95 protein-coding genes, 1 other RNA gene and 2 pseudogenes (1 of these 98 only partly in view) are annotated in these 115,343 nt (G+C 37.6%); 51 read left to right on the top strand and 47 right to left on the bottom strand.

Translation table 11 applies throughout. The features are described 5' to 3' along the window. The 12 genes from obgE to ACFIJ8_RS06080 all read left to right on the top strand — a co-directional run. A protein-coding gene (gene obgE / locus ACFIJ8_RS06135) for a GTPase ObgE (protein ID WP_273787754.1) crosses the window boundary here: on the top strand, positions 1–1,020 show its 3' portion. Its footprint begins 6 nt before the window's first position; only the last 1,020 of its 1,026 coding nucleotides appear in the window; the start codon falls outside the window, past its left edge; the stop codon is at positions 1,018–1,020. A gap of 1 nt (position 1,021) precedes the next feature. After that, the gene (proB, locus tag ACFIJ8_RS06130) at positions 1,022–2,161 is read left to right on the top strand and encodes a glutamate 5-kinase (protein WP_375639213.1); all 1,140 of its coding nucleotides are present in this window, start codon (positions 1,022–1,024) and stop codon (positions 2,159–2,161) included. 45 nt (positions 2,162–2,206) lie between these two features. Then, the gene (locus ACFIJ8_RS06125) at positions 2,207–3,463 is read left to right on the top strand and encodes a glutamate-5-semialdehyde dehydrogenase (protein WP_375628642.1); all 1,257 of its coding nucleotides are present in this window, start codon (positions 2,207–2,209) and stop codon (positions 3,461–3,463) included. Positions 3,464–3,492: 29 nt separating this feature from the next. Then, on the top strand, positions 3,493–4,086 hold the full coding sequence (locus tag ACFIJ8_RS06120) for a nicotinate-nucleotide adenylyltransferase (protein WP_273787757.1): 594 nt from the start codon (positions 3,493–3,495) through the stop codon (positions 4,084–4,086). A 53-nt stretch (positions 4,087–4,139) separates the two neighbouring features. After that, entirely contained in the window at positions 4,140–4,583 is a 444-nt protein-coding gene (gene rsfS, locus ACFIJ8_RS06115) for a ribosome silencing factor (RefSeq protein WP_375639212.1), read from the top strand. 1 nt (position 4,584) lies between these two features. Beyond that, on the top strand, positions 4,585–5,067 hold the full coding sequence (rlmH, locus tag ACFIJ8_RS06110; RefSeq protein ID WP_273787759.1) for a 23S rRNA (pseudouridine(1915)-N(3))-methyltransferase RlmH: 483 nt from the start codon (positions 4,585–4,587) through the stop codon (positions 5,065–5,067). A gap of 96 nt (positions 5,068–5,163) precedes the next feature. Next, on the top strand, positions 5,164–6,444 hold the full coding sequence (locus tag ACFIJ8_RS06105; protein ID WP_375639211.1) for a murein hydrolase activator EnvC family protein: 1,281 nt from the start codon (positions 5,164–5,166) through the stop codon (positions 6,442–6,444). After that, positions 6,434–7,744 (top strand): S41 family peptidase, encoded by a 1,311-nt coding sequence (locus ACFIJ8_RS06100; protein ID WP_273787761.1) that lies wholly within the window; start codon positions 6,434–6,436, stop codon positions 7,742–7,744. The genes ACFIJ8_RS06105 and ACFIJ8_RS06100 overlap by 11 nt, the downstream gene beginning before the upstream one ends. Before the next feature lie 39 nt (positions 7,745–7,783). After that, the gene (locus tag ACFIJ8_RS06095; RefSeq protein WP_375639210.1) at positions 7,784–8,305 is read left to right on the top strand and encodes an RNA pyrophosphohydrolase; all 522 of its coding nucleotides are present in this window, start codon (positions 7,784–7,786) and stop codon (positions 8,303–8,305) included. A 99-nt stretch (positions 8,306–8,404) separates the two neighbouring features. Next, positions 8,405–8,965 carry an invasion associated locus B family protein gene (locus ACFIJ8_RS06090; protein WP_012754582.1) on the top strand — a complete coding sequence of 187 codons (561 nt, stop codon included), beginning with the start codon at positions 8,405–8,407 and terminating at the stop codon, positions 8,963–8,965. Between the two features lie 333 nt (positions 8,966–9,298). After that, on the top strand, positions 9,299–9,592 hold the full coding sequence (locus ACFIJ8_RS06085; protein WP_375639209.1) for a YggT family protein: 294 nt from the start codon (positions 9,299–9,301) through the stop codon (positions 9,590–9,592). Between the two features lie 22 nt (positions 9,593–9,614). Further along, the gene (locus ACFIJ8_RS06080; protein WP_375639208.1) at positions 9,615–9,920 is read left to right on the top strand and encodes a DUF167 domain-containing protein; all 306 of its coding nucleotides are present in this window, start codon (positions 9,615–9,617) and stop codon (positions 9,918–9,920) included. Positions 9,921–9,982: 62 nt separating this feature from the next. Here ACFIJ8_RS06080 and ppa read toward each other — a convergent pair whose 3' ends face one another. The 3 genes from ppa to mgtE all read right to left on the bottom strand — a co-directional run bounded on the left by ppa (position 9,983) and on the right by mgtE (position 15,061). After that, entirely contained in the window at positions 9,983–10,513 is a 531-nt protein-coding gene (gene ppa, locus ACFIJ8_RS06075) for an inorganic diphosphatase (protein ID WP_273787763.1), read from the bottom strand. A 79-nt stretch (positions 10,514–10,592) separates the two neighbouring features. Beyond that, positions 10,593–12,419: a translational GTPase TypA gene (typA, locus tag ACFIJ8_RS06070; RefSeq protein ID WP_208439458.1), complete on the bottom strand. Its 1,827-nt coding sequence runs from the start codon at positions 12,417–12,419 to the stop codon at positions 10,593–10,595. A 1,265-nt stretch (positions 12,420–13,684) separates the two neighbouring features. Next, positions 13,685–15,061 carry a magnesium transporter gene (mgtE, locus tag ACFIJ8_RS06065; RefSeq protein ID WP_012754587.1) on the bottom strand — a complete coding sequence of 459 codons (1,377 nt, stop codon included), beginning with the start codon at positions 15,059–15,061 and terminating at the stop codon, positions 13,685–13,687. A gap of 544 nt (positions 15,062–15,605) precedes the next feature. Here mgtE and ACFIJ8_RS06060 point away from each other — a divergent pair. Further along, a complete protein-coding gene (locus ACFIJ8_RS06060; protein WP_273787764.1) occupies positions 15,606–17,630 on the top strand; it encodes a M3 family metallopeptidase in 2,025 nt (674 codons plus the stop codon). Positions 17,631–17,792: 162 nt separating this feature from the next. On the opposite strand, the gene ACFIJ8_RS06055 is transcribed toward ACFIJ8_RS06060, so the two are convergent. Together ACFIJ8_RS06055 and ACFIJ8_RS06050 are read right to left on the bottom strand one after the other, a co-directional pair. After that, entirely contained in the window at positions 17,793–18,869 is a 1,077-nt protein-coding gene (locus ACFIJ8_RS06055; RefSeq protein WP_375639207.1) for an SGNH family hydrolase, read from the bottom strand. A gap of 14 nt (positions 18,870–18,883) precedes the next feature. Next, positions 18,884–20,140 carry a lytic murein transglycosylase gene (locus tag ACFIJ8_RS06050; protein WP_375628516.1) on the bottom strand — a complete coding sequence of 419 codons (1,257 nt, stop codon included), beginning with the start codon at positions 20,138–20,140 and terminating at the stop codon, positions 18,884–18,886. A 265-nt stretch (positions 20,141–20,405) separates the two neighbouring features. Here ACFIJ8_RS06050 and ACFIJ8_RS06045 point away from each other — a divergent pair, with 265 nt between their 5' ends. Beyond that, on the top strand, positions 20,406–21,296 hold the full coding sequence (locus ACFIJ8_RS06045) for a UTP--glucose-1-phosphate uridylyltransferase (protein WP_273787767.1): 891 nt from the start codon (positions 20,406–20,408) through the stop codon (positions 21,294–21,296). Between the two features lie 39 nt (positions 21,297–21,335). Then, positions 21,336–22,328 (top strand): SIS domain-containing protein, encoded by a 993-nt coding sequence (locus tag ACFIJ8_RS06040; RefSeq protein ID WP_012754592.1) that lies wholly within the window; start codon positions 21,336–21,338, stop codon positions 22,326–22,328. A gap of 276 nt (positions 22,329–22,604) precedes the next feature. Here the strand turns inward: ACFIJ8_RS06040 and ACFIJ8_RS06035 are convergent, their stop codons facing one another. Further along, entirely contained in the window at positions 22,605–22,964 is a 360-nt protein-coding gene (locus ACFIJ8_RS06035) for a hypothetical protein (RefSeq protein ID WP_273787768.1), read from the bottom strand. A gap of 253 nt (positions 22,965–23,217) precedes the next feature. Here ACFIJ8_RS06035 and ACFIJ8_RS06030 point away from each other — a divergent pair, with 253 nt between their 5' ends. From ACFIJ8_RS06030 to guaB, 3 genes are all read left to right on the top strand, one after another. Next, positions 23,218–24,603: a sigma-54 dependent transcriptional regulator gene (locus ACFIJ8_RS06030; RefSeq protein ID WP_273787769.1), complete on the top strand. Its 1,386-nt coding sequence runs from the start codon at positions 23,218–23,220 to the stop codon at positions 24,601–24,603. Between the two features lie 404 nt (positions 24,604–25,007). After that, complete coding sequence (locus tag ACFIJ8_RS06025; protein WP_273787770.1) at positions 25,008–26,579, top strand: phospholipase D family protein; 1,572 nt, start codon at positions 25,008–25,010, stop codon at positions 26,577–26,579. A gap of 150 nt (positions 26,580–26,729) precedes the next feature. Then, positions 26,730–28,229: an IMP dehydrogenase gene (guaB, locus tag ACFIJ8_RS06020; RefSeq protein ID WP_375639206.1), complete on the top strand. Its 1,500-nt coding sequence runs from the start codon at positions 26,730–26,732 to the stop codon at positions 28,227–28,229. A 179-nt stretch (positions 28,230–28,408) separates the two neighbouring features. Here guaB and ACFIJ8_RS06015 read toward each other — a convergent pair whose 3' ends face one another. After that, on the bottom strand, positions 28,409–28,555 hold the full coding sequence (locus ACFIJ8_RS06015; protein WP_169728634.1) for a hypothetical protein: 147 nt from the start codon (positions 28,553–28,555) through the stop codon (positions 28,409–28,411). Positions 28,556–29,059: 504 nt separating this feature from the next. Between ACFIJ8_RS06015 and ACFIJ8_RS06010 the strand changes: the two genes are divergently transcribed. From ACFIJ8_RS06010 to ACFIJ8_RS05980, 7 genes are all read left to right on the top strand, one after another. Further along, complete coding sequence (locus ACFIJ8_RS06010; RefSeq protein ID WP_273787772.1) at positions 29,060–30,346, top strand: RsmB/NOP family class I SAM-dependent RNA methyltransferase; 1,287 nt, start codon at positions 29,060–29,062, stop codon at positions 30,344–30,346. A 132-nt stretch (positions 30,347–30,478) separates the two neighbouring features. Beyond that, on the top strand, positions 30,479–32,035 hold the full coding sequence (gene guaA, locus ACFIJ8_RS06005) for a glutamine-hydrolyzing GMP synthase (protein WP_208438601.1): 1,557 nt from the start codon (positions 30,479–30,481) through the stop codon (positions 32,033–32,035). Between the two features lie 170 nt (positions 32,036–32,205). Continuing rightward, a complete protein-coding gene (locus ACFIJ8_RS06000) occupies positions 32,206–32,928 on the top strand; it encodes a glycerophosphodiester phosphodiesterase family protein (protein WP_012754599.1) in 723 nt (240 codons plus the stop codon). A 963-nt stretch (positions 32,929–33,891) separates the two neighbouring features. Then, complete coding sequence (gene ugpB, locus ACFIJ8_RS05995) at positions 33,892–35,226, top strand: sn-glycerol-3-phosphate ABC transporter substrate-binding protein UgpB (protein ID WP_273787774.1); 1,335 nt, start codon at positions 33,892–33,894, stop codon at positions 35,224–35,226. 95 nt (positions 35,227–35,321) lie between these two features. Beyond that, entirely contained in the window at positions 35,322–36,206 is an 885-nt protein-coding gene (gene ugpA / locus ACFIJ8_RS05990) for a sn-glycerol-3-phosphate ABC transporter permease UgpA (protein WP_012754601.1), read from the top strand. Positions 36,207–36,216: 10 nt separating this feature from the next. Then, positions 36,217–37,068 (top strand): sn-glycerol-3-phosphate ABC transporter permease UgpE, encoded by an 852-nt coding sequence (gene ugpE / locus ACFIJ8_RS05985; RefSeq protein ID WP_273787775.1) that lies wholly within the window; start codon positions 36,217–36,219, stop codon positions 37,066–37,068. Between the two features lie 2 nt (positions 37,069–37,070). Beyond that, the gene (locus tag ACFIJ8_RS05980) at positions 37,071–38,117 is read left to right on the top strand and encodes a sn-glycerol-3-phosphate import ATP-binding protein UgpC (RefSeq protein WP_273722528.1); all 1,047 of its coding nucleotides are present in this window, start codon (positions 37,071–37,073) and stop codon (positions 38,115–38,117) included. 1,935 nt (positions 38,118–40,052) lie between these two features. Here the strand turns inward: ACFIJ8_RS05980 and ACFIJ8_RS05975 are convergent. From ACFIJ8_RS05975 to ACFIJ8_RS05965, 3 genes are read right to left on the bottom strand one after another with little or no spacing between them, the layout of a single operon-like run. Then, on the bottom strand, positions 40,053–40,970 hold the full coding sequence (locus tag ACFIJ8_RS05975; protein ID WP_375639205.1) for a metal ABC transporter solute-binding protein, Zn/Mn family: 918 nt from the start codon (positions 40,968–40,970) through the stop codon (positions 40,053–40,055). Positions 40,971–40,979: 9 nt separating this feature from the next. After that, positions 40,980–41,849 (bottom strand): metal ABC transporter permease, encoded by an 870-nt coding sequence (locus ACFIJ8_RS05970; protein ID WP_375639204.1) that lies wholly within the window; start codon positions 41,847–41,849, stop codon positions 40,980–40,982. A gap of 3 nt (positions 41,850–41,852) precedes the next feature. Then, the gene (locus ACFIJ8_RS05965) at positions 41,853–42,605 is read right to left on the bottom strand and encodes an ABC transporter ATP-binding protein (protein WP_375639203.1); all 753 of its coding nucleotides are present in this window, start codon (positions 42,603–42,605) and stop codon (positions 41,853–41,855) included. 681 nt (positions 42,606–43,286) lie between these two features. Here ACFIJ8_RS05965 and nrdH point away from each other — a divergent pair. From nrdH to nrdF, 4 genes are read left to right on the top strand one after another with little or no spacing between them, the layout of a single operon-like run. Beyond that, a complete protein-coding gene (nrdH, locus tag ACFIJ8_RS05960) occupies positions 43,287–43,511 on the top strand; it encodes a glutaredoxin-like protein NrdH (protein WP_005774163.1) in 225 nt (74 codons plus the stop codon). Continuing rightward, complete coding sequence (nrdI, locus tag ACFIJ8_RS05955; protein WP_012754607.1) at positions 43,511–43,909, top strand: class Ib ribonucleoside-diphosphate reductase assembly flavoprotein NrdI; 399 nt, start codon at positions 43,511–43,513, stop codon at positions 43,907–43,909. Before nrdH ends, nrdI begins: the two co-directional genes overlap by 1 nt. Further along, positions 43,891–46,041 (top strand): class 1b ribonucleoside-diphosphate reductase subunit alpha, encoded by a 2,151-nt coding sequence (nrdE, locus tag ACFIJ8_RS05950; protein ID WP_375628524.1) that lies wholly within the window; start codon positions 43,891–43,893, stop codon positions 46,039–46,041. Before nrdI ends, nrdE begins: the two co-directional genes overlap by 19 nt. Positions 46,042–46,052: 11 nt before the next feature. Then, complete coding sequence (gene nrdF, locus ACFIJ8_RS05945) at positions 46,053–47,027, top strand: class 1b ribonucleoside-diphosphate reductase subunit beta (RefSeq protein ID WP_012754609.1); 975 nt, start codon at positions 46,053–46,055, stop codon at positions 47,025–47,027. Here the strand turns inward: nrdF and prmC are convergent. The 4 genes from prmC to secA all read right to left on the bottom strand — a co-directional run bounded on the left by prmC (position 47,024) and on the right by secA (position 52,334). After that, on the bottom strand, positions 47,024–47,890 hold the full coding sequence (gene prmC / locus ACFIJ8_RS05940) for a peptide chain release factor N(5)-glutamine methyltransferase (RefSeq protein ID WP_375639202.1): 867 nt from the start codon (positions 47,888–47,890) through the stop codon (positions 47,024–47,026). The two genes, nrdF and prmC, sit on opposite strands and share 4 nt — an antisense overlap. After that, complete coding sequence (gene prfA, locus ACFIJ8_RS05935; protein WP_375628528.1) at positions 47,887–48,963, bottom strand: peptide chain release factor 1; 1,077 nt, start codon at positions 48,961–48,963, stop codon at positions 47,887–47,889. The genes prmC and prfA overlap by 4 nt, the downstream gene beginning before the upstream one ends. A 223-nt stretch (positions 48,964–49,186) precedes the next feature. Then, a complete protein-coding gene (locus tag ACFIJ8_RS05930; RefSeq protein WP_375639201.1) occupies positions 49,187–49,678 on the bottom strand; it encodes a Fur family transcriptional regulator in 492 nt (163 codons plus the stop codon). Beyond that, positions 49,617–52,334, bottom strand: coding sequence for a preprotein translocase subunit SecA (gene secA / locus ACFIJ8_RS05925; RefSeq protein WP_375639200.1), 2,718 nt, complete (start codon positions 52,332–52,334; stop codon positions 49,617–49,619). Before secA ends, ACFIJ8_RS05930 begins: the two co-directional genes overlap by 62 nt. A 434-nt stretch (positions 52,335–52,768) precedes the next feature. On the opposite strand from secA, the gene ACFIJ8_RS05920 reads away from it, so the two are divergent. The 3 genes from ACFIJ8_RS05920 to mutT all read left to right on the top strand — a co-directional run bounded on the left by ACFIJ8_RS05920 (position 52,769) and on the right by mutT (position 55,629). Beyond that, entirely contained in the window at positions 52,769–53,722 is a 954-nt protein-coding gene (locus ACFIJ8_RS05920; RefSeq protein WP_273787784.1) for a peptidylprolyl isomerase, read from the top strand. Positions 53,723–53,853: 131 nt separating this feature from the next. Continuing rightward, on the top strand, positions 53,854–55,086 hold the full coding sequence (argJ, locus tag ACFIJ8_RS05915; RefSeq protein WP_273787785.1) for a bifunctional glutamate N-acetyltransferase/amino-acid acetyltransferase ArgJ: 1,233 nt from the start codon (positions 53,854–53,856) through the stop codon (positions 55,084–55,086). 129 nt (positions 55,087–55,215) lie between these two features. Then, on the top strand, positions 55,216–55,629 hold the full coding sequence (gene mutT / locus ACFIJ8_RS05910) for an 8-oxo-dGTP diphosphatase MutT (RefSeq protein ID WP_012754616.1): 414 nt from the start codon (positions 55,216–55,218) through the stop codon (positions 55,627–55,629). Positions 55,630–56,421: 792 nt separating this feature from the next. Here mutT and ACFIJ8_RS05905 read toward each other — a convergent pair. The 4 genes from ACFIJ8_RS05905 to ACFIJ8_RS05890 all read right to left on the bottom strand — a co-directional run bounded on the left by ACFIJ8_RS05905 (position 56,422) and on the right by ACFIJ8_RS05890 (position 60,940). Then, positions 56,422–57,285, bottom strand: coding sequence for an NlpC/P60 family protein (locus ACFIJ8_RS05905; RefSeq protein ID WP_375639199.1), 864 nt, complete (start codon positions 57,283–57,285; stop codon positions 56,422–56,424). A 157-nt stretch (positions 57,286–57,442) separates the two neighbouring features. Beyond that, positions 57,443–58,816 (bottom strand): M17 family metallopeptidase, encoded by a 1,374-nt coding sequence (locus tag ACFIJ8_RS05900; protein WP_273787787.1) that lies wholly within the window; start codon positions 58,814–58,816, stop codon positions 57,443–57,445. Positions 58,817–58,829: 13 nt separating this feature from the next. Then, positions 58,830–59,828 (bottom strand): type I pantothenate kinase, encoded by a 999-nt coding sequence (gene coaA, locus ACFIJ8_RS05895; RefSeq protein WP_012754619.1) that lies wholly within the window; start codon positions 59,826–59,828, stop codon positions 58,830–58,832. 122 nt (positions 59,829–59,950) lie between these two features. Next, entirely contained in the window at positions 59,951–60,940 is a 990-nt protein-coding gene (locus ACFIJ8_RS05890) for an asparaginase (RefSeq protein ID WP_012754620.1), read from the bottom strand. A gap of 220 nt (positions 60,941–61,160) precedes the next feature. On the opposite strand from ACFIJ8_RS05890, the gene hslV reads away from it, so the two are divergent. Continuing rightward, positions 61,161–61,742, top strand: a complete 582-nt coding sequence (hslV, locus tag ACFIJ8_RS05885; protein ID WP_012754621.1) for an ATP-dependent protease subunit HslV — start codon at positions 61,161–61,163, stop codon at positions 61,740–61,742. Beyond that, positions 61,743–63,053 (top strand): ATP-dependent protease ATPase subunit HslU, encoded by a 1,311-nt coding sequence (gene hslU, locus ACFIJ8_RS05880; RefSeq protein WP_012754622.1) that lies wholly within the window; start codon positions 61,743–61,745, stop codon positions 63,051–63,053. Positions 63,054–63,071: 18 nt separating this feature from the next. Here the strand turns inward: hslU and ACFIJ8_RS05875 are convergent, their stop codons facing one another. From ACFIJ8_RS05875 to rpsO, 3 genes are all read right to left on the bottom strand, one after another. Continuing rightward, a complete protein-coding gene (locus ACFIJ8_RS05875) occupies positions 63,072–64,067 on the bottom strand; it encodes a class I SAM-dependent methyltransferase (protein ID WP_375628535.1) in 996 nt (331 codons plus the stop codon). Positions 64,068–64,139: 72 nt separating this feature from the next. Next, positions 64,140–66,335, bottom strand: a complete 2,196-nt coding sequence (gene pnp, locus ACFIJ8_RS05870) for a polyribonucleotide nucleotidyltransferase (protein ID WP_375639198.1) — start codon at positions 66,333–66,335, stop codon at positions 64,140–64,142. Between the two features lie 252 nt (positions 66,336–66,587). After that, positions 66,588–66,857: a 30S ribosomal protein S15 gene (gene rpsO, locus ACFIJ8_RS05865; protein WP_005774142.1), complete on the bottom strand. Its 270-nt coding sequence runs from the start codon at positions 66,855–66,857 to the stop codon at positions 66,588–66,590. A 314-nt stretch (positions 66,858–67,171) separates the two neighbouring features. Between rpsO and ACFIJ8_RS05860 the strand changes: the two genes are divergently transcribed. Next, complete coding sequence (locus tag ACFIJ8_RS05860; protein WP_273787792.1) at positions 67,172–68,800, top strand: MFS transporter; 1,629 nt, start codon at positions 67,172–67,174, stop codon at positions 68,798–68,800. A gap of 464 nt (positions 68,801–69,264) precedes the next feature. On the opposite strand, the gene truB is transcribed toward ACFIJ8_RS05860, so the two are convergent. From truB to ACFIJ8_RS05740, 24 genes are all read right to left on the bottom strand, one after another. Beyond that, complete coding sequence (gene truB, locus ACFIJ8_RS05855) at positions 69,265–70,227, bottom strand: tRNA pseudouridine(55) synthase TruB (protein ID WP_208439462.1); 963 nt, start codon at positions 70,225–70,227, stop codon at positions 69,265–69,267. A gap of 4 nt (positions 70,228–70,231) precedes the next feature. Next, positions 70,232–70,639: a 30S ribosome-binding factor RbfA gene (gene rbfA / locus ACFIJ8_RS05850; protein ID WP_273787793.1), complete on the bottom strand. Its 408-nt coding sequence runs from the start codon at positions 70,637–70,639 to the stop codon at positions 70,232–70,234. A gap of 121 nt (positions 70,640–70,760) precedes the next feature. After that, positions 70,761–73,280 carry a translation initiation factor IF-2 gene (gene infB / locus ACFIJ8_RS05845; protein WP_273787794.1) on the bottom strand — a complete coding sequence of 840 codons (2,520 nt, stop codon included), beginning with the start codon at positions 73,278–73,280 and terminating at the stop codon, positions 70,761–70,763. Continuing rightward, the gene (locus ACFIJ8_RS05840; RefSeq protein WP_012754629.1) at positions 73,277–73,912 is read right to left on the bottom strand and encodes an RNA-binding protein; all 636 of its coding nucleotides are present in this window, start codon (positions 73,910–73,912) and stop codon (positions 73,277–73,279) included. Before ACFIJ8_RS05840 ends, infB begins: the two co-directional genes overlap by 4 nt. Next, entirely contained in the window at positions 73,913–75,544 is a 1,632-nt protein-coding gene (gene nusA / locus ACFIJ8_RS05835) for a transcription termination factor NusA (protein WP_273787795.1), read from the bottom strand. Between the two features lie 47 nt (positions 75,545–75,591). Further along, positions 75,592–76,242: a ribosome maturation factor RimP gene (rimP, locus tag ACFIJ8_RS05830; RefSeq protein ID WP_012754631.1), complete on the bottom strand. Its 651-nt coding sequence runs from the start codon at positions 76,240–76,242 to the stop codon at positions 75,592–75,594. 127 nt (positions 76,243–76,369) lie between these two features. Then, the gene (locus tag ACFIJ8_RS05825; RefSeq protein WP_273787796.1) at positions 76,370–77,071 is read right to left on the bottom strand and encodes a tRNA (guanine(46)-N(7))-methyltransferase TrmB; all 702 of its coding nucleotides are present in this window, start codon (positions 77,069–77,071) and stop codon (positions 76,370–76,372) included. Then, on the bottom strand, positions 77,068–78,336 hold the full coding sequence (gene metK, locus ACFIJ8_RS05820; RefSeq protein WP_273787797.1) for a methionine adenosyltransferase: 1,269 nt from the start codon (positions 78,334–78,336) through the stop codon (positions 77,068–77,070). Before metK ends, ACFIJ8_RS05825 begins: the two co-directional genes overlap by 4 nt. Before the next feature lie 130 nt (positions 78,337–78,466). Continuing rightward, entirely contained in the window at positions 78,467–78,880 is a 414-nt protein-coding gene (locus ACFIJ8_RS05815) for a helix-turn-helix domain-containing protein (RefSeq protein WP_012754634.1), read from the bottom strand. 148 nt (positions 78,881–79,028) lie between these two features. Further along, entirely contained in the window at positions 79,029–80,663 is a 1,635-nt protein-coding gene (gene lnt / locus ACFIJ8_RS05810; protein WP_375639197.1) for an apolipoprotein N-acyltransferase, read from the bottom strand. Continuing rightward, positions 80,626–81,651, bottom strand: coding sequence for a hemolysin family protein (locus ACFIJ8_RS05805; protein ID WP_375628544.1), 1,026 nt, complete (start codon positions 81,649–81,651; stop codon positions 80,626–80,628). The genes lnt and ACFIJ8_RS05805 overlap by 38 nt, the downstream gene beginning before the upstream one ends. 85 nt (positions 81,652–81,736) lie before the next feature. Then, a complete protein-coding gene (ybeY, locus tag ACFIJ8_RS05800) occupies positions 81,737–82,228 on the bottom strand; it encodes an rRNA maturation RNase YbeY (RefSeq protein ID WP_273787800.1) in 492 nt (163 codons plus the stop codon). Then, positions 82,225–83,349, bottom strand: coding sequence for a PhoH family protein (locus tag ACFIJ8_RS05795; protein WP_375639217.1), 1,125 nt, complete (start codon positions 83,347–83,349; stop codon positions 82,225–82,227). The genes ybeY and ACFIJ8_RS05795 overlap by 4 nt, the downstream gene beginning before the upstream one ends. A 158-nt stretch (positions 83,350–83,507) precedes the next feature. After that, the gene (miaB, locus tag ACFIJ8_RS05790; RefSeq protein WP_375639196.1) at positions 83,508–84,884 is read right to left on the bottom strand and encodes a tRNA (N6-isopentenyl adenosine(37)-C2)-methylthiotransferase MiaB; all 1,377 of its coding nucleotides are present in this window, start codon (positions 84,882–84,884) and stop codon (positions 83,508–83,510) included. Between the two features lie 40 nt (positions 84,885–84,924). After that, the gene (rimI, locus tag ACFIJ8_RS05785; protein WP_375628550.1) at positions 84,925–85,407 is read right to left on the bottom strand and encodes a ribosomal protein S18-alanine N-acetyltransferase; all 483 of its coding nucleotides are present in this window, start codon (positions 85,405–85,407) and stop codon (positions 84,925–84,927) included. Next, the gene (gene tsaB / locus ACFIJ8_RS05780; protein WP_375628552.1) at positions 85,407–86,093 is read right to left on the bottom strand and encodes a tRNA (adenosine(37)-N6)-threonylcarbamoyltransferase complex dimerization subunit type 1 TsaB; all 687 of its coding nucleotides are present in this window, start codon (positions 86,091–86,093) and stop codon (positions 85,407–85,409) included. Before tsaB ends, rimI begins: the two co-directional genes overlap by 1 nt. Before the next feature lie 687 nt (positions 86,094–86,780). After that, a complete protein-coding gene (locus ACFIJ8_RS05775) occupies positions 86,781–87,809 on the bottom strand; it encodes a YeiH family protein (RefSeq protein WP_375639195.1) in 1,029 nt (342 codons plus the stop codon). Between the two features lie 49 nt (positions 87,810–87,858). After that, positions 87,859–88,464, bottom strand: coding sequence for a recombination mediator RecR (recR, locus tag ACFIJ8_RS05770; RefSeq protein ID WP_375639194.1), 606 nt, complete (start codon positions 88,462–88,464; stop codon positions 87,859–87,861). Positions 88,465–88,494: 30 nt separating this feature from the next. Further along, positions 88,495–88,818, bottom strand: coding sequence for a YbaB/EbfC family nucleoid-associated protein (locus ACFIJ8_RS05765; protein WP_012754643.1), 324 nt, complete (start codon positions 88,816–88,818; stop codon positions 88,495–88,497). 14 nt (positions 88,819–88,832) lie between these two features. Beyond that, positions 88,833–90,773 (bottom strand): DNA polymerase III subunit gamma/tau, encoded by a 1,941-nt coding sequence (locus ACFIJ8_RS05760; protein ID WP_375628557.1) that lies wholly within the window; start codon positions 90,771–90,773, stop codon positions 88,833–88,835. Between the two features lie 223 nt (positions 90,774–90,996). Further along, an RNA gene (gene ffs, locus ACFIJ8_RS05755) (signal recognition particle sRNA small type) lies at positions 90,997–91,094 on the bottom strand. A 1,588-nt stretch (positions 91,095–92,682) separates the two neighbouring features. Next, positions 92,683–93,090, bottom strand: coding sequence for a hypothetical protein (locus ACFIJ8_RS05750; protein ID WP_375639193.1), 408 nt, complete (start codon positions 93,088–93,090; stop codon positions 92,683–92,685). Between the two features lie 312 nt (positions 93,091–93,402). After that, a complete protein-coding gene (locus tag ACFIJ8_RS05745) occupies positions 93,403–94,266 on the bottom strand; it encodes a prephenate dehydratase (RefSeq protein ID WP_273787808.1) in 864 nt (287 codons plus the stop codon). Continuing rightward, positions 94,263–94,994, bottom strand: coding sequence for a 3-deoxy-manno-octulosonate cytidylyltransferase (locus ACFIJ8_RS05740; protein WP_012754647.1), 732 nt, complete (start codon positions 94,992–94,994; stop codon positions 94,263–94,265). Before ACFIJ8_RS05740 ends, ACFIJ8_RS05745 begins: the two co-directional genes overlap by 4 nt. Before the next feature lie 104 nt (positions 94,995–95,098). Here ACFIJ8_RS05740 and ACFIJ8_RS05735 point away from each other — a divergent pair, with 104 nt between their 5' ends. Both ACFIJ8_RS05735 and ACFIJ8_RS05730 read left to right on the top strand, forming a co-directional pair. After that, positions 95,099–95,662: a c-type cytochrome gene (locus ACFIJ8_RS05735; RefSeq protein ID WP_375639192.1), complete on the top strand. Its 564-nt coding sequence runs from the start codon at positions 95,099–95,101 to the stop codon at positions 95,660–95,662. A 177-nt stretch (positions 95,663–95,839) separates the two neighbouring features. Continuing rightward, a complete protein-coding gene (locus tag ACFIJ8_RS05730) occupies positions 95,840–96,124 on the top strand; it encodes a hypothetical protein (protein WP_375639191.1) in 285 nt (94 codons plus the stop codon). Between the two features lie 431 nt (positions 96,125–96,555). On the opposite strand, the gene ACFIJ8_RS05725 is transcribed toward ACFIJ8_RS05730, so the two are convergent. Continuing rightward, positions 96,556–97,350 carry a molybdopterin-synthase adenylyltransferase MoeB gene (locus ACFIJ8_RS05725; protein WP_012754649.1) on the bottom strand — a complete coding sequence of 265 codons (795 nt, stop codon included), beginning with the start codon at positions 97,348–97,350 and terminating at the stop codon, positions 96,556–96,558. 87 nt (positions 97,351–97,437) lie between these two features. Here ACFIJ8_RS05725 and gshB point away from each other — a divergent pair, with 87 nt between their 5' ends. From gshB to ACFIJ8_RS05670, 11 genes are all read left to right on the top strand, one after another. Then, on the top strand, positions 97,438–98,376 hold the full coding sequence (gene gshB, locus ACFIJ8_RS05720; RefSeq protein ID WP_208438595.1) for a glutathione synthase: 939 nt from the start codon (positions 97,438–97,440) through the stop codon (positions 98,374–98,376). Between the two features lie 142 nt (positions 98,377–98,518). Further along, complete coding sequence (locus ACFIJ8_RS05715) at positions 98,519–99,565, top strand: PstS family phosphate ABC transporter substrate-binding protein (RefSeq protein ID WP_375628564.1); 1,047 nt, start codon at positions 98,519–98,521, stop codon at positions 99,563–99,565. Positions 99,566–99,640: 75 nt separating this feature from the next. Next, on the top strand, positions 99,641–101,101 hold the full coding sequence (pstC, locus tag ACFIJ8_RS05710; RefSeq protein WP_375639190.1) for a phosphate ABC transporter permease subunit PstC: 1,461 nt from the start codon (positions 99,641–99,643) through the stop codon (positions 101,099–101,101). Then, complete coding sequence (gene pstA, locus ACFIJ8_RS05705) at positions 101,098–102,387, top strand: phosphate ABC transporter permease PstA (protein ID WP_273787812.1); 1,290 nt, start codon at positions 101,098–101,100, stop codon at positions 102,385–102,387. Before pstC ends, pstA begins: the two co-directional genes overlap by 4 nt. A gap of 51 nt (positions 102,388–102,438) precedes the next feature. Continuing rightward, the gene (pstB, locus tag ACFIJ8_RS05700; RefSeq protein ID WP_273787813.1) at positions 102,439–103,197 is read left to right on the top strand and encodes a phosphate ABC transporter ATP-binding protein PstB; all 759 of its coding nucleotides are present in this window, start codon (positions 102,439–102,441) and stop codon (positions 103,195–103,197) included. Between the two features lie 21 nt (positions 103,198–103,218). Then, positions 103,219–103,941: a phosphate signaling complex protein PhoU gene (gene phoU, locus ACFIJ8_RS05695; protein ID WP_273787814.1), complete on the top strand. Its 723-nt coding sequence runs from the start codon at positions 103,219–103,221 to the stop codon at positions 103,939–103,941. 607 nt (positions 103,942–104,548) lie between these two features. Beyond that, positions 104,549–105,385, top strand: coding sequence for a cell wall hydrolase (locus ACFIJ8_RS05690; RefSeq protein WP_375639189.1), 837 nt, complete (start codon positions 104,549–104,551; stop codon positions 105,383–105,385). A 174-nt stretch (positions 105,386–105,559) separates the two neighbouring features. Beyond that, positions 105,560–106,807 carry an aminopeptidase gene (locus ACFIJ8_RS05685; RefSeq protein ID WP_273787816.1) on the top strand — a complete coding sequence of 416 codons (1,248 nt, stop codon included), beginning with the start codon at positions 105,560–105,562 and terminating at the stop codon, positions 106,805–106,807. Between the two features lie 271 nt (positions 106,808–107,078). Then, entirely contained in the window at positions 107,079–107,954 is an 876-nt protein-coding gene (gene mutM / locus ACFIJ8_RS05680; RefSeq protein WP_012754658.1) for a bifunctional DNA-formamidopyrimidine glycosylase/DNA-(apurinic or apyrimidinic site) lyase, read from the top strand. An 83-nt stretch (positions 107,955–108,037) separates the two neighbouring features. Further along, positions 108,038–109,432, top strand: a complete 1,395-nt coding sequence (locus ACFIJ8_RS05675; RefSeq protein ID WP_375639188.1) for a M20/M25/M40 family metallo-hydrolase — start codon at positions 108,038–108,040, stop codon at positions 109,430–109,432. After that, positions 109,425–110,045: a ribonuclease D gene (locus ACFIJ8_RS05670; RefSeq protein WP_273787818.1), complete on the top strand. Its 621-nt coding sequence runs from the start codon at positions 109,425–109,427 to the stop codon at positions 110,043–110,045. The genes ACFIJ8_RS05675 and ACFIJ8_RS05670 overlap by 8 nt, the downstream gene beginning before the upstream one ends. A gap of 248 nt (positions 110,046–110,293) precedes the next feature. Here the strand turns inward: ACFIJ8_RS05670 and ACFIJ8_RS05665 are convergent. After that, a pseudogene (locus ACFIJ8_RS05665) lies at positions 110,294–110,748 on the bottom strand (integrase); the annotation flags it as partial. Between the two features lie 747 nt (positions 110,749–111,495). Between ACFIJ8_RS05665 and ACFIJ8_RS05660 the strand changes: the two are divergent. The 3 genes and pseudogenes from ACFIJ8_RS05660 to ACFIJ8_RS05650 form a co-directional block, all read left to right on the top strand. Then, the gene (locus ACFIJ8_RS05660; RefSeq protein ID WP_375639187.1) at positions 111,496–111,825 is read left to right on the top strand and encodes a hypothetical protein; all 330 of its coding nucleotides are present in this window, start codon (positions 111,496–111,498) and stop codon (positions 111,823–111,825) included. Positions 111,826–113,719: 1,894 nt separating this feature from the next. Further along, complete coding sequence (locus ACFIJ8_RS05655) at positions 113,720–114,553, top strand: outer membrane protein (RefSeq protein ID WP_273787821.1); 834 nt, start codon at positions 113,720–113,722, stop codon at positions 114,551–114,553. Between the two features lie 325 nt (positions 114,554–114,878). Then, positions 114,879–115,343, top strand: a pseudogene (locus tag ACFIJ8_RS05650) (hemin-binding protein E); the annotation flags it as partial.

Below are 115,343 nucleotides of genomic sequence, written 5' to 3'. Positions count from 1 at the left end.
TTTCTTGATCAAGCTAAGGTTTATATTCGTTCTGGTAATGGAGGTTCTGGAGCAGTATCATTTCGTCGTGAAAAATTCATAGAATTTGGGGGACCTGATGGGGGGAATGGAGGACGGGGTGGTGATGTTTGGGCTCTTGTTGTTGATGGGCTTAACACGCTGATTGATTATCGCTACCAACAGCATTTTAAAGCAAAAACAGGGGGGCATGGCAAAGGTCGTAATATGACAGGTGAAAAGGGTGACGATGTCATCCTTAAGGTTCCGGTTGGGACGCAAATTTTTGAAGAAGATAATACAACGTTAATCTGTGATTTAACGGAAGTGGGACAGCGCTATCGTCTTGCAAAAGGAGGGAATGGCGGTTTTGGTAATCTTCATTTTACAACATCGACAAATCGGGCACCGCGTCGTGCAAATCCAGGTTTGGCTGGAGAAGAGCGCGCAGTATGGCTTCGCTTGAAATTAATTGCTGATGCTGGGCTTGTTGGTTTACCGAATGCTGGAAAATCAACTTTTTTAGCTTCTGTAACGGCTGCAAAACCAAAAGTTGCAGATTATCCTTTTACCACTCTACATCCTCATCTTGGTGTTGTACGTATTGATGGTCGTGAATTTGTTTTGGCTGATATTCCAGGATTAATTGAAGGAGCGCATGAAGGTGTGGGAATCGGAGATCGTTTTTTAGGACATGTAGAACGTTGTCGCGTACTGCTTCATCTGATTTCTTCTCAAGAAGAAGATGTAGCAAAAGCATATCAAATTGTGCGTCATGAACTTGATGCATATGGAAATAATTTAAGTGATAAGACTGAAATTGTCGCTTTAAGCCAGATAGATACTCTGACAATTGAAGAGCGTAAAACGAAACAAGAAGCTTTGCAAAGAGCTGCGGGTCAACCTGTTATGATGTTTTCTGCGGTTAGCCGCGAAGGTTTAGAAAATGTGCTGCGGGCTGGTGCACATATTATTGAAATGTCACGCAAAGAGGAGATCAGTGGGGATAGCAAGGTTGATTGAGATGGCTGTTGGATCGCAAAAACTTACACACTATAAACGTATTGTGGTCAAGATTGGATCTGCCCTTTTGGTTGATCCTCAGACAGGTTTACGGGTTGAATGGCTTAAAAGCTTGATCAGTGATGTTGTTGAATTGCACAAAAAAGGCGTAGAGATATTGTTGGTGTCTTCAGGCGCTATTGCTTTAGGAAGGACATTGCTACAGCTTCCTAAGGGCGTTTTGAAATTGGAAGAAAGTCAGGCATGTGCTGCTTTGGGGCAAATTGAGTTAGCAAAAACCTATGGTGATGCGCTTGCTCAACATGGGCTCAAAACAGGCCAAATTTTGCTCACTTTATTTGATACGGAGGAGCGAAGGCGTTATCTCAATGCACGTGCAACGATTGAGATGCTTTTATATTTGGGAGCTGTGCCTGTTATTAATGAGAATGATACTGTTGCAACAACTGAAATTCGTTATGGTGATAATGATCGTTTAGCTGCACGTGTGGCAACAATGGTGAGGGCAGATCTTTTAATACTTTTATCTGATATTGATGGTCTTTATACAAAGTCTCCCCATAGTGATCCTACGGCTGAATTTATACCTTTTGTTGCATCCATTACGCATGATATCGAAAAAATGGCAGATGTTGCTGCTTCAGAGTTTTCACGGGGAGGAATGAAGACTAAGCTTGATGCCGGAAAAATCGCTAATGCTGCTGGAACGGCGATGATTATCACCTCAGGAAAGCGTATGAATCCCCTTGCTGCAATTGACAAAGGTGAACGCAAGAGTTTTTTTGCGGCAAGTAAGAAATCTGTCAGTGCTTGGAAAACATGGATTTCTGGTCATTTAGATCCATCTGGTGTTTTGACGATTGATCAAGGAGCCATTAAGGCTCTTGAAACAGGAAAATCGTTATTAGCTGCAGGGGTTATTGCCGTTGAGGGAAATTTCCAGCGTGGGGATACGGTTGCAATTGTTGATACAAATGGAGTTGAGATTGCGCGTGGACTTATAAGCTATGACAAAGATGAGGCTGTACGCATTATAGGACATAAAAGTGAAGAAATTGAAGCTATTCTTGGGTATGAGGCGCGCTCTGCTATGGTGCATCGTAATGATATGATTGTACGTTGCTTGACCAATTCTGTTTAAAAAAGTTACTTTTGTTTTTATTGTTTTGGCAGAGTGGATGATACGATGACTTTAGAAGAACAAATGAAAGATATGGGACAAAAAGCACGTTATGCCGCTGCAGCGTTGGCTGTTGCTTCTTCTGAGCAAAAGAACAATGCATTGGAAATGATTGCTTTAAGTCTAGAGGCTCAGTCAGATGAAATTTTACGGGCGAACTGTCAAGATTTAGAGAATGCTGCTCAGAATAATTTGAAAGCTGCAATGATTGATAGGCTAAAATTAGATGACTTGCGTTTACGTGCAATGATAGACAGTGTTCGCCAAGTTGCTCGTTTATCTGATCCTGTTGGACAGGTCATGAGTGCGTGGAAACGTCCAAATGGGCTTCATATAAGTCGTGTACGAACACCCCTTGGTGTGATTGGTATTATTTATGAAAGTCGTCCAAATGTTACAGTTGATGCGAGTTCTTTGTGCTTAAAAGCAGGCAATGCTGCGATTTTGCGCGGTGGTTCGGATAGTTTTCATTCTTCTCATGCTCTTCATGTAGCTTTGGTACAAGGTTTAGAGCGCTCTGGTTTACCCAAAGATGCTATTCAAATGGTTAGAACGACAGATCGCGCTGCCGTTGGGGAAATGCTCAAAGGATTGGATGGAGCGATTGATGTGATCGTACCACGTGGTGGAAAAAGCCTTGTTGCCCGCGTTCAGTCTGATGCACGTGTTCCAATTTTTGCTCATTTGGAGGGACTTTGTCATATTTATATTGATAAATCGGCAGATTTAGCTATGGCACGCAATATTGTTTTAAATGCAAAGTTGCGGCGGACAGGGATATGCGGCGCTGTTGAGACAGTTCTCATTGACAGCCAAGCATTAAAAAAGTTTCTTCCTGTTTTAACTGCTTTACAGGAGAAGGGGTGTGAAATTCGTGCCACAGAAGATATTGTTTTTCTTATGCCAGATGTCAAATTAGCTTCTGAAGAAGATTGGTCGCATGAATATCTTGATGCTATTCTTTCTGTTAAAACGGTTGAGGGTGTTGAGGGAGCCATTTCTCATATCAAGCGTTATTCATCAGGACATACGGAATCGATTATTGCTGAGGATTTGGAAGTGGTGAAGAATTTTTTTAATCATTTAGATTCAGCTATTTTGCTGCACAATGCGTCCACACAATTTGCTGATGGAGGTGAATTTGGTTTTGGAATGGAAATTGGTATTGCAACAGGAAAAATGCATGCACGTGGCCCGATAGGTGTTGAACAGCTAACTTCATTTCAATATCATGTTAAAGGAAATGGTCAGGTTAGAGCTTGAGAACACCATTTTTTCCATGGAAAAATTGTATGCCACATGTTGAAAGATCCAATGTTGTGGGTCTTTTTGGTGGTTCCTTTAATCCACCGCATGCAGGGCATCTTCTTGTTGCAAAAATTGCCATTCGGCGTTTGCATCTTGATCAGTTATGGTGGATGATCACTCCAGGAAATCCTTTAAAGGATCGTACACAGTTGCTCTCTTTAGAGGAGAGAATGCAATTAAGTTTTAGACTTATTGACCATCCGAAAATTCGCTTAACAGGTTTTGAACAGGCTATAGGGAGCAAAGTATCAATAGATACAATTTTTCATATTCTTACCCATTACAGTGGCGTAAATTTTGTATGGATTATGGGGGCAGATAGTTTTACGACGATACATCATTGGTATCGATGGCATGATATCGTTTCTATGCTTCCTATTGCGATTATTGATCGTCCTTTAGGCAATCGGTCGGCACTTTCTTCGCCTATGGCACATATTTATCGTCGTTTTCGTTTGGATGAGAGAGAAAGTAAGCGATTACCTTTTATCAAGCCACCAGTTTGGACTTATTTGCATGGACCTTTATCTTTTCAATCTTCAACAAACCTGCGTTTAAAAAAGAATGATTTTTCTTGAACATTTCATAAGATTCTGCTTCTCTTTAGAGAAATCTCTTTTTAGATTCCACAATGATAAGAAAGGATATTGATCTGAAAAATATTGCACATAAACACTCTTACGATAGTATGCCTTCAAAAGAAAAAAAAGTTTTTTCTGTTAGAGAGAGTCTTGAAGTTATTCTCAAGAGCTTAGAAGATACAAAAGCAGAAGATATTGTTGCTATTGATATTCGGGGGAAGTCATCTTTGGCTGATTATATGGTCATAGCTTCAGCAAATTCGCAGCGTCATGTATCGTCTGTTGCTGATCATTTATTACATACTTGGAAAGATAGTGGGCAGGGGCTTGCGCGTGTAGAAGGGCTTGCTGGAGGTGACTGGGTATTGATTGATACAGGTGATATTATCATTCATCTTTTTCGTCCAGAAATTCGTCTTTTTTATAATTTAGAAAAAATATGGATGACTCCGGATTTAAACGATACAGCTTTGCTTCTCTTCGGAGATCATTAAAATGCAAATTTCTATTTTTGCGGTTGGTCGTATGAAAAGTGGGGCGGAGCAAAAATTAGTTCAGCATTATTTGGATCGTTTTTCTAAAATTTCTGGAGTTGTAGGCTTTCATTTAAAAAAGTTACAAGAGATACCAGAAAGTCGTGCTCAAACAGCGTGTCAACGTATGGAGGAGGAGGGAAAAAGACTTATTGAATTTTTACCTGAAAAATGTCGATTAATTGTGTTAGATGAGCGTGGAGAATCGATTTCTTCAACTTCTTTTTCTGAAAAATTGAGGTGTTATCGTGATGAAGGCATTCGAGATGTCGTCATTGCTTTGGGAGGACCTGATGGACATAATGAACAAATAAGGAAGCATGCTGATTTTCTTTTATCTTTTGGTTTGATGACGTGGCCACATCAAATTGCACGTATTCTTCTTACAGAACAACTTTACCGCGCTGTGACAATCGAAAATAATCATCCGTATCATCGTTTTTAATATTTTTGTGCAATTTTTAGCACTTATTTATATATTTATTAATATTGTTTTAGCTGACACCATTTAAAGCATCTCTAGTGTATACGATGAGGTGTCATGGTTGGGCAAATGAAAAAGCTTCTTCATAGAAAGATGCTATATTTATATGGGGAGTGCGTGATATTTGTCATTTTGCTCTTGAGTATGTTTTTTTGCTTTTCTGTATCGCATGCGGAAGATACAATGAGGAGTACGGAAGCACATAAAGAATTAGGAGAAATTCGCCAAAACATTTCACTTTCGCGTGAGCGTGTTGCTTTTCTTACGCATCAAGTTGAGCATTTAAAAAAAGATCAACGTGTTTTGAGTGATGCACTCATAAAGGCGGCTAAAGAAGAACGTACAGTAGCAGATGATATTGCTAAAAGGGAAGAAAAGCTTAAAAAAATGATAGAAGAGCGGGTACAAGTCTATCAAAGTTTAAAAAATCGTCGCACTGAATTTGCGGAAGTTCTTGCAATTTTGGAACGTATGGGATTGAATCCACCTCCTGCTCTTATGATACAGCCAGAGGACGCGTTGGCTTCTATACGTAGTTCTGTTTTATTAGGTACTGTTATTCCTCAGATGCAAGAGAAAACACGAGATTTAACACAGAAACTCAAGGAGTTGACCAATTTGAGTAATTCCATTACTACGGAATATACGGCATTAAAGACAAAACTGCAAAATCAAGCAGAGCAGCGAAAACGTCTAGAGCTTTTATTAGACAAAAAAAACAAACTACAAAAAAAATCAGAAAAAGAACTGACAGAACAGCAACAAAAAAATATTGCTCTTGCTAAAAAAGCGCAGTCTTTGGAAGAATTGATTTTAGAGCTCGACCGTCAGTCAAAACTTAGCTCTGATGCATCAGTACAGGTACGGAAAAGTTTGCAATTGTTAGAACAGTCCAATTTTGAAAGCCGAAAAGGTTCTTTACTTTTTCCTGTTTCAGGAAAAAGAATACATCACTCTAACAAAAATTCGCAGATTACGCGCTTTGGTGAAACGATAGAAACAGAGTCAGGAGCTGTTGTTATATCACCTGTAGATGCTTTTGTTGCTTTTGCTGGGCCATTTCGTTCTTACGGACAGTTAATTATTCTCAATGTTGGAAATGGTTATCATATTATTCTTACTGGAATGTCGAGAATTAATGTAAAACAGGGGCAGTTTGTCCTTTCTGGTGAGCCTCTGGGTATAATGGAGATGCAATTTATTTCAAACAGTGTTGCATTGGATATAGGAAAAACTTCTCCAATGCTTTACATTGAGTTTAGAAAGCAGGGAAAACCTGTAAATCCAACTCCTTGGTGGCAGACTGAAAAAATAAGAAGGAGCCAAAATGATTCGTAAAGTTATTCTTTTGGTCGCTGGGGTATTGCTCGGCGCCTGTTCAATGATTATGGTGCAGTCTGTTGCTGCGAATAATGAAGATAATGCATATAAAAAGCTAGCTATATTTGGCGATGTTTTTGAGCGCGTGCGTATGCAGTACGTTACAGTTCCAGATGATAAAAAGCTTATTGAAAATGCTATCAATGGCATGCTCACATCACTGGACCCTCATTCATCTTATTTGAATGCTGAAGAAGCCAAGGATATGCGGGATTCTACGAAAGGAGAGTTCGGAGGTCTTGGTATTGAGGTCACTATGGAAAAAAACTTGATTAAAGTTGTTTCACCAATGGATGATACTCCCGCTTCAAAAGCAGGTATTTTAGCAGGAGACCTTATTTCAAAAATTGATGATGTACAAACGAATGGTCAAACATTGAATGAAGCTGTTAATAAGATGCGAGGTGCTCCTGGAACACCAATTACCTTAACAATTATTCGTTCTGGCGTTGATAAGCCATTTGAAGTGAAGATTGTTCGTGATATTATCAAGGTAAAAGCGGTGAAGTATCGGGTTGAGGGCGATATTGGATATTTAAGGGTTATCCAGTTTTCTGAGCAGACATTAGGTAATCTTCTGGCGGCAATTAAAGATATCCAATCTAAAATTCCTGAAGATAAGCTAAAAGGTTACGTTCTTGATTTGCGACTTAATCCTGGTGGGCTTTTAGATCAAGCTGTTAATGTTTCGAGTGCTTTTCTCAATAAAGGTGAAATTGTGTCGACTCGTGGGCGCAAAAAGAGTGATGTGACAAGATTTGATGCGAAGCCAGGTGATGTTATCCATGGAAAACCGCTCATTGTCCTTATTAATGGTGGTTCGGCAAGTGCTTCTGAAATTGTTGCGGGTGCATTACAAGATCATCGTCGTGCAACAATTTTAGGGACGCAGTCTTTTGGTAAAGGATCTGTTCAAACAATTATTCCTTTGGGTGAAAATGGAGCTTTACGCTTAACAACAGCACTTTATTACACGCCATCTGGCACTTCTATTCAAGGAACAGGGATCACGCCTGATATTATTGTAGAACAACCACTCCCTGAAAAATATAAGGGTTATGATGTAAAAGTCGGTGAGTCTACATTAAAAGGACATATCAAAGGAAAACGAGAGAGTAATAAAGGATCTGGTTCAGCTGCTTTTGTTCCGAAAGACCCTAAAGATGATATTCAATTGAATGAGGCCTATAAGCTGTTACGAGGTGAAATGGCAAATGCAGCATTTCCACCAGATCCCAATAAGGATGTGTTAAAGTGAGAAATGATATCTATAGCTTGCGATTTTGAGGAATATTAAATGGATGCAGGTATTAATTTGAAGATTCTTCCATATCGCAAATGTGTTGGGATTGTTGTCTTTAATCATGAGGGTAAAGTTTGGGTTGGGCGTCGTTTAATGACGCCCATTCATGCAGATATTGACATATCTCATCGTTGGCAGCTTCCTCAAGGAGGGATTGATGAAGATGAAAAACCGTTAGATGCAGCATATCGTGAACTTTATGAAGAAACGGGTATTCGATCTGTAAAGTTGATTAAAGAAGCACAAAATTGGTTCCACTATGATTTTCCACAAGAACTTATTGGGTGTACATTAAGCAATAAATATCGTGGACAAATACAAAAGTGGTTTGCTTTCCAGTTTACGGGAAAGCTTTCTGAAATTACGATTAATCCGCCACCAGATGGCAATAAAGCAGAATTCGATCAATGGAAATGGATTGATCTAGAAAACCTTCCGTTGATCGCTGTTTCTTTTAAAAAGCATGTCTATATGAAAGTTGTCAGCGAATTTCGAGGTAGCCTTAGACCATTATAAAAGCTATATGATTATGAGAAAGCTTTTTTATTAAGACGCTTTATATCATTTATAAATAATAAACATGTTTCTCTTTTATGTAAAGAACAGGAATATAAAATGAAAAAATTATTTAATTTACTTATAGTTTTTACTCTCTTGAGTATTTCATCTGTTGCATTTGCGACAAATTCAAAAACTCCTGCATCAAAAGATGCGGCAGCGACATTGCCAAATGGAGCTTCTTCTTTGACTGAAACTTACGGTTTGTGGACTATTAATTGTGGTATACAAGAAGGGAAAAGAATTTGTTTTATGCACCGTCAAGAAGTAAATGAGCAGGGGCGTGTTGTTGTGGCTATGAGCCTTATTCTCAATGCTGAGGGTGTTGTATCTGGTAATTTAACAGTTCCTTTTGGTATTTTGGTTTCTAAGCCTGTTCGTTTACAAGTTGATGAGGGAAAAGCTGTTATCGAAACTGGTATTCGGACTTGTGTACCAGCAGGTTGCATGGTTCCTGTCGTTTTTGACAAAAATCACGTAGCAGCTTTACGTTCTGGAAAACAGTTAAAGTTGGCAATGACAATTGCTGCTGCAGGTGAACCAGCTTTGAATGATTTATTTGTTCAGCTCAATGGTTTTAGCAGTGCTCTTAACCGTTTGACTGCTTTGCAGAAATAATTTTAAAAATAAAATAAAAGCGGCCTTTAAAAGGCCGTTTTTAGTTAGTTTGTCTTTTATATATTAATAATTAAAACGATGAGGTTTAAGATTAATCCTATAAGGGATATTCAGATTTTTTGCTGTTTCTTCTATTTTCATGTGCTATTTTTAATTTTGATATTTGTTTTCTAGCTGCATCGTCATTAAATAGAGAGATGAAGAATTTAGATGTCTGGTTTTTATTCAAGAAAAAAGAGTATTGAAGTATAAAACCATTTTTTAGTACATAAACCTACTTTAATGAAGGTTTTCTATACGCTCTTCTGTTTCCTTGATTGAAAGGGATGACGCATGATTTATGCATTGCTTCGAACGATTGATTTGATTTTTGATATTTATATTGATATTTTAATCGCTAGTGTCATTTTTTCTTGGCTTTATGTCTTTAATATCATAAATTCGCGCAATCGCTTTGTTGTTTTGATAGGAAGCTTTCTATATCGTCTTACAAATCCTGTTCTAAGCCGTGTACGGCAAATTTTACCAAATTTTGGAACAATTGATATTTCACCTATTGTAGTGTTCATTATTATTTATTTTATTCGTACTTTCATGTGGCGTGTTTACGCAAACATGTATTTATAGAAATATTACTTGAGGCGAATACATGTTTTATCAAGTTGATAAAAATAACTTGATTTTGTTTGTATATCTCATTCCCAAATCATCCGTTGACAAAATAATAGGGGTTGAATGTAGGGACGGTGAAAAACAATATCTGGTTATACGCCTTCGTGCTGTTCCTGAAGATGGAAAAGCGAATAAAGCTCTCATTAAATTTCTTGCGAAGCAGTGGAAAATACCATCTTCTTCTATTTCTCTGAAAAACGGTGCAATATCTCGCTACAAACAACTTTACTTTTCAACACATTTAGAAGAGCTAAAGCAGATATGGCAATCCTTTAGAGATTGAATCTCGTAGAAAAAATAAATAATAAAGCCTATTAAAAAACAGGCTTTATTTTATTAAAATCGTTATATTTTTTTATTGCGCTCAACAGCTTGTTTAATTAATTCATGAGCAAAGTTTTTATCACGCCATCCTTCAATTTTAGCCCATTTTCCAGGTTCCAAATCTTTGTAATGCTCAAAGAAATGTTCAATTTGTTTGAGTGTAATTTCGGGAAGATCTGTATAGTTATGAATATTGATATAGCGTTTTGTTAATTTTGGAGTGGGAATGGCAATAATTTTTTCATCTTTACCACCATCATCTTCCATCATCAGAGCTCCGATGGGGCAAACATTGATAACACAACCAGGCATAAGTGGACGGGTATTACAGATAAGGACATCAATAGGATCACCATCATCTGAAAGTGTATGGGGGACAAAACCGTAATTTCCAGGATAAACCATTGATGTATGAAGAAAACGGTCAACAAATAATGCGCCCGACTTTTTATCCATCTCATATTTTATTGGTTGACCACCAAGGGAGACTTCCACAATAACGTTAATATCTTCTGGTGGATTTTTGCCTACGGGTATTTCCTTAATATTCATAGAGACATCCTTTCTGGGATATAGTGAGGCTCAATACAATTAAATATTTTATAAATATTTTACCAAAGAGATTATGAAATTAGCTTAAAATTGATGCACGTGTTTTTTCAAAACGTTTACGTTCATTAGGATCAAGATAGAGTTTGCGGAGACGAATATTTTTAGGGGTTACCTCTACAAGTTCATCATCTTGTATCCACGATAAGGCACGTTCTAATGTCATTTTAATAGGGGGCGTTAGCTTTACGGCTTCATCTTTTCCGGAAGCGCGCATGTTGGTGAGTTTTTTTCCTTTTAACACATTAACTTCTAAGTCATTATCTCGTGAGTGGATGCCAATAATCATACCTTGATAGACTTTCACACCCGCATCGATGATCATAGGTCCACGATCTTCAAGATTAAAAAGAGCATAAGCGACAGATTCACCATTGTCATTTGAAATCATAACACCATTAACACGACCAGCAATGTCTCCTTTATAAGGTTCATAAGCATGGAAAAGGCGATTCATAATTGCTGTACCACGTGTGTCCGTTAAAAGTTCAGATTGATAACCAATGAGTCCTCTGGTTGGCGCATAAAAAACGAGTCGGACACGATTACCCCCAGAAGGGCGTAATTCCACCATTTCGCCCTTACGTTCAGACATTTTTTGTACAACAGTACCGGAATATTCTTCATCAACATCGATAACAACTTCTTCGATTGGTTCAAGAGTTATTCCATTTTCATCTTTTTGCATAACAACACGTGGGCGTGAAACACTAAGCTCAAATCCTTCACGGCGCATATTTTCAATGAGAACTGCAAGTTGTAATTCTCCTCGTCCTGAAACGTAGAAAGAATCTTTATCGGCTGATTCTTCAATTTTAAGAGCGACGTTGCCTTCTGCTTCTTTTAACAATCGGTCACGAATGACACGACTTGTTACTTTATCGCCTTCAGTTCCAGCAAGGGGACTATCGTTGACGAGAAAACTCATAGTAACAGTAGGAGGATCAATTGGTTGGGCAGTAAGGGGTTCATTAACAGTAGGATCACAGAAAGTATCAGCAACGGTACCTTTTTGTAGACCTGCAATCGCAACAATATCACCAGCACTTCCTTCTTCAATAGGTTGCCGTTCTAAGCCACGAAATGCCAAAATCTTTGAAATACGCCCAGTTTCTAAAAGTTTTCCATCTTGTCCAAGAACCTTGACATTTTGGTTGGGTTTTAGAGAGCCAGAATGAATCCGTCCTGTAATAATTCGTCCCAAAAACGGATCCGCTTCAAGAATAGTTCCAATCATGCGAAACGGTCCTTCTGCTACACTAGGAGAAGGGACATGCTGCGTCACAAGATCAAATAAAGGACCTAATCCCTGATCTTTTGGTCCCTCAGGGGCTTCAGCCATCCATCCATCGCGTCCAGATCCATAAAGAATAGGAAAATCAAGCTGTTCGTCGGTTGCATCAAGAGCAGCGAAAAGGTCAAAAACCTCATTAATGACTTCATCAACGCGTGCATCAGGTCGGTCAATTTTATTAATAGCAACAATAGGGCGCAACCCCACTTTCAATGCTTTGCCAACAACAAATTTTGTTTGTGGCATTGGTCCTTCAGCAGCATCAACAAGTACAATGGCTCCATCAACCATATTTAGAATGCGTTCAACTTCTCCACCAAAGTCGGCGTGTCCTGGTGTATCAACAATATTAATTCGAGTATCTTTCCAAACAACAGATGTCACTTTCGCTAGGATTGTAATACCACGTTCTTTTTCAATATCGTTTGAATCCATCATACGTTCGCTTGTACGCTGATTATCACGGAAGTTTCCTGATTGCTTGAGTAGTCCGTCTACAAGCGTTGTTTTCCCATGGTCAACGTGGGCAATGATGGCAATGTTACGCAATTGCATAAATTTTCTTCTTTTCGTTTAATGAAATTTCATTTGAGGCAGAGTCTTTACATTCTTTGCCTGACTATTACAAAACCTTTTACATGTTTTTTTATAATTTTGGAAGATGGAGGTAATATTTTTATGGTAAAACTACTCATCCAAGTCTTTAAGGCTCTATTAAGCTTCAATTGCTGGAGCTTCGTAAAAAGTTTTTTATAGTACGGATGTTCTATTCTCGAGCTAAGAATTGTCCATAAAAATCACTGTCAATTTTATTTTTATCAATATGATGTAAGAAATTTATATGAACGCTTGTAAGAATAAGTAAGTATAAAGCTAGCTGTATTATTGTTGTCGTTTTGCAAAGAGATTGATAAAAATCCGGAAGATCTCTCAATCCATAGCTAATTTATTGACGACTGTACGACATTTTTATTCTAACAAAGCTTTTTCTTATTCTATAACTTGTCAATCAAAATCCAGATCTAATGCAACCGTGTATTTGAGATAAATATTGAGACGATTAAGCATTTTATAAGAAGTTCTAGCTTTTGTATGCCAGATTAGGGCAAGAGTTATATCTGTTTTATTTATTTATGAAACCGGAATACAGTCTTATTTAGAAAGAATATGAAGGCATCAAAAGAAAATTCTTATCTTTGCCGTTAAGCCAAATTTATGATTTCAAAAGCATCTAAGCAATATCTTTAAATCATAGGGATAGTGCATTGCCTCACACTTTTGTTAATCGCATTCTCTAATAGGAGTATGCTTTTCATGCCAAACAGAACGCTTTAAACAGACTAGACTTGTTGTTGCATATTCATGTACTTAAGAGAGATTTTTGAACGTACACTACATCAATTTCATGATAGGGCTCATAAATGATATAATATACGCGAATAGTATACTATCAACACCGTTGTGAAGAAATATAAAGCCTATTGAGCATATCATTATTATTCTTTCTCAGCTGTCAATATTGCAACAGTTTTTGATGCGAGAGAGAGGATATAAGAAGTATTTAATTTTTTCCTTGAATAGTTTTTAGCTATACACCAATCCCGTTTGTGACAGGCAAGAAGATAACTTTGATTCATTTAATATGAGAAGCTTTATGATGAGGCAAATTTACGATATTCAGAGCTGTTATTCAATAAAATAATAAATTGTCTATGGAGCGGTGCACTAGAAAATAAATTAATGGAGCTTATTCTCTTCTGGAAAGATCTTAGGTTACATGACAAAGTCTTTCCAGAAGAAAGAGTTTTTACTTTACATGTTTAAAGAAGAGTTCCTGACAAAATGATGGAAGCTACAGAAAAATAGATTATAATGCCCATGACATCTACTAAAGTTGCCACAAAAGGCGCAGAAGCACTTGCTGGATCAAATTTTAAACCTTTAAGAATAAAAGGCAGCATAGATCCAGAAAGAGAACCAAAGGTAACGATTCCGACTAAAGCTGTACCTACTGTTGTCGAAACAGCAATCCAATGTTGCCCATAGTCGTAGATACCGAATTGTTGCCAAAGAGCAATGCGCGTAATGCCAATAATTCCGAGTAAGAGACCAAGAGATAGTCCTGTTGGAATTTCACGAATGAACACTTTCCACCAGTCTTTCAACGTGAGTTCACGTAAAGCCAATGCACGGATAATAAGGGATGTAGCCTGTGAGCCGGAATTTCCTCCTGAGCTCATAATGAGAGGTATGAACAGTGTAAGAATAATCGCTTTTTCGAGTTCTGTTTCGAAATGTTGCATAGCACTTGCTGTCAGCATTTCACCGACAAAGAGTAAAGCGAGCCATCCGCCGCGTTTTTTCATCATTTCAGGAAACTTAATTTGCATATAGGGCTTATTAAGCGCTTCCATACCCCCAAATTTATAGGCATCTTCATTCATCTCATCAACCATAGTATCAAGCACGTCATCGACGGTTACAATGCCAATGACATGGTTACTTTCATCAACTACAGGCACAGAGAGAAGATCATGGCGCTGGAAAAGGCGTGCGATGTCTTCATGATGTGTGAAGGGCGATATTGTAATGGGCGAGTCATGAGTAGGGACATTAAGAATTTGTTCATCAGGTGAGGCAAGAATAAGGTTACGCAGTGAAACAGCTTTGAGAAGAATACCTGTTTTAGGGTCAATTACATAGCTGGTATAAACGGTTTCACGTGTTCGCTCGACCTCACGAATGTGATCCAAAGTTTTTTGTATAGTCCAGTTTGAAGGAACGGCTATAAATTCTGTTGTCATCAGTGCCCCTGCTGTATGATCAGGATAACTGGTAAGTTTTTTAAGTTCAGCGCGCGTTAAGGGTTTAAGCAAGGCATAAAGTCGTGTGCGGGTTTCTTTATCCATTTCTTGAAAGACGTCTGCAGCAGCATCGGCAGACATGCCATCAAGAATTTCAACAGCACGATTTATAGGGAGAAGTTCTAGGATAGAAGCAGGTTGCTCAAGCTCTGGTTTATCAAAAAGTTCGATAACATAATCAAGAGGCAGAAGACTAAGAATGGTTACACGTTCCATGATATCGAGGTCATTGATGATATCAATAGAGTCTGCAAAATGCTGATTTTTTAACTTTTCAGCGAGAGCTTCAGGAGAAAAATTTTTGAAGTCGAAGGTCGTTTTAATTTCAGTCATGATAAAGTACCTCCTGAAGAGTTGGAGAGTTGTAAATCTAGATAATAGATGAGATAAAAATAAAAGTTTATGGAAGATTTTAAAAAAAACTCCCCAGCTATATTCCCAATTGTTAATATTTTAAGTAAAGTCAAGGGTGAATTATAAGTTATAAACAAATTTCTGAATCACTAAAACGAGAATACAGCTTAATTTGAGGATAATATAATATAAAAATCAGTTCTGATTTTTACCATCATTTCTTTAATGTAGTTTTGTGATTTTCAAAAGAATCTACAGCAATATTTTGTAAAGAGTGGAGATTATGCCTTTCTTCAAGTGTTTTTATTAATATGCAATTCTATTGTGGTGTGCGAGCGAATAATCTTTATTTCTCCAATATAATATGTTTTGAAATGAAAGAATTCTACGATTTCTAGGTTTTTTATTCAATAGCGTTTGGAAAGGCCGTTTTGAAACTCACAAAATAGTTTTAGTATATTATCAATTTGTGTCGTAAAGATAATCATTACAGCTTAAATTTATAATGGAGACATAAAGTATTATGACAAAAGCAGCAGTGCTGGACTGGAAGGGATTTTCAGGTCTTCCTGATTTTTCTTCTATCAGTGATGAAGATTTTAAACCCGCTTTTGAACAGGCACTTCAAGAAGCCGAAGAAGAACTAGAGGCGATTGCGATGGTGCAAGAACCACCAACGCTTGAGAATTTTTTGCAGCCTTTTGAGCTTTGTGGTAAAGCGCTTGATCGTGTCTGTTCAATATTTTTCTTGCGCACCAGTGCTCATACGAATGTATTAATTCAACAGCTAGAGCAAGAGTTCGTTGTAAAACTTTCTCGTTATTCTTCAAAAATGATGATGGATGCACGGATATTTGCGAAAATAGATGCGCTTTATAAACAGTCGCAGCTGGGCATATTTGAGAGTGAAACAACACGTGTTCTTGAATTATGGTGGAAAAAGTTTGTTTGTCATGGGGCAAAACTCGATGAAAAAGCTAAGAAACGGCTTTTGGAAATTAATGAAAGACTTGCTTTTTTAAATGCTACTTTTGGACAAAATGTCTTAAATGATGAAGCTGAATGGATTCTGTTTTTAAAACAGACCGATTTATCTGGTTTACCGCAAGATCTCATTGATTCAATGAAGGAAATTGCGTGTGAAAGAGGTAATGAAGAAGCGTATGCATTAACACTAGCACGTTCGATTGTTGAACCTTTTTTAAAATTCTCTGATCGTCGTGATTTGCGTGAGGTTGCATTCCAAGCTTGGGCTAAACGTGGTGAAAATAATAATAAGAATGATAATAAAACAATTATTGTAGAGATTGTTGCGCTTCGAGATGAGCAGGCTAAATTATTAGGATATAAATCTTTCGCAGATTTGAAACTCGATAATACCATGGCTAAAAGTGTTGATTCCGTTATGGATTTGCTTATGCCTGTATGGGAGCGCGCAAGAGCGAAGGCTTCTACTGAGCAAATTGAATTACAAAATTTTGCCAACAATCAGGGCAGCAATGAATCTTTAGCTGCTTGGGATTGGCGGTATTATGCTGAAAAACTTCGCACTGAACAACTTTCTTTCGATAGCGCTGAGATTAAATATTATTTTCAGCTTGATCGTATGATTAAAGCGGCTTTTGGGGTAGCAGAAAAACTCTTTGGCATTACATTTGAAGAAAAAAACGCTGTTGCACTTTGGCATCCTGATGCACGTTTGTGGGAAGTAAAAAAGTCTGATGGAAGTCTACTTGGGCATTTCATTGGTGATTATTTTGCACGTTCTTCAAAACGGTCCGGTGCGTGGATGAGTAGTTTGCAATCACAATATAAATTGGATGGCGGACAAAAGCCTATTATCTACAATGTTTGTAATTTTGCTAAACCTTCTAAAGGGGAGGTTGCTCTTTTATCACTTGATGATGCGCGTACGCTTTTCCACGAATTTGGGCATGCATTGCATGGTTTGCTTTCTGATGTCACATGGCCATCTGTATCGGGAACATCGGTTTCGCGTGATTTTGTTGAGCTGCCTTCTCAACTTTATGAACATTGGTTAACTGTACCAGAGATTTTACAAACTTATGCTACGCATGCAAAAACAGGACATCCTATGCCGCAAGTATTAATGGATAAGGTTTTGTCAGCACAGACATTTAATGCTGGCTTTGCAGCAGTTGAATTTACTTCATCAGCTCTTGTAGATATGGCTTTTCATAAAGGACAAACGGTAACTGATCCAACAGTGTTTGAACGCCAAGAATTAGAAAAGCTGCAAATGCCTGATACAATTATTATGCGCCATCGTCCTCCACATTTTACGCATATATTTTCAGGTGATGGTTACGCCGCTGGTTACTATTCTTATATGTGGTCGGAAGTCCTTGATGCTGATGCTTTTCAGGCTTTTGAAGAAACGGGAGATGTTTTTAATTCAGAGCTTGCTGATAAGTTGAAACGTTTTATTTACTCTGCTGGGGGAAGTCGTGATCCAGAGGAGCTTTATAAAGCTTTTCGGGGACGGATGCCTTTACCAGAGGCAATGATTAACAAACGTGGACTATAAGATATAACGGTATGCTTAATACCATACCGTTTTCATATTATTCGAAAAATGCAGTTGTGATTTATGCAAAAATTCTCTTCATTATAGCTCTGTAAACAGTGTTTTTTACCTTATTCGCTTTTTGTTTATGGAGGAAATTAGAATTTGTCTTTTAAAGAGACATTATGGGAAAGAAAAATTATCAGCTCGATCTTTTTGATGCCCATTTGGTGGAAACCATGATTTTTTTATAAAACTTGACTTTCGTTTGCCTAAAAGCTGAGTGTTTTGTTGTGCCATATCATCGAGGCTCATTGGAGGCTGACGCATAATATTACTCTGCTCTTTATTCTCTGATTCTTGTATAAGTTTTTGAATAGCTTGATCGGTTGAGTAAGGATTTTCATGAGAAAAGGCGTAAAAATTTAAAATATTTTTCAATGGTTTTTCTAAATAAGAGGCAAGTTTTTTCTTTCCTTCAGAGGTGAAATGCATGCCATTATTGGTGCGTAATTTGGTTATTTTTCCATTAATATCATAGCCTGAAAAAGAAAAATTTCCTTCTTCATCACTAAAGCCGCTCCAGATATCGAGGAAATATCCTCCTGCTGTTTCTGTTTCTTGTTTATAGAGCGCATTAAAAATTTTCATTTTTTGTGTCAAAAGGTCATTTCTAAAGGCAGGTTGACTTATCCATATCCATGATTTTCTAGAGGCACGAAGACTTTCAGCAATTTCGATAACTCTTTGTTTGTAGATGTGCATCCATTCTGATTGATCTGTGTTAATTGTGCTATAAGAGTCTGTGATTGGTTGATTATCATTTGCACCGATCATCATGATAATAACATCGGGGTTATTTTGATCAATGAGTTTAGAAATATTGCTTTGCCAAGAATAATAATCCGTTCGAACTAAGCCGGAAGCTGGCATTGTGTTGTTCATGATAACGATATCGCTATTATTTATAAAAAACTTCTTAAGTGCATCGGCAACAGCAGAAGCTGTAAAATCCCCTATGACAAGAATGCGCTTTGCATTCTCATTTTTTAGCTTTTGTATATTTTTTTGTGTTACGATCTTTTTTTGCGGCTTGTCTATTTTTTGTTCTATAATTTGCGGTGGTTGTTGCGTCTGTTTGTTATGTTGTGATAACCATTTGAAGAAGTTCGTTGCTTTACTTGGGGATGGCTGTATGATCCCCACAATAGAAAGTGAAATTAGCAATAATGTCAAGTATATCAGGCGAACAGAAGACAAAACCTTAGTCTCCATTATTGTTTGCGAAGGAGAAAAAGCACTTGAGATGACGGATATCCATTTGCTTTTAGACCGTGACGTAGTTGAAAGGCTTTAATTGCTTCGCGAGAAGCTGTTCCGATTTTTCCATCAACATTCCCTTTATAATAGCCCAGTGCACTTAAGCGAGATTGCAGTTCTTTGCATTCTTGGAAAGTAAGAGGTTGAAAAGGTCTTTGCCAATCATGCACCAATCTAGGATGTCCAGCGATGCGATCAGCTAGAAGAGCAACAGCAAACGCATAACGATCTGCATTATTATAATGTTTCAGAACAAAGAAATTTTTTGTGACTAAAAATATAGGTCCTTTTGCTCCATCTGGATATTTTAATATTGCTTGTTCAGCTAATGTAGGAAGAGGACGCCCATTTGCGTGTTTTACACCTAATTTTTTCCATTGTTCAAAGGAATACCACCCTTCAGGAAGGTTTTTCCCCTGCGGCACTTTTACCTCTACTCCCCAAATAAGATTAGGTTGCCAGCCATTTTTGTGGAGAAGGTTAGCAGCAGTAGCCAGAGCATCTGGAACAGAGTTCCAGATATCACGCCGTCCATCTTGGTCCATATCAACTGCATAGGCGAGATAACTGCTTGGAATAAATTGTGTATGCCCCAATGCACCGGCCCAAGATCCAGTGAGTTGAGAGCGTTTAATTTCGCCACTTTGTAGAATTTTCATAGCAGCAATCAGCTGTGTATATGCATATTTTGCACGTTTTTTATCAGCATAGGCTAGAGTTGCAAGAGAGCGAATGGTATCACGCATTACACTTTTATTGGCTAAAACTTTCCCATAGTTGCTTTCCATTGACCAAATAGCAAGCAGAATATTGCGGTCAACACCAAAACGTTTTTCAATTTGAAGAAGCCATTTGTTCCATTTTTGAGTTTGGCGCCGTCCTTCTACAATTGCAATATCATGGACGCGATTATCGAAATAGTTCCATGAAGGAGCAACAAATTCTGGTTGGTATGCGGCGCTTTTTAGAACTTCTGGATCAATGGCATTAACACCTTTAAATGCCATATGAAACGTAGAAGGGGTAATATTGTGAGCAATAGCTATTTTTTTAAATTCTTTAATCCAGTGTTTAAATCCGCTATCAGCATATGAAAGGGATACAAAAAACATTAAAAAAGCAGAAAAAATAACGGCAGAGCCAGTGAGAAGAGTTCTCCAAGTTTTTGACTTCTCTAAAAAAGAGAAAGTCTTCAATTCTGTTTTTTGCATTTTGAAATCCCCATTAATATTCAATTTATTAGGTGTGCAATAACTTTATTTTGTATTTAGTTTAATCGATAATATGATCAAGAAGAGGAGAAAACTGAAATAAATAATTCGTTTTAATCCTTGCAATAAATTTTCATATTCTCTTTTACATTTTTGATTGTCCATTATAATGATAATCAAAACAATAAGATATCTTTTTTACCATTTCGTAAAAACATATGTTAAATAAAACAAAAAATATATGAATTCATTGAGGAGGGTGAGTGTGCGTAAAATCCGGAAAGCTGTATTTCCAGTAGCAGGTCTTGGTACGCGTTTTCTTCCTGCGACAAAAACAATTCCTAAAGAAATGCTAACAGTTGTTGATAAACCTGTCATTCAATATGTTGTGGATGAGGCGAGGGAGGCTGGTATTGAGCATTTTATTTTTGTGACTGGACGTAACAAAGCAGTCATTGAGGATTATTTTGATGCGCAAGTTGAGTTATACACGACACTAGCTGAATGTGGAAAGAAAGAAGATCTTGCACATTTATACCGTTTACAGCCATTACCAGGGTCAACTTCTTTCACTCGGCAACAGCAACCTTTGGGATTAGGGCATGCTCTTTGGTGTGCGCGTGAATTAGTTGCAGGGGAACCTTTTGCTTTGTTATTACCCGATATGCTGATTCAAGCCAAAAAGGGATGTCTTTCTGAGATGATTAGTCTTTATGAAAAGGTGGGTGGGGGAAATATTATTGCCGTTCAGGAATGCGATCTTGAAGAAGCACATAAATACGGTATAGTTGGCAAAGGTAAACAGATTGCAAATGGTTTTAAAATCACAAAAATGGTAGAGAAACCAGTGTTAGGAACGGCACCATCAAATTTGTACATCAATGGACGTTATATTTTGCAGCCAGAAATTTTTAATATTCTTTCCACTCAAGAACGAGGAACAGGAAATGAAATTCAATTAACAGATGCTATGATACGGCTTTCAAATGAGCAAGATTTTTGGGGTTTGCAAATAGAAGGGCGCACTTTTGATTGCGGTTCTAAAGCTGGTTTCATTGAAGCCAACGTTGCATTTTCTTTGGCACGCGCTGATATGCACAGCCATGTTTCTGCCTCATTGAAAAATTTACTGGAAACCATTAATGTTGAAAAATGATATAGATCTCTCATTTAATTTTATTGATCGAATTTTATTATGATAACACCCTCTACTCATATGGCTTTGCAAGGTGCAGTTGCATCAGCGCTTAAAACACTTGCCAGTGAAAAGCAGGGGCTTGAAGCCCTTGAAAAATCTCTTCTGGGAACTCTTTCTTCTTCTGTTGAAGCGGCCGTTCAAACTATTAGAAATGCTCGTGGACATGTGGTCATTACTGGTCTTGGGAAAAGTGGTCATATAGGGACAAAAATTGCAGCAACCTTAGCCTCAACTGGAACGCCTGCCTTTTTTGTTCACGCTGCAGAAGCCAATCATGGTGATCTTGGTATGATTGGATCTGATAATGTTATTCTTGCTTTATCATGGTCTGGTGAAACTCAAGAGTTAAGTGGTATCATGAGTTATGCGGCGCGTTTTCGCATCCCCCTTATTGCGATGACATCAAGTGAGTACTCTGTATTAGGACGACAAGCTGATATTGTTTTATTATTACCAAAGATAGAAGAGGCTTGCCCCCATGGTTTAGCTCCTACCACTTCAACAATTATGCAATTGGCAATGGGAGATGCATTAGCGGTTTCTCTTTTAGAAATGCGTGGTTTTACCGCAACGGATTTCAAAATATATCATCCTGGTGGTTCTCTTGGTGCAAGCCTTAAATACGTGTGTGATATTATGCATGAGGGTGATAATATTCCTTTGGTTATGCAGGGAACATCTATGACTGAAGCGATGAATGTTTTGGTGGAAAAGCATTTTGGTTGTGTTGGTGTTGTGAATCAAGAAGGCGAACTAATCGGAATTGTAACCGATGGCGACCTTGCACGTAACATGCATTTTAATTTATCAAAATTTAATGTTGACGAGGTGATGACCAAGGCTCCTAAAGTTGTAAAACCAAATACACTTGTTGGTGCAGCAACAGCTTTTATTAATGATCATCATATTGGTGCATTTTTCGTAGTTGAAGATAAAAAACCGATAGGAATTGTTCATTTTCATGATCTTTTGCGCATTGGCGCTGCTTAGATTAAAGTTCTCTATCAAATAAAATGTTATTTTAGGTTAAAATAGATTGAATGGTACAAAGTAACAATTTTATTGTAAGGTGGCTTTACGGATATTTTGTGGAAGAAAATGATTATTTTACGCATTTCATAATGTTTAGAAAATTTTCAAGGTAAAGATTATATCAGTCTCTTTGCGTATTTTAGAGAGGATCTTCTATCAGGAGGAGAAAAGATCACCTCCTGCTTAATGTATGTGCTCCCTCTGTTCTTAAGAGAGGCTTCCCTTGTACTTTGTTTAAGATTTCCGCTTAAGGAAAAATTGTGCTCCTGTATGTGAGGTGCAGAGAAGTTGTGTGGCGTCATATGACATTGTACAATTGACTCTAGAAATTGTTCCACGGAGAATAGAGCGTATTTCAATTTCTATATTTTGGGCATTGAGATAATTATATGCCCCTTCTGATAGTTTTTCTTCTGTATCTGCTGCACGCGTTTCAAAAACACCATTGTGGAAAGAAGAAATAATACCATTCTCATCAACCCATTTTCCATCAATTCCAGTTGGCATATTTGAGTTATAATATTGCGAAAAGCTACAGGCACTTAACAGCAAGGTGGTAATTGTAAGACATAAAATATGATAGGTATGTTTCATTTATTGCACTCTATTTAGATTATTTTGCTCTCTAGTTTTTATAACATTATTAAATTCCCCCATGAGTCAATATGAAAAATTTAATGAAAATCAATGAAAAAGCAAAAAAATGGAAAAAAATGCCTTAATGTTGTATTTAATTAACAGCTTGATGAAGTTCGTAAGTGAAACACAAGAGGTGAAATATTTCTTATGGTTTACAACAATTTTTATATTAAGCTGCTGAGTAGTCTCAAAGGAGATTATTGACATTATGGTTGGTCCCATTCTTGTTGCGAGTGAAGATTATGGAAGACGTATAGAACTTTCTGCTATGCTGCGAGGTTTTGGTTATCGTGTCATTGAAGCAGAAAATGGTCTCCGTACGATTGATCTTTTACACAGGCGTAAAAACATTGTGCTTGCACTCCTTGATGTCGTTATGAGTGATTTGAGTGTGAGCGATTTGATTAAAATGATTAGAGTTGCTGGTGTTTCTGTTCCTATTGTCGTTATAGCACAACAAGAGAATCAGAATTTACTCCAGAAAGCTTTAACAGCTGGAGCTATTGATTATTGGATCCACCCAGTAACATTATTACGCGTAAGGGTTACTTTGGATATTCTTGCTCTTATTTCTGCCTTGGAGCGTGAAGTTCGAGATATTCGGCGAAAAAAAGAGAATCATTTACGGTTTTCTGATCTTTGCATAAAAAGTAGAGCTATGCAGGTAGTGTTAGAACAATCGAGACAAGCAGCAACTTCTTTACAGAATCTTTTGATAGAGGGGGAAGTTGGAACAGGACGTGAGACATTAGCTCGGATTATTCATCATGAGGGATTATTCTCGGAAGGTGTTTTTATTCGCTTTCAATGTTCAGCCATCGTTGATCCAGAAGAAGAAAATCAGCAGTGGTTTAAAGAATTCCTACCATTGGTTTCTTCTCTTGAAAAAGGGACACTTTGCCTTTGTGATATTGATCGACTTGAGCCCATACAGCAAAAACGGTTTGCTCATTACCTTAAAGAAAGGGAAAGGGATACAAAAGGAGAATTTCCCCCTTTTCGGATCATTGCTATTTCAACATCGCGTTTAAAGGATTTGGTTAAAGAGAACTTTTTTTTGCATAGTTTGTTTGAACAATTTTCTCACTTGTCTATTAGCGTCCCTGCTTTACGAGAATTAAGGGATGATTTTCCAGAGATCACACAACGTTTGATTGATCGCATTATCACCGAAACAGGGCGGTCACATGTCCATGGTTTAGCAGGATCTGCTCTTTCCTTGCTTATGCAGTATGATTGGCCTGGCAATAGAAATGAGCTTGAAAACTTTTTATTTCGTGCGATTTTACTCAGTGAAGGACCGTTATTAACTGTTCGAGATTTTCCGCAATTAATGGGAAATCCATTAATGAATGTTCCCAATATCATTGAGGATAATATGCAAGAAGACAATGAACAAGAATCTATAAAATTTTTGAATACTGATGGGCATGTGCGTACTTTTGCAGAGATGGAACATGATATTATCGAGAAAGCGGTTAAACATTATAAAGGACATATGAGTGAGATTGCGCGCCGCCTTCATATTGGTCGCTCTACACTTTATAGAAAAATGGAAGAATTGCGAGCAATAAGAAATCAAGAACGAAAGTAAAATTCATAACAAATCTCTCTTCATGACAAGTATGAGTTTCAAAAAAAATAGAGTGGATTTTGATAAAGTCCGTGGGGGGGGATTAAGAAAACAATCATTTATTGTAAAATTTATCTATAGAGGATGATTTTGTAGATTTAAATCAAATATAAATTTTATGTAACTATTTTAATCGTCTTTTTCAGTTTATACAATTTTAGTTGAGTTTACATTTATTAAAGCAGAGAGGCATTTTTAAAAACTTTTAAATACTACCGCTAAAATTTTTGTATCATCAATATTAAATTTATACTCTCTTAAGCAAGAGGTGGCATTTTATCTGCTACACGGTTAAGATAAAGTGATTGGTATTATTGTTTGCATTACTGATGATGCGATAGCTTAAAATAGAAAGTTTGTCCTCTTTGACTCTTTTACATATTGTTATTGGTTTTGTCCTCTTTTTTTTTATTGCATCTATGTTGGCAATCTACACCTATGGGCGTTTTATGAAAAATTCTAGGGGGCAATGTTCTTATGCGCTACCTATTCAGAAAGATGAAACTAAGCTTGATCGTATCATTAGTCAATTAGCTGAGGAAGAAAATGGATTGGGGATTGATAAAGATGCCCTTTCCCTCATTATCAGCAATTTGGATGCGTTTTGTGTTCGTGCAATAGGAGCTGCAGAGGCTGGGCGTAGCCTTGATCTGATGTATTATATTTGGGATGATGATTTAACAGGGCGTCTATTATTAAGTGAAATAGTTAAGGCAGCGGATCGGGGTGTTCGGGTACGGCTTCTTTTGGATGATATTAACGCTCAAGCACGTGATCCAGCTTATATTGCGCTAGATAAACATCCTCATATCGAGGTGAGAGTGTTTAATCCAGGACGATCGCGTAAAGGTGGATTACGCCGTGGTTTAGAGATTATATTACGGGCGATTACTGTTACACGTAGAATGCATAATAAAGCTTTTATTGTTGATGGTAGGATCGCTTTTGTAGGAGGACGTAATCTTGCAGATTCTTATTTTGATGCTGGTGAAGAATCCCATTTTCGAGATTTAGATTTGATGTTAATCGGACCCTCTGTTAAAAAGGTGGAAAGTATTTTTGATGATTTTTGGAATAGTGCTGTTGTTTTGCCAATTCATACTTTGGTTGTTCCTAAAAGCGCAAGTGATCTTAGCTATTGGAGGGATAAATTACAAAAATTTCGGGATTCCAAGGTTGCAAAAGTTTATTTAGATTATGTCAAAGAGCACATTAATTTTGATTGTTTTATTCAAACAGGAAGGCGGTTATTTTTAGCAGACAAAGTTGTTGTTCTTTCTGACCCTCCAGAAAAAGCATTGCGTAAAAAAGCAAGCAATTGGCTTATGAAGGCACTTTCAAAGGTTATTGGAAATGCCCAAAAAACGGTTCAGATTACGTCACCTTATTTTGTTCCTGGTAAGGTTGGAACGCAGAATTTTAGTAATTTGGTTTCAAAGGGTGTTGATGTCAAAATTCTGACGAATTCTTTAGCAGCTACTGATGTAGCATTGGTGCATGGTGGTTATGTATCGTATCGTAAGGCGTTGTTGAAAAGTGGTGTTAAGCTTTATGAATTAAAAGCGGAGGGCAACACCCATGGGTTACGGTTGTTTCGATCGAGTAAGGCAAGTTTACATGCCAAAGCTTTTTTAATTGATCGTAAAACAGCTTTTATTGGATCTTTAAATTTTGATCCCAGATCAGCATCATTAAATACAGAAATGGGCATTCTTTTTGAATGTGCTCCCATTACAGCAAGATTAGATTTGTTGTTTTCTGAAGAAACCACAGGGGAAATGAGCTATCATCTGCGTCTTGGTAATAATAATCGTATTTATTGGGATTTTATTGAAAATGAAAAAAAATATAGCATTGACCATGAGCCAGAAAGCAATTTTTGGCGTCGCGCATTTGCAAAAATAATAAGTTGGTTACCTATTGAATCACAATTGTAAATTTTTATAAACCACACTTAAAAAAAATATTTATTTTTCTTTTCATTTTGTTTGTAGCATGGCATAATTTTTTGCCAATCTACCACGTATGAGAACCGCAGTTGTATTTTAAAGCTTCTTGCGGTGTTTTATTATAAAAGGAATTTTGCTATGGCAAAGATTGTTGAAACGGGGACAGGTGCATTGGCACTGACTTTTGATGATGTACTTTTACAGCCCGGTCATTCTCTTGTTATGCCTAGTCAAGTGGATCTCAGTACGCGCATTGCAGCGGATATTAAGCTCAATTTGCCATTGCTTTCTGCTGCAATGGATACGGTAACAGAATCGCGTTTGGCAATTGCTATGGCTCAGGCTGGAGGACTTGGGGTTATTCATCGTAATATGTCTCCTGCAGAGCAGGCAGAAGAAGTCCGACAAGTAAAAAAGTTTGAATCTGGTATGGTTGTTAATCCAGTCACAATTGGACCAGATGCAACACTTGAAGAAGCGAAATATTTGATGCGCTCTCATGGCATTTCAGGTATTCCGGTTGTTGAAAATAGTGTTAAAGGTGAAACAGCGGGACGACTTGTTGGCATTTTGACCAATAGAGATGTCCGTTTCGCATCGGATCCAAAACAAAAAATTTATGAATTAATGACGCATGAAAATTTGATCACAGTGCGTGAAAATGTCCAACTTAATGAAGCAAAATATCTTTTACATCATCATCGTATTGAAAAATTATTAGTTGTGGATGAACAAAATCGTTGTGTCGGACTGATAACAGTTAAGGATATTGAAAAAGCAAAATTAAATCCAAATGCTGCTAAAGATTCTCAAGGGCGCTTGCGTGCTGCAGCGGCCAGTAGTGTTGGGAATGGAGGGATTGAGCGTGCTGAACGCCTCATAGACGCGGGTGTTGATGTGTTGGTCATTGATACAGCGCATGGACATTCTCAACATGTGCTAGAAACTGTTGAACGAATTAAAAAGATGGCTTCCTCTCCAGCTGTTATTGCTGGGAACGTAGCAACCGCTCAAGCAACGCAGGCATTGATTGACAGTGGTGCAGATGCGGTAAAAGTTGGTATTGGTCCTGGCTCTATTTGCACAACGCGTATTGTTGCTGGTGTCGGTGTTCCTCAACTTGCAGCCATTATGAATGCCGCAGAAGTTGCTGAAAAAGCGGGCATTCCCATTATTGCAGATGGTGGAATCAAAGCATCAGGTGATTTTGCTAAAGCTTTAGCTGGTGGGGCTTGTGCAGCGATGATTGGATCTCTTTTAGCAGGTACAGAAGAAAGTCCTGGTGAAGTTTATCTTTATCAAGGTCGATCTTTTAAAGCCTATCGTGGTATGGGATCTGTTGGTGCTATGGCACGAGGATCGGCAGATCGCTATTTTCAAGATGATGTTCGTGATGAACTTAAGTTGGTTCCTGAAGGTGTGGAGGGGCAGGTGGCTTATAAAGGACCTATAGCATCAGTTCTACATCAGCTTGCTGGTGGACTTCGTGCTTCAATGGGGTATGTTGGAGCAAAAGATCTCGTAGAGTTTCGTGAAAAAGCAACATTTGTACGTATTACGAATGCGGGACTCCATGAAAGTCATACGCATGATGTTTCTATTACACGGGAGAGTCCCAACTATCGTGGGCCAGTTTAAAGATATAAAAGCATAATGTCATATCGCATAAATATAAAATCTTCCGAGAACAAGAAAAAGAGACTGCACTTTTTTCTGTTTGTGATTTGGTGTAATAATCCCAAAAAGGAAAGAATTAGAGGTCAAAACTCTAACTCTTTCTGTTAAGACTATATGAAATAAGCTATATAAAATTAGAATTAACTTTTTGTAGTCTTCCGTCCTGTCTTTGACGCACGTTGGCGAGTGTTTGTCTGATCACTTTGGACGGATTTCTTTCCGTTGTTTGAGGGCATTGTGTTATGACGGCTTTTAGATGAAGTTGTTTTTTCATTATTATAAGTCATTATTTTCTCCTTTTAAATTGTCTGGCAGTTGCCAGTAGAGTAAAAACGGTCATGCCAAATAGTGGTTCCAAGCATTTTCTAAAAAGTTAATTTTTTGGTGAACGTAAGATAAACTTGTTTAGTTTTATGAGAAGATTTTTTCTATTTTTTCAGAAGGATAGCCATAAAAGATGGGAGATATTTGATTTTTTCTGTTATTCAGAGAATCCTCATAAATTTTATTTAAAGAGTTTATTTTTTTCGTAATGCATGGCGGAAATAAGTTCTTTATGGATGGCTGCGTATCTTTTAGTATAAGAGGTAGAGAGATAAAAAAGTGAATGTGCAGAAGATGAAAGGAAAAATCTAGATACTCTAATATTGGATCTTATAAAAAGTATGATCAGATCATTTTAATGTTGAATGTAAATTTTTAATGGCTTTGAGAAGGTTTTATTGGCAAGAAGAAGATAATATTATTTTTTTAGATGATTTAAAATTTTATTATTTTAATGGGAGAAATGAATGCGATTAGGTGGGCGTTTGCAAGCAGCAATAGATGTTCTCAAAGAGATAGAAATGAAGCATCGCCCAGTAGGAGAAGCTTTAAAGGATTGGGGTCTTTCTCATCGCTTTGCTGGAGCAGGTGATCGCGCAGCTATTGGTACAATCGTTTATGATGTTTTAAGACGACGCTATTCTTTACAATGGCGTATGGAGAGTGATGATATCCGAGATATCGTTTTTGGTGCCTTATTAGATTCTGGAAAAATGACGCTGGAGCAAATTGACGGTGAGTTAGCAGAAGATCGGTTTGCACCGCAGTTATTAGGAGCTAAACAGCGTAAATCGTGGCAAGGTCAGCAATTAGTGGATGCTCCAGACTATATTCGTGGTGATATTCCGCAATGGTGTCAAGCGCATCTGCGTCCTTTATTTGGTGATAATTGGATCACTGAAGCGGCTGCGTTAGCAACGCGTCCTTCTTTAGACCTACGGGTAAATAACCTAAAGGCAACACCAGAAAAGGTGTTGAAAGAATTAGCAAAAACCAAACTTAAATCTTTGCCATGGTTTGGGCAAGCTTTGAGAATTGCACCGATTGAAAAGTTTAACCGTCATCCTAATGTTCAAGTGGAACCAGCTTTTCAAAAAGGACACTTTGAAATACAGGATTTAGGATCTCAAATTGTTGCTCATCTTGTGGAAGCGCGAGAAAGCATGCAGGTATTAGATTATTGCGCAGGTGCTGGGGGTAAAACATTAGCTTTAGCTTCCGATATGAACAATCGTGGGCAAATTTATGCTTATGATTCAGACAAAGCTCGTTTGGCTCCTATTTTTGATCGTCTTCGACGCGCTGGTGTTCGTAATGTACAAACACGAGTGCAAAGAGAAGAATTAAAACCATTAACAGGTCAGATGGATAGAGTTCTACTAGATGCACCATGTAGTGGGACAGGAACATGGCGTCGTCGTCCAGATGCGAAATGGCGTTTAACATTAGAACAGGTGAAACAACGCCAAACAGAACAGAGGTCTATTTTGAATGAAGCGATAGCTTATCTTAAGCCAAATGGGCGCCTAGTCTATATTACCTGTTCTCTCTTTACAGATGAAAATGAGGAACAAATTTCCCGTTTCCTTCAACAACATTCTCATTTTGCTCCAATAGATATGCCAGCGCTTTGGCAGAAACATTTTAGTTTTTCTCCTGTGCAACCAGTTTTTTCAAATTATGGACTTACTTTGTCGCCGGCCACAACACAAACAGATGGGTTCTTTTTATCTGTGTTGCAAAAAAAACATTGATCCATATTTTTGCATTTTTTATCATAAATTTTACGAGAATAATCTTTTTCTTAAGAAAACAGGCTTGTGAAAAGAGAAAGATTGAAACATAACTCTCATGAGTTTTCTTTTACAATTGTTGATTGGTTTTCTATGAGCATATCACATCCAGACACTGTTCTTATTATTGACTTTGGTTCACAAGTTACACAACTTATTGCACGACGGGTACGAGCAATGGGGGTATATTGTGAAATTGCTCCTTTTCAATTGGCTTTAGAAGCTGTGCGACGCATAAATCCTAAAGCTATTATTTTATCAGGGAGTCCTTATTCCGTTATTGATGAGGGCTCTCCGCGTGCTCCAATGGAAATTTTTGAGGCGGGTATTCCGATTCTGGGTATTTGCTATGGGGAACAAGTCATGTGTGTTCAGCTTGGAGGAAAGGTTGAAGCTGGACATGAGCGTGAATTTGGGCGTGCTTTTTTAGAAGTGCAAGAAGAGAGTGCTCTTTTTGATGGAGTGTGGGAAAAAGGTTCTCGTTATCAAGTATGGATGAGCCATGGTGACCGTGTGGCAGCTTTACCAGAAGGTTTTCGTGTCATAGGGACCTCAAACGGAGCTCCTTATGCGGCTATTGCTGATGAAAAAAGACATTTTTATGCAGTACAGTTTCATCCTGAAGTTATCCATACACCAGATGGTACAAAACTTTTGCAAAACTTTATTCATAAAATCTCTGCTATTAAAGGTGGTTGGTCAATGGCTTCTTATCGTGAGCAGGCAATTGCTACGATACGACAAAAAGTTGGGAAAAGTCGTGTGATTTGTGGTCTTTCAGGGGGGGTGGATTCATCTGTTGTAGCGGTACTCCTTCATGAAGCCATAGGAGATCAACTGACATGCATTTTGGTAGACCATGGGCTGATGCGCAAGAATGAAGCTGAAGAAGTTCTCACGCTCTTTCGTGATCATTATAATATAGAGCTCATTCACGTTAATGCTGCCGATATATTTCTTAATGCTTTAGAGGGTGAGACAGATCCAGAAAAAAAGCGCAAAACGATTGGTCGCCTTTTTATTGAAGTTTTTGAAGAAGAAACTAAAAAAATAGGAGGTGCAGAGTTTTTAGCACAAGGAACACTTTATCCAGATGTTATTGAGAGTGTGTCTGCTATTGGTAAAACGGTAACCATTAAAAGCCATCATAATGTGGGTGGGCTGCCAGAACAGATGAATATGCAACTTGTAGAACCGTTGCGTGAGCTCTTTAAGGATGAGGTTCGCTTGCTAGGGCGAGAGTTAGGATTACCAGAGCAGTTTATTGGTCGCCATCCTTTTCCAGGTCCAGGTCTTGCAATTCGCTGTCCAGGTACTGTGACCCGTGAAAAATTAGAAATTTTACGTGAAGCAGATGCTATTTATCTTGAGGAAATCCGTAAAGCCGGTCTTTATGACGAAATTTGGCAAGCTTTTGCTGTTCTTCTTCCTGTTCAAACTGTTGGCGTGATGGGGGATGGTCGCACTTATGAATTTGTTTGTGCTCTTCGTGCCGTCACATCTGTAGATGGAATGACTGCTGATTTTTATCCCTATGATATGGCGTTTTTAGGTAAGACGGCAGCACGTATTATTAACGAAGTTAGAGGGATTAATCGTGTTGTATATGATGTAACTTCAAAGCCTCCTAGTACTATTGAATGGGAATAATTAAAATGAAGGATAAGTCTTTTTAAGAATAAAATATGACTGAGGATTTGATATTCGAAAAGTGTAGAAAAAATCATTTAAAAATGATTGTGTATTTTCATATGATGTAAGCCTTTATTTGGCAATCTGTACGCTAATATCGTTTAAAATTGAAAAGTGTGGAATTTTGCATGTCTGAGAAAAAAATTGTTGCACACCGTGGTGGAGCTCATCTTTATCCTGAAAATACTCTTTCGGCATTTAATAATGCTATAGCGTTAGGTGTTGATGAAGTTGAGTGCGACGTCCATTTGCTGAGAAGCGGTGAAGTGGTTGTCTTTCACGACTTCCGTCTAGACCAATTGGTTGGAAAAAATGGGTATATTCACGACATTGATAATGAAACACGCAAACAACTCTGCGTAAAAGGAAGCCAAGAAGCACCTCCCTTATTAGAAGAGGTGCTTGATCTTTTAGCACCAACGAATATCGCATTGCATCTTGAAATCAAGACATGTGGTGAAGTGGAGCGTGAAACAATATTATCCCAAAAAGCGCTTGCGCTAATAAAAAGCCGAAATTTATCAGAACGGGTTTCTGCAATTAGTTTTGATCCTTTGATCCTTCGTCCTTTTATTGAAGCGGGAATACCATCTGGTCCATGTGTTGATAATTTTGAAGGTGATATGTACCTTCATTTTTCTGAATGGAAGCAATTAGGTTATTCTGATCTAAGTTTAGATGGCTCTATTGTTTCACAGGACTTTATTGAATCAGCTCTTGAGGCTGGTTTTACTGTAGGGGTATGGACAATTAATGGAAAAGCTCGGTTATCACATTGGCTTGACATGCCTGTACATTATATTACGACAGATCAACCCGATCTCGCATTGCAATTGCGTGCACAAAGGTAAAAATACATCAATACAAAGGGAACTATATATCCTCATAAAGCTAGCGTAATGAAAGAAGAAAATTATCTAATATATAACAATAATACATTGATTTATAATGATAATTAATGGTTTATTTATGTGGATAAGAGACCTTAATACGTAAGATTTTCTTATTTCAAATCTTTTTACAATGAATCAATTCAAATCATTCGTTTGCACATTACAAGCAGGGTTGGTGTGTGGATAAAAAGTTATTGAGAAAAGAATAAAAATATTCATTTAACGTATTTCAAATGCAAGACTTTTTGAAGCATTAGGGTCTCATATGATGGTGTCGTTTTGCACTTTTATGAAGTATAAAAATGATAGCATACAAAAAGTCTTATATAATTTAGTGGAGAGACTTTATGGCTTATTTTATAGGAGCTATCATGCAATGTAGATGTATTGAAAGATTTTTTTACAGCATGAAAATTGGTAATACAATGTCATTTTGTTTTGCGTGAGGGGCGTGATCTCACTACAGGAAAGGGGACTATTAAGCGCTTCAAAATGATTTTCTTAGTTTTAAGAAAAATTCTATTTGTCTCTTCGTTAAATTCAGTAGCAACATCGTGTTAAAGTTATAAGCCGAGAACTATAAGACAAATAACAAAAGAATAAACAATTCTTTTAAAAAAAAGTAAATCCAGATATTAAAATAGTCATTGAATGACATTTACGATCTATATTTTTACCAATTGACTTTGCTTATTTAAGCCATCTCACTTTTTTCAGATAGCTACAAATGCGTATCTCGTTAATACATCAGAAAGCTTATAAAAGAAAACGAATAAATTTAAACAAATTCATTTGACCTTTTTGTGGTTCCTGTTTAAATGAGAGAATATATTTCTGAAATAAAACTGTCATAGCATATTCATGTGTAATACTATAAATTTAGGGGTAGTTTGTATTCCATCACTTCAGAAAGGGTGAGCCATGAGTCGTTTTTATCTTTCCATAGCGGCCACGGTTGCTATCATAATGTCTACAGCGGGAATAACAGCAAGTTTTGCGCAGACAAAAATCAGCTTTTGGCATTCGATGAGTGGTGAATTAGGAAAGCAAACTGAAAGTCTCATTAACGATTTTAATGCAAGTCAATCTGAGTATAAAGTTGTTCCTTCATTTCGCGGCGAATATGAAGAGGGGTTGATTTCACTCATTGCAGCATTTCGTGGAAAGAAACAGCCAGTACTTGCCCAAATTTATGACGTTGGTACTGGGACTATGATGGCTGCAAAAGGCGCAATCTATCCATTTTATCAACTTATGGCTGATACAAAACAAGAATTTGATCCTACAGATTATTTCCCTGCTATTAGTGGTTATTACTCCGATGAACAGGGGCGTATCATCTCTATGCCATTCAATATTTCAACTCCCATTCTTTATTATAACAAAGATATCTTTAAAAAAGCGGGGCTTGATCCGGAACAGCCTCCTAAAACGTGGCAAGATATAGAAGACTTTTCCAAAAAAATTCTTGAGACTAAAGCGGCAACTTGCGGTTTTACAATGGCTTATGCCGCTCAATGGATTGGTATAGAAAATTTTTCAGCGTTGCATAATGTTCCTTTTGGAACCAAGGAGAATGGTTTTAAAGGACTTGATTCAGAACTTACATTTAATGGACCTTTACAAGTGCGTATGTGGTCTGACCTGAAAAAGTGGTCTGATCAAGGTATTTTCCGTTATGGTGGTCCAGCGGGCGCATTGGATTCAACACCAATGTTTATGGCACAAAATTGTGCAATTTTTATGCAATCTTCAGGATCACATGCTGGAATTGTTTCTGAAGCTCAGTTTGATGTGGGAGTTGGTATGCTGCCGTACTATAAGGATGCAGAAGGAACACCACAAAATTCAGTTATTGGTGGAGCTTCTATTTGGGCGTTCAAGGGACATACCCCAAAGGAATATGCAGGGGCAGCCGCTTTTCTTAAATTTCTTTCAAAAACTGAAAACCAAGCAAAATGGCATCAGAAAACAGGTTATCTTCCAACCACAAAAGCGACTTATGAATTGAGCAAAAAACAACATTTCTATGAAAAAACGCCAGGTGCGGATATAGCTATCAAACAGATTAATCTTAATCCACCAACAGTTAACTCGAAAGGGATAAGATTTGGTAATTTACCACAAATCCGTGCCATTCTTGATCAAGAGTTGGAAGCTGTTCTTAGTGGTTCAAAAACACCGAAAGATGGTTTAGATGAGACCGTTGAACGTGGAAATAAACTCTTGCGTGAATTTGAAAAATCTAATCATTAATCTCGTTTTATTGTTAAACATTAAAGACTCAACAAAAACAGTTGAGTTCTTTTTGTTTATCTTTTTTAAGTCTCTACATTTAAAGAGCCCTACGAATGCAAGAAAAACATGCATATTTTAAAAATAGTCTACTTTCTTACGGACTGCTTTTTCCTCAGCTTCTTGTGACTTTTTTATTTTTCTTTTGGCCTGCTGCTCAAGCAATAAAATCATCTTTTGAGCGTGAAGACCCTTTTGGCTTTACAACAACCTTTATTGGTTTTGAAAATTATCTAACCGTTCTTTCTGATCCTACTTATCTGCAATCACTTCTTACAACCGCAGTATTTTCCATCTCAGTTACTGTCGCTTCAATGACAATATCACTTCTCTTAGCTGTCTGTGTTGATCGTGTCATCCGTGCAAAAAAGGCTTATACAATGCTTTTGCTCTGGCCCTATGCTGTTGCTCCAGTATTGGCAGGTATATTATGGCTGTTTATCTTTCATCCCACTATCGGAATTATCCCTTTTCTTCTCGAGAAAATAGGGGTGCTATGGAATTATCGTATTAATGGCACTCAAGCAATGATTCTTATTGTCATAGCAGCTAGTTGGAAACAAATTTCTTACAATTTTCTCTTTTTTCTTACGGGGCTTCAGTCTGTTCCGCGTTCTCAAATAGAAGCAGCCGCCATTGATGGTGCTGGTCCCTTTAAACGATTTTGGACTGTGGTCTTCCCGCAAATTTCACCAACGACGTTTTTCCTTCTTATTGTCAATGTCAATTATGTTATGTTTGATACCTTTGGTATTATTGATAATACAACTTCTGGAGGTCCTGCGCGTGCAACAAGCATCCTCGTCTATAAAGTATATGACGATGGCTTTAGAAATCAAATAATCGGTGCATCAGCAGCACAATCAACAATATTGATGTTGATGGTTATTGTCTTAACCTTTATTCAGTTTCGCTGGATTGAGCGCCGTGTACAATATTAGGAAGTAAATTATGGTTGAAAATCGCCCTATTTTGAAATTTCTAACCCATCTTACTCTCATTGTTGGCATTATCATTATTTGCTTTCCAGTTTATGTTGCTATCATTGCATCAACCCATAGTTCAGCAGCATTCAACTCAGGAACACTTCCTCTTTTACCTGGGAAGTATGCTTTGGAAAATTATAAAACAATCTTTGGTGATGGCCTTGCACAACTCGGTCTTCCCAACCTCTGGCCACTCTTAATGAATTCACTCATTATGGCTCTTGGGATTAGTATTGGGAAAATTATTATTTCACTTTTGTCTGCTTATGCAATTGTTTATATGCGTTTTCCTTTCCGAAAAACTGCTTTTGTTCTTATTTTTGTTACATTGATGCTCCCTGTCGAAGTTCGTATTCTTCCAACCTATGAGGTTGTTGCGAAATTGGGGATGATTGACACCTATAGTGGAATGATTATTCCACTTATTGCATCTGCAACCGCTACGTTTTTATTTCGCCAGTTTTTTTTGACTATTCCAGATGAACTCTTAGAGGCGGCACGTGTTGATGGTGCAGGTCCAGTTAAATTTTTTAAGGATATTCTTCTTCCTCTTAGTAAAAGCAATATCGCTGCTTTATTTATCATTATGTTCATTTATGGATGGATACAATATCTCTGGCCTCTTATCATCACAACGGATCAAAAGCATCAAACGATCCTTATTATTTTAAAACAGCTTATTGTCGAATCACTTCAACATGATCCTCAATGGAATATACTCATGGCAGTATCGGTTGTTGCCATGGTTCCCCCTGTTCTTGTTGTTATCTTCATGCAACGGCTTTTTATCAAAGGCCTTATTGAAACGGAGAAGTAATTATGGCCATAATCCAGTTATCAAATATAAAAAAACGGTATGACAACGGCATTCTGGTCATTGATGATTTAAACTTAACTGTTGCTGATAAAGAACTTCTTGTTCTTGTCGGTCCTTCAGGGTGCGGAAAATCAACCTTATTGCGTATTATAGCAGGACTTGAACAAGTTACTTCAGGTGAATTATGTATTGATAACGAACGTATCAATGATCGTGAACCAGCTGATCGTGATATTGCTATGGTTTTTCAAAATTATGCTCTTTATCCCCATATGACAGTTCGTGGAAACTTAGAATATGGTCTTAAAAATCGTAAAACTCCTAAAGAAGAAATTAAAAAACGCATCGCACATGCTGCAAAACTTTTGGAGATAGAATCATTTCTTGATCGTAAGCCACGACAATTATCAGGAGGACAACGTCAGCGTGTTGCAATGGGGCGTGTGATTGTACGCCAACCCCGTGTTTTTCTTTTTGATGAACCTCTTTCAAATCTTGATGCAAAATTGCGGGCGCAAATGTGTATTGAAATAAAAACACTACAGCGTTCATTAGGAACGACCAGCCTCTATGTTACCCATGATCAACTAGAAGCTATGACATTAGCTGATAGAATAGTCGTTTTGAATAAAGGAGCTATCGAGCAAATTGGAACACCAATGGAAATTTACGACACTCCAGCAACAACATTTGTTGCTGATTTTATTGGTTCTCCTCCTATGAATTTTCTTGATCGCCATGTCTTAGAACAACATTTAGGGCATTCATTTTCTTATGGCGAAGAAACAGATCTTTTAGCATTCAGACCTGAAATAATCTTATTGGGCGAACATCCAGATAAAGGACCTGTCTTTCACACAAAAATTGAGCTTATCAAGCCTATTGGAACAGGTTGCCATGTTTTAACGCGTTGGAATAATATCATCTTTACGATTGAAATAAAAGAACGCTTGACACACGACTATGGGCAAAAACTAAGTTTCACTGTCGCTCATCAGAATTTTCATACTTTTAACAAAAACACTGGAAAGCGTACAAATAATAAGTAAGCATTAATTGATGTAACACGACTTTCTTTTATGTTGCGTTTCGATTTTCTCGATTGTATTTACAAAATCAGGTTGTAACCGATGGGATTAAAAACAAAATTTTAAAAGTTTTGGTAATGATCCATTGTCCCATGGCGCTGAGAATGTCAAAACATTTATATGAAGAAAATGTGCATTTTCACGGTCTGTGAGAAGAATATTATTTTCAAACTTCAAACATAATAAAATCATTTTCATTATAAAAAAATATCAATATAAAATAACTATTGATTAACTATATTTTTCTCATTTATAAATTTTTTCATAAAAAAAACAATATATTATCATATGTTTCTTGATGTAATAATTTATGTAACTTATAAAAAGTAAATGAGAGAAATAGAGGGAAACAATAATTCACAGATGAGAGGGGATGCGCCCTATATCGTAGCTTTGATCCCTAACATAAGAAGTTTATTTGATCCAAAAAATACGGCGCTGTTCTAAATAGTCTGTACGAGAATAGGCATATTCTATTTTACTGCTGACCATATGATCTTAAATGGTTTCAGAGATCCTATAAGAGGCATCTGTTTTTTTACCAATCACATAAATTAGAGAGAAACCTGCACGCGCATGCTGCAAGTTTATTTTTTCTCATGTAAATCACTATGCAATTCTCAGCGAGGGTATCCGATCAGTTGCAAAAGAAATCATTGAGAGATAGAAGGCGCGCTTGTTTTACAATTTTCATTACTTTTAATGATAAAAGAAGATGAAACACATCTGTAACATCCCATCGATCTTTCTATATTCTTGAGTTAAAAAATTGCCTATAGACCATTCTTAAACATATTTTTATGAATATGACATAAGGGATTGGTGCGAACACCTATAAGAATCAGCAGGGACAAAGACAGTTATCTTGTTGTTTTGCAAAGCATTTTATAAAAGCTGGTATATTTTTTCAATATATTGCCAGTCTATTAATGATTTTATGATATTGCTTTCTTATAAAGTGCGTGCTTTTTTGTTGCTTATAAATCAACCTAAACTTTATACAGCAGTATGTTTGAGACAAATATGAAGACGGCTCAGTGTTGTATTCAGTTTTTGTATATCAGAGTGGAATAAGCTTATCTTCTTATGTAATTTCTAAAATGAGGAGACAGCTTAGTTTAGGGGGAATATGAAAGCAGAAAGATAAAAAATAGTTTCTATCTTTAGCATCATCTTTTAATTTAATATTGCGACTTTCAAAAGCATCTGAGCCAATGTCTCTTACATAATGGAGACTGCGCATTGCCGAACACATTTTTTTATTACGTTCTTTGAATAGAATTACATCTCTTATACAAAACAGAATACCTAAACAGAAGGCTATTAGGTTGTCAATTCACGCACTTGTTTTAAAAATATTTTGCAAGGTTATTCCAACTGTTTTTTCACGCAGTCGTTTATGAGTAGTATAACATAAATCCATTGTGTATCGCCATCTTTATGCTTATAAAAATGCAAGCTGAGTCCATCATCATATTCTCTGCCAGTCTCCAACATTGCAACAATTATTGTGTTGAGACTCTTCATAAGAGGCATTTTTTCTTCAAGTAGTTTTTATTCATACACTCATTCTACTTGCATGTTATAAATGAAGTTGGGTAGATAAAAATACTTTAAGAAAGAGACCCCAAATGCTTCTTATGAATCGTTTCAAGTGTCGAGAGTTATTGTAAAAGACGCGTTGGAAAATAGAATGATGCCGCTGACGATCTGGGCACCATGAGGCAATAAATCCACTTACTTTATCTATCTTAGCATCTATTGAGTATAAATTTCTCTGTAAAAGTAACTTTATTTTATATCAATAGTATCAATTATAGATGTTGGGTATCATTAGTAATATAATCATAGACTTACGATTTTATGAACGCTTTTTTATCTCTTTTGAAGAAAGTTTTAATGTTTTGTGATGGTATCAATGATGGTATTCACATTATGTTCCATCATATCGAGATAAGTTGCTGCAGGGCCATTTTTATTTGACAATGCATCAGAATAAAGAGTCCCACCAATTTTTAAACCTGTTTCTTTTGCAATCTGTTTTATGAGCCGAGGATTAGAGATATTTTCAACGAATAGTGCAGCTGCTTTATTCGCCTTAATTTGTTTGATAAGTTTAGCAACATCGGCTGCGGTTGCTTCAGCTTCTGTTGAAGCACTTTGGGGAGCAAGGATAGTAAAACCATATTCTTTGGCAAAATAGCCAAAGGCGTCATGAGATGTGATAATGATACGCTTATCTTTAGGGATGGTAGCAATTTTTGTTTTCAGGGTATCTTGTGCTATTTTAAGTTTTTGGATGTAGGTTTCGGCATTTTTTTTGTAGCTGGTGCAGGATTGTGGATCGATTTTACAAAAAGCAGCAGCGATATTCTTCACATAGATTTTGACATTGGGAATTGTTTGCCAAGCGTGTGGATCAATAACGCTGTGGTGGTGATGGGCATTATGTTCTTGATTTTTCATTTCGAGGGAGGGAATGTTAGCGCTAACTTTGACAAGAAGTGCTTTTGTACCGCTTGCTGTAATGAGGCGATCAATGAATCCTTCTAAATGAAGTCCGTTGATGAAAATAATTTGAGCATTTCTAAGGGCTTGAGCATCATGGGGGGTAGGTTCATAAGTGTGGGTATTCGCATTGGGACCTACAAAAGTGGTCATAGAGATATGGTTGTCTCCTACATTTTTTACGAGATCTGCGAGAATAGAAAAGCTCGCAACAACTTTGATTTTATTGTTTGCAGAAGCAGAAAATGGAGAAAGGGAAAGCAATAAAGCTCCAAGAAGAACAAATTTTTGAGCAAACTTAGGCACATTTTTTCCTTAAAGTGATGAGGTATAAAAGAGGTGGGGAAACCATGTTACAATAAAGCCACGTGGACTTATTAAGCAGGAAACAAGATAAATAAATCCTGCGGCAATGATGATAGCAGGGCCGGAGGGAAGTGAAAGATGAAAAGAAAGTAGGAGACCACATACGCTAGAAATGATTCCAAAAAGAGTGGAAAGCGCGCAAATAGGGACTAGCCGTGAAAACCAAAAACGGGCTGTAATAGCTGGAATCATCATAATGCCAACGGAAAGTAATGTTCCTAGTGATTGAAAGCCTCCAACCAGATTCAACACCACAAGTCCAAGCAATGAAATATGAATATATTTACTCAACGGAGAGAGTGATTTAAAAAAGAGGGGGTCAAAGCTTTCTAAAACAAGTGCACGCCAAAAAATACAAAGGCTGCATAGTGTAATCAGCATTATAGTAGTGATTAACCAAAGGGCTTGTGCATCAAGTGCAAGAACCGATCCGAATAAGAGATGAAGCAGCTCAATTGTTGAGTCTTTTAGTGAGATAATAATGACACCTGCCGCGAGTGCAATAAGATAAAAGACAGTCATGGATGCATCTTCTTTCTGAAAGCTATTTCGTGAAATTAAAATGGTTGCTAAAGCAACAATAATACCAGCGAAGATGCCACCAAGTGTCATAGATATGAGGGAAAAGCCACAAATCAGAAAAGCAGTTGCAACACCAGGAAGAATGGCATGAGAGATAGCATCTCCTGTCAAGCTCATTCCACGGAGCATCAAAAATACACCAACAGGACAAGCGCTAATAGACAGGAAAATAGAACCGATAAGGGCGTTTTGCATAAATTGGAAATCAACAAAGGGGGCAAGAAAAAATGCATACACGTTTTATAACCTAAGAAAGAGAGGATCATTGACGGGAAGATTTTGTTTTTGTGCGCTAATAGGAAAAGAATTGGATGTGAGAGGTGGCATAACGTGATGAATAGTGTTGTTTAAAAACTGTGTTGTTTCTCCATAAAAGGCGTTTTGTTGATTAATTTGAATCATTTGGGGGAAAAATTCTTGCACGATGAGAGGGTTATGGAGTGCTGTGAGAACTGTGCGTCCCTGCTGTTGCCAGTATGTGATCAGTGCAAGAAGATCTTTTTGGGTCTTATGATCTACACCATTGAAAGGTTCATCAAGCAAAATAATATTGGCATCTTGCACAATGATACGTGCAAAAAGAGCGCGTTGTAATTGCCCGCCTGATAATGTTTCAAGCGAACGAGGTGCGAGTTCTGTAAGCCCAACCATTTCGAGCGCATTTTGAATCTTAGAATCATAAGGGCGCTGGCTTTTCCATAATCCACAAAAAGACCACAGTCCTGTTTTTACAAGCGTTTTCACATCAATTGGAAATGTTTGATCTACATCACATTGCTGAGAAAGATAAGCAATGCGGCTTTTTTTTGGTTTTGTAATTTTTCCCTTAAGAGGTTTAATCAATCCGGCGATGGCTTTTAGCAGTGTCGATTTTCCAGCGCCATTATCACCTGTTATTGCGACCAATGAACCAGCTTTTAACTTCGCTGAAAAGTTCTTTATTGCTATTCTATTTCCATAGCCTAATGTTGTCTTATTGAAGTGCAGATCCATATTTTTTACCATCGTTGCTTATTATTTTGGAAACTATGTAATAATATAACGTTTGTCAATAAAATGTTATATTATTACATAGTTTTGAGGACTGAAAATTTTAGTGTGAAGATCGTGGAAAATTAAAAATAATAATTGAATTCACCTTGACGAAAGAGAGAGAGTATATACTATATATAGTATCAAAATGATTGGTGATTCTAAATAAGCACAAGAGAGGGTGTTAGTGTGTTTCGTTTGGTATCTAAGTTATTTCCATTATTGTAAAGAGTTTATTGACCAAGGGCATAGCAGTATTTTTGCTGAAGGATCTCTTTTGGAAGGATTCCTTTCGTTTTTGTAATTGATTTTTGCCGTAAAAGAGTAAAACAGAGCTCTTGAAAAACGGTAGTTTAGAACGTTAGTTTTTTAGACAGCAGGAGGGAATTGTAATGCAAGAAAAAGATTGTTTTATAACTGGGGGGCTTTGCCATTTAAGTTATAGAATAATCGCTTATTCTCATCATAGTCTTTGAAGTTATTTGATGAGGAATTCTGTTATGTTCAGGAAGCTGTGTACTATTTGAAAATAACCACATGTTTTGCGTACAATTTCTGTTTTTTTGTTATTCTTGAGTACTTATAAAATTATTAGATTGACCCTTTAGGGTTGATTATTTGGAATTGTGAAAGTTGAAGAAAATGTCGATCACTATTTATAGCAAACCATCTTGTGTCCAATGTGATGCTACACGCCGTGCTTTTGATGCAAAAGGCATTCATTATCGCGTTGTTGATATTTCTTGTGATGAACAAGCATACAGTTTTGTTCAATCTCTGGGGTATCGTCAGGTTCCTGTCGTTGTTTGTGGTGAAAATCATTGGTCTGGTTTTAGACCAGATATGATTAGTGGTCTTTGTGCTTAATGGGGCTTATTGTTTATTATTCGAGTGCAACGGGTAATACAGAACATTTTGTCTCGCAACTTGGTCAACGACTCTTCAAAATTGATAAAAGAAAGCCTTCTGCATTGGTTGGTGAACCTTATGTACTGGTTGTTCCTACATATGCAGATGGTGAAGGAAGAGGAGCAGTGCCGAAAGCCGTTATCCATTTTCTTAATGAAGCTGAGAACCGAAAATTAATTCGTGGTGTCATTGGTGGTGGGAATCGTAATTTTGGTTGTTATTATAATTTAGCAAGTAAAATCATTGCTGAAAAATGTTGTGTACCTTGCCTTTATCGTTTTGAGCTGCGTGGAACTGATGAAGACGTTCTTTATGTAAAAAAGGGATTGGAAAGATTTTGGAAACAATTGGTATAGGACAATCGCAGAAATCGGATCAGATTACTGATTATCATGCGCTGAATGCAATGCTTAATCTTTATGATGAAAATGGTCATATTCAATTTGATATGGACCGGCTTGCCGCACGGCAATATTTTCTTCAGCATGTTAATCAAAATACAGTTTTTTTTCATAACCTGAAGGAAAAAATAGACTACTTAATTGAAGAAGGTTATTATGAAAAAGCTTTATTTGAGCTTTATGATTTTTCTTTTATTAAAAAGCTTTTTAAACGTGCTTATGCATTTAAGTTTCGTTTCCCTACCTTTTTAGGCGCATTTAAGTACTATACCAGCTATACATTAAAGACTTTTGATGGGAAACGTTATCTTGAACGTTATGAAGATCGTGTCTGTCTTGTAGCTTTATATTTGGCACAAGGGAATAAAGCTCTTGCTGAAAGTTTTGTGGATGAAATTATTACAGGACGGTTTCAGCCGGCAACACCGACATTTTTAAATGCTGGGAAAAAACAACGTGGTGAATTGGTTTCGTGTTTTTTGCTACGTGTTGAAGATAATATGGAATCGATAGGTCGTTCGGTTAATTCTGCTTTGCAGCTTTCAAAACGTGGTGGAGGTGTGGCGCTTTGTTTAACGAATTTGCGGGAAGCTGGGGCACCAATTAAGCAAATAGAAAATCAGTCCTCAGGAGTCTTACCGGTGATGAAACTCTTGGAAGATTCTTTTTCTTACGCCAATCAGCTTGGGGCACGACAGGGGGCTGGAGCTGTTTATTTGCATGCTCACCATTTAGATATTATGAAGTTTTTGGATACAAAGCGTGAAAATGCTGATGAAAAAGTTAGAATCAAAACGCTTTCGCTTGGTGTCGTTATTCCTGATATTACTTTTGAGCTTGCACGGAATAATGAGGACATGTATCTCTTCTCATCTTATGATATCGAGCGTGTGACAGGTAAGCCCTTTAGCGATATTTCTTTAACGGAGCATTATCGTTCTTTTGTTGATAATGCAAAGATTCGTAAAAAGAAAATAAGTGCACGCGTTTTTTTCCAGACATTAGCAGAAATTCAATTTGAGTCGGGTTATCCCTATATTTTATTTGAGGATACTGCTAATCGATCGAACCCAATAGCTGGGCGCATAAGTATGAGCAATTTATGTTCAGAAATTTTGCAGGTGAGTGAAGCAAGTGAACTGGAGACAGATTTAACTTATCGCACGATTGGAAGTGATATATCCTGTAATCTTGGATCCATGAATATTGCCAAAGCAATGGAAAGTCCTGATTTCGGACAGACCGTGGAATCTGCTGTTCGTGCCCTTACTGCGGTTTCGGATATGAGTAATATTGCCTGTGTGCCTTCCATTGCGAAAGGCAATGCTGAAAGTCATGCGATTGGTTTGGGACAAATGAATTTGCATGGGTTTCTAGCGCGTGAACAGATCTATTATGGGTCTCCAGAAGCGATAGATTTTACCAATATCTATTTTTATATTGTGACATATCACGCCATACGAGCTTCCAATTTGATTGCACGTGAACGTCAAGAAATGTTTGCAGGGTTTGAAAAATCAGCTTATGCAGATGGACGTTTTTTCGAAAAATATATTGAAAAAGAATGGAAACCGCAATTTGCGCTTGTGCAAGAGCTTTTTGCACGGAACAATATTGTTATCCCAGATCAAAAGGATTGGCAGGAACTCAAAAAATTAGTCATTGAGTATGGGCTTTATAACCGTAATTTGCAGGCAGTTCCACCTACGGGATCTATTTCCTATATTAATCATGCCACTTCTTCTATTCATCCAATTGCTTCAAAAATTGAAATTCGCAAAGAGGGAAAAATTGGGCGCGTTTATTATCCCGCTCCTTATATGGATAATACGAATTTGAATTTTTACCAAGATGCTTATGAGATTGGTCCTGAAAAAATTATAGATACCTATGCTGCTGCAACACAGCATGTTGATCAAGGTCTTTCATTAACATTATTTTTTCCTGATACCGCTACCACACGTGATATTAACCGCGCACAAATTTATGCCTGGAAAAAGGGTATAAAGAGTATTTACTATGTACGATTACGGCAAGTAGCATTAAGTGGAACAGAAGTTGAAGGCTGTGTTTCGTGCAGTTTATAGGAGATCATCATATGACAAAGATTACAACCAAAAATCCTGTTGTGTGCGCTGTTAATTGGAATAGATTACATGATGAGAAAGATCTTGAAGTATGGAACCGCTTAACTGGGAACTTTTGGTTACCTGAGAAGGTTCCACTTTCCAATGATATTCCCTCATGGTCAAGCTTAACAGATGAAGAACGTAAATTAACAATTCGTGTTTTTACAGGACTAACGCTTTTAGATACAATTCAAAATACTGTTGGAGCCATTTCGCTTCTGGCTGATGCAATAACAGAGCATGAGGAGGCAGTGTTGACGAATATTGCTTTCATGGAAGCGGTTCATGCACGTTCTTATTCCTCTATTTTTTCAACCCTTTGTTCGACGGTAGAAGTTGATGATGCGTTTAGATGGTCAGAAGAAAATATTCATTTGCAGAAAAAGGCTAGATTAGTACTTGAGCGTTATGAAGCAAATGATCCACTTAAGAAAAAAATTGCTTCGACTTTGCTGGAAAGCTTTTTATTTTATTCTGGCTTTTATTTGCCCATGTATTGGGCCAGTCGCGCTAAGTTGACCAATACAGCAGATCTCATTCGATTAATCATTCGTGATGAAGCAGTCCATGGTTATTATATAGGTTATAAATTCCAATTGGGCTTTGCAAAGCTTGATGAAGCCAAAAAGAAAGAAATTAAAGATTTTGCTTTTAACCTGCTCTTTGACCTTTATAATATCGAGTGCAAATATACTGAAGATCTTTATGATGCACTTGGATTGACAGAAGATGTTAAAATTTTTCTTCATTATAATGCTAACAAGGCTTTAATGAATTTAGGTTTTGAAGCTCTTTTTCCCCCTGAGGTTTGTCGTGTTAATCCCGCTATTTTGGCAGCTTTATCACCAAACTCTGACGAAAATCATGACTTTTTTTCAGGGGCAGGTTCTTCTTATGTCATTGGCAAGGCGGTTGCTACCACGGATGATGATTGGGAATTTTAATGTTTGCATGCAAATAGAAGTGCGCGGGGTATTCCACTTAGATCTTTACGCACTTCTAAACATTGAAAACCATTTTTTTTAAATAAATTGCAGACTTCATTTTCTTGAGAGTAACCAATTTCAACAGCGACATAGCCGTTTTCTTTTAAGTAGTTGGCTGCTTCATGGGCGAGTTTTCGATAAAAATAAAGTCCATCTTCCCCTCCTATCAGGGCGCGCAATGGGTCATGTAAGTGCACTTCTTTTGCAAGTTTTTTGATATCTTGTGCGGGAATATAAGGTGGATTGGAAACAATGAAATCAAAGCGATCTGCGACAGCATCAAACCAGTCGCTAAGAAGAGGTGTGAAGCGGTGTGCTACTTCAGCATTCTTTGCATTTTTTTTCGCTGTTTTAAGGGCATCTTCAGAAATATCGACTGCCACCGCATAGGATTGGGGAATTTGTTTAAGGAGTGTAATGGCAATGGCGCCACTTCCTGTTCCCATATCAAGGAATGTTGTTCTTCCCGAATTTTCGACCTGTTTTTGGAGAAAAGGGAGAACAAGATCTATCAGCGTTTCTGTATCAGGACGAGGTTCTAACGTCTCTTGAGACAATGTAAAAGATATACCATAAAATTCTCGTGCTCCTATAATACGATAGACGGGTTCGCCTGCAATACGCCGTTGTAAAGCCTGTTCTATTTGTATAATATGCTCAGAAGACAGATGCATATCTGGTTTAGAAATTCTTTCAGCAGCATTTATTCCTGTTATCCATTCAACGAGTATTTTCGCATCGAGATCGGCTTCAGCAATTCCTTTCGTGCGCAATTTTTCTTGCATTTGTTGGATGACATTCTTGAAAGAATATTTTCTCAATTATTATCCATTTCCATCAGCAGTGTTGTTTGATGATCTGAGATGAGTGCATGAAGAAGCTCATCAAGATCTCCCTCTAGAATGCGATCAAGCTTATACAAGGTTAGATTAATACGGTGATCCGTGACACGTCCTTGTGGAAAATTATAGGTACGAATACGTTCTGAACGATCACCAGAACCAACTTGGCTTTTACGAGAAGCTGAACGTTCACTTTCCGCTTTTTGTCGTTCGATATCGAATAAGCGTGCCCGTAAAATTTGAAGGGCTCGTGCTCGGTTTTGATGTTGTGATTTTTCTGCTTGTACGACCATAATTCCTGTTGGGATATGCGTGATACGAACAGCTGAATCCGTTGTATTAACATGCTGTCCTCCTGCTCCAGATGCACGCATTGTGTCAATACGAATATCTTCAGGGCGAATATCAATATCAATTTCTTCAGCCTCCGGAAGGACTGCAACGGTAGCAGCAGATGTATGGATCCGTCCACCGGTTTCTGTTTCGGGGATGCGTTGCACACGATGAACCCCTGATTCATATTTCAATTTAGAAAAGACACCTTTTCCTGAGATAGTAGCAATAATCTCTTTATATCCGCCAACTTCTCCCTCACTGAGTGAAATAACTTCTACTTTCCAATGGTGAGCATGGGCATAACGTTCATACATGCGGAAAAGATCACCGGAAAAAAGTGCTGCTTCTGATCCACCCGTTCCTGCTCGAATTTCAACAATAGCGTTTTTTTCATCAGCAACATCTTTAGGCAAAAGCAGAATCTGGAGTTCTTTTTCAAATTGCTCTACTTTTTTATATAACAATGGTAGCTCTTCTTGGGCAAGATTACGCATCTCTAGGTCTGTTTGTTTATCATTGATAATTGTTTCTAATTCTGTAATCTCTCTGTAAAGAGCATTTAATGCGCGTATAGAGGCAATAACGGGTTGTAGTTCTGCATATTCAGAAGCTAATTTGACATATGTTTCAGCATTTGGATTAGTCGTCATTTGGCTTTCAATTATTTCAAAGCGCTTTTCAAGCTGTCTCATACGATCTTGTGGCAAAGAAACCATGATAATATTGGCCTAATTTTTCATAATACAATTTTTATAATATTTTGTTGCAATGATTTTTTGTTATAATGCTGACAGTGAATTACCGTATAGCATCATACAAAAAGGGGTAATAGAGCAAAAATTTTTTTTTTGCCAATGGAAACTATTATATCTTAAAGGTAAATTTTTATAAAACTTGATTTACTTGAGGTATTTTATCTAATGATATATAATCACTTTTTTAAGAGTTTTTTTTTCCGTAAAGTTCAAGGCGATGGTGAATAATATCATAGCCAAGGGATTTTGCAATTTCCTCTTGCAGCTTTTCAATAACATCAGAATGAAACTCGATAACTTGTCCTGTTTCTATATCAATGAGATGATCATGATGTCGCCCATCTGCTTGCTCAAAACGAGATGGACCACCACTAAAGCTATGGCGATGAATTGTTCCATTTCCTTCTAATGTTTTCATGGTTCGATAAACAGTTGAGAGTGAAATACTCGAATCTATTTCGTTTGCACGCTGAAAAATTTCAAATGCATTGGGATGATCATTTGTATCAGTCAAAATATCAAGAATAACTCGTCGTTGACGTGTTACTCTTAAACCAGCTGTGCGCAATTCTTGCTCATAATTTCGCTTTTTATTCATTTTCATAGTTTGCTTTTCAAACAAAGGCTCCATGACAGTGTTTGTATTTTTTCTCTGAACCGCAAGGACAACGCTCATTACGTCCAACTTTTCCCCATGTGGTTATATCATTAGGGTCACGATTTTGTGGATTAACAAATCTATTTTCTTGTGATCGTGCCCATAAGGTGGGAGCATTTTCTTGACTTTTATCATTAAAGACAGAAGAAGCAGCATCAGTTTGCTCAGGCATGGTCGGTTCTGTAGGTTGTTGAATGATTTCAAAGCGCATAAGCTTAGAAGTGACAATTCGGCGCAAATTTCTCAACATACTTTGAAAGAGTTCAAAAGATTCTGTCTTATATTCATTGAGCGGATCCCGCTGCGCATAACCACGAAAACCAACAACAGAACGCAAATGGTCTAAACTCACCAGATGTTCACGCCATAACGTGTCAATAGTTTCGAGCAATACTGCCTTGTGAAAATAAGCCATAACTTCTGGAGAATAGCGTTCAGTACGTTCATTTTCAAGTTTTGTAACAGCATCTGATACACGCTCCAAAATTTGCTCCTCGGCAATTCCATCTTCTTTTGCCCACTCTTCTACTGGAAGCTCAAGATTAAAGAGTTGTTGAAGTTCTTCTTCGAGAGTTTTTACATCCCATTTTTCAGAATATGTCCCTGATGGAATACAAGCCTCTACGAGATCCTCTACGACTTCATTGCGCATTTCAAGGATCATTTCTGATAAATCATCTGCGTCCATGATCTCCATACGCTGTTCAAAAATAACCTTGCGTTGATCATTCATGACATCATCATATTTTAACAGATTTTTACGAATTTCAAAGTTTCGTGCTTCGACCTTTTTTTGTGCTTTTTCAAGGGCTTTATTAATCCATGGATGGATAATAGCTTCATTTTCTTTCAATCCAAGTTTTTGCAGCATACCATCCATACGATTGGAGCCAAAGATACGCATAAGATCATCTTGAAGAGAAAGAAAGAATTTTGAGCGACCTGGATCGCCTTGGCGACCAGAACGTCCACGAAGCTGGTTATCAATACGACGGCTTTCATGACGTTCCGTCGCAATGACGTAAAGACCACCAGCCGCTAAAGCTTTGTCTTTAAGCTTCTGAACATCTTTTTTTATTTCTTCAATTTTAGCTGTCCGCTCTGGACCTTCGGGGATATCCTGTAACTCTTGTCGGATGCGCATTTCAACATTACCACCAAGTTGTATATCCGTACCGCGTCCTGCCATGTTGGTTGCGATGGTGAGAGCTCTAGGAACTCCTGCTTGCGCAATGATGTATGCTTCTTGTTCGTGATAGCGAGCATTTAAGACTCTAAAATCGGTAATGCCTTCTTTTCGCAAACGCTCTGCCAATTGTTCTGATTTTTCAATAGAGGTTGTTCCAACAAGAATAGGCTGTTCTTTTTCGTGTGCTTGACGGATATCACGCACAATTGCCCGATATTTCTCTTCTGCTGTTCGATAAATTTCATCATCTTCATCAATACGTTGTATTGGCAAATTTGTAGGGACTTCAACAACGTCAAGACCATAAATATTTCTGAATTCTTCGGCTTCTGTTGTTGCAGTTCCAGTCATTCCAGATAATTTCCTATACATACGGAAGTAATTTTGGAAAGTGATGGAAGCAAGTGTCTGGTTTTCTGGTTGAATAGCAACATGCTCCTTAGCTTCTAACGCTTGATGAAGTCCTTCAGAATAACGCCGCCCAGGCATCATTCGCCCTGTAAATTCGTCAATAATAACGATTTCATCATTGCGAACAATGTAATCTTTATCGCGAGCAAACAGTTTATGAGCTTTTAGAGCATTATTGACATGATGAACGATAGCGACATTTTCTATGTCATAAAGGCTTTCACCTTTAAGATGTCCAGCCTGTTCGAGCATTTTTTCAATTTTTTCAGTACCAACTTCGGTAAAAGTCGTTGTTTTTTGTTTTTCGTCTATTTCATAGTCTTCTGGAGTTAAGGCAGGAATAAATGTATCAATAAGGTTATAGAAGTCAGTACGATCTTCTAGAGGACCAGAAATAATAAGGGGTGTACGGGCTTCATCAATAAGAATCGAATCAACTTCATCAACAATTGCGTAATGATGTCCACGTTGGACCATTTGACTACGATCGAAGGCCATATTATCACGCAAATAATCAAAACCTAGTTCATTATTTGTGGCATAGGTGATGTCGCATGCATAGGCCTCTCGGCGGGCATCACTATCAAGATCATGAAGAATCACGCCTGTTGTAAGCCCTAGAAAACTAAAAATTTTCCCCATTGTTTCAGCATCACGACTGGCGAGATAATCATTTACTGTCACAACATGAACGCCTTTACCTTCCAATGCATTGAGATAAATTGGTAAAGTTGCCATTAATGTTTTACCTTCACCAGTACGCATTTCAGCTATGCCACAGTCGTGAAGGACCATTCCACCAATAAGTTGCACGTCAAAAGGACGCATGTCATAAACACGTTTTGCGGCTTCACGAACAGTTGCGAAAGCTTCTGGTAAGAGCAAATCAACACTTTCACCTTCACTAAGACGTTTACGAAAGGCATCTGTTTTTTGGCAAAGCTGCTCATCACTTAATTTTACAAATTGTTCTTCCAAAGCATTAATTTGTGCAACTTTTTGGCGGAGTGCTTTGAGACGTCGCTCATGAGCTGAACCAAAAAACTTACGGGCAAAAACACCTAAACTGACCATCTCTGGCCCTTTCTTTTAATTGTTGTCACTCTTGTTGGGTAATTCATACGCTTTCCCCATACTCTACATTTTCTTCAAGTTATCTGATATGATTAGAGACATCATGAAACGCAGATGGTACCATTATACTTGTTGGTGTGCAATTTTTCACTTTAATTGTAAAGTAGAGATAAGAGGCTAAGCGCTCTATGTCAACTTTAGGTACGCTATTTAACTGATACAATACAAAGTAATTTAAGATACAATATGTCATTTTTCTCTATTATCATGTTTTCATCTGCATTAGATAGGATTGGAGCAACTCAGATAAAAGGACAATTTTATACTTTTTTAAAATAAAATTACTAATTTATTTCTCTATGTTTAAAGGTTAAAGTGTTATGGTAAAGAAAATTGGAATCTTGAACCTGCCTTCATTTTTAAGGAGTATATTTATGAAATTTAACTTTATCACGCTTTTTTTAGCATCAACTTTATTGGCAAGTACAAGTTTAGGGGTGAGAGCCCAAGAAGGTTTGAATTCATCGTCGAATGATTTAAAGACTTTGGAGAAAGCTTCTGAAAAAGCCGTTTCTCCTTCTCATGTTATGGCGGTTATTGATGGGAAGAATATTACAGCAGGCCAATTAGATGATTTAGCGCTTGAAATAAATCCTAATTTAGCACGTTTTCCTGATGAACAACGCCGTATGATGGTTCTGAAAGCTTATTTAGATATGCAGGCACTTGCAAAAGCAGCAAGAAGCAAAGGTCTTGATAAGACAGAAGCTTACGATAAACGTATGGCAGTCATGCGTGACAATGTTCTTCAACAGCTTTATTTTAAACAGGCGATTGTTGACAAAATCTCGGATACTGATTTGGAAGCTCTTTATAAGCAAGAAGTCGCTGCTTTACCTAAAGAAGATGAGGTTAAAGCGCGTCATATTTTGGTCAAAACGAGAAAAGAAGCAGAAGCTATCATTAAGCATTTAAATAAAGGCGAAAATTTTGAAGAGATTGCAAAGAAAAGTTCAACAGATGGTTCTGCTGCCGTTGGGGGTGATCTTGGTTATTTTAGCCATGGTCAAATGGTCAAGCCTTTTGAAGATGCTGCATTTGGTTTGAAAATTGGCGAATACACTAAACAACCCGTTGAAAGTCCTTTTGGTTGGCATATTATTAAATTAGAAGATCGTCGTTTGAAACAACCTCCTGCATTTGATGATGTTAAAGAGATGTTGCGGACACAGCTGATAAAAAAGCGCTATCAAGAACTGATTGTTGATTTGCGTAGCAAGATGGATGTGAAATACCCTGATCCTAATGTTACAAAAATCATGGAATCGCTTCATCAAAATGGGACGCTACTTCCCGATGAGACATCAGATGAAGAAGATACAGAATAGCTAAGAAAAATAAGTGGATAGCCTCTTTAATAGATAATTTGCTAGGTTAGTTTTGTTTAAAAAGCCTAGCAGTTTTCTATGAGGGGTTATTGATTTGCAATCATTTCATTTATTTTTACAGAGAGCATATTGTGGTTTTGAAAATTTCTCCTTTGTCGCCTCAAAAGATCCAGGAGCTTTCTCCCTTATCTGGGGTACGGATAGCAACAGCTGAAGCTGGGATTAAATATAAAGATCGTACAGATCTTCTTTTCATCATATTCGATAAGCCAGTGAGTGTGGCCGGTGTTTTTACCCGTTCAAAATGTCCGTCTGCTCCTGTAGAGCATTGTCGTGCATCGCTTCCTCATGGGGTTGCGAGGGGTGTTGTTGTGAATTCTGGAAATGCAAATGCTTTTACAGGAAGCAAAGGAAAGCACACAACCAATGAAATCATCTGTGCAGCAGCAAACGCTTTAAAGGTTAGAGGAGATGAAATTTTTATAGCTTCTACGGGGGTTATTGGTGAACCAATGGATGCATCGGGTATTGTCAATCTTTTACCAAGTATGGCAGAGACAGCAGAAGAGGGAAATTGGTTGGAAGCTGCAAAAGCCATAATGACAACGGACACATTTCCAAAACTTGCGACGCGCACTTTTGACTGTGGGGGAGAGAGTGTTACCATTCATGGAATTGCAAAAGGTGCTGGTATGATTGCACCCGATATGGCGACAATGCTGTCGTTTGTGGTTAGTGACGCTACTATTTCTTCGGATGTACTCCAATCCATGTTATCAGAGGCAGTTGAGGGTTCTTTCAATTCAATTACTGTTGATAGCGATACTTCAACTTCAGATACGCTTATGTTGTTTGCGACAGGAAAAGAACATTTCCCATGTCTTACAAGTAAATCTGATCAGCGTTATGGAGTTTTTGTGAAACAATTGAGTGCACTTTTGCATGAACTTGCACTACAAGTTGTTTGTGATGGCGAAGGTGCTCGTCATTTAATTGAGGTTAATGTGATGGGTGCTACAACAAACAATGCAGCTAAAACTATTGCTTTATCAATTGCAAATTCACCGCTCGTAAAAACGGCTATTGCTGGTGAAGATGCGAATTGGGGGCGGGTCGTTATGGCAGTTGGGAAGGCCGGTGTTGAAGTCGATCGTGATCTATTGACGATTTGGTTTGGTGAGCATCGTGTGGCCGTGAATGGCGTACGAGATCCTGAGTATTGTGAAGAGACAATAGGTACTTATATGCAAGGTAAGCACATCACAATTCGTGTTGATATCGGTTTGGGTAAGAGCACGGCGACGGTTTGGTCTTGCGATTTAACAAAAGAGTACGTTATGATCAATAGTGATTACAGAAGTTAATGAATGGATGTACTCTCTATATTTAACTGCCGATTATTTTTTAAGAGAATGAGATATGTGAGTTCTTTTTGAGGTAAGGGAATATACTAGAAAGAGACAGTTATCTTTATATTCTCATTGGAGAGTGATATGTGTATAAAAAGTTCCCTTCTTCTTGTTGTTGCATGTGCACTGTTAGATCAAAATAATCGTGTTTTGCTTACCAAGCGTCCTGAAGGAAAATCGCTGGCTGGTTTATGGGAGTTTCCTGGTGGAAAGGTTGAGCAAGGTGAAACTCCAGAAATTTCATTGATTCGTGAACTAGAAGAAGAGCTTGGTGTGTATGTTCAGGCAAATAATTTATTACCTTTAACGTTTGCAAGCCATAGCTATGCAACATTTCACCTCTTGATGCCGTTGTATCTTTGTTATCATTATGAGGGAGTTGCGCAAGGACGAGAGGGGCAAAATTTAGAATGGGTTTTTGTTAATGATCTTGATAAATACCCTATGCCTGATGCTGATAAACCATTGGTTCAGGTATTGAAAAATCATCTTCTTTAATGTGTTATAAGAAGAAAATATTGTTTAAATATAATTCAATATATTGATTTAAAATGATAATTTATATTTTTTATGTTGAATGTAAAAGTCCAGAGTCGTAATTTTTTTTCATTTCAAATCTGTTTTATATTAAATTAACCAAAACCATTCTTTTGTACGTTCCAAGCGGGGAAAGTCATGTGGATAAAATTATTTAAGAAAGAAATAAAATACGGGCTGAAAGAACACTCTCCAGTAGCCAAGGGTCATCGTAACATTGAGAATTGGCAAAGTGTATAATGATGCCTTTTCACGCGTATCATTGTGAGATGAGTTTGGATGCACTGAGAGATATCAGGAGTATTTATTTCATGAGATATCGATAATGGGAAAAATTTCAAAAAATGCTTTAAAAAAGAACGCTTTGTATTTGTTGTTAGAGATCGTTTTACATGACCAAAAGCTTAAATTATTATTGTAATACATGATTATATAATAACATATTTTTTTATAACCATAAATTTTCTTTTATTTTTCTTTGATGTTATATGATTTCTCAATCAAAAAAATGTTCAATAACGTACGAATAAAAAGAGTGGTATGTAATTTGAAAAACAATTTTAAAACAAATAAAACATATAGTTAATGAATTATTAAATATAGAAGAAAAACATGAAAAGAAGACTTCTTAGGGAGTTACATTCCTGTGCCTTATATAGTATGAGAGATAAAGAAAAAATCTCCCTAAATAAGTATATAAATGAGAAATATAAATAACATGAGAAAGATATTATTTTTTATAGGAGGCATGTATTAAGTTTCTTGCATTGGACGACGTTTTGCGATGGGATATTGATTTTTTTTAGCGATACGCGTAATTGCCTCTTCTAATGGCTCGATCATAACGTCCATGGAAAAACCATTTGCATGAATAATATTTTCATGATCAACCATAATAGCAACATGATCTTTCCAAAAAATTAAATCGCCTCGTTGAAGTTTATCAGTATCTGTAAGAGGACTGCCTATAGTTTCTTGCTGCATATCGGTGTCACGTAAAACTATTTGATCAGTCATCATCATAGAGAGTTGAATGAGTCCCGAACAATCAATTCCAAAACCGCTGACACCACCCCAAAGATAAGGTGTGCGGATAAAGGTTTCTGCAACTGTGACATAATCTTCGTATACACGTCCAATGGGGCTGAGATGGCTCGTAATGATTGCTGTTCCATTTTCAAGAATAGAATACATTGTGTCACGGACTTCAATTTCATCAACAACACTGACTTTGCTTCCCATAGATAACGGAGACACTATTGGTCCACGTAAGTCAGCGTGTGAATATTTAAATGTACGTGGTACTGAAACTATATGCGTTTGTTTTATAGTTGATGTACAAAGGGCTGTTGTATCAATATAACCAACATAACCATCTTTAAGGGATTGCCCCCACGACATCGTTTCCCCTTGTTCAAAAATGAGAAGTTCTTCTCCCAATAAGCATTCTGTTTGTCTTTCACTTTTTTTACTATTTTCTTTAAAAAGTCCAGCGACCGCTGTATTAACACGTTTTTTTTCACCTTGAACAAAGCGCTGGGCTGTAATTTCTGTTTCAAGACGTTGATCTGCTAGATCATCTCTGAATGCATAAAGCCTTGGGTCTTTAGAGGTCATCTTTTTGCTTCCATTTTGTTACTTTTTACTTTTAAACAAACTCATGAAAACTCTATTGGTAAGGTTTTTATCCTCAAACAAAACTAAGAACACAGTTTAAGACGATTGCAATTATTCTTTAAGATGTAAAATTGTCTATCTTTGTGGATATTTTGTGTCAAACTTCATTTTTAAAAATATTATAAAGGGCACGAATAGTTTGTGCTGATCCACCAATAGGGTATCCTGGTTTTTCTTTTGGAACCCATCCATAAAGATCAAAATGCGCAAAATGTTCAGCTTTTTCAACAAAAGAATTAAGAAATAAAGCAGCCGTTATAGAGCCAGCAAAGCTATTTCCAGTTACATTGTTAAGATCAGCAATTGGTGATGATAACATCTCTTGGTAAGGTTTCCAAAGGGGCATTTGCCAAAGAGGATCAAAAACAGCGTGAGCAGATTCAGAGATTTGTTGTGCCCATATTGAATCATTGCAATAAAATGCGGGGAGATCTGGTCCTAATGCTATACGCGCTGCCCCTGTTAAAGTAGCCATACAAAGCATGAATTGTGGACTTTCTTCATCACCATAGGCGAGCGCATCGGCAAGGACAAGTCGCCCTTCAGCATCTGTATTACCTACTTCAACACTTAAGCCTTTACGACTTTTGAGAATATCACCTGGTCGGTAAGCATTCGCAGAAATTGCATTTTCTACAGCTGGAATCAAAACACGTAGACGGAAAGGCAATTTGGCATCCATGATAAGTTTAGCCAATCCCAAAACGTTTGCTCCACCCCCCATGTCTTTTTTCATAAGCAACATGTTATTGGCTGATTTAATATCGAGTCCTCCCGTATCAAAAGTTACCCCTTTGCCTACCAACGTTATTTTAGGATGATGTTCTTGCCCCCAGTGTAACTCAATCAGTCGCGGTGCAGTACTGCCTGCTCGTCCTACGGCATGAATCATCGGAAAATTATGGGTTAAGAGATCATCTCCACAAATACTTTGGACATGAGCACCGTAGGTTTTTCCTAGTTTTCGTGCTTCTTTTTCGAGAGCATCAGGGGTCATATCATTGGCTGGAATATTGATGAGATCACGGACAAAAAAGACAGCCTCATAAATTCGTTGGAGTTCATTAAGATCAACGGCCTCATTGACATGGATAGACAATGATTTGAAAGAAGAATTTTGACGATAGCGATTAAATTGATAGCTACCGAATGCTAATCCAAGATAGGCATTTATTTCATCAGAGGTCGTACCTTCTAAATGCCATTGACCAGCAGGAAGTTTTTGAGCAAGCAGTCCTGTGATAAAGGGATCGTTCCCATTTCCAATTCCAAATAAAACTTTTTTTAAATGCCCCGTTTCGTGAGGAACAAAGAGTATTTGTCCTGCTTTACCAGTAAAGTCATTAACTTTTATCCATGCTGTTGTTGACGCATCAAGTGATAAGTTGGCAAGAGTTCTTTGGTTTACCAAGATGATAGGGCAACTGTTATCGATACGCGTTGAGGTAAAATGAATGTGATAATGCTGCATAGTTATGAGATCCTTATAGTCGTCTAAGTGCGACATACTCGACCAAATGATTTTTTCCTTTTCGTAGAATGAGATTGGATCGTGGTCGTGTTGGCAATATATTTTCTTGTAAATTTTTTAAATTAATTGTTTGCCAAAGATCCTCAGCGATTTTTGAGGCTTCTTTTTCACTGAGCAGGGCATAACGATGAAAATAGGATTCAGGATTTTGAAAAGCTGTTTTACGCAAACGTTTAAAGCGCTCTAAATACCAGTGACGAATGACTTCTGTTTCGGCATCGACATAGATTGAAAAATCAAAAAAATCTGATACGAAAGGAATAGCTTTCCCATCTTTAGGAAGATCACTGACCTGTAATACATTAATACCTTCAACAATTAAAATATCAGGACGGTCAATGGTAATTGTCTGATTTTCTAGAACATCATAAGTCATATGTGAGTAAAGCGGGGCACGGACATTTCCAATACCTGCTTTTATAGCCGAAAGAAAGCACAGCAATTTTTTAATGTCATAGGAATCAGGAAATCCTTTACGATTCATACGATTTTTTTGCTGTAAGATTGCATTAGGATAGAGAAAACCATCCGTTGTGATCAGATCAACTTTAAGACTAGATGTCCATCGTTTCAACAGTTCTTGAAGAATGCGAGCCGTGGTTGATTTTCCTACTGCTACAGAACCAGCAATTCCAATAATAAAGGGCGTTTTTCTACTCTCTTCTTGATGGAGAAACTGCTGACGTTTGTGAAAAAGTTCCTGTACTGCTTCAACATGGCATGATAACAAACGCGATAAAGAAAGATAAATGCGTTGGACTTCTTTAAGATCGATAGGATCATCAATAGAGCGCAAACGCTTAATTTCATCAAAAGTCAAAGTAAGAGGTGTGTCTGCACGAAACTCTGACCATTCTTGTGCAGTAAAAACACGATAGGGTGAATATCGGTCAGAAACGCATTTGACCAGATTATCTTCCTGATTAATTTTTTGTATAATCGTATCAATCATTTGTATTGGTCGAGAATTTTTTGCCGCAGCAATCGATTAAAAGTGGACAAGATGAGCGGCTTGATTTTCAAATAAATTTTGTTTTGCATGCTCTCTTCTTTAAGATAATAGATCATTTTTCATTAACTTATAGTCCAGTCATTCCAGTTTGCACGGATTTGTGCTAATGAGTGCCCTTGCGCTAAAAAAGCCCATAAAAGTAGACGCGCTTTTACGGCTGATAAATAACCAGACATGAGAGCACCAGAAGCAATCATATCGATTTCTGAGCCTTTATAGCCATAAGTTATACGAGTTGTTGAGCCATTACAACAACGACTAGCAATAATGATTGGTATTTTTTGTGCATATTGTTGTACAAGGTCTGCTTCTTGAAAACTACAGTGTCCTGCACCAAAACCAGCAATAACAACTCCAGCATAATACCCACTTTCAAGGCATAGTTTCATTAATTGTGCATCAGATGATAAAGAGGAATAGAGAAGTGCAATTTGATGATCGTGGTTTTGGGGAAGATCAAACGTTGTCGGAAAAAGCTTTTGATCATTGAAATAAATAAGTTTTCCCTCTAAAATAGTTCCTAAAATACCTGCAAGACCTGATTGAAATGTTTCGACTTTGACGGTATGGCTTTTATAGAGCCAATAAGGTGAATGAATTGTATCATTTATGACAACAAGAACGCCCCTGTTACGACTTTGTGGGGCTGCTGCGACACGAGTGGCTGCTAAAATATTGGCGGGGCCGTCTGCGCCTGCTTCATGAGGCATGCGCATAGCGCCGGTTATGATGAGTGGTTCAGCTTCCTTCCAATAAAGAGAAAGAAAAAAAGCTGTTTCTTCCAGAGTATCAGTCCCTTGTGTTAAAACAATACCTTCTGCACCAGCATTTATTTGTTGTTTTGCCCACTCGATTATTTCAAAAAGAATTTGAAACGATAAAGATCCACTTGGTATTTGCATTAATGTTTGTGCATGAATATCAGCAACGTTATTTAAATCAGGAACACTTTTTATGAGGTTATCTGAAGTTAAAGTCGGTTGCATGTGACCAAAACGATCAGCAGTCATTGCAATTGTTCCACCTAAGGTCCCTATGGCTATTTTTTTCATAATTTTCCTCTAAAAGGCACAAACTGTTTATATAAAGCTATTTAGCAGTAATTTACATTGACAACAATGATATCATTTTTCCATTTTCAACAAATTGAGTTATGCTGAATCATTGTGTTTTGCTGTATATGTTCTTAAATAGGACAATAGTAGTTGAGTTTTACATTGTATGAAAAGAAATCAATATTAAAAAGTAAAGTTAATATTAAGGAGTCTCCTTATGACAGAACATAAGCCAGACATAATGTATGGTACAACAATTATTACGGTACGAAAAGGTGGAAAAGTCGTGATGGCCGGTGATGGTCAGGTCTCTCTTGGGCAGACAATTATGAAAGGTAATGCACGTAAAGTGCGTCGTCTTGGAAAGAACGGAGTGGTTATTGCTGGTTTTGCAGGTGCTACGGCAGATGCTTTCACATTACTGGAAAGATTGGAAACAAAGCTTGAGCAATATCCTGATCAGCTTATGCGTGCATGTGTAGAACTTGCAAAAGATTGGCGAACAGACCGCTATTTGCGTCGTCTCGAAGCAATGATGCTCGTGGCTGATAAGAAAGTAACTTTGGCTCTAACAGGGCTTGGTGATGTTTTAGAACCAGAAGATGGGGTTATGGCAATTGGCTCTGGAGGAAATTTTGCTCTTTCAGCAGCGCGTGCACTCATGGACTTGGATTTGGATGCAGAAACTATTGCTCGTAAAGCTATGGCTATTGCCGCTAAAATTTGTGTTTACACCAATGATCATTTTACGATTGAAACATTGGATGCAGAATTATCTTCTTTAGAGAAAGCTATTTAAATGTGTGTTGTATTTTCCCCTCGTGAGACTGTTTCTGAACTTGATCGTTTTATTATTGGCCAAAACGATGCCAAACGCTCTGTAGCTATCGCACTGCGCAATCGGTGGCGTAGACAACAGCTTGATGAGCCGATGCGTGAAGAAGTTATGCCAAAAAATATTTTAATGATAGGGCCAACAGGTGTTGGTAAAACTGGTATTGCACGTCGATTAGCAAAACTTTCTGGAGCACCCTTTGTTAAAGTAGAAGCGACTAAATTTACTGAAGTTGGTTATGTGGGACGTGATGTTGAGCAAATTATTCGAGATCTTGTTGAAATTGCCATTTCTCTTGTGCGTGAAAAGAAACGGGATGAAATAAAAGAAAAGGCTCACGTGAATGCTGAAGAGCGCGTTTTAGATGCCCTTGTTGGTAAAACAGCCAGTCCCGCTACCCGTGATAGTTTTCGCAAAAAATTGCGTGAAGGTGAATTGGATGAGAAAGAGATTGAAATTGAAGTCGCCGATAATAATAGCAATAGTGCTTCAACCTTTGATATTCCTGGTATGCCTGGGGCACAAATGGGTATTATGAATTTATCAGATATTTTGGGTAAAATGGGCAGTCGTACAAAAGTTCGTAAGACGACAGTAAGGGATGCTTTTAAGCCGCTTATTGATGATGAATCTGAAAAACTCCTTGATCAGGATCAAATTATTCAAGAAGCGCTTCGTGTTGCTGAAAATGACGGGATTGTTTTTATTGACGAGATTGATAAAATTGCAACTAGGGATGGTGGAGCCAGTGCTGCCGTTTCGCGTGAGGGTGTTCAACGTGATCTTTTGCCTTTGGTTGAAGGAACAACGGTTAGTACAAAATATGGGCAAATCAAAACAGATCATATTCTTTTTATTGCCTCAGGTGCATTTCATGTTTCTAAGCCATCTGATTTATTACCGGAACTTCAAGGACGTTTGCCCATCCGTGTGGAGCTAAACCCTTTAACAAGAGAAGATTTACGGCGCATTCTAACGGAACCAGAAGCTAGTTTGATTAAACAATATATTGCTCTTATGGCAACAGAAGAGGTTCATTTAGAAATTACCGATGATGCAATTGATGCTTTAGCAGATATTGCTGTAGATTTAAATGCAAGGATTGAAAATATAGGGGCACGTCGTTTGCAAACAGTGATGGAGCGCGTTTTGGATGAAATTTCTTTCACGGCACCTGATAAAGCTGGAACATCCTTTACAATTGATGCCGCTTATGTGAGAAAATCTATTGGCGAGCTTGCTGCTGATATCGATCTTTCACGTTTTATTCTTTAGAGTTATCGCTTGTTTTCTTTATCTGCGCGCTTCGATAATTTTGAAACCATGGGCTTGTTCATGTATCAACACTGTGCGGAAAATATTTTTTAATAATGTTTCATAAGGCAGGTGGCGGTTTGCAACAAAAAGCAGGCTGCCGCCTGGTTTTAGGCACTTTGCAGCATTTATAATAAAATTTTTTCCTAATGAAATATCTGTCGTTTGTTGCGTGTGAAACGGTGGGTTTGAAATGATTGTATCATACAGATTTGTGATAGGTTCATGCACAAGGTCGTGCCAATAAAAATGAATTGAAAAAGGAGCTGTTATGGATTTAAGGTGCTGTTTTGCTGCTCTCAAAGCGTTGTAGTCTGCTTCATAAAGGTCGAGAGCGGTGAGTTTTTCACTTCTTTCAAGCGCAACGTGAGAAAGATAGCCCCATCCAGCACCAAAATCAGCCGTTTTTCCAGAAATAACTTTGGGCATATAAGAAGCAAGTGCAGCGGATCCCGGATCAATACGTCCGTGTGAGAACATACCAGAAGTGGTTTGAAATTTACCAAAAGTGAGCGATGGTGAGCGCAATTGTGCAACGTTATGTCTCTCAATTTGTTGAGGAACTTGCAACCAAAATACAAGACCATGATTTTTAGACAATTTGTTGGTGATGGGAACAATCGTTTTGACCCACTTCATCATTGAAGCAGCACCAGCAGTTTTATTCCCACTGATTACAATCCATCCATTGGGTTTAACGCATTCTAATAAATCAAGAAAACAATTTTGGTTAAAACCACGATATTTGCTCAAATGTAAAAATGCACCATCATAGCTGAAGGTTTTATCTATTTGGGGAGAGCAGTGAAATTGAGTATCGACAAATTTTAAAAAATCTGGTCGCCAAGGCGTAATAACTTTTAAATTCTGTGCCCATTCTGGAGCTGGGATTTCTGTTAAACCGAAACTTAACCAACATTGGTTTGGATCAGGATATGGGAGTTCATGATTTTCAAAAGGCAAAAATAATAACACATATGACTCTTTCAAAGAAAAATGCCACTCCAATGTTGGGATGGCATTTCATGATACGATAAGAGGAAAAACTTACTCTTCTTTTTTCTTACGGCGGCGCTTATTTTCAGGTTGTTTTTTTTCATCCACGCACTTTTCTTCATTCATCGCTTTATCACCGGTGATTTCCTTTCCGGTTTTTTGATCAACAACCTTCATTGATAACCGAACTTTTCCACGCTCATCAAAGCCCATTAATTTAACCCAAACTTTGTCACCTTCCTTCACAATATCGGTTGTTTTGGTGACGCGTTCTGATGCAAGCTGAGAGATATGAACGAGTCCATCACGAGAACCAAAGAAGTTTATAAATGCACCAAATTCTGCAGTTTTTACAACTGTTCCTTGGTAGACAGCACCAACTTCAGGCTCATCGACAATAGAATGGATCCAGCGTTTTGCTGCTTCAATGGTTTTAGCATCAGCAGAAGCAATTTTAATGGTACCATCATCTTCAATATTAATTTTTGCTCCAGTTTGTTCCACGATTTCCCGAATAACTTTACCACCAGAGCCGATAACATCACGGATTTTATCGACAGAAATATTCATAACTTCGATTCGTGGAGAAAATTCACTCAGCTCAGCACGTGCACTGGTTAAAGCTTTCGCCATCTCATTGAGGATATGGATTCGTCCACCTTTGGCTTGTTCAAGCGCGATTTTCATAATCTCTTCGGTAATACCATCAATTTTGATATCCATTTGCAAGGCAGTAATACCATTTTCTGTTCCTGCAACTTTAAAATCCATATCTCCAAGATGATCTTCATCCCCTAAAATATCAGACAGAACAGCAAAGCGTTCTCCTTCTTTAATCAAGCCCATAGCAATACCAGCAACAGGGCGTGCTAGAGGAACGCCGGCATCCATGAGAGCAAGTGAGGTCCCACAAACCGTTGCCATAGAAGAAGATCCATTGGATTCAGTGATTTCTGAGACAGCACGAATAGTATAAGGAAAAGATTCTTTCGTTGGCAACATGGGGTGAATTGCTCGCCATGCCAATTTGCCATGTCCAATTTCACGACGACCAGGAGAACCAAGGCGTCCCGTTTCACCCACTGAAAATGGTGGGAAATTGTAATGGAGAAGGAATGTTTCCTTATACATTCCCGTTAAGGAATCAACATATTGTTCATCTTCACCAGTTCCGAGAGTCGCAACGACAATAGCTTGTGTTTCTCCGCGGGTAAAGAGTGCTGATCCATGTGTGCGGGGTAAAATACTTACTTCTGATTGGATAGGGCGCACAGTAGAAAGATTGCGTCCATCAATCCGCTTTTGGGTATCAAGAATATTCCCGCGAACAATTTTTGCTTGCAACTGTTTAAATACGGTTGCAATTTGATCTGTACTAAACTTACAGTCTTCTTCTGTTTCGGGCATAAATTTATTGAGGATTTCTGTCTTTAGTGCATCAATTGCAGCATAACGTTCTTGCTTATCAGTAATTGTGTAAGCCTTTCGTATATCCTGTTCTGCCATTTTCTGCATTGCTTTTTCAAGTTCAGAAAGATCTTCAGGAACAAAATCACGAGGATCTTTTGCAGCAACTTCAGCAAGCTTTATAATGGCATCAAGGACAGGTTGAAGGCCTTTGTGACCAAACATCACGGCACCCAACATGATATCTTCCGGTAATTCTTGTGCTTCTGATTCAACCATCAAAACAGCACTTTCTGTTCCAGCAACAACAAGATCAAGTTTTGATTCAGGCATTTCATCAATATGAGGATTGAGAACATATTGTCCATTACAATAGCCAACGCGGGCACCAGCTATAGGACCCATGAAAGGAACACCTGACAGGGTCAATGCAGCAGAAGATGCAATCATTGCAAGGATATCGGGATTATTTTCGAGATCATGCTGTATAACGGAAACAATCACTTGCGTATCATTTTTATATCCCTCAACGAAAAGGGGACGAATTGGGCGATCAATCAAACGTGAAACCAAAGTTTCATTTTCACTTGGTCGACTTTCACGTTTTAAATAGCCCCCAGGTATTCTACCAACAGCATAGGATTTTTCTTGATAATTAACAGTGAGTGGAAAAAAATCCTGGTCTGGTTTTGGACTTTTGGCTGATACAACGGTTGCTAAGACAATAGTTTCTCCATAGGTAGCAATCACTGCACCATCAGCTTGACGTGCTATTTTCCCTGTTTCAAGGGTGAGAGGACGCCCAGCCCATTCAATTTCTATCTTGTGCGTTTTGAACATTTTTTATCCTTAATGACCAGTGTTTAAATCTTTGATTGCTCACATTCTGGTTTTGCGTAGCATATTTCCAAGCTCTGGGGTGGACAACATACTTTTTATCTTTGTTACGAGAAGAGAGAAGTAAACTGCCTAAAATGCGAAATGATGAGCAGTCCTATCCCATAATAACTTGTCAGTTTTTAAATTTTTTAATTAAAAGCAACACGTTGAAAAAATGAGTGGTTTTTTTTAAACACCACCACCATTTTTCTTTTAGCGACGCAAACCTAACTTCTTGATAAGTGTCTGATAACGATTTTGGTCAACTCCTTTAAGATAATCAAGAAGGCGCCGGCGTTGAGACACCATCTTCAAAAGACCACGACGAGAATGATTATCCTTTTTGTGAGATTTAAAGTGGTTTGTTAAATTAGAAATACGTTCAGAAAGTACAGCAATCTGTACTTCTGGTGATCCTGTATCACCAACTTTATTTGCGTATTCTGCGACAAGAGCTTGTTTACGTTCAGCTGTAATCGACATCGTATTATCCTTTCCAAAAACGAAGAAACATAAAGTCACCCATAGCCGAGATGTCGTTCAGCAAGGGTCTGTGAGGAAACAAGAAGAGTCAAAGACTCTTACCTATTTTCGTCCTTATATAGGAAAGAAGGTTAAAATACTAGTCCTTTACAGCATTTTGAAGTCTTTCTTTAAATAAAAGCTTTTGTTTTGAAATATTGATTTAAATAGAGTTTTATGAGAAGTCTTTTAAAGAATTATGCATCCTTTTGATACAAAGATTATGAGCGTGTGTGTGCTAACAAAGATGATAAATACCGATTTGGAGGAAAAAGATGCAGAGCATTTCAACATTAAAACTTTTTCGTAATTCGGTATTTCGAAATCTATGGTCATCTACTCTTATTTCTAATTTAGGGGGGCTGATACAGGCTGTTGGAGCAGGGTGGTTAATGGCGTTGATTAGTTCTTCGCATTCCATGGTTGGGCTTGTTCAAAGTGCCACAACATTACCACTTGTTATGTTTTCTTTGATGGCAGGGGCATTAGCGGATAATTTTAATCGGCGTCAAATTATGTTGTGTGCGCAGATTATGATGATGGTCATATCCATGAGTTTATCTGTTTTAGCCTATATGGGATTTCTAACACCTTGGCTTTTGTTATGTTTTACGTTTTTGATTGGATGTGGCACAGCTTTTTATAATCCTTCTTGGCAAGCAACGATAGGAGATATTGTGAGCAGGGAAAATATTCCTGCTGCTGTTAGTTTGAATAGTGTAGGCTTTAATTTGATGCGGAGTGTTGGTCCTGCTATTGGCGGTGCCATCATTGCAACTTTGGGGGCATCTGCTGCTTTTTTGTTTAATGCTATAAGCTATATTCCTCTTATCGGTGCGTTATTTTTCTGGAAGTCGAATTATAAAAAAAACTCATTGCCACGAGAAAGGCTGTTAGGAGCTGTCTCAGATGGTTTGCGTTATGTTGCGATGTCACCTAATCTCCTGAGTATTATGGTTCGAGCGTTCCTTTTTGGTATAGGAGCTATTTCTATTTTAGCACTTTTGCCAATTGTTGCGCATAAAGTTCTTGGAGGAAGTGCCCTTCTTTATGGTACATTGCTCGGTTGTTTTGGGTTAGGAGCCATGACAGCAGGTATTATTAATGCAGTTGTACGGCATCATTTTCGTTCAGAAACAATTATTGCAAGTGCATTTATTGGTTTCGCCTTTTCTTGCTTTTTATTGGGAATCAGCCGTTCACTAATTATAAGCCATATTGCTTTATTTCCTGCAGGTTTATGTTGGGTTTTGGCATTATCATTGTTTAATACATCTGTACAACTCTCTACACCACGCTGGGTTGTTGCACGTTCTTTAGCACTTTATCAAACGGCGTCTTATGGGGGGATGGCTATTGGAAGTGCAATCTGGGGAGGCTTAGCTGATGGTTATTCTCCAACAATTGCTTTGAGTATTTGTTCTCTATTCTTGATTTTTGGTGCTCTTGCGGGGGTAAAATTTAGAATTCAAGAAATTCCTCAGATAGATTTAAATCCTCTTGATCATTTTAGAGAGCCGGAACTATTACTCGACCTCAAAGCAAGAAGTGGCCCGATCATGATAATGATTGATTATCAAATTCATGAAAATGATCTCGAAGAGTTTCTCAAAGTGATGACGCGTCGACGCCATATCCGGTTACGTGATGGTGCGCGTCAGTGGGTCCTTTTACGAGATCTTGAAAGACCAGAATATTGGACAGAGGCTTATCATATGCCGACATGGGTAGATTATTTACGCCATAATCATCGTCGTACAAAAGCGGATGCAGAAGTCAATAAGCGTTTGCGTCATTTAAATTGTGCCCCTAACGGCATAAGAGTGCATCGTATGATTGAACGCCAAACAATACCCCAAGCCAATGAGATGCTTTTAAAAGCCTCCTCTGATCATCTCCCTTAGGGTTAAAACAGTTTTTGTAAAATATTAAATACGTTAATATTATTTCGATCGATTTGTTAGCATAATCATAACAAAAAATTGCTGTTTAAATGGTTAATAAATTGATTTATAATGATTATTTGTCATTTTTCATGTTGAGTGATAGTCCTAAAAATCTTAAGCTTTTCTCGTTTCAAATCTATTTAGAGTAAATCAGTCTAAATCTTCGTTTGCACATTACAAATGAGGGTTAAAGTGTGAGTAAAAAACGATTGAATAAGAAATAAAAAGCCCCTTATGAATCCTTTCAAACGCAAGGATTGTTGCGACATTAAGAGGAAAAAGTGTGTGGTGGTGTTAGTTTATAGCACTGACTTAAATTTTGATATGAATATGGTAAACATAGACAATGAAAAGTACCATATTTTTCTTAATTGATAGAGAAAAATATCTTTCCGCAAAAGGTAGGTGCGGAAAAGAATCGATTAAATTGTGAAAATCCGCTTCGGTTTAAATAAACTTTTGTCGAGGGTGCCAATGGCAAGAAGTTGTTCTTTATAGAGGACAAAAATCTCATCTTCGTCAAGAGGTACTTTGTGATGGCTTAAGAGGATAGAATGACCCTTTATAATTCTCTGTGCTTGAGTTTCATTAAGGATATAGTGAGGGAGGCAATCCAATGCAGCGCTTGTTTCAATTAAGAGCTCATCGAGTGTTGTGAAGTTTTTTTCAAAAGAACGATTATTTTCATCTGTAGTGTTTTTATTTGGCGGAACGGCCGCTTTTAGTTCGTCCCATGTAATGAGATCTTCTTCATCAAAAGGTGCGACAGAAATACGCCTTAAATCAGCAATATGCCCATAGCAACCTAGATCACGTCCCATATCGCGCGCTAAAGAGCGCACATAAGTTCCTTTTCCGCAGGTTATTTCAAAGACAGAGTGCTCTTTGGTAGGCATTTCTAATAATTTGAAAGTTTCTATTTCCACTTCACGGGGCGGAATTTCAACAACTTCCCCTTCACGCGCTAAATCATAGGCACGATTTCCGGCAATTTTTATTGCTGAAAATTGCGGAGGCGTTTGCAAAATAACACCTGTATATTGAGGAAGAAGAGCAAGTATTTCTTCTTGTGTTGGACGTTTGAGAGAAGTTTTCGTGATTTCGCCCTCTAGATCATCTGTTGAACGCTCTTCTCCCCAAGCGATATGAAAACGGTAAGTTTTTTTGCCTTGCATTACGTAAGGGACGGTTTTGGTTGCTTCGCCCAATGCAATGGGAAGGAGACCAGAAGCAAGAGGATCAAGTGTTCCTGCATGTCCTGCCTTTTGTGCATGAAAGAGCCATTTGATTTGTGAGACAGCTTCTGTTGATTTCATTCCTTTTGGTTTATCAAATATGACCCAGCCAGAAACAGGACGCCCTTTTTTTTTGTGTTGCCGTGCCATATCTTTAATCCTCATCTTTATCACTATGGTGAAGATCGCGAGCAACTTCAGGCGAGCGAAGGAGGGCATCAATTTTTGAAAAATTATCAAAACTATTATCAAGTCGGAAACGCAGTTCAGGCATATATTTCATTTGTCGCAACGCATGACTGATTTCTCCACGGAGAAAACGACTATGTTTATTGAGGGTATCAACAACATCGGTATGAGAAGCATTTTTAAGAGTGCTGAGAGGTGATACAAAGCAAGTAGCAATTTTTAAATCTGGTGACATGCGTACTTCAGAGACAGAAATAACAATATCTTTCAAGATATCATCAAGCAAAATATCACGCTGTAATATATGCGCTATTGCATGACGTACTTGCTCTGCTACTCTAAGTTGCCGTTGTGATGGCTTTGCATTTTTCATCAAAGTTTTATCCTTGCTACAAGATCTCTTTTTTGACCATTTAGATAAGGAAAAAGAGATATTGTGTATAAAACCTAATAACTTTCTTTATTTTACAACAGAGTAAAGTTATTGGATTATTTTATAATGTGCGATTAATATGTTCGATACGGAAGATCTCAATGATGTCTCCTGCGCGCATGTCTTCATAATTTTCAAAGGCGATTCCACATTCTTGACCACTTTGCACTTCATTGACTTCATCCTTAAAGCGCTTGAGTGTTTTCAGCTTTCCTTCGTGAACAACGATATTATCGCGGATAAGGCGAACACCGGCTCCTCGTTCTATTTTACCTTCTGTAACACGACATCCTGCAACTTTTCCAATTTTTGTAATGTTAAAGACTTCTAGAATTTCAGCATTACCAAGGAAAGTTTCACGCTGTTCTGGTGAGAGTAATCCAGACATGGCAGCCTTGATATCGTCAACAAGATCATAAATGATGTTATAATAACGAATTTCAATTCCTTGTGTTTTAGCAAAATCACGTGCTTGCTTATTAGCTCGAACATTAAAGCCAATTACAGCAGAGTTAGAAGCTTCCGCAAGAGAAATATCACTTTCGGTAATTCCTCCTGCACCAGAATGTACAATACGCGCACGAACCTCATCATTTCCGAGTTTTTCCAATGCTGAAGCGATTGCTTCAATTGATCCTTGCACATCCCCTTTTATAATAAGAGAAAATTCCTTAACACCAGTCGTTTGCAATTTTGTCATCATCTGCTCAAGAGAACCACGCGAACCAGTTTGTCGCGCAACAGCTTTATCACGTGCTAATCGTTGACGGTATTCAGAAATTTCACGTGCTTTTGCTTCATGTGTGACAACAGCAAAACGGTCTCCGGCTTGTGGCGTTCCTTGCATGCCTAAAATTTCAATCGGTGTAGAGGGAACGGCTTCTTTGACATGGCGGCCATGGTCATCAATCAAAGCACGCACACGACCCCATTCATTTCCGGCAACTATAATATCAGAAGGGTGTAATGTACCTTTTTGAACAAGAACTGTTGCAACAGATCCACGTCCGCGATCCAATTTGGCTTCAATGATAACGCCCTCTGCAGTTCGTTGAGAATCTGCTTTCAGATCAAGCATTTCAGCCTGAAGAAGGATAGCTTCGAGAAGTTTATCAAGATTTTGACCAGTTTTAGCAGAAACTTCAACGTCCAAAGTTTCTCCGCCCATAGTTTCAACAAACACTTCATGTTGTAAAAGTTCTGTACGCACTTTTTGTGCATTCGCAGCTGGTTTATCAATTTTGTTGATAGCAACAATGATAGGTACACCAGCGGCTTTCGCATGATTGATTGATTCAATCGTTTGGGGCATAACACTATCATCAGCGGCTACAACGAGAACAGCAATATCGGTAACACGAGCTCCACGTGCACGCATAGCCGTAAATGCAGCATGTCCTGGTGTATCAATAAAGGTAATTTTTTGACCGTTTTGTTCTACTTGATAGGCACCAATATGCTGCGTAATACCTCCCGCTTCGCCAGAAACAACATTTGCTTTACGAATAGCATCCAAAAGAGAAGTTTTTCCGTGGTCAACATGGCCCATAATGGTTACAACAGGAGGGCGCTGCTGCATGTTTTGAGGATTATCTGTTATATTAAAGATACCTTCCTCTACGTCAGATTCTAAAACACGTTTAACAGTATGGCCAAATTCAACAGCGATGAGTTCGGCAACATCTGCATCAATAACATCGCCAGGTTTCATCATTTGTCCTTGTTTCATCAAGAATTTAATCACATCAACAGAACGCTCAGTCATACGTTGTGCGAGCTCTTGAATGGTAATCGTTTCAGGAAGAACAACTTCGCGAGAAATTTTTTCTCTTGGTTCTTGATTTTGTGCACGCTTAAACTTTTCCTGTCTACGCCGCATTGCAGCCATTGAGCGTCCACGTGCGCTTCCTTCTTCATCCAGTGCACTATTCAGAGTTAGCTTTCCGCGTCGCCGCTCATCAGCTCCTTTGACAACTTTTGGTACACGTATTTCTGATTTAGCAGGATTAGCACGTCGACTATGCCGTTCTTCCTCTTTATTTTCATCTATTTTGCGTTTTTCAACCACAGTTGTGTTTTTAGGCGCAATAGGAATATCTGTCTGTTCAATGAGAGGAGGAACAGGTGGAGCCTGTACTGGCGATATTTCTTCTTCTTGTTGGAGATGTATTTCTTTTTCTTTAATTTCTTGCTGTAAAATTTCTTCACGCTCTTTAGCGCGTCTTGCTTCTTCTTCGGCTTGTTCTCGCGTTATTCTTTCTTGGATATGTGCTTCTTCTAATGCGCGAAGTCTCGCTTCCATTTCAGTCGATGAAAGATTGCTTTTGGTCACAGATTCTTGAGGCTTTTTTCCCTCAAAACGCGGCTTAGAGCGCTGGGGGGCCACATGTGGCTTTGTAATGGGCTGTGGGGTTTCAGCTTTTTCATCAGGTCGCGTAATTTTACGCCGTTTGGTTTCGACAACGACAGCCTTCGTACGGCCATGGCTAAAATTTTGTTTGACCGTGCTCGTTTCCAAGACAGACCGCTTGAGAGTTAGTGTCTTCTTGACTGTTGTTTTGTCGTTGTTATTTTCACTCATTGTATTTCCTTCACGGCTTGTGCCGTCATCTCACTAGGCTTACTATGCTTGTCGTCACGATAGCTGATCAATTTATATGTCGTTTTGAGAAATCCCTCAGCAGCTTTTGTGTCCAGTAAGGCCGCATGCATTACAGGATTAGAGCCAAAAGCCACTCGCATTTCATCACTTGTAAATAAAGATATGGTTTTTATAGTCCGATTTGTTTGTTGTTGTATTGAATGGATGGCCTGTGCAATTTTTCGTTTCCCATCTTCTGTTGTTTCTTTAGCATGAAGTACAAGAATAACTTTACCAGAGCGGATAGCAGCATCAACCTTTGTTGCTCCCATAACAATTGCTCCCGCTTTTCGTGCCATGGAAAGGCTTGAAAGAGCGGCTTTTAGTAAAAGCGTATCAACAACATGCACAAGATTTGGTGCAACCTCAACATCTGTTTTAAAATTTCTATGAAAAGCTTTCTGTTTGATTGCTTTTTCAATAACAGCATGATGGGCAGAAATCCAAACGCCACGCCCTGGTAAATTCGCTTTAAGATCAGGAACAATTTGATTATTGGGACCAATAACAAAACGGATCAGCGTTTGTGCTGAAGCATTTTTTCTGGTCACAATGCAAGTCCGTTCATTCATTTAAAGTGTATCCACATCCAAATCATCTGTTTTTTCATTTTCTGCAGAATTTTCATCTTCTACAGGATTTTCTGTAACAAGATCAGCTTGGTCTATCCAGCCTGCTTGTACACGTGCGGCTAAAACCATAGCTTCTGCATCCGCGCGTGTAATGTCAAAAGGGGTTAAAATACCAGAAAAACTCTGTGTTTGACCTTCTTTGCGTTCTCTCCAACCAGCTAAATCATCAACGGCATAGCCAGCAAAGTCTTCTATTGTTTTTACACCATCCTCACCTACAGCAACCAACATAGCACTTGTCATTCCAGGAAGTGTTCGCAATTCGTCAGAAACTCCGAGCTTTTTGCGTTTTTCATCGAGTTCTTTTTCTTGATGATCAAGATATTCTCGGGCACGACTTTGGATTTCAGCGGCGGTATCATGGTCAAAACCATCAATAGAAGCGATTTCTTCAAGATCAATATAGGCGATTTCTTCAATGGAAGAAAAACCCTCTGATGCCATAACCTGCCCGATCATTTCGTCAACCTCTAAGGCTTCCATAAACAATTTACTCCGTTCAGTAAATTCTTTTTGACGATTTTCAGATTCTTCCTTTTCCGTTAAAATATCAATGTTCCATCCTGTTAGTTGCGAAGCCAAGCGAACATTTTGTCCACGTCGTCCAATAGCAAGGCTAAGTTGATCATCTGGCACAATAACTTCAATCCGTTCAGCATCTTCATCAAGGATGATTTTAGAAACTTCAGCAGGTTGCAGTGCATTAACGACAAATGTTGCCGCATCAGGCGACCAAGGAATAATATCAATTTTTTCGCCTTGTAATTCAGCAACAACAGCTTGTACACGACTTCCTCGCATTCCAACGCATGCTCCAACAGGATCAATGGAACCATCGCGTGAAACAACGGCGATTTTAGCCCGTGAACCTGGATCACGAGCAACAGATTTGATTTCTATAATACCATCATAAATTTCTGGCACTTCCATAGTGAAAAGTTTTACCATAAATTGGGGATGTGTGCGTGAAAGGAAAATTTGCGGACCACGCGTTTCACGGTGTACATCATTGACAAAAGCACGAATACGATCTCCATAGCGGAATGATTCACGAGGAATTAATTCATCACGGCGCACAATAGCTTCACCACGCCCGAGATCAACGATAACATTACCATATTCCACCCGCTTAACTGTACCAGAAATAATTTCACCAACTTTATTTTTGAACTCTTCATATTGCTGATCACGTTCTGCGTCGCGTACTTTTTGTACAATAACCTGTTTAGCAGATTGTGCTGCGATACGTCCAAAATCCATAGGAGGTAAAAGATCAGCAAAAAAATCACCAATTTTTGCTTCTGCTTGATGTTTAAGAGCATCAGACAAAGTAATTTCCGTTGTATAGTCTTCAACGACATCAACGATTTTAAGCAGGCGCTGTAATTTAATTTCACCTGTTTTAGAATTGATTTCAGCACGGATATTTGTTTCTTGACCATAACGAGAACGTGCTGCTTTTTGAATAGCATCAGCCATCGCAGAAATGACAATTTCACGGTCGATTGACTTTTCACGTGCAACAGCATCTGCAATTTGCAGAATCTCAAGCCTGTTAGCGCTTGTAGCCATCAATTTTCTCCTTCTTTGTGCCACACGATGGGTATTTCCCAGTGATATTATTTTTTGAAATTGAGCGTCTGTATAGAGTCGTTAGCTTTCTCTTCAGCAATGAATTGTTGACTTAACTCTTTATTTTTTTTCAATGCATCGCGAATAAGCTCATCGGTAAGCACTAAATGCGCATTTATGATATCACAAAAGGAAATAGGGGTATACATGGCTTCTCCATAAGCAGCTTTATCAGTGTTTAAAATAAATCCATCTTGCGTGATATTTGTAAGTGTCCCGCGAAATTTTCGGCGCCCATCAATTGTTATTTTGGTTTCAATTTTTGCAAGATGCCCTTGCCAATGAAAAAAGTCAGATTTTCTTACCAATGGACGATCAATTCCAGGTGATGAGATTTCTAAATGATATTTGCGTTCAATAACATTTTGTACATCAAGAAGGGGGGAAACAGTTCGACTAACAGTTTCACAATCTTCTACGGTCATAGAACCATCGGCACGTTCAACCATAATTTGAAGTGTTAAACCATTTTGACCAAGAAGTTTCACACGAACCAAACGAAAACCTAAAGGTTTAAGTAGTGGTATGACAAGAGCAGCAACCTGTGCTTCGATACCATCTTCTTCAAACAGGCGTGGTTCGTCAAGATTGCTTATTTTTTCAGCTTCGTTCATACATTTTATCCAAGTTATTTTCATCAGTTTTATGATATTAAAAAAGAGCGGGTCCAACGGCCCACCCTTCATCATAAGACCAAGAATTTAGCTATTGATACTCTTAAATTCAAAATTTTTCAAGTTGTTTATGAGAAAAGCGCTTGATCATTTATTTCTTGATAAAGGTAAGATAGGCGGGCGTCCGTCCTTCGCGTAAAGCTTTTGCTTCATAGCGGGTTCCTTTCCATAGTGGATAAGGGAGTTTCCAGTCTTGAGGGCTTTCTGCTTTCCATTCAAAGTGATCATGTTGTGCACAATGGTACAAAGTCCAGTTTACATAACTGTCTATATCGCTAGCAAAGCGAAAAATTTTCCCTATTTTAAGAACACGAGCAAAACGGTTAAGATTTTTTGTGTTGATGAAACGTCGTTTCCAGTGTTTCTTTTTCGGCCAAGGATCAGGATAAAAGAGGTCTATTCCATCAAGCGAGTTATCAGGGAGCCAATCAAGGAGGCGTGTAGCATCATCATTATAGAGGCGAAGATGATTTTGATAGTTTTGATGCTGTTCAAGAGACAACAATATTTTTGCCATGCCATTGATAAAGGGCTCGACGCCGATAAAACCGGTTTTTGGAAAATATTCCATTTCATGAAGTAAATGTTCACCTCCACCAAAGCCGATTTCAAGTCGAATTTCTCTTACTTTGCTTGAAAATAAGGATGTAAGGTTTGAGGGAGGAGGGACATTTAAATCAATATTTAAATTGGGGAGAAGCATTTTTATACGTGTAAGCTGACTGTTTCGAAGTTGTTTTCCTTGTCGGCGTCCAAAAAATGCTTCACTCTTGCGTGTATTATATTTAATCATGGGATTTGGATCATTGTTTGAAGCGTTTTCACGAGATCAGTTTTTTCCCATGAAAACGAACCATCGTGTTTTGGTTTTCGCCCAAAATGACCATAGGCAGCTGTTTTCGCATAAATAGGTTTATTGAGGTCAAGATGTTTTCGAATGCCGGTAGGTGAAAGGTCCATTATTTTGCGAATGGCTGCTTCAATAACTTTTTCATCGACTTTTCCTGTTCCGTGAAGATTGAGATAAATAGATAAAGGTTGTGCAATACCAATTGCATAAGAGAGTTGAATGGTGCATCGCTCTGCTAAATGAGCAGCAACAATATTTTTAGCCAGATAGCGTGCCGCATAGGCTGCAGAACGATCAACTTTTGTTGTATCTTTTCCTGAAAAAGCACCGCCTCCATGGGGTGCTGCACCTCCATAAGTATCCACAATAATTTTGCGTCCTGTTAATCCGGCATCGCTTTGAGGACCACCAATGACAAATTTTCCTGTTGGGTTAATATACCAACTGCATTGATCTGCAATGGGAATGTCATGTAAAGCTTGACGAATGTAAGGTTCAACCACTGTACGTACCTTGTTGGAATCCCAGCTTTCATCGAGGTGCTGCGTTGAAAGAACAATGGATGTGACCTCTATCGGTTTTCCATTTTTATAGCGTATGGTTATTTGGCTTTTAGCATCTGGTCCTAATTTTCCAGCTTCTCCCTCTCCTTTATGACGGGCTGTGGCAAGAAGTTTGAGAATTTTATGCGCATAATAAATCGGCGCAGGCATGAAATCAGGTGTTTCACGGCAAGCATATCCAAACATGATGCCTTGATCACCTGCTCCTTCTTCACCATGCCGGTCCGTAGCATTATCAACCCCTCTTGCTATGTCAGCTGATTGAGGGCGCAAAAGAACATCAATTTTAACAGTTTTCCAATGAAAACCTGCTTGTTCATAGCCAATGGTACGAATAGCACGGCGCGCTGCTGTACGAAAACGCGTAGGATTAATGAGTGGAAAGCCAGTTTCATCATAGATAAATTCTTTATTTTTATCTTTTTTTAATAGCGTATCGGGAACACGCACTTCACCAGCGATAACAACACGGTTGACACTGACGAGAGTTTCACAGGCAACGCGTATTAACCATGGATCAGTACCAGTCTTTTCAGCTTCTTTATAGATCATATCAACGATTTCATCGGAAATACGATCACAAATTTTATCAGGATGTCCTTCCGATACCGATTCGCTCGTAAAAAGATAATCTTGATGCGGCATAGGAACTCCTTCAAAAAAGAAAATCAACGATTTAATTAATTTCTTACTAAAGTTGTCACGATTTGCTGATTCTACAGCAAATCGTCAATGAAAATTTATATGAATAAAAGAGAAAAGATATAATTTTAATTTATAGCTTATTTGTCAAATCTTCCTCAGAAAGTGCTTTTGCCAAATCAATAATTTTTCGACGCACTTTAGCATCAGATATATTTGTAAAAGCGCGCATGAGCTGAATCCCTTCGCTGCTAGAACAAAAGTCTATAAAATTGTGATCACTTTCAGCAAAACCCTCTACTTGTTGGGAGGTAATACCTTTATCAAAAAAGTAAGAAACAGGAACATCCATAATTTCCGCTATCGCTTGAAGACGACTGGCACCAATACGGTTTGTTCCTTTTTCATATTTTTGGATTTGCTGAAAAGTAATCCCTAATTTTTCACCTAGTTTCTCTTGAGTGAGTCCTAAAATATTACGACGTAAACGGATACGAGTTCCAACATAGATATCTATAGGGTCAGGTTTTTTTCTAGTTTCGGTCATAATGCAACTCTTTATTTCCAGCACTTTTCTTCTAAACCAACATCATATTTATGCGCAGCTGATTTATCATATAATTAAAATAATATGTAATATTTTTTCCCAATATTACTGGTAAACGCAACATAATACCGTACAAAGGGCACTTGAATCATTTAAGCTGTTTTGTAGAACCAAAACCAACACGACACAATAGCATAAGGATGAATAAGATAAAAGTAGAGAAAGTTCTGTATTCATTGCTTCCTATAGGGGTAATGGATGATGGAACTTGTGAATCAATAATGCCCACAGCATTTTGTTGAAGAGCTACAACGATTCGTCCATAAGAATCAATAACAGCTGATATTCCATTATTGGCTGCTCGTATGAGGGGGATTCCCAGTTCAACGGCACGAAGTTGTGCTTGTTGAAGATGTTGATAGGGTCCAGGTGTTACACCAAACCATGCATCATTTGTAATATTAATAATTGCTTGAGGCGAGGAGCCTTTAAAAGTCATTTCATGGGGAAATATTGCTTCATAACAAATCAAGGGTAGATAAGAAAATCCGTTTGGCATTGTAACAATTTTGCGCACACTTGCAGCACTATATCCACCAATATTATCGGCAAGGGTACGCAATCCAATTTTTTTCAATAAATCCTGATAAGGAAGATACTCACCAAAAGGAACCAAATGAAGTTTATCGGAAGTATTTAAAATATTACCTTGAGCATTAATGACTGCAATTGTATTAAAATATTGTGTTTGGGAATGAGGTAGATCATTGCTGGCTCGTATTGCTCCGATAATAGCCCATTGTTTAGGTTTTAAAAGAGAGGCAATGCGCATTGTGATAGATGAGTTATCATAGAGAAGGTAAGGAACGGAAGCTTCGGGCCATACGATAAAATCGGGTTCTGAATTTTGGTCAGTTGTTGGCATTGCACTTAGATTCATATGCGCTTCCAACATAGCTTCTCGTGTATTATCACGCAATTTTATATTTTGTTGGATGGAAGGTTGAACAATGCGCACCCAATAAGAACTTTTTTGATTTTCAGCTATGTTTTCTATAGTATGAAGACGATAAAACCCAAAACCACTGTGAATGAATATAAGTGATAAACAAAGAGAAAGTGCCACTTTCTTTTTTTCATCTGTTAATAAAACAGTTGGCAAACTGTAGGCTAAGACAGCAAGAATATTCATTCCATAGAGTCCCACGATTGCATCAGATTGCATGAACATTGGGGTTGGCATGGCTGTATAGCCAAGAGCATTCCATGGAAATCCTGTGAATAAAAACGCACGCAACCACTCGGCCAATCCTAATGCAAAGGCTAAAACAAAAAATCGTGCTATTCCTTTTGTCCATAATAAACCAACAATGAAACCAGAAAAAAACCAATAAAGAGAAAGGTAGAGTGGAGGAACTAAAATGGCTAATGGGACTGCCCAACCAAAAGAATCTGGATCTGTTAACAAAGCATTGCATAGCCACCAAAGTCCGCAAATAAAATAACTAAAACCAAAGGTTCCACAGCTTAAAGCGTAAGTAAAAAAAATTTTTTTATTGTTTTTTGCGGCCCGTATTGAGTCAAGTAAAACAATAAAGAGAGGGAAAGTTAAAAAGCAAAGAGGTGTCAAATAAAAGGGTGGAAGTGCAAAAGAAGTAAGAGCACCACACAGAAATATCCATGCTTGGCGCTTCCAACCGGTAACAGAGGACAAAAAAACGATGAAATTGTTTAAAAACGCTGGACTATTCTTTAGGGATGACATTGTTCTCAAGATTCTCATTTTTGGGAATGCGAAAAATACGCAATCGCTTAATCCGGCGTTTATCAGCTTCTAAAATACGAAATCTATAACCAGGTACAGCTTCGACAATTTCACCTTTGGCAGGAATGCGATCAAGAATGGAGACGATCAAACCACCAATCGTATCAACATCATCACCATATTCCCCTACGATAAAATCAGGACCAAGAGCTTTCTCCACATCTTCTAGTTCAGTTCTTGCATCAACGAGCCATTTATTGTTTGGTTCACGTACGATAGCATTGTCGACATTATCATGTTCATCTTCGATATCACCAACAACCAATTCAACAATATCCTCCATTGAAACGAGACCATCTGTTCCCCCATGTTCATCAATAACTAAAGCCATTTGAGTTCGTGTAGTTTGCATTCGTGTTAATAATTTGCTTGCAAGCATGGAACTTGGAACAAAGAGAACAGTTCGGATCAGATCCAATTCACCGATTGGGGTATGTAAGTCTGTATGGTTTAATTGAAGCAAATCGGATTTCTGTTCGGTTTTTGTTGGGCTGACAATAAAGCGAGTCATATAGTTAAGAATATCGCGGATGTGAATCATGCCGCGCGGATCATCTAAAGTTTCAGCATAAACAGGTAAGCGAGAATGACCAATTTTTGCGAAACATTTAAGGGTTTCTCCAAGTGAAGTGTTTATTTCCAGTGCTTCGATTTCAGAACGTGGTATCATAACATCATCCACGCGTGCTTCACGTAAGCGTAAAATATTATGCAACATAGTACGTTCTTCAGGTGAGAAGAGGGCAGTGTCTTTTTCATTGTCAGTCGTGAGTGCAACGGTAAGATCATCGCGCAGTGATGTAGACACACAATTACGACCCCGTAAGAATGAAAACAAATGATTCATCAGAGAATATTTTTCTGTATGATTCGTCTGTTGAGAGGTTTTTTTTTCATTATTAGAAGATGTTTGACTATTATTTTGTGCATTTGTTTTGTTTGTCATGGTTTTGAAATCTTCTAAACTTTCTTTTTATAATTAGGTGAATGAGAGGCTTTAAATGGTATGCTCGTAATATTGATTTTAAAAGTTAAATTTTATCATTTATAGACAATTCAGCGTAAGGATCTTTTATGGAAAGCTTTTGCAGAATTTCTCTTTCGAGCTTTTCCATTTGATATGCTTCATTATCAGTTTCATGGTCATAGCCAAGCAGATGCAAGATACCATGAACAATCATATGCGTTAAATGGTCTTGAAATGTTTTTCCTTGTTTTTCTGCTTCGAGAACAACAGTCTCTCGCGCAATAATAATATCACCGAGCATGGGACCAGGAGGATTTCCAGCTTTAAGTGGAAAAGCAGGAAAGGATAATACATTAGTAGATTTGTTTTTGTTGCGCCATTGTGCATTGATTTGTGCCATATGTTTATCATCCGTAAAAAGCAGGCTAATCTCGCTTACAACATTTGCCAATGAAATATGATGCATAGTCGTCAATAATGCTTTTTCAGTGATATTATAAAGCATTTTCTCATCATTCCACCCTGCGCTTTTAACCATTATATCAATAATAATCATGATGAATCAAATTCATTTTTTAATGCATCGCATGCGAATGATTTTTTTTTATTTTGTATTTCGGAATCACGATCATAAGCACGAACGATAGCAGCAACAAGTGGATGGCGTATAACATCTTTTTCATCAAAATGTACAATTGCAATATTTTCTACATTTGAAAGAATGCGAATTGCTTCAATGAGACCTGATTTTTGCCCTGTAGGCAAATCAATTTGGCTTACGTCACCGGTAACAATCATACGTGTTCCTTCTCCAAGACGTGTGAGGAACATTTTCATTTGCATGGGCGTAGTATTTTGTGCCTCATCAAGAATAACAGCAGCATGGGCAAGTGTTCGTCCGCGCATAAAGGCAAGAGGAGCAATTTCTATGACACCAGAAGCTAAAATGCGTTCTATTTTTTCAGCGGGCATCATATCATAAAGAGCATCATAAAGTGGTCGTAAATATGGGTCGACTTTTTCTTTGAGATCACCGGGAAGAAAACCAAGATGTTCTCCAGCTTCAACAGCCGGACGTGAGAGAATAATTCGCTCAATGATACCACGTTCTAGAAGCATTGCAGCATGAGCAACAGCAAGATACGTTTTGCCTGTTCCTGCTGGTCCTACACCAAACACAAGTTCAGTATGCTCCATAGCGCGTATGTAAGCATCTTGTGTCGGAGTTCTTGCATGAATTATTTTTTTATGGGTACTCAACCGTGCTGGTATACGTTTCATTGCAGATTTGTGTGTTATTGTGTCTTCTTTCTGCTTCTTTGGTATATTTGCCATAGCAAGCGCTCCTTTTATATCTGATAAAGTGAGCTCTTGATGTGTTTTGGCACGTTCATAAAGTTGCTGCAATACATATTGCGCACGTTTTATAACAGAAATACTTCCACGGATTAAGACTTCATTACCACGCGGATGAATACTAAGTTCAAGTTTTTTTTCGATATAAGCGAGATTTTCGTCAAATTTACCAAAAACTGCTTTTGCATATTTATTATTTTCGAAAATCAAAACAACTTGGCTCGGATCTGAAGCGCTTGTTTGTTTCAAGGTATCAGCCTTTTCAAGGGACATATTTACTTTTTCTTTAATACGCTTTATTTTTTCGGTTGAAGCTTTCAGCCTATTCTCCATATCTACATAAATATTGCACGTTTTGTTAAGTAAATTCTATAAAAGACATTTTTAAAAAAAAGTGCATGTTTCAGATGTAATCATTTTCTTTTAAAATAAAAGAGTTTTCCAAAATATTTATTGTGAACAAGGTTTTAGAAGTATGTTTATCTATTTGTCACTTCACCAACAAAACTGTTTGAGCTTGCATTTTTAATATGAATTTCTATTACGCTACCTGTAGAGGCTTCTGTATCTACGACAACAGGTAAAAGCCAAGGGGAACGTCCTACCATTTGCCCTGAGTGACGTCCAGGTTTTTCGATGAGAACGTTAGTTTTTTGACCAATTTTAGAACGCAAAAACGCATTTTGTTGCTCAAGGAGAAGGACTTGTAAATGTTGAAGGCGGGCATCTTTTACAGATTCATCAACATGATTTTTCATTGTGGCTCCCACTGTTCCAGGACGAGGGGAATATTTAAAAGAATAAGCTGAACTGTACTGTACTTGTTGAATAAGTTTAATGGTTTCTTCAAAGTCTTCATCTGTTTCTCCTGGAAACCCTACAATAAAATCGCCTGAAAAGGCAATATCTGGTCGTGCGGTCCGAATTTTTTCAATAAGATGAAGATAATGAGAGCTTTTGTGTTGGCGGTTCATAGCTTTTAAGATGCGATCTGAACCTGATTGAACAGGAAGATGGAGGTAAGGCATTAACATATCAAGATCTCGATGCGCGGCAATAAGGCTATCATCCATATCACGTGGGTGACTGGTTGTGTAACGCAAACGCTTTAAACCATCGAGTTTTGCAAGATGATAAAGAAGATCGCCAAGACGCCAAGTTTTGCCATCAGCACTTTGCCCATGCCAACCATTGACATTTTGTCCAAGCAGCGTAATTTCTTTGACACCCGCTTCGATGAGTTGAAGGGCTTCTTCAGTAATTTGCTCAACGGATCGTGATATTTCGGCACCGCGTGTATAGGGCACAACACAAAAAGTGCAAAATTTATCGCAACCTTCTTGTACTGTTAAAAATGCGCTAACACCTCGTTTTCTTACTGCATGTTTATTATGGGGCGGCAAATGAGCAAATTTATCTTCAACAGCATAGTCTGTTTCGATAATTTTTTTTCCTTGTTTGGCTTTTTCTAACAATTCTGGCAAGCGATGATACATTTGCGGACCAATAACAAGATCCACTGTTGGAGCACGGCGCAAGATTTCACTTCCCTCAGCTTGTGCAACACAACCCGTTACACCAACCATCAGGGGTTTATCAGGTGTGCGCTCTTGACGCATAACGCGCAAACGACCGAGATCAGAATAAAGTTTTTCTGCTGCTTTTTCACGAATATGACAGGTATTAACAAGAATAAGATCGGCATCATTGGGAATTTGTGTTGTCACATAGCCTTGCGAACTGAGACTATCAGTCATTCGTTGGCTATCATAAACATTCATTTGACATCCATAGGTTTTGATAAAAACCTTTTTCGGAGCAACAGGAGGCGTATTTTTAGGATTTACTTTATTCATGGTGCATGTGTAAATGTTTTTTACACAAATCTCAATCTATTTACTTAAAAGTTTTTTGCATGATAATTGCATCACCACGACCATTTTTTGACGGGTAGTAGGCAAGACGTTCAGAAATTTTTTGAAATTCAAAGCGTTGATAAAGGTTCAAAGCAGAAAGGTTTGTGGCTTCTACTTCCAAGAATAATTTTATAGCGCCTTTGTCGTGAAGATGGTGAACTGTGCTTTCGATAAGAAAGGTGCCAATTCCTTGTTGACGATAATGAGGGTGAACGGCAATTGTGATGATTTCTGCTTCATCAAGGATGAGGCGGCATAGGCAAAAGCCTAAAATTTGATCAGAGCGATCAATGAGAAAAACTTTGTATCCGAAGATAGAGTGATCTGTTAAGAAATTATCAAAAGCTTGTTTTCCCCAAGACGGAGTAAAACAATGTTGATGAATTTGATGAAGAGGAGCACTATCATTAACTTGTAGCGGAGCAATTCCAAAATTCTTTTTTGTCAATGAAAATTTGAGCATTATTTTTTTTGTGGTAAAGCAAAATTGGTTTGTTGTTTTGCATCAGCGCTGCGTAGATAGAGTGGGCGAGGCGAATTTTTTGATTGTTTGTTTGCGGCAAGATAAGCATAGTTTACAATATCAGCCGCTTCGCAGGGGATTTTTTCTAGGACAATTTTTTCGTTTATTTTATGGCTTTTAATATGCTCCACAACGACATCAGCCGCTGGGCCAGTCAGGCGGGTTTTTTTTGGCAAATCTTCGAGGATATTTTCAATTGTTTTTAATCCCGGCGCTCCCAAAGGCGTGAGATCATTATGAAAATTTTGATGGTAGAACATCTCTCTCCCTGCTTCAATGACAACAGTAATTGCTGATGCTGTACTTTTATTGTTTATTACTTGTGCTGCTAACGCTTCAAGAGCACTCACTCCAACAGCAGGTATTTCAAGTGCTAATGCCAAAGCGCGCGCTGTTGCAACACCGACACGTACACCAGTAAATGATCCAGGTCCAATATTGACAGCAATACGCTCAACTTGATCAAGCGTCATATTGGCTTGTGTCATTATTTGTGTAATCTGCCCAATAATTTTTTCAGCATGTCCTTTGTTCATGCGCTCATTGATACGCGCAATAACAGATTTATGACGAATGAGCGCAACAGCGCAATAAATTGAAGCAGTATCTATAGCAAGGATAAGCATAAAAATATTTTAGTTGAATAAAACGATAAACAAAAGTCCTGCTGTATTTTTAATCTTTTTATTATTGTATATTTCATTTGTAAGAAAGTTACTAGTGCCAATAAGCAACAATATCTTTTTATGGGATAGAACGAGATGTTGATTTAATCCCTATTTGTTTTCACTTTTTGAATGAGTACCTTGAATATTGTAAGATTCTCTTATTTCAAATCTACTTATGGTGAGACAATTAAAGTTATTATCTTGTATACTACAAGCGGAATTAGGATGTGAATAAAAACTGTTGAAGAAAAGAATAAAAACGCCTTTCACGAATCGTTTAAATGTAAGGATTGTCACAAACATTTTGAGCTATCAAATAGTATGATGATGCCATTTGTATTCCATAGTAAGTAAAAGTAATTTAAAAGGGGGAAAGCCATGACCCCACATTTTTCCAAATAAGAGCATATTCTATCAGTCTTTATATAAAAACTTCAGCGTAATGAGAGCAGATGAAAGAAATGGCATTGTTTTGCATGAGTTACGTATTTTGATACTACGTCATTGCAAATCATTATGGACTGAAAAGCTAATTGAAAAAGCAAATTTGACAGTTTTTACTTAATATCACAGCTCTTTTTTTGTATAGAATAATGAGCCTTTGGGTTGATTGCATACTACGTTGAAAAATAATAAATGCATATTTCAAAATGTTATATGATTCAAATCATTCAATTGTATCATGATAAGGCTGCAAGCGCCAAGAAGGAGTATGGAGGAAGTTGAAGCTAAAATAACGCGCCATCCTGCTTTTTTTAATGAGCGAATATCAACGCCTAATCCTAATGCTGTCATTGAAATAACGGTCAATAACTGAGCAATTAGTTTGATGGGATTAAGTGCTTTTTCAGGGATAAGACCACTTGAGCGAACAAGCATCATGATAATAAAGCCAATGATAAACCATGGGACGAGAGTGTGTAGACGCAGGCGTGTTTGTGCTGATCGGCGATAGATGATGGATAAGATAAAAATAACAGGGACTAACATGAGAACACGTACCAATTTAACAACAGTTGCAATTTGAACGCTCACGAAAGATATTGGTGCTGTTGCTGCTAAGACCTGTGGTACAGCGTAAACTACCATGCCAGCAAGCACACCGTATTGGTTAAATGATAAATTCAAAAGTGGGTGTAAAAAAGGGAGAAGTAAAATAATAACAACTCCTAAAAGAGCAGTAAAAGCAATTGATGCAGCTACTTCTTCGTGTTTTGCTTTAATGACGGGTGCAACGGCAACAATGGCTGAGTTGCCACAAATAGCATTTCCGCAAGCAACGAGCATTGCTAAATGTTTAGAGAGCCCGCAAATTCGACCAATGGCAAAGCTAAGGATAATCGTTACGAATATAACGAATATGATGCTAGAAAGTAAATTCCAACCGGCTGAAAGCACTGCGTTAATGCTAATGCTTGCTCCTAGAAGTACGATAGCAATTTCAAGAAGTGTTTTGGCACAAAAAATTATACCTTTTTGAAGGTATGTTGGCAAAGTAAAACAACTACGGGTAACAGATCCTAAGAGAATTGCTAAAACAAGATTTTCAAGCCATGCTTGCCCAAAAAGCTGCTTTTCCAAGACTTCTAAACCATACGCTAAAGCTGATATGAATAAACATACTAAAATACCAGGACCAAGGTCGTTTAAAAATGAGAGGTTTTTCTTTAGCATTTGAATATTCCCCCGTCATTAAAGAGCTAAAGGTGAAGAGGAAAAAGTTTTAAAGATTGGTTCGTGCTTGTACAGCTGCTGCTAAAGTTCCATCATCAAGATAATCAAGCTCGCCTCCTACAGGAACACCATGAGCAAGTCGCGTAATTTTAACTGAAAAATTGGAAAGCTGATCGGTGATATAGTGAGCAGTTGTTTGACCTTCGACAGTCGCATTGACAGCAAGAATAATTTCCGTAATAGGATTTTGTACAACACGTTGTATTAAGGAGGCAATGTTCAGTTCGTCAGGACCTATTCCATCTAAGGGGGAGAGTCGTCCACCCAATACATGGTAACGTGCGGCTAAAGTTTTTGCGCGTTCAAGAGCCCACAGATCAGCGATATCCTCAACAACGATGATTGTTGTATCATCGCGGCGCAAATCTGTACAAATTGAACAAGGATCAATGGTATCGACATTTCCACAAACAGAACAAATGCCGACTTTTTCTATAGCTGCTTGTATAGCTGCTCCTAAAGGCTCCAGCAATGTTTCCTTTTTTTTGATAAGATGAAGCGCAGCACGACGCGCTGAACGTGGACCAAGACCTGGTATACGTGATAAAATCTGAATGAGACGTTCAATCTCAGGTCCTGCAATGTATTTAGACATATTTTTGTCCCACGGAAAAAATCCGTTTCATTAAAATGGAAGCTTGAAACCTGAAGGGAGCGGTATCCCTGCCGTTATACTTTTGGTTTTTTCTTCTATTGCGATTTCAATTTTTGTTCTTGCTTCATTATAAGCTGCCATAATGAGATCTTCGAGAATTTCAGCTTCCTCAGGTTTGAGTAATGAAGGATCAATTTGAATTGCTGTTATAATATTTTTGCCATTTAAAGTGATATTGACGAGACCACCGCCTGCAGTGCCGGTAGCTTGCAGATTAGCTATTTCTTCCTGAATCTTCTGCATTTTTTCTTGCATTTCTTTGGCTTTTTTCATCATACTCATCATTTCACGCATAGGAATAGGTATCCTTATTCATCATTGATATCATTTTTATTTTTAAAAATATCAGCATTTTTAAAGGTATTGGGGAGTAAATCAAGATCATTTTCTTCTTTATTGAGTCGAATATCGACAATTTTTGCTTCTGGAAAATGGTTGAGGATTTTCGCGATATCAGGATCTGTTTCTGCATTGGAAAAAAGAGTCTTTTGAATCGCTATACTTTCCTCCTGTAAGGTTGGGCCACCTCCTTCATTAACAAAAGTTATTGTCCAGCGTTTTTCAGTCCATTGAGATATCTTTTTTTCTATATCATGAGCAAGAAATTGTGGGGTATTTTCAGAAAGTCTTAAGGTAATATGCCCAGCTTCAAAAGAAACAGGATGAACAAATTCTTTAATAAGGAGTTTGAAAGGAGCATCATTATGCTGTTCGGCTAATTGAACAATATCGTGCAAAGAATTAATTACTAGAGTTTTAGGTTGGGTAATCTGTTCTGTTGTTTGTGTGACAGAATGCGATAAATTTGCACTCTTTTCAGAAAGATCAATAGATTGAGAATTTTCAAGAGTTTCTGTTACTTCTTGGGCGTTGATTTTGTCAGGGTTTTGATTTTTAACTAAATTTTCCGGTTGTAAGGAATGATCTAATTGGTTTTTCAAGGATGTTTTTAAATCTGATTGATCTGGTAATGTATTTGAAACGCTCGAGGAAGCATGGGTTTCGACCATTGTTTCTTTTGTTATATTATTTGCATTTGTAGATTCTTGATGAGAAGAGTTTTTAACCAGTGTGAGAGGTGTTTTTTCTTGCGTAAGCTTTTTTAAAGCTTCATCAAGAGTTGGTAAGTCAGCCGTGTGAGCAAGACGAATTAAAAGCATTTCAGCGGCTTGAAGCGGACGTGCAGTTTGGTTAACTTCCTGTAAACCTTTGAGTAACATTTGCCAGTTTCGGGATAAAACAGGAACGGAAAGTTTTTTTGAAAAGTCTAAACTTCTTAAACGTTGTTCTTCAGTCAGTGAGAAATCTTCCACTATTTCTGGTGTAAAACGTAAACGTGTGACCAAATGATTAAAGTCGGCTAGTTCTGTCAATATAGTAAGAGGATCAGCACCTGCCTCATATTGACTGCGTAATTCATGTAATGCATTAACAACATCGCCCTTCATGATAAATTCAAAAAGATCAATAATACGTGCTTGATCCGCTAATCCTAACATTGTACGCACCGCAATGGCATTAACATTGCCATTGCTATGGGCAATCGCTTGATCAAAAATGGATAATGCATCACGTGCAGATCCTTCTGCAGCACGGGCAATCATAGAGAGTGCTTGATCTTCTACTTCTACCTTTTCATATTTCGCAATTTGGCGCAAATGTGCACTCAAAGCTTTTGATTCAATACGCCGCAAATCAAAACGTTGGCAACGCGAAAGGATTGTAATAGGAACTTTGCGAATTTCTGTTGTGGCAAAAATAAATTTCACATGGGACGGTGGTTCTTCAAGAGTTTTCAATAAACCATTAAAGGCTTGTGTTGAGAGCATATGTACTTCATCGATAATATAAACCTTATAACGTGCAGAAACAGGACGATAGCGTATTTGTTCAATAATTTCACGAATATCATCAATGCCCGTATGAGAAGCGGCATCCATTTCTATAACATCAATATGGCGTCCTTCGATAATTTGTGTGCAATGTTCACCAAGAGAGTCTAATACGGTTGTCGGTTGGTCAATATCTTTTGTTTTATAATTAAGCGCACGTGCCAAAATACGTGCTGTTGTGGTTTTACCTACGCCACGAATCCCTGTTAACATCCACGCTTGTGCAATACGACCTTTTTCAAAGGCGTTGGTGAGAGTACGCACCATAGCTTCCTGACCAATAAGGTCAGAGAAGTTTTGGGGTCGATATTTACGAGCAAGAACACGATAGGCTGTTTCTACCGGTACATTTTCCATGAATATTTCCAACTTCGAAGTTCTTTATGCGTACATTTTGATAATACAAAAGCATAGATCAATACTGTAGTCTCATATAAAAGGATTTTTTCTTAATCAAATTATTTATGGGATAATTTGTTAAAAAATAACCAAACCCCTTTATTTGCTGCATACAAATGCCGCTCTGAAGATTAAAAGTACCTCGCTAAAAGACAGCATAAAAAATAATTTCTTCAGCAAAATAGGAGGTTGGCACGATGACCCGTACCAAAACTCGTTGGGGCTGCTTCTTTCCAGACCTGACCCAGTTGGCGAGCAGTTCGTCCACCACCAACCTCCCAAGTTCATATTGTCGATTTGGAATGAAAAATCAAGCTCAGAAACGAAAAATATCCTAAGAACGACGAAGAATTTTCCTTTGCGTTTAATTTATTGACATATAAACAACAAAGAGATTATGGATTTATCAGTTTTCATAGCAGTAGCTCTTCATCTTTATTTGGTATGAAAATATTTTTTCGCTTAGGATAATTTGAATGTATAATTATTCTCATTCGCTGAAATATGTAAGAGTTTTAGGATAGATACATCTGTTCTAAAACTACGAAATTGAATCATCAAAAATTTACAACAGTTAAAGCAGCAAATAAAGTAGATAGATCATGTAATTGGCTAACATTCGAAAGTTAGGGGGAAGAGTGCTATTTAAATAATTAGCAAATATTGCTTTAATGGTGTTGCTCCTCTCACACAAAACAGAATATCCCAAACAGAATAACTTAATGTTGTTCATTTACATGCTTTTTAAAGAGCTATTTCTCAGTACTCTTAACTATATTTCAAACCCCGCTCGTAAATAGTATACATACTTCCCTTGAGGTATAAATCCATTGTGCACTACCCTCTTTATGCTTAATAAAAGTATAAATTTGAGCCCTCATACTATTAACAATTCTAAATGTTGCAATCCCTTGCACTTGAGAGGCTTTATAAGAAGCATTTTTATTCCTTTTTTAATCGTTTTTACTCACACACCACTCCCATTTGTAACTTTCAAGGAAACGATTTTAATTGATTCAATATGAAGATTTAAGATGGGAGGATCTTACTTTATTCGTAGTTGTAATTCAGTATAAGAAATCAAAGTCTTAAAATGATAAGTCAATATCTTAAATATCTTATAAGACCACCACCTGATTTCTATAGTGAATGAGAATATCAAATACGTAATATTTTTTCTTTTAACATATACGAATATAAATACTGAGTAGATGTTATCGCTCTTTGCGTGCTTGTTCTTTTAATTAAAAAACATCGATGTTTATCACAAGATGGATCAATATATGAATTTTCATCATTTGAGAAAAGGTTTCATATATTTTTTAAGTGACTGTGCTCATACAAGAGAAGATGCAACATTCAGCGCTATAGAAATAAGGGGGTACTGGTTTTATAAGCGTAAAAATGGTTCTTATTCGATATAAGCGACATTTTATAGTTTCAAATAATTATATTCTTTAACAAGGAGGGAAAAGAGAGATGAATTTTTACAAAAAGCTGAATGAGTATGATTTAAAATGCAGCGAGGAATACATCTATAGAGCAAGTTTCGCTTTTCTGTTTATCTAAGTGATTTGGGTAAGATGTGCTTCATAGCACTTAAAATGAAGCAGCTACGAAGATAGAAGTCATATTCTTATTAAAAAATAGCTCTGATAGTAGGAAATCCAGAACAATTTAAGTTTAGTCTTTTAGTTTTTGCAAAAGTCCTTCAATATCTAATGTTCTGAGCAGCTTAAGGTTTTTCCATATTAGTATAAAAATACCCCTTCAGCGATTAGTTTTAACAGCTTATCATGTCGTATTTTGAAAAAAATACCTGAAAAAAGAATAACTCTACTCAAATTTAGATGTTATAGAAATATTATTAATCATAATCTCCTGTGTCACAATTTGTTCCAACAACTTTTTTCTTCGTAATATTTTTAAAAATATAATGTCCTGACGAAGGAAAACTTATATGAAGAGATTTTATATTTTTTAGTGTAAAGACCTTCTTTTCTTTATCATGGGTTATTTTCTTTTCATCATCAACAACAATTCTCAATTTGTTTAGATCAGAAGGGGTAGAGTATGATAAAGTGAAGGATACTTTATTAGGTTTAAAGATACTACAAGAGTATTCAACTCCTTGATGGACAATATCGGATGGGGTGATCACAACACTTTCATCCAGCGAAAAATTCCATTTTCTCTCACCAAAGCCAGCAAATGCAACACTAGAGCAGGCGAGAATATTTGCGGCTAATAATCCTTGCGCGAAGATTTTTTTCATTATCCTTTCCTTTTTCTAAAGTGAGATGAATCATAAATCAGTTTTTATAAAAATGAAAGTTCAAACTTAATGCGAAAAGCAGGGCTAAGGTGCATTTTCTAGCTTTAAACCATGTTCAGAATGATATCAGTCTAAGAGATTTGAATGCTCTATTATGTATAATAATTTGAATTGTTTTGAGAGCTAATTTTTCTTCTTCAGTGTTTATGAAGGGTGTTGAGTAAAAAACAAGCTCTTCCGAGATGCGTTGCATCATGAAATTTTTACGATGCTCTTTGATATCAGCAAAAAATGATGGCAGCTTAATTGCTTTTATATATACGATGTTCGATCGTTTTGTGCGGGATAAGTACCTATAATACGCAGTTCTGCAGAAAAGAAAGATAATTCTTCTAAGGCAAGTTTCATCATCGGATCTTCAGGATGTCCTTCAATATCAACAAAGAATTGTGTTGCATTGAAATTTCCACCAATTTGATAGCTTTCTAATTTTGTCATATTGATACCATTCGTTGCAAATCCTCCCATAGCTTTATAGAGAGCGGCGGGGACATTGCGCACTCGAAAAAGAAGACTGGTGATGATTTTTTCGCCATTTTTAGGCTTGGGGACATGTCGTTTGGAGCGTGAAAGGATGACAAAACGGGTAATATTATGAGGGTTATCTTCAACATCCCTTTCAAGAATATCAAGTCCATAGAGTTCTGCTGCGATCAGAGGAGCTAAGGCAGCCTGTGAACGTTTAGCATTTTTTTTAATAAACTTTGCAGCTCCAGCAGTGTCTGTAGAAACAACAGGTTTCCAACCGTTGTTTCGTATGATTTTTCGGCATTGTGCAAGGGCATGCGTATGGCTGTGGACGGTTTTAATTTCGTCATATGTAACGCCGGGCAAAACCATTAATTGAAAATGGATAGGTAAAAAATATTCATCAATAATATAAAGAGATGATTGCGGTAAAAGATGATGGATGTCTGCAACGCGTCCCGCAAGAGTATTTTCAATAGGGATCATAGCAAGATCAGCTTTCCCACTTTCCACTAAATTAAGGGCGTCTTCAAAAGTAGCAGAGGGAACAGCATCCATATTGGGGAACATATTGGAGCAAGCAATATGGGAATTAGCGCCGTATTCTCCTTGGAAAGAAATTTTATTGGTTTTTTTAAGTATTTTCATGCTAAAATCTTACGTACTCTATCGAGATCACGTTGTGTGTCTACGCCTAAGGGAATTGTATCAACTATCTCCACATCGATGCGCATATTATGTTCTAATGCACGTAATTGTTCAAGTTTTTCGCGTTGCTCGAGTGTAGAGGGTTTGAATGATATAAATTTCTCAAGTGCTTCGCGCCGATAAGCGTATATTCCAATATGATGATAAAGAGGACCATCTCCATAAGGTGCTGTGGTGCGCGTAAAATAAAGAGCACGAAGGCGATTTTGAGAAAGAGGTGTACCAATGATTTTGACCACATTGGGATCTCTTTTTTCATTTTCTTCAATGATTCGAGCACCCAAGGTTGCAATGTCAGTAAAGCTATTTTCTAAAGGGCGTAGCGCATGAATGATTTCACGAGGCATTATTGTTGGTAAGTCACCTTGTATATTTAAAATGGTATTGTAACGTTGTTCAGGATCAATACGCATTAAAGCTTCATAAATACGATCAGATCCAGACTTATGATCACCTTGTGTTATGATACATTCATGCCCATAATCTGCAACAGCTTTAGCAATATCATTATGATCTGTTGCAACGATCGTACGCCCTATTGCAGCTTTTTTGGCTTGTTCTGCGACATGTACAATCATCGGCTTTCCGCCAATTTCAGCGAGAGCTTTTTGAGGAAGACGGGTTGAGCCTATACGAGCAGGAATAAGAATAATTGGTTCAAGAGCCATTGTAAGATTCCAAATGTCATCTGTGATGCATTTATAATGTTGTGTATTATAAAGAAAAAGCTTAAACTAAAAATGGTAATGAAACCGTGAACATTTGAGTTTTTATGAATCGCCCGAGATTTATTTATTTTATTTGTGCTTGTTTATGTGTGCTGGTCATTATTGTGGGGATTTCTACACTCAGCAATATAGTTTACGATCATCCTACATCAGTCCAATATTATCATACAGTTGCCAAGAATGATACATTTCAAAAAAAACAAAAAGCACCTGATGTTTCTCTATCACTAAATAGCCGTCTTCAACAAGGCAATTTTGAAAATGGCCGTAAACTTTTTCGCCAATGTGCCATATGCCATACTTCTGGACGCAATGAAGCAGGGCGTGTTGGCCCAGTTCTCTGGGAGATTGTTAATCGCCCTTTGGCATCAGCAGCAGGTTTTGCTTATTCACGGGCATTGCGTTCTCATTCTGATCAAAAATGGGATTTTATCACTTTGGATCGTTATTTACATTCTCCACGTGAAGCTTTTCCTGGGACTATTATGTCTTTTCGTGGAATTAAAAATGATCAAGATCGTGCCGATCTTTTGCTTTATTTACGCAGTTTATCCGATCATCCTGTTCCTTTACCAATGGATAATAATAAAGGGAACGAGCCAAATTAACTTATACCATAGATGTTAATTTTAGAAAGAAGTCTGATTTTTTGTAATTTTAGTTTCACGGTTTTATCAAAAGAGCTCTTATCAATGTTTTGTTAGGGGGGAACGTCCCTCATTCAAAACAGAACACATTTAATGTTACATATTTACTCGCTTGTTTTAAAGAGATCTTTTATAAAAATGCACTCTTTACGCTGTCATCTGCAGATTGATTTTCAAAATTGGTTTGCTTCACTTTTTCTACATATGCTTGTCTGTGAAATTATCGCTGAAGGATTATCAATTCATGAGCGGCATCTTTCTGCTTCTGAATGCAATAATTATGTAATTAAAGCTCTCCATGAGGTTTATCTTAATCTTTCTGTACACATCAATACCCATGTATTTTTCTTGCGAACAGAGACAATTGATTATTCTTATACGTGCAATAATCCTAAGCTGCGTTTTATGATGCTTGATGAATAGACGTTTTCTCTTGAGGTTAGAGGTGTAGGGACAGATCATTGATCTCTTATAGTATCGATAACTAAACTATGATTTAGATTATTTATTTATAAGTTATGGTTTGAAGTAAGCACTTTCATGTGAAGCAATTTTTATGTGTAAATAGTAAAATAGAATTCTGCTGATTATATTTTTATCTACTTCGAAAATTTTTTACACAAGAATACTGATGGCAGCTAAGTTTGCACGAGTCTTTGTTCATTTATAGATGATGACATGAAATTATGCTGATAAGCTATTATAGAGAATTATTTTTTCACAAAAGGTCTTCCATATTTGTGATAAATTTAATAGTTTCCATTGGTTACAGTGTTTCGATGACTTACGATAAAACATCAGTATTTCAATACATATTGCGAGAGTGCTAAAAATTAATGCGGGAGGAGACATAATCATGATTCTCCAAGCTTCTTAATAACTATGGCATTTTCCTTATAATTTGAGCGTTTATAAGTAATAATATTAAATTGCGCTAATAATCCATTGTAGAGAAGAATTTTTCCCACTAAGGGTTCACCAATATTTGTGATCATTTTAATAACTTCCATTGCTTGTAGGGTCCCAATAACGCCAGGTAAAACACCGATGATTCCAGTTTCAGCGCATGTTGGGATAGTTCCGTGAGCTGGAGGCGTGGGAAATAAATCGCGATAGTGAGGATTATTGTCTTTATACGGCATAAGGACGGTTAATGAGCCATTAAAACGTTCTACAGCACCACTTATTAAAGGTTTTTTGCATTGGGCAGCGTGATCAGCAAGAAGGTAGCGTGTCGTAAAATTATCACTTCCATCAACAATGATGTGGTAAGCATTGAGCAGTTTATCCACATTACTTTTATCTAAGCGTAGGGTGTGTTTTTCAACTACAACATGGGGATTTATTGCTTTTATAGTGGTTTCAGCACTGTCTGTTTTTCTTTTGTTTATTGCATTTGTTTTATGAATAACTTGGCGTTGTAAATTGGAAAGTGAAACGATGTCGTTATCGACAATTCCAAGGGTTCCAACACCTGCGGCAGCCAAATAGGTTAAGACAGGAGCACCAAGACCACCAGCGCCCACAACAAGAACACGTGCTTTTTTTAGCTTTTGTTGCCCTGCACCACCAATCTCAGGTAAAATGATGTGGCGTGCATAGCGTTCGATTTCTTTGTTGTTTAATTTTGTATCTGTTTCTTGTGTCATAAATTTTCTCTTGTCATAGTTCTTTTATTGTTTACTAAGTTTATGGTGCATAGACCAGTCTGCTTTTAGGATAGAGAGGATTTATTTATGAAAATTGCCATTCAGATGGATCATATTTCAACAGTTCGGATTCAAGGAGATACGACATTTGCACTCGCTTTAGCAGCACAAGAACGTGGACATTCTCTCTTCCATTATACACCAGATCGTTTATCTCTGTGTGATGGTTGTGTGATTGCACGACTAGAGCCATTGATTGTGCATGATAAAGAGGGAAGCCACTATCAATTAGAAAAGCCTGTTCGCACGGAATTAACAGATATGGATGTGGTTCTTTTACGCCAAGATCCACCTTTTGATCTCAATTATATCACAACGACTCATTTGTTAGAACGTATTCATCCTAAAACACTCGTTGTGAATGATCCAGCATGGGTACGCAACAGCCCAGAAAAAATTTTTGTTACTGAATTTTCTGATCTGATGCCAGAAACATTAATTACCAAAGATATTGAAGAAATAACAGCTTTTAGAGAGACATTTGGCGATATTATTGTTAAACCACTTTATGGAAATGGGGGCGCTGGTGTTTTTTATTTAAAACAAGATGATCGCAATTTAGCATCATTGTTGGAAATGTTTGCAGAAATTTATCATGAACCTTTTATTGTTCAGCGCTATTTAGAGGCAGTACGAAAAGGAGATAAAAGGATTATTTTGCTTGATGGTACACCCGTTGGAGCTATTAATCGAATTCCGACAAAAACAGATGTGCGCTCTAATATGCATGTTGGAGGTCGCGCGGAAAATGTTGAGTTAACAAAACGTGATTATGAGATTTGTGAACGCATTGCTCCAGCCTTAAAGGAACGTGGTCTTCTTTTTGTGGGGATTGATGTGATCGGAGATTATATAACAGAAATTAATGTGACGTCTCCTACAGGAATTCGTGAAATTAAACGCTTCTGCGGTACAGATGTTGCTCATTTGTTTTGGGATGTTATTGAGTTCAAGCGTTCAAATTAATTTATTTGACAGAAGACAAAAACATGGTTTTAAAAAAATGATCCATGTTGTTTTTTATATTTGTTATGTTGCAAATGTGAACTAGAATGACCGTATGATATAAATTAAGAGGCTTTGTCCTCAATTTTTAGGGAGTTTATAGATGAGCAGAGTATTATCAATTGGAGTGGGATTGATTTTTGCGCTACTGCTGTCAGCAAATGGAGGCAATGCGCGCGATCAAATACAGATTACTGGTTCATCTACAGTTTTACCTTATCAAAAGATTGTTGCTGAGACATTTGGAGAAATTTATCCCCATTTTAAGGTTCCTGTTATCGAATCGGGTGGAACAGGAGCTGGTATTAAGGAATTCTGCCGTGGTATTGGGGAGAACACCGTTGATATTGTCAATGCTTCGCGAGCAATGAAACCGAGTGAATTACAGTCTTGTTTTGATGCTGGTGTAAAAGATGTTGAGGAAATACGTATTGGGTATGATGGTATTGTTTTTGCAACAGATATTAAGGGTCCTGATTGGAAATTAAAGCCAGTAGATGTTTATAAAGCTCTTGCTGCTCGAATTATTATAGACGGAAAGTTGCAACCGAATAATGTTTTGAAATGGAGTGCAGTTAATAGTGCTCTTCCTGATTGGACGATAGCAGCGTATATTCCTGGAGAGAAGCATGGGACGCGTGAAGTTTTTGAGGAAAAATTACTTACTGAGGGGTGTAAAGAGAGTGGGGCAGTTGAGGTGATGAAGTCTTTAGGAATGGGTGATAAGGAGATACACACTGCTTGTATTGCAGTACGTAAGGATGGAAAAGCGGTTGATATTGATGGTGATTATTCTGAAACATTTGCGCGTCTAACTTCTAATAAAACAGGGGTTGGTATTTTTGGTTTGTCTTTTTATCAAAATAATGCTGATAGGCTGAAGGTTGCCGATATTAACGGTTTTGCGCCAACAGTTGAGACGATTTCTAGTGGACAATATCCAGTTTCTCGACCACTTTTTTTCTATATTAAGAAAGCACATTTAGATATTGTTTCAGGTTTGCGAGAGTATGTTGACTTTTTTCTTTCTGATCAAATGATAGGTCCAGATGGTCCTTTGGCTGAATATGGTTTGATTGTTTCTCCTGAAAAGGAGCGTCAAGCACAGCGTTCTGATTTTTCTACTGGTCGAGTAATGACATTGAAATAATTTGCAGGGAATAATTGGTTGGATTTCTGGGATAGGAAATTTAGGTGCTATTTTTTATAAAAACTGAAAGATAAAATGCGCATTTCCTTCATTATTTTTTTATTATTGATTTTTGGATTTTGTGGCTTTTGTATTTCTTATATGCGAGCACGCATTCTTGAATACAAACAGCATAAGATGCATTCTCGTGCGTATTATTATGGCTGGTGGACATTTTTGATTACTGTTATTCCAGCTTTTATTTTTTTAATTGTTTGGGATGTTGGGAGTACAATTTATTTAGAATATAATGCCTCTCGAGAGCTTGGGGCGTATAGTGCGCATGTAACAGATTCTGTAAATCATGATCTACTTTGGGAGACACTTCGAAGTCTCGTCAAAATGATTCATCGCTTTGAGGGGAATCTTTCTACCGCTTCCTATAAGGAAGTGCAGGCACAGTTATTCGCGAAGGGATTGATTTTACCTAGTGAAGCATCGGATGATGTGTTCAAAATAGCACAGTCGTGGGTATTCTCTTCTGAAAAGCTTAAGTTTATAGGTTATGGTTTCCTTTTTGTTATTGCGTCTTTTGGTTTTATCTGTGGAATGGTGCAAATTGCGCCTCATCAGCGTGCGCGCAATAAGGTTGAATCTTTTATTATTATTGGATTAATTTGTGCATCTATTGTTGCAGTCTTGACAACAATAGCCATTGCGCTTTCTATGCTTTTTCAGACAGTAAGCTTTTTTCAGTCTGTATCCTTTTCAAATTTCTTTTTAGGAACAGTTTGGGATCCGCGTTTTTCCGCGAGCGGCTCAAGCGATGAAGTAGGACAATTTGGTTTAATACCGCTTCTTGCGGGTACGCTTTATATTGCATTTGTCGCCATGCTTTTTGCTGTACCTATAGGGCTATTTTCAGCTCTTTATATGGCTGAGTATGCTTCTGCGCGATTGCGAGCAATTGTAAAACCATTGTTGGAAGTTCTTGCTGGCATTCCAACCATTGTTTATGGTTTTTTTGCTTTGAAGGTTGTAGGACCATTTTTACGTGATCTCTCTGTTTCTCTCTCAGATGGGGGTGGGTTTATTATGGCACAAAGTGTTTTGACCGCTGGAGTTGTGATGGGAATTATGTTGATACCTTTTGTTTCCTCTTTATCGGATGATGTTATTACGGCTGTTCCACGCATTTTACGTGAAGGTTCTTATGGTTTAGGCGCAACGCAATCTGAAACAATTAAAAAAGTTGTTATACCAGCAGCGCTTCCAGGGATTATGGGGGCCATTTTGTTAACGGCATCGCGTGCAATTGGAGAAACAATGATTGTAGTTTTGGCGGCAGGTGTTGCAGCAAACTTAACACTCAATCCTTTCGAAGCAATGACTACGATGACTGTTAAGATTGTTAATCAATTGACCGGTGATTTTGAGTTTAATTCTCCACAAACTCTGGTGGCTTTTGCCTTAGGGATGACGCTCTTTGTTATGACACTTTTGATGAATATTCTGGCTCTTTATATTGTGCGTAAATATCGGGAACAATATGAATGAATGAAGATTTTTTCCCTCGTCGCAATATTAGCCTCAAGCGTCGGTATTGGGCTGAACGTCGTTTTCGTGCCTATGGTTTGATTGCCATTTTTATTGGTTTGTTTTTTTTATTTACGCTTTTATGGTCTATCATTAGTCAGGGTTATACAGCTTTTTTTCAAAGTGAAATGACATTATCGATTTATTTGGATGAAAAGATCATTGATCCAAGTGGTCAACATAAAACAAAACCGCGAGTGCTCATGACGGCGAATTATCCGCTTCTTGTACGCAATGCTTTAGCAAAGAAACTTAATATAGATCAAAATGACCGCGTCTCTCTTCGAGAAGTTAACCGTATGTTTTCAAATGGTGTCCGTGTTCAGCTGCGTGAAATGGTAACAAAGAATCCAAAACTGATTGGCACAATGCAAAAAGTTAAGGTTTTGGCATCTGCGGATATTGATTCTGCTTATAAGGGACAGATTGATCTGCGTGTAGCAGAAAAAAACCGTAAAGTTTCTAATCGACAAGTAGAATGGATAAAGCGTTTAGCGCATGATGGTACGCTTTATAAAACATTTAATATTGGTTTTTTTACATTTGGCGCTTCAAGTCGTCCTGAGACTGCGGGATTAGGTGTTGCGATTATTGGTTCTCTTTATATGATAGGCATCGTTTTATTAGTTTCACTTCCGATAGGCATAGCAACGGCTCTTTATTTGGAAGAATATGCACGCAAAAATAAATTTACAGATTTTATAGAGGTTAATATCAATAATCTTGCAGCTGTTCCTTCAATTGTGTTTGGTCTTTTAGGACTCTCGTTTTTTGTTAATTTTTTAGGATTACCACGTTCAGCCTCTTTTGTTGGTGGTCTTGTTTTAGCGCTCATGACTCTTCCCACGATTATTATTGCAACACGCTCTGCTCTGCGTGCAGTTCCTCTCTCTATTCGTGCAGCAGCTTTAGGACTGGGAGCATCAAAAACACAAATGATTTTTCATCATGTTGTTCCTTTAGCTGCGCCTGGTATTTTGACAGGCACAATTATTGGAGTCGCACAGGCTTTGGGTGAAACAGCGCCTTTGCTTCTGATTGGAATGGTTGCTTTTGTTGTTAATATTCCTACAACCCCCATGGATCCAGCAACGGCTTTGCCTGTTCAAATTTTTATGTGGGCAGGTGAAGCAGAGCGCGCTTTTGTTGAAAAGACGTCAGGTGCTATTATTGTGTTAATGATTTTTCTTGCAATCATGAATATTTCTGCGGTTTTTTTACGTCGACGATTTGAACGCCGCCAGTAATTTTAATAAAATAACAGTTTTGATAAGATTTTTGTAAGGTGAATTTTTGTAATGAAGATTAAAATGCGAGGTCAGGATGTGAAGGTTTCTTATGGAGACAAAGAAGCACTCCACGGTATTACACTTGATATTCCTGAACATCAAGTAACAGCTTTGATTGGTCCATCAGGATGCGGAAAGTCGACTTTTTTGCGTTGTTTTAACCGTATGAATGATACGATTGAAGGCGCTAAAACAACCGGTCTTATTACCTTAGATGGGGAGAATATTTATGACCAGAGGATTGATGTTGTAGAATTGCGCGCCCGTGTTGGAATGGTTTTTCAAAAGCCTAGTCCTTTTCCAAAATCTATATTTGAAAATGTTGCGTATGGTCCACGCATTCATGGTTTAGTTAAAACGCGCTCTGAATTGCATGATATAGTTGAAAAGAGTTTGAGGCAGGCAGGTTTATTTGAAGAAGTAAAAGACCGTCTTCATGATCTTGGAACAAGTTTATCAGGGGGACAACAACAGCGTTTGTGTATTGCACGTGCTATTGCGGTTAGTCCTGAAGTTATTTTGATGGATGAGCCCTGTTCAGCTCTTGATCCCATTGCGACGGCACGGATTGAAGAGCTTATCGATGCATTACGGCAAAATTATACAATTGTTATCGTAACGCATTCCATGCAACAGGCCGCACGTGTTTCTCAATATACGGCTATGTTTCATTTAGGGCATTTGGTAGAAGTTGGTGCGACTGAAATGATCTTTACCTCACCAAAAGAGCAACGGACGCAAGATTATATTACGGGGCGTTTTGGATAGGTGAATTGAGGAGTGTAAGATATGTCTATGAACCATACTGTCCGTTCTTATGATGCAGAACTAAAATATTTAAAAGCAAGGATTACAGAAATGGGGAGCCATGCAGAAAGGATGATTGAACGTTCTGTCGCATCGGTTGTGTGTAGTGATCTTCAACTTGCAACGACAGTGATTGCCGATGATGTATTTTTAGATGAAGCAGAACGTGACATTGATGAAAAAGCGGTTGCTATTATTTGCAAACGCCAACCGATGGCTGTTGATTTGCGTGAAATTATTGGAGCTATTCGTATTTCTTCTGATCTTGAGCGGATTGGGGATATGGCTAAAAACATTGCTAAAAGGACTGTTGCACTTTCAGAAATACGTCAATCTGCTTCTGTTTATCATGGGCTTGAAACAATTACAGCTTTAGCACTCAATCAATTAAAAGAAGTCTTAAATGCTTATACGAGTCGCCTATTAGAGCGTGTTGACGCTGTGCGTGAGCGTGATGAGAAGATTGATGCTTTGTATACTTCTCTTTTTCGTGAACTTTTGACATATATGATGGAAGATATGCGCAATATTACGGTTTGTACGCACTTGCTGTTTTGTTTAAAGAATATTGAACGAATTGGTGATCATGTTACGAATATTGCTGAAATGCTGCATTATATCATAACGGGTTACCATATGTCTTCTGATCGTCCTCGCGATGACCTTACTTATAAAGTTGGGATAGGTGAGAAGAAAATAGATTAAAATTTTTCTTATATATATATATATATATATAATAAGTTTGTAGATACTATGAGGATTTTCTTACAGTGCAGCTATAGAAAGAATAAGATAGCTATATTATGGAAAAGCACAAAGAAGAAACAAAGAGTTTTTTCAGAGAAGCATAGCAGATTTCTAACTCTTGGTTTGACATATTTGTATATTGGATGATATCATCACTCGTGCTGTGGCCGGAGGGGAGTTTTCTAGGGGAATTTCCTTTCAGATCGTTTTGTTAAAGTTTTATGTTTTTATATTAAAGGGGATATCTGTATTATTTTTTTCAATATCGATGCAAAGAGTTTTGCTATCCAAATTTTTTCGGATGTAGAAGAAGTAGATAGTGTTGCTTTATTGTAATTGAAACGTGTGGGTTATTATGGCCTATATTGGACCATGAAGAATAACAATATTGATCTGTAAATTAAGAGTTTTTTATTTTTTATTTTGCATAGATACTTTTTTATTACCTCTTGTATTAAAATTTTACTGAGTGGTAACAATTAGCTATGTACTTTATTGAGAGATACATTTAAAGCTCGTTTCAAAATTTGAATAGCTCAGAGATTATAGGAATGTGTTGCATAAGATGAAAAAAAATCGTTGGAATGTTTTTGTTACCTGTTGTGTAGCGCCGTTAGTTGTTGTGGGGTGTGCTTCAAATCGTTTAGATACTGGAAAAGTAAATAACAATAAGACAAAAACAGTTACGTATCCATTGACAGAGCGTCAATGTCTTATGCGAGCGATGTATTTTGAATCAAATCGCACAAGCCGTGAAGGAATGATTGCCGTTGGGACGGTTGTTATGAATCGTGTTAATTCAACCGCCTATCCTAAGACGATTTGTGGTGTTGTTGGTCAATATAAGCAGTTTGCTCCTGGTGTTTTAACGCGTCCTATGACGGAGAAAGCATCTGTTGCTCGTGTAAGAGAGGCGGCTGATGCTGTTTTACGGGGTGAACGAGATAAGAAAGTTAAACACGCTAAGTTTTTTCATACCGCTGGTTTGTCTTTTCCGTATAAAAACATGCATTATGTTCAGGTTGCAGGGGGAAATGCTTTTTATGAAAAACGATCACGTAATGGGGAACTTCAAGTTCCTACAAATAATCGCCCTTATGATGTTGCTTATGCTTTTGCTCAAGAACGTTCTGGTCATGCGCCAAGCTTTATAGATGAAGCCACAGAAAGTAGGGGAGTAAAGGTAGAGAAAAGTGCATCTCCTTCGATAGAAGTAGCACAGTCCAAAACGGCACATCCTGCGCATTTTGCTATGGTACAGCTTGATAAAGTTCCTATTCCTGCCTATGCACCTCAACATCTAGCTAGGAAAGAGGAAAATAAAACGATTATGACTTTGCCTTCATCAGATCAGTTAAATGCAATTGTTGCAATGTTAGAAAAACGACACAGAAACTGGTAAGTTTTCACGACAAAAGAAGGGTTATACCCCCATTGCGGTTTATGAATTAAGTGATCCTTTAGCGATAATGACACGCATCAATATACGTAGAGAAAGTAAACTCAAAGGATCTAAAAAACAATTTATAATATGACGACGTAAAGAACGCATTTTATTTAAAGAAGGGTATTGGTAATGTACTTTGATATTCATGAGACAATTTCGCCTGAAATGCTTAATCGTCTTGCAGAAATTACAGTAAAAGTGGGGTTGAATTTACAAGAGGGGCAGGATCTTGTTTTGACTGCTCCAGTTTCAGCATTACCTTTTGTTCGGCGTATTGCATATCATGCTTATAAGGTTGGTGCTGGTGTCATTACACCAATTTTTAGTGATGATATGTTATCGCTTACACGTTTTGAAAATGCCCATACAGCTAGTTTTGATTGTGCCCCTTCTTGGCTTTATGAGGGAATGGCGAAGGCTTTTGAAAATGGGGCAGCGCGTTTAGCAATTGTTGGTGATAATCCTTTGCTCCTTTCCAATCAAGATTTTGATAAGGTTGCGCGTTTGAATAAGGCGACTTCGCTAGCTTACCAGCCTGCTCTCAAAAAAATATCGAATTTTTCTATAAATTGGTCAATTGTTGCTTATCCAACAGCAGGATGGGCTGAGGCAATGTTTCCTTCTTTACCACTGAATGAGGCGATTAAAAAATTAGCCGATGCAATTTTTTCTGCTTCACGTGTTACAGAAGAAGATCCGGTACATGCGTGGGTTGTCCATAACGAGAATTTAAAGAAACGATCATCTTGGCTTAATGCGCAGCGTTTTTCTGCCTTACACTTTACAGGGCCAGGGACTGATTTAACTGTTGGTTTGGCAGATGATCATGAATGGCATGGTGGTGCATCCGTTGCTCAAAATGGTGTTATTTGCAATCCGAATATTCCGACAGAGGAAGTTTTCACGACTCCTCATGCTCATAAGGTTGAAGGTTTTGTTCGTTCGACGAAACCACTTTCCTATCAAGGAACACTGGTTGATAATATTGAAGTACGTTTTGAAGCAGGGCGTATTGTTGAGTCTCGTGCATCAACGGGTCAGGAAGTTTTGCAACAGGTTTTGCAAAGTGATGAGGGTGCAAGCCGATTGGGCGAAGTTGCTCTTGTGCCCCATTCTTCACCAATTTCTAAGAGTGACCTCCTTTTTTATAATACCTTATTTGATGAAAATGCTGCATGTCATATTGCTTTAGGGCAATGTTATTCCAAATGCTTTTTAGATGGGGCATCTTTGACGTCAGAAGAGATTGCAGCACGTGGTGGTAATAAAAGTGTCATTCATATTGACTGGATGATTGGTTCTGGCGAAATTGATATAGATGGCATTACCCAAGATGGTGTAAGAGTTCCTGTGTTTCGTAAGGGTGAATGGGCTTAATCCTGTTATGCCGCATTCGATGTGGAGTGGGATGTAAGCCTCATTGATACGTTAAGTATTTTAGAGTGTCTGGTGAATATTCAAGGCAGGGCTTGGCTATAAAGCCTTTAGTTAAGTGACTCATATGAGTAGGACGCCAAGAGAAATCCACTCATCAAAAATTTGTTTCTTATAGAGCAGATGTAGAGGAAACCTTCGTTCTTTGAGGGGGGAAAAGAAATCAATTTATTGGTGATACAATTGGAACGTGTATAATTATTAAAGAAGAGAGATGCCTGAACTTCCTGAAGTAGAGACAGTTCGTCGTGGACTTGAGCCTGTTGTAACTGATGCAAAGATAGTATCTGTCAGACTTAATCGTAGAGATTTGCGCTTTCCTTTTCCTGAGGCTTTTTCTGAGCGCCTTATTGGCAGAACAATTATAGAACTTGGTCGGCGTGCGAAATATTTATTATTTCATCTTTCTCAGGATGAAACGATTTTAAGCCATTTAGGAATGTCTGGTTCATGGCGTATAGAGAATGATCTTTTAAGAACAGTTTTTTCAACGACAAGTAAATTGATTAAGCATGATCATTTTGTCATGGATATTCAAACAAGGGATGGTGAAGTTTATCATCTTATTTATAATGATGTGCGTCGCTTTGGATTTATGCTTTTAGTCAATACGGACAAGCTTTATGAACATCCACTTTTAAATAAGCTAGGGCTTGAACCTATGAGTAATTCGTTTTCTGGTCGTTATTTACAAAAGGCTTTTGTTAATAAAAAAATGTCTCTCAAGAGCGTTTTACTTGATCAGTCTATTGTTGCAGGTCTTGGGAATATTTATGTTTGTGAAGCACTTTGGCGGAGTCGTTTGTCTCCACAACGTGGTGCATTTACATTGGCATCAAAAACGGCACGTGCATGTGAATTTGCAGATTCTTTAGCACAAAATATACGCAATGTGATTTCTGAAGCCATTTTGTCTGGTGGCTCTTCTTTACGTGATTATATGCATATAGATGGTTCACTTGGTTATTTTCAACATGCTTTTTCAGTTTATGGACGAGAAGGCAAGCAATGTTTGGAATGTGGAACGCCTATTGTGCGTATTTTACAGGCTGGACGTTCAAGTTTTTACTGCTCACAATGCCAAAAATGAATAAGGTGTCTTGCAAAATCTTACAAGAGGCTTAAAGTCGTCGTATCTATAATATAATTACACAAGGCTTGAGAGGTTTTTTTATGCTGAATAAAGTACTAACACATCTTGATGGAAATATAGAAAAGAGCCTTGAACGCCTTTTTTCTCTTTTACGTTTTCAATCGATTTCTACAGACTCGGCTTACAAGGATGCATGTCGTAAAGCAGCTGACTGGTTAGTAGAGGATTTAAAAAGCATCGGTTTTGAGGCTTCACGCCGTGATACACCGGGTCATCCAATGGTTGTTGGGCATCATCCAGGACCTTCGGATGATTGTTTGCATGTGTTGTTTTACGGACATTATGATGTTCAACCTGTTGATCCTTTGAGTTTATGGGAGGATGATCCATTTACACCTTCTTTAAAAGAGAGAGATGGAGAGAAAGTTATTTGTGCTCGTGGAGCTTCAGATGACAAAGGTCAGTTGATGACTTTTATTGAAGCATGTCGTGCATTTAAGAAAGAAACAGGGCATCTTCCTGTTAAAGTTACTATTTTATGTGAAGGTGAGGAAGAATGTGCTTCTCCTTCCCTTATTCCTTTTTTAAAAGAAAATAAAGATGAACTTAAGGCAGATTATGCATTGGTTTGTGACACGTCAATGTGGGATGCGGATACACCATCTATTGCTCTTTCTCTTCGGGGAATTATGGCAGAAGAGATGATTATTACAGCAGCGAATCGTGATTTGCATTCTGGTTATTTTGGAGGAGTAGCAGCTAATCCCATTCGTATTCTAACGAAAATCTTAGCAGGACTTCACGATGAAAATAATAGGGTAACACTTCCTGGTTTTTATGATGGCGTAGAAGAAACACCTCCACAGATTTTGCAGTTATGGAATGAACTTAATTGTACTGCTGAAAAATTTCTTGGTCCTATAGGGCTTTCTATTCCTGCTGGTGAAAAAGGGCGGAGCATTTTAGAGCTTGTATGGGCACGTCCTACCATGGAAATTAATGGTATTAGTGGCGGCTATGAAGGGGAAGGGATGAAAACGGTTATTGCTTCTCAAGCGAGTGCAAAAGTATCTTGTCGTTTGGTGCATAAGCAAGATCCAGAGAAAATACGCCAAGCGTTGCGTGATTATGTACGTAGCTCAATTCCGGCTGATTGTAAGGTTGAATTTAAGAATCACGGTTCTTCTCCTGCACTTCAGATTTCTGATGATTCATCTTTTATCAAGGAGGCGAAGGATGCCTTATCACAAGAGTGGGAAGTGCCTGCTGTCTTGACAGCCATGGGGGGCTCGATCCCAATTGTAGCAGATTTTCGGTCAATTCTTGGTATGGAAACTCTTTTGGTTGGTTTTGGACTGGCTGATGACCGTATTCATTCGCCTAATGAAAAGTATAATTTAAAATCATTTCATAAAGGGCAGCGGTCTTGGGCGCGTATTCTTGCTGCTTTCGCAAATAGGAGGGTAAATGGCTGAGATTCGCGTTCATCAAGGTGATTTACCAAACTTAGACAATTATAAAACTGACGCCATTGCGATTGATACTGAAACTTTAGGGTTACAACCCCATCGTGATCGTTTATGTGTTGTTCAGCTTTCTTCTGGAGATGGTACTGCCGATATTATACAAATTGCTAAAGGACAAAAGAGTGCACCTAATTTGGTCAAGCTTCTTGGAGATAATGCAGTCATCAAAATATTCCATTTTGGGCGTTTTGATCTTGCGATTTTAGCGCATACATTTGGTGTTATGCCAGAGGCTATTTTTTGTACAAAGATTGCTTCGAAACTCACGCGTACTTATACGGATCGTCATGGCTTGAAAGAAATTTGTAATGAATTGCTGAATGTGAATATTTCTAAACAGCAACAATCTTCGGATTGGGCAGCAGAAACGTTATCACAGGCACAAATTGAATATGCTGCGTCGGATGTGTTATATTTGCATCGTTTAAAGGTTATATTTGAAGAACGTTTAAGACGTGAAGAGCGAGAAAATGTTGCCAAGGCATGCTTTCAATTTTTGCCTATGAGAGCTAGGCTTGATCTTTTAGGATGGGCGGAAGTTGATATTTTTGCGCATAGCTAACTTTAAAATTGGCTTTTAATGGAGTTAATTATTGATGTGAGAGGATGAAATGCTTGTACATTATGGGCATTTTATCCTCTCATCTTTTCTGATAAGAGTTATAATAAATTCTTAGGTGCTATTTCATTTGAAGTTTAGGTAATCAAAGTACTTTTGCGAATTCATATTTTTTATTTTTGTAACAGCTTTTATTTGAAAAAAGCAATTTTGAGGAGAGTTTTGAAACATATGGTAGGTTGGAAGACTTCAATCTCTGAAACCAGTATACAGCCTACTTGGGGAAAATATGAAGGCGTAAATATAAAAACCAAATCTCATCTTTACCATCATTTTTAATTCTGCTTTACGACTTTCAAAAGTATCTAAAGCAATGTCTGTTAAATAATAGAGATTACGCATTGCCTCACGCTTTTGTTTCTCACGTTTTTAATGGATTTACGTTCTTCATGTAAAACAGAACGCCCTAAACGGAATATATTTGTGTTGCTAATTCATGTGCTTTTTTTAGAAGAAACCGGCACCCAAGCCCATGTCACGGCGGCGCTTATGAGTGGTATAAAGATAAAGCCCCAAAATATGATATAAAATTCGTTGAGCACTTCCATCTTTACGCTTATGGAGTAACAAGCCGCTACCATCACACAATTTGCCAGCTCCCAATATTGTGTGTCCCTTGGCACTTAAGACGGTTTATAAGAGGCATTTTTAGTCTTTTTTTAGTGTTTTTTGTTTATACGCCTCTCCCCACTTGTAACATGCAATCAAATGGTTTTGATGGATTCAACATGAAAAAGATTTGGATGAGAGAATCTTACGGTATTCAGGGTTTTTATTCAATATGAATAACGCTAAACTATCATTATAAATCAATATATTATATGATTGATGTATACAGATAACTACGATTGTATTGAACAATGCAAAGAGCAACTCCTAGAAAAGTGTGCTAGAAACAAGTCAGCAAGAGCGCTTTTTACTAAGTCAAAACGTTGCAATAGCTTTTGCATTTAAACGGATTCGTAAGAATCCCCCTGTTTTCAAGAGTTTTATCCATATACAAACTTCATTTATGATGTGGAAGCGAATAAATTTGCTTAATGTATAATGAACAAGTTTGGAATGAGAGAATATTCTGATATTCGAGGCGCTCATTTTGTGTGAGGAAATATAAATTATATTTATAAATCAATATGTTTATGTGAGGCTCGTATAGTTTATTATTTTCAGACGATACTTCGTGCCTTTGTTTATTACTCAATTTATTACTCAATAAGTGATTTCTATGTTGGTAGAGCAGGGCAATTTGCTTTTATTTTAAAATCAAAAGGGCTCCAAAGCTTTATTTGTAAGGATTTTCACTTTTTATCTATAAACATATTATTTTTCTCTAGAAATTTGTAATGAAGGCACTAGGTAAAATCCATTATGGATATTTGATGAGGTTAAATTTATGAACATAAAATATTTTATTACAGCTTTTGCTACTTTTGCTTCAATTTCTATCGCTCAGGGGGCGAGTTTTTTAGCGTCTCAAAACCTTATACAGAGAGCATCTTCGGCTGTTCCTCCAATAGGTCTTTTTTCTAGTGAACAGCTTCGCAAGGTCTTATATGAAGTTTTTCAAATAGAACTTTCTTGCACAAATAACAGTGAATACATAACAGCAGCTAAGTTAGTACCTGTGTCACATTCTGGTAAAAAAAGAGGATATAATCCTAAAAAAGGACCAGGGAAAAGAGAACGGCCAAACCTATTTACACGAAGTCCAATGAGTTTTTAAAAAGTGAGAAAACAACATTGAGAGGTGTAACGTATGCTCAAGAATTGAAAAAAGGAGATATTATCACCTGAAAACAGGGGGGGAGCTATTTGTTTAAAGGGTGTTATGATTGTGCACGGTGAGAATGAAGAGGACTGTTCGGAAAAGATACGAACAGGAGGGTTTCAGTGAACGAATAACACAGTATAATAGCAATCAGTCATTACAAAATTCATGGGTTTAGATGAATATAGCCTAGAGGTTTTGAGTTATTTTGTTATGCCGTAAATATCATCATTTTGAGTGTGATTATATAAGGCATGTAAAACGCCTTAATAAGTGTTTTTAGAGTACGTGGCGGGATTAGTGAAGGACTTGTCTATAGAACCTTTGGTTAATGATACATGAATGGAAAGCTAAATGAAATCCACTCGATAAAAATCTGGACTATTTGCAGACAGGGTCTGATAGAACGCTTTGTCCAAATCGAGGAGAAAACCAAGTATTTATTTTAATGTTAAACTTTTGATCTTAGTGTGTTTCAAAAAATAAAACGCCATTGAGTTGCATACTTACGTGCGCTTGTTTTAAAGAAGCATTTTTCAATGCTCCCAAACCCATTTCTCGACGCTATCTATGAAGGGTATAATGGTAAACCCATTGAGTACCACCATCTTTATACTTATGAAGGGGGCAAGACGGCATTCATCACACACTTTGCTAGCTCTCAATATTGTGACAGCCTTTGGTATGTGAGACTCTTCATAAGAAGCGTTTTTAGTCCTTTTTTGTACAGCTTTTATCCACAAGGCTTTTTCTGCTTGTAACATGCAATCAAATGGTTTTGAGTGATTGCAACATACAACCGATTTGGAATGGGAGAATCTTACGATATTCGGATTTCTTATTCAATATGCGAAATGATGAGTTATGTTTATAATCAATCTATTGTTCGACTTAGATTTAAAAATATTTTTTATTTGTCTATGATGCAATATCAGATATTTTTTCTGCCAAATTGTTTGCTCAATTAATGATTTTCAAAGAAAAGTTTGGTGTGAACACTTTAAGAAAGATCTCTCATCTTTTTTGCTTTAGGGAGAGTTTTAATATAGATGTCAGCATTTATCATACCAGTTGCCTGTCTTGAGGCATTTTTTACAGTTTCGTTTATAAAAGAATATGAAATAGATAGCCTACAAATAAGATGAAACTCTGAAAAAGACTTTCTATGAGGTTGAGATAAGCAAAAAATGGTAAATATTAAAAAACAATAAATGCCTAAAGTAAAAACAAAGAGCAGGCAAGTTGCATATGATCTTGTTTCAATCCGTGGATTATTGGAAGTCTTGTTTATGTGCGATACAAGTTGATTTGTAATATAAGCATTTTTTTATGAAAAAAACAAATACATAGCCTTCACATTTTGTCATGCTAAGGATGAAGGTAAAAACGTTATTTGTATAAATCTAAATAGAACGATTGCATTTGACAGTTCTTGATATTGAAAACATTCATAAGTGACCTTTTTAGTTTTTTAACGGTTTCACATACTTGCTCGTTTGTAATGTATAGAGGGATGATTTTTGTTGCTTGAATATACAATGGTTTAAGATGAGAGCATTTGAATTTAATATAAAAGGATAATTTTTCATTAGACAAGAGCACATGCTTTCCATGGTGATAACGCAGATATTTTTGAAAAATTTATAAAGAAGAGCAAATGTGACAAGAGAAAATCATTTGTACATTGGCATAGTTCAATTCTTATTTATTAAGAGATCAAGCAATTCAGGATGCTTTCATTGGCTTTTTGTTTTTTTTATGAGTGTATCATTTTTGCTACAGATATCTGAAGTTTGGGCTCTATATGAAATGATGTGTTCAAATAAATATTCAGCTATGGAGAGAAAATATGAATATGAAATGGTTAATAACAGCTTCTGCTTTCGCTTTTGTTTCAGTTTCAGCGGCGCAAGCAGCAGATGTTATTGTTCCCCCAAGTCCAACACCTGTTGCTCCCGTTATTGTTGCTCCAACTTTTTCTTGGACAGGTTTCTACCTTGGTGGGCAACTTGGTGGTTTTTCGGGTAAAACGAAAATGGATATTCTCAGTAACGGAAAAAAGATTCCAGCGCCTGACGACCTTTTGCCTAAACTATCTGGTTTCATGGGTGGTCTTTACGCAGGTTCCAACGTTGATCTCGGTAATGGCCTTATTTTAGGTGTTGATACAGATATCATGTGGTCTAATAAAGATGACACGAAGACAGGAAACACATATGTTATTCTTCCAAATCACATAAATTATATTAAGAAGATATTAACAGAATCTGGAATTAATATTGGTAAAGATGCGCTTGAAGCTGGTGCTAAACGGACCCACAGTTTCACTTTTAAAGAAAAGTGGGCTGGTGCGACACGTGTACGTATTGGTTTTGCAGCTGAACGCATTATGCCTTATGTTGCTGGTGGTATCGCCTATACGCAGCTTCAAGATACTGCATCGATTTCAATAACAGGCAAAGATTCAGATAAAGTAATAGCTTCTGGTACCTTGTCTGATGAAACAAAGACCCTTGTTGGTTACACTCTGGGTGCTGGTGTTGATTTAGCAATGACCAATAACGTTATTGTCCGTGCGGAATATCGTTACTCTGATTTTGGTAAAAAGAAATTCTCAAATGATAAATATGAGACATCTTACAAAACCAATGATTTCCGAGTTGGTGTTGCTTACAAATTTTAACAGATGATAAGTTAAATAAAGAGGCGCTGTCTTTGACAGCGCCTCTGTTATTCTCTGTTGCTATATTATCACACAATACATAATTTATTGTGGATGTGAAAAGATATTATTCAGATTTTCTTAAAAAAATCATAAACAATAATTACATTTAAAAATCAATAAGTTATTTATATATATATTTTAGGTTTTTCGTGCAAAACAAAGCTATGAAGCGATTTTATCTGGGATGTGCCATCCATTTTCTGTGACTGTATCATTTTTACTACAGCTTTTCTTTCTGTAATCTTGTAGCACTGTGCTCATAAATAAATTAGGAGCAAAATTTATGAATATAAAATCTTTAATGACGACCTCTGTTATCGCCTTGATTTCAGCTTCTGCGGCACAGGCTGCTGATGTTATCGTTCCACATGAAGTAACGCCAGTTATTACTGCCCCTGCTTTCTCTTGGACAGGTTTTTATCTCGGTGCCCAGATTGGTGGTTTTTCTAGTAAATTTGACTTGAAAGATAAGGATAGAGATACTTCAATTTATAAAGATTTATCGCCTAAACTTTCAGGTTTGATTGGTGGTATTTATGCAGGGTCTAACTTTGATCTTGGAAATGGTCTTGTTTTGGGTGTTGAAACAGATATAATTTGGTCTGGTAAAAAGGATATAAGAACAGCTGCAGCACCAGCTGTAACTCCTCCAGCAGGAACTACTCCTCCAACAGGAACTACTCCTCCAACAGGAACTACTCCTCCAACAGGAACTACTCCTCCAACAGGAACTACTCCTCCAACAGGA

It is taken from the genome of Bartonella sp. MF74HXZ, assembly GCF_042194445.1.
Classification (GTDB): domain Bacteria; phylum Pseudomonadota; class Alphaproteobacteria; order Rhizobiales; family Rhizobiaceae; genus Bartonella; species Bartonella grahamii.
This window is presented reverse-complemented; position numbering and strand designations above follow the sequence as displayed.

Coding starts and splice junctions, on each gene's coding strand:
- ACFIJ8_RS06015 (WP_169728634.1), bottom strand. CDS start 28,555: ATGACTTATAATAATGAAAAAACAACTTCATCTAAAAGCCGTCATAAC.
- coaA (WP_012754619.1), bottom strand. CDS start 59,828: ATGATTGATACGATTATACAAAAAATTAATCAGGAAGATAATCTGGTC.
- ybeY (WP_273787800.1), bottom strand. CDS start 82,228: ATGATTATTATTGATATAATGGTTAAAAGCGCAGGGTGGAATGATGAG.
- ACFIJ8_RS06080 (WP_375639208.1), top strand. CDS start 9,615: ATGTTTTATCAAGTTGATAAAAATAACTTGATTTTGTTTGTATATCTC.
- ACFIJ8_RS06040 (WP_012754592.1), top strand. CDS start 21,336: ATGATAACACCCTCTACTCATATGGCTTTGCAAGGTGCAGTTGCATCA.
- ACFIJ8_RS05805 (WP_375628544.1), bottom strand. CDS start 81,651: ATGACAAACAAAACAAATGCACAAAATAATAGTCAAACATCTTCTAAT.
- ACFIJ8_RS06010 (WP_273787772.1), top strand. CDS start 29,060: ATGCGATTAGGTGGGCGTTTGCAAGCAGCAATAGATGTTCTCAAAGAG.
- ACFIJ8_RS05655 (WP_273787821.1), top strand. CDS start 113,720: ATGAATATGAAATGGTTAATAACAGCTTCTGCTTTCGCTTTTGTTTCA.
- pstC (WP_375639190.1), top strand. CDS start 99,641: ATGCGCATTTCCTTCATTATTTTTTTATTATTGATTTTTGGATTTTGT.
- ACFIJ8_RS06030 (WP_273787769.1), top strand. CDS start 23,218: ATGGTTGGTCCCATTCTTGTTGCGAGTGAAGATTATGGAAGACGTATA.
- pstA (WP_273787812.1), top strand. CDS start 101,098: ATGAATGAAGATTTTTTCCCTCGTCGCAATATTAGCCTCAAGCGTCGG.
- ACFIJ8_RS05730 (WP_375639191.1), top strand. CDS start 95,840: ATGCACTCTTTACGCTGTCATCTGCAGATTGATTTTCAAAATTGGTTT.
- ACFIJ8_RS05735 (WP_375639192.1), top strand. CDS start 95,099: ATGAATCGCCCGAGATTTATTTATTTTATTTGTGCTTGTTTATGTGTG.
- infB (WP_273787794.1), bottom strand. CDS start 73,280: ATGAGTGAAAATAACAACGACAAAACAACAGTCAAGAAGACACTAACT.
- nrdF (WP_012754609.1), top strand. CDS start 46,053: ATGACAAAGATTACAACCAAAAATCCTGTTGTGTGCGCTGTTAATTGG.
- ugpA (WP_012754601.1), top strand. CDS start 35,322: ATGCAAGAAAAACATGCATATTTTAAAAATAGTCTACTTTCTTACGGA.
- ugpB (WP_273787774.1), top strand. CDS start 33,892: ATGAGTCGTTTTTATCTTTCCATAGCGGCCACGGTTGCTATCATAATG.
- guaA (WP_208438601.1), top strand. CDS start 30,479: ATGAGCATATCACATCCAGACACTGTTCTTATTATTGACTTTGGTTCA.
- ACFIJ8_RS05840 (WP_012754629.1), bottom strand. CDS start 73,912: ATGAATGAACGGACTTGCATTGTGACCAGAAAAAATGCTTCAGCACAA.
- pstB (WP_273787813.1), top strand. CDS start 102,439: ATGAAGATTAAAATGCGAGGTCAGGATGTGAAGGTTTCTTATGGAGAC.
- ACFIJ8_RS05775 (WP_375639195.1), bottom strand. CDS start 87,809: ATGCTAAAGAAAAACCTCTCATTTTTAAACGACCTTGGTCCTGGTATT.
- rpsO (WP_005774142.1), bottom strand. CDS start 66,857: ATGTCGATTACAGCTGAACGTAAACAAGCTCTTGTCGCAGAATACGCA.
- rimI (WP_375628550.1), bottom strand. CDS start 85,407: ATGCTCAAATTTTCATTGACAAAAAAGAATTTTGGAATTGCTCCGCTA.
- mutT (WP_012754616.1), top strand. CDS start 55,216: ATGTGTATAAAAAGTTCCCTTCTTCTTGTTGTTGCATGTGCACTGTTA.
- ACFIJ8_RS06050 (WP_375628516.1), bottom strand. CDS start 20,140: ATGCAAAAAACAGAATTGAAGACTTTCTCTTTTTTAGAGAAGTCAAAA.
- ACFIJ8_RS06090 (WP_012754582.1), top strand. CDS start 8,405: ATGAAAAAATTATTTAATTTACTTATAGTTTTTACTCTCTTGAGTATT.
- nrdI (WP_012754607.1), top strand. CDS start 43,511: ATGGGGCTTATTGTTTATTATTCGAGTGCAACGGGTAATACAGAACAT.
- ACFIJ8_RS05690 (WP_375639189.1), top strand. CDS start 104,549: ATGAAAAAAAATCGTTGGAATGTTTTTGTTACCTGTTGTGTAGCGCCG.
- nrdH (WP_005774163.1), top strand. CDS start 43,287: ATGTCGATCACTATTTATAGCAAACCATCTTGTGTCCAATGTGATGCT.
- ACFIJ8_RS05760 (WP_375628557.1), bottom strand. CDS start 90,773: ATGGAAAATGTACCGGTAGAAACAGCCTATCGTGTTCTTGCTCGTAAA.
- ACFIJ8_RS06120 (WP_273787757.1), top strand. CDS start 3,493: ATGCCACATGTTGAAAGATCCAATGTTGTGGGTCTTTTTGGTGGTTCC.
- ACFIJ8_RS05715 (WP_375628564.1), top strand. CDS start 98,519: ATGAGCAGAGTATTATCAATTGGAGTGGGATTGATTTTTGCGCTACTG.
- ACFIJ8_RS05750 (WP_375639193.1), bottom strand. CDS start 93,090: ATGAAAAAAATCTTCGCGCAAGGATTATTAGCCGCAAATATTCTCGCC.
- ACFIJ8_RS05815 (WP_012754634.1), bottom strand. CDS start 78,880: ATGACCGAAACTAGAAAAAAACCTGACCCTATAGATATCTATGTTGGA.
- ugpE (WP_273787775.1), top strand. CDS start 36,217: ATGGTTGAAAATCGCCCTATTTTGAAATTTCTAACCCATCTTACTCTC.
- ACFIJ8_RS05660 (WP_375639187.1), top strand. CDS start 111,496: ATGAACATAAAATATTTTATTACAGCTTTTGCTACTTTTGCTTCAATT.
- ACFIJ8_RS06100 (WP_273787761.1), top strand. CDS start 6,434: ATGATTCGTAAAGTTATTCTTTTGGTCGCTGGGGTATTGCTCGGCGCC.
- ACFIJ8_RS05980 (WP_273722528.1), top strand. CDS start 37,071: ATGGCCATAATCCAGTTATCAAATATAAAAAAACGGTATGACAACGGC.
- guaB (WP_375639206.1), top strand. CDS start 26,730: ATGGCAAAGATTGTTGAAACGGGGACAGGTGCATTGGCACTGACTTTT.
- ACFIJ8_RS05825 (WP_273787796.1), bottom strand. CDS start 77,071: ATGATTAAATATAATACACGCAAGAGTGAAGCATTTTTTGGACGCCGA.
- ACFIJ8_RS05725 (WP_012754649.1), bottom strand. CDS start 97,350: ATGACACAAGAAACAGATACAAAATTAAACAACAAAGAAATCGAACGC.
- ACFIJ8_RS06105 (WP_375639211.1), top strand. CDS start 5,164: ATGGTTGGGCAAATGAAAAAGCTTCTTCATAGAAAGATGCTATATTTA.
- rsfS (WP_375639212.1), top strand. CDS start 4,140: ATGATAAGAAAGGATATTGATCTGAAAAATATTGCACATAAACACTCT.
- typA (WP_208439458.1), bottom strand. CDS start 12,419: ATGCAATTGCGTAACATTGCCATCATTGCCCACGTTGACCATGGGAAA.
- ACFIJ8_RS05905 (WP_375639199.1), bottom strand. CDS start 57,285: ATGACCTCTAAAGACCCAAGGCTTTATGCATTCAGAGATGATCTAGCA.
- ACFIJ8_RS05745 (WP_273787808.1), bottom strand. CDS start 94,266: ATGAAAATACTTAAAAAAACCAATAAAATTTCTTTCCAAGGAGAATAC.
- ACFIJ8_RS06035 (WP_273787768.1), bottom strand. CDS start 22,964: ATGAAACATACCTATCATATTTTATGTCTTACAATTACCACCTTGCTG.
- nusA (WP_273787795.1), bottom strand. CDS start 75,544: ATGGCTACAAGCGCTAACAGGCTTGAGATTCTGCAAATTGCAGATGCT.
- secA (WP_375639200.1), bottom strand. CDS start 52,334: ATGGTCAGTTTAGGTGTTTTTGCCCGTAAGTTTTTTGGTTCAGCTCAT.
- ACFIJ8_RS06125 (WP_375628642.1), top strand. CDS start 2,207: ATGACTTTAGAAGAACAAATGAAAGATATGGGACAAAAAGCACGTTAT.
- phoU (WP_273787814.1), top strand. CDS start 103,219: ATGTCTATGAACCATACTGTCCGTTCTTATGATGCAGAACTAAAATAT.
- mutM (WP_012754658.1), top strand. CDS start 107,079: ATGCCTGAACTTCCTGAAGTAGAGACAGTTCGTCGTGGACTTGAGCCT.
- hslV (WP_012754621.1), top strand. CDS start 61,161: ATGACAGAACATAAGCCAGACATAATGTATGGTACAACAATTATTACG.
- proB (WP_375639213.1), top strand. CDS start 1,022: ATGGCTGTTGGATCGCAAAAACTTACACACTATAAACGTATTGTGGTC.
- hslU (WP_012754622.1), top strand. CDS start 61,743: ATGTGTGTTGTATTTTCCCCTCGTGAGACTGTTTCTGAACTTGATCGT.
- rlmH (WP_273787759.1), top strand. CDS start 4,585: ATGCAAATTTCTATTTTTGCGGTTGGTCGTATGAAAAGTGGGGCGGAG.
- ACFIJ8_RS05765 (WP_012754643.1), bottom strand. CDS start 88,818: ATGCGTGAAATGATGAGTATGATGAAAAAAGCCAAAGAAATGCAAGAA.
- miaB (WP_375639196.1), bottom strand. CDS start 84,884: ATGAATAAAGTAAATCCTAAAAATACGCCTCCTGTTGCTCCGAAAAAG.
- ACFIJ8_RS05675 (WP_375639188.1), top strand. CDS start 108,038: ATGCTGAATAAAGTACTAACACATCTTGATGGAAATATAGAAAAGAGC.
- ACFIJ8_RS05685 (WP_273787816.1), top strand. CDS start 105,560: ATGTACTTTGATATTCATGAGACAATTTCGCCTGAAATGCTTAATCGT.
- recR (WP_375639194.1), bottom strand. CDS start 88,464: ATGTCTAAATACATTGCAGGACCTGAGATTGAACGTCTCATTCAGATT.
- ACFIJ8_RS05900 (WP_273787787.1), bottom strand. CDS start 58,816: ATGCAGCATTATCACATTCATTTTACCTCAACGCGTATCGATAACAGT.
- gshB (WP_208438595.1), top strand. CDS start 97,438: ATGAAAATTGCCATTCAGATGGATCATATTTCAACAGTTCGGATTCAA.
- metK (WP_273787797.1), bottom strand. CDS start 78,336: ATGCCGCATCAAGATTATCTTTTTACGAGCGAATCGGTATCGGAAGGA.
- ACFIJ8_RS05890 (WP_012754620.1), bottom strand. CDS start 60,940: ATGAAAAAAATAGCCATAGGGACCTTAGGTGGAACAATTGCAATGACT.
- ppa (WP_273787763.1), bottom strand. CDS start 10,513: ATGAATATTAAGGAAATACCCGTAGGCAAAAATCCACCAGAAGATATT.
- ACFIJ8_RS05965 (WP_375639203.1), bottom strand. CDS start 42,605: ATGGATCTGCACTTCAATAAGACAACATTAGGCTATGGAAATAGAATA.
- ACFIJ8_RS05670 (WP_273787818.1), top strand. CDS start 109,425: ATGGCTGAGATTCGCGTTCATCAAGGTGATTTACCAAACTTAGACAAT.
- pnp (WP_375639198.1), bottom strand. CDS start 66,335: ATGTTCAAAACGCACAAGATAGAAATTGAATGGGCTGGGCGTCCTCTC.
- rbfA (WP_273787793.1), bottom strand. CDS start 70,639: ATGAAAAATGCAAAGCCATCACAACGGCAACTTAGAGTAGCAGAGCAA.
- tsaB (WP_375628552.1), bottom strand. CDS start 86,093: ATGCTTATCCTTGCTATAGATACTGCTTCAATTTATTGCGCTGTTGCG.
- ACFIJ8_RS06085 (WP_375639209.1), top strand. CDS start 9,299: ATGATTTATGCATTGCTTCGAACGATTGATTTGATTTTTGATATTTAT.
- ACFIJ8_RS05740 (WP_012754647.1), bottom strand. CDS start 94,994: ATGGCTCTTGAACCAATTATTCTTATTCCTGCTCGTATAGGCTCAACC.
- ACFIJ8_RS06000 (WP_012754599.1), top strand. CDS start 32,206: ATGTCTGAGAAAAAAATTGTTGCACACCGTGGTGGAGCTCATCTTTAT.
- ACFIJ8_RS05860 (WP_273787792.1), top strand. CDS start 67,172: ATGCAGAGCATTTCAACATTAAAACTTTTTCGTAATTCGGTATTTCGA.
- ACFIJ8_RS06095 (WP_375639210.1), top strand. CDS start 7,784: ATGGATGCAGGTATTAATTTGAAGATTCTTCCATATCGCAAATGTGTT.
- ACFIJ8_RS05930 (WP_375639201.1), bottom strand. CDS start 49,678: ATGAGCGTTGTCCTTGCGGTTCAGAGAAAAAATACAAACACTGTCATG.
- ACFIJ8_RS06060 (WP_273787764.1), top strand. CDS start 15,606: ATGACAAAAGCAGCAGTGCTGGACTGGAAGGGATTTTCAGGTCTTCCT.
- ACFIJ8_RS05920 (WP_273787784.1), top strand. CDS start 52,769: ATGAAATTTAACTTTATCACGCTTTTTTTAGCATCAACTTTATTGGCA.
- rimP (WP_012754631.1), bottom strand. CDS start 76,242: ATGAAAATAACTTGGATAAAATGTATGAACGAAGCTGAAAAAATAAGC.
- lnt (WP_375639197.1), bottom strand. CDS start 80,663: ATGAGAATCTTGAGAACAATGTCATCCCTAAAGAATAGTCCAGCGTTT.
- mgtE (WP_012754587.1), bottom strand. CDS start 15,061: ATGACTGAAATTAAAACGACCTTCGACTTCAAAAATTTTTCTCCTGAA.
- prfA (WP_375628528.1), bottom strand. CDS start 48,963: ATGGTTTCTTTGCCACAAGATCGTATGAGACAGCTTGAAAAGCGCTTT.
- truB (WP_208439462.1), bottom strand. CDS start 70,227: ATGGCACGGCAACACAAAAAAAAAGGGCGTCCTGTTTCTGGCTGGGTC.